Raw genomic sequence first — 112,323 nt, forward strand, 5'->3', positions numbered from 1 at the left:
GGGGATGTACCGACTCAAAACCGTTTTCACAGGTGAGGTGTGTGCCAGAAAGATAGCAGCTCAAACCACCGAGTTGATGATTGAATGTAAGGCGCTCAACCGGATGACGCAGCTCGGAATGCCTGATAGCTACCGCGTTGCAGCCTAGAAAACGACCGAGATGGGAAACCCCTGTCCCTTTCTCAATTCATGCAACAAAGCCCTTCTTCGGCCCAAACCTCATCCCGGTGGGACAATCTCAACTGCGATCGCGGCGAGCTCTCCGACTTGCAGATGGCCTGCATCATCTGCGGCGGTCAGCACTTTACCCGCGACCATTGGGAGTTTATGCAGACCATGCCCGCCGACCCGGTGGATATGGTAGATGACCTGGTCAAGATGGGGCTGTACAAAGAAAATCAGCTGCGGGCCGCCGACTCGGTCAACGCCTACGCGCTGAGAAAGGCGCTGTTCCTGAAAACAGTGGGTCGGGGCGACCCCCAGCGCGAAAAGCTGATTTTGGCCCTGTGCCGGCAGGCGGGCGGGCTAGAGAATGCCTTTTCTGCCGCCTTTGGGCCGCAGGCGGGTCTGTTCTTTGCCGACTCCATTCGCAATAGTGGCCATACGCGGCGAGAGTTTATGCGCAATTTGGCGGTGGGCGCGGCCCTGGTGACGCTGGCCAGCTGCGGCGGCGGCGATTCGGTGACCGAGGAGGTTCCTGACGACCCGGTTTCTACCGAAGGGCTGGAGAAAACCGAGCTGCAGATTGGGTTCATTCCGATTACCTGTGCCACCCCGATCATTATGTCTGAGCCCCTGGGCTTCTACGAAAAGTATGGTTTCAGCGCCAAAGTGGTGAAGATGCCCAGCTGGGGCGCGGTGCGGGATTCTGCGATCGCGGGCGAGCTAGACGCCTACCACATGCTCGCCCCCATGCCGATTGCCATGACCCTGGGCCTGGGGTCTACCGCCTTTGGCGTGAAGCTGGCCAGTATTGAGAATATCAACGGTCAGGCGATTACCGTCGCCGAGCGCCACAAGGGCAAGGTGAATGGCCCCGCCGACTTCAAGGGCTTCACCCTGGGCGTCCCCTTCCCCTATTCCATGCATAATCTGCTGCTGCGCTACTACCTAGCCACGGGTGGACTGGACCCCGACGTCGATGTCAAAATTCGCCCGGTGCCGCCGCCGGACAGCATTGCTCAGATGGTGGCAGGGGACATCGACGCCTACCTGATGCCCGACCCGTTTAACCAGCGGGCGGTCTATGAAGGCGTGGGCTTCATCCACATGCTGACCAAGGAGCTGTGGCCGGGCCATCCCTGCTGCGCCTTTGCCGCCAGCGAGCAGTGGATTAGCGAAAACCCCAATACCTTCCGAGCCTTGAATAAATCGATTATCGAGGCCGCAGGCTATGCCCAAGATCCCAAGAATCGGCCTGAAATTGCGGCGGCCATCTCCGAGCGGGCCTTCCTAAACCAGCCGGTAGAGGTGGTGGAAGCCGTGCTCACCGGTAACTTTGAAGACGGCAACGGCAACACAATGGACGTGCCCGACCGGATTGACTTTGATCCCTACCCCTGGCAGAGCTTTGCCAACTGGATTTCTTCTCAGCTGGTGCGCTGGGACCTCCAGGGCGACGGCGGGGCAGAAACCATCATCCCTGAGCAAGGCTACGACGAAGTGGGCAAGGAAATTTTCCTGACCGATCTGGCCCGAGAGCTGGCCCAAGAGCTGGGTCAGACGCCGCCCTCCGATATCTATCGCACTGAGGAGCTCAAGTTTGACACCTTTGACCCTGAGAATCCGGGCGAGTATGTCGAAAAGCAGGTCAATGAATATGGCGTATAGCGCGGGAGAAATGCACCATGACGGTGAGTGAAGCATCGACCGGATCGTTAATACCTGAGGGCAGAGACTCTCTGCTCAAAAGCGAAGGGTTTAGAGCCTTTGCCCTGTTTATGCTTTCCCTGGGGCTATTCCTGCTGTTCTGGGAAGTCGGTGCCCGCTCAGGCTGGTTCGCCAAGGGGATGCCCACCGCGTCGAAGACCCTGGAGGAGTTCTGGTGGTGGACGACCAATCCCTTTTTTAGGAACGGGCCAAACGACCTGGGGATTGGCTGGAATCTGCTGGTCAGCCTGCGGCGGGTAGCGATTGGCTATCTCCTGGCCTCGGTAGTCGCTGTACCTCTAGGGATATTAATTGGCATTTCACCCATCGCCTACAAAGCGTTTAATCCTTACGTACAGCTGCTGAAGCCGGTTTCACCCCTGGCCTGGCTGCCCCTAGGTCTCTATATCTTTCGCGATTCCGAACTGACTGGAGTGTTCATCATCTTTATCTCCAGCATCTGGCCAACGCTGATCAATACGGCCTTTGGCGTCGCTGGTGTCGATAAAGACTACTTAGATGTGGCCAATACGCTGGGAGCCTCGAGAATGCGGACCATTTTCAAGGTGATTATCCCAGCGGCACTCCCGAATATTGTGTCGGGGCTGCGCGTCAGTATGGGCATTGCCTGGCTGGTGATTGTGGCGGCTGAAATGCTTTTGGGAACCGGGCTGGGCTACTTCATCTGGAATGAGTGGAACAATCTTTATATTCCCAATATTTTAGTCGCCATATTGGTGATTGGTCTGGTGGGTCTGCTGCTAGATAATATCTTTGCCTTTTTGGAGAAAGCGGTCGCATTTGGTCGAAACTCATGAGCTTAGCAACGATGGACGGGGCTATTTCTGAGGAGCAGCGATCTCCCTCCGCTCAGGTCTCGATTCGCAACGTGACCAAGGTCTTCCCCGGCAAAAAAGGCTTTTTCAACAAGCTCACCGGCAAGGCCAGCAGCAACTTCACGGCGATTGAAGAGATCAGCATGGAGATCGAGCCCAACACGTTCGTCACCATTATCGGACCGTCGGGCTGCGGCAAATCGACGCTGCTAAATATGATTGCTGGGCTGATGCCAATTACCGGCGGCGACATCCTGCTCAACGGTGAGCCAATTACCGGGCCGGGGCCAGACCGGGGCATGGTGTTCCAAAACTACGCCCTGATGCCCTGGATGACCGTGGCAGAAAATATTCGATTTGCGGTGGAAACCGTCGATCCGAAAATTTCGGCCAAGCGGCGCGATCGCATTATCAAAGAGCATATCCAGCTGGTTGGCCTGACTGGGGCTGAGAAAAAGCATCCCCATGAGCTCTCCGGCGGCATGCGGCAGCGGGTCGGCATCGCCCGAGCCCTGGCCATCAACCCGCAAATCCTACTGATGGACGAGCCCTTCGGCGCGCTGGACGCCCTCACCCGCGGCTTTCTCCAAGACGAAATTGAGCGGATCTGGGAGCAGCAGCGCAAAACGGTGATCATGATTACCCACAGCATCGAAGAAGCCCTGCTGCTGTCCGATCGCATCGTGATGATGACCCGTGGCCCCGCCGCCCGGGTGGACGAAATCCTGGAGATCCCCTTCCCCCGACCCCGCAATCGAGAAACCATCGAACAGTATCCGGCCTATTCGGGGCTGAAGGCGGAGATGGAGCGCCATTTGTTCCGCGAGACGCGGGCGGTGGAAGAGGCGAGGATTGGGGGGAAGAAATAAACTTTGACATATCAAAGAGGACAAACTATGCCATTCCCAGAAGTCACAGAAAAGCTGCTCGCGGCTAAAAAAGCCAAAGGCCTCTCCTTTGCCGACCTCGAAGCCAAGGTAGGTCGCGATGAGGTTTGGATTGCGTCGGTGATCTACCGGCAGGCCAGCGCTTCTGAGGAAGAAGCCACCAAAATTGTCGAGGCGATTGGGGCAGACTCGGCCTTCATTGAGCCGCTGACGGAATGTCCGGTGAAGGGCGGTTTAGACCCGCTGGTGCCGACCGACCCGCTGATGTATCGCTTTTACGAAATCATGCAGGTCTACGGGATGCCGGTGAAAGCGGTGGTGCATGAGCATTTCGGCGACGGCATTATGAGCGCGATTGATTTCTCGATTGACGTTGAGCGGGAGGAAGATCCCAAGGGCGATCGCGTCAAAATCATTATGTGCGGCAAGTTCCTACCCTATAAGAAATGGTAGATTGCGAGGACTGATATATTGGCGAGAAAGCATATGGTTAAGCACACATTTTCTGCTCTGTTTAAGTTTTGGAATAGCCGGGTGGCTTTAGCCATTGGGCTAGCAGGCATCAGTTCAATCGCGTTGGTTGAGCCAGCCTTGGCCCACCACCCGATGGGCGGGGCTCTACCCGCTAATCTGTTCGAGGGGCTAATGTCCGGACTGGCCCACCCCATCCTCGGCCCCGACCACTTTGCCTTCATTGTAGCGGTCGGGCTGCTGGCTGCTGTCACCAACCTGGGCGGTTTGATTCCCGTAGCCTTTGTGCTATTGGGGCTGGTGGGCACGGGTCTGCATCTGGCGGCGGTCACTTTGCCGATGCCTGAGGTTTTCATTTCGGCTTCGGTACTGGGCTCTGGCCTGATGCTGGCATTGCGGCAGCGGCCACCGCTGACGGTACTGCTCGGGCTGGCGGCGATCGCGGGTCTCTTCCACGGCTACGCCTATGGTGAGGCGATCATTGGCGCTGAGATGACGCCGCTGATTGCCTACCTGGCGGGCTTTACTTTGATTCAGCTGGCGATTTCCCTGGCGGCGTTTTGGCTGGGGCGTTCACTGCTCAAGCAGGCGTCTCAGACGGGACTAACCTTCCGCTTCGCCGGATTTACGATTTTTGGAGCCGGAACTGCATTTTTAGCCTCGACCGTTTTGAGCTAAGGCGGTCAGCAACCCGTTCGAGTCGGCGCACCGGACAGCGAGGGCTGTCCGGTGCTATGGATTCAGTGTTCTGAGATTTGAACCACAATACCGATGAAAAAGCTAGTCCCTCCCTTTGACCGGGAAAGCGCGATCGCAAAAGTGCGCATGGCTGAAGACGCCTGGAACAGTCGTGACCCCGACAAGGTTTCGATGGCCTATACCGAAGACAGCCATTGGCGCAACCGGGCCGAAATCTTTCAGGGCCGCGAGACGATCCGCGCCTTCCTGCGGCGCAAATGGGATAAAGAACTCGACTATCGGCTGGTCAAAGAGCTGTGGGCCTACGGCGAAAACCGGATCTCTGTCCGCTTTCAATACGAATGGCATGATGATGCAGGCCATTGGTACCGCGCCTACGGCAATGAAAACTGGGAATTCGACGAAACTGGCCTGATGCGGCGGCGGGAGGCCAGCATCAACGATCGACCGATTCAGGCAGAAGATCGCCGCTTCCACTGGCCCGCCCCCGGCCCCAGACCTCAGGATCATCCGGGGCTGATCAACTCTCCCGTTTGAGAATGCAGCCGCAGTTCGGCTTCACGAGTTCTTCCCGATTTAAATTTATGCTGCACCCATATCGCTAGATCAGTCTAGTAACGATACGGGTGCAGTTGCTTTTGGCGCGTCATCTTAGATGGTGCGCTGTCGCTGTGCAGCAATACTGATTGTCCTAAGGAATGTGGACAAAGGTATCAATTTATCACGAACTACAGCGTCGATCTTAGTATGGCTGATAGGTTTTGACCTTTATAAAATCGCAACGCTATGGCTAGAGATACTTCCCGAGACGGCTTCAGAAATAAGCTTGAAACCTTTGCGCTAACGAATTTCAAGGGGCTATGGAATTTTATCCAGCGTACCGACGCCCTTGAGAGCAGCGTCAATAAATTTTTAATCAACAACGCTATTTACAAAATTCCGACCCGGCCCTTTCCCTACAGCATGATGACGCTGGAAGAGCATATTCCAGACACCGACATTCCCAAAAAGACCGACACCTATACCTCCTGGGATTCGCTCACCGATCGCACCTATACCGGCCGTCATCTGCCGCCCGCCCCCGCCTTCAACCGCTCAGAGGCCCTACCCGAGCCCGAAGCCCTGGCGGTTTTATTTCGTAAAAAAGGCGGTGAAACCCGCTTCTCAGAAAAATCGACGCTGCTTTTTCCCTACTGGGTGCAGTGGTTTACCGATGGTTTCTTGCGTACCGAGCGCAACAATCGGCTTAAGAACACGTCCAACCATCAGATCGACCTGTCGCCCGTCTATGGCCTGACTCGTAAAGCCAGCCATCTGCTGAGAACCTTTCAGGGCGGCAAGCTGAAAAGCCAGATCATCAATGGAGAAGAGTATCCCCAGTTTTATTACGAAGACCCCGAGCAGGATATCGTCAAAGCAGAGTTTAAGGGTCTCTACGAGCCACTCAATGACGAGCAGCGGCTGCCGCCGGAAAAGAAGGCCATGCTGTTTGCCATGGGGGTAGAGCGGGCCAATGTTCAGATTGGCTACGTCATGCTTAACGTTCTATGCCTGCGGGAGCATAACCGCATCTGCGACCTGCTGGCCCAAGCCTACCCTGACTGGGATGACGAGCGGCTGTTCCAAACGGCTAGAAATATCGTGGTCGTCACGATTATGAAAATTGTGGTGGAAGAATATGTCAACCACATTACCCCCTACCATTTCAACTTCAAAGTCGATCCGTCGGCCTTTACCCATGAAAAATGGTACCGCCAGAACTGGATGAGTATTGAATTTGACTTTGTCTACCGCTGGCATAGTGCCCTGCCGGAGACGCTGGTGTACGACGGGCAGTCGGTGCCGATGGTCGCTTCGCTTTGGCATAACCAAATGCTCACCAGTCGGGGCCTAGCCGCCCTGATGGCAGAGACCTGTGCCCAGCCTGCGACCCAGATTGGATTGTTCAATACCCCAGAATTCTTAGTAGACCTGACGGAAGTGCCCAGCATTCGCATGGGGCGGCAGGTGCAGCTGGCCAGCTATAATGATTATCGCGAAATGTGTCAGTTCCCGCGCGTGACTGACTTTGACCAGATTAGCCGCGATCGCGACACCCAAAAATACCTCAAAGACTTCTACGGCACGGTAGACAACATCGAATTCTACGTCGGCCTCTACGCCGAGGACGTTCGCCCCAATTCAGCTTTAGGGCCTCTCGTGGGTCGCCTAATCGGCATTGATGCATTCTCTCAGGTGCTGACCAATCCACTCCTAGCCGATACCATTTTTAATCAAGACACCTTTTCACCGGTAGGCTGGGAGAGCATTCACGAAACCCGGTCTCTCGAAGACATTGTTCATCGCAACATCCCTCAGACTGGGGAGCTGCCTAATATCACCTTTTACCGATAGTTAGGAACCTGATTCTATCTCCCTCTCCCGACTTGGGAGAGGGCCGGGGTGAGGGCAATCCGAGAGTCCTCAAAAATAGAAGTTATTCAATCGCTATTTCCATGAAACGCTTTACCGAATATCCCGAAAAAGAAGAGCAACAGTATACCGAGCAGGTGGTTCAGGCCGCAACACTACTACGGCTTCTTTACCTCGGTGATGAAAGGCCGGATTTTCCCACTACTTTGGCTGCTGTTGCACCCCAAACAGTTTTCAGCCCTTAGGTCGATTACCCACCGCTACCCCAAGAGTTTGCTCACCGAGCGCTACTGGAGCGGATCGGCCTCTGCCCTAGGATTGCCGACGAACTTCGATCCAGCGCAGCCAGGGAACGTTCCTGTGACCTATCCCGCTGTGGTTAAGTATGCTTTCACACCGGTGTCGAGTACGCCGCCCTATGACCGGCTGCCTGAGCAGGCTAGACCGAAGGCGGATCGCGATCGCGCCCAGTCCGCAGCTAAACAGGGCGCTCAGGACAACTACTATCGCGAGGAGCTGATCCAAAATTTGGCAAGCCCAGAGGCCAAACACTGCTGGGCGTTTGAAATTCAGCTACAAACCCAGCCGCAGATGCCAATTGACGACGTTACAGTCGTGTGGCCAGAAAAAAAAGCGCCGTTCTTCAAGGTGAGTCGGCTAACGGTGGCGCATCAGACGGTCAATTTCGAGCAGCAGTGCGACTTTTGCGAAAACCTCCGCTTCTCTCCCTGGAATGGTCTGGCCGCCCATCGGCCGGTGGGTGCTCTGAACCGTCTGCGCAGTCAAGTCTATACGCTAGTCGGCAAATATCGTCAGCAAAAGCGCGGGGTTGACGATCAAGAACCGACAGGTGAAGAAAACTTCAAATAGCAATGTGCCCAGCGAATTTGATTTGAATCTGGGTACCTTGGGCTTAGGTAGCCAGGACTGACCCATGGACTCGCGCAGCGTATTTTCAGAGCTAGATTTTACCGTCGTTTTGCCGACTTACAACGGGGCTAGCCGAATCCCGCAGGTACTGGAGAAGCTGTGATCGCAGATTACCCCTGATGCCTTTCGCTGGGAAATCATCGTGGTGGACAATAACAGCCAGGATGACACCGCTGCCGTCGTCCGGCAGTTTCAGCGAGACTGGGATAGCCCAGCTCCCCTACAATATGTCTTTGAACCTGAACAGGGGCTGGCCCACGCGCGTCAGTGCGGCGTTGAACAAGCCAGGGGCATCCACATCGGTTTTTTAGACGACGATAACTGGCCTGCAGAAAACTGGGTCGCAGCCGCCGCTAAGTTTGGCCAGACCCATCCCCAGGCCGGGGCCTACGGCAGCCGCATTCAAGGCGCGTTTGAAACGCCGCCCGATGAAACCGTTGAACCGCTGCTGAGCTTTCTAGCGATTCGAGATCACGGCGACCGGGCCTATGAATTTCAGCCAACCCAGATTGAGCTGCCGCCCGGGGCAGGGTTAACCGTTCGTAAAGCGGCCTGGCTGGCCTGCATTCCCAAAACGCTGGTGAATATTACCCGGTCTGGCAATGACTATGAAATTTCGTTGCGCATGGCTAAACGGGGCTGGGAGATTTGGTACAACCCAGAAATGAAAGTTGAGCACTTCATCCCAAACAGTCGGCTCCAGCGGGAATATCTCCTAAAGCTCACTCACCTCTACGGACTCTGCACCTGTAAGCTGCTAATTGTATAAATTCGATGTCAACGGCTTCTACTTCTGTTTGTATATCAGGTGCCGGATTTTGATAGGGGTGCTGGTATAGCTCTAGTAGCGCCAGTCAATCCTGAGCATATTCCTGAACATGCATTACAACAGCGTTTGACTGCTCTGAAATGGTTCAGCTTAGGGCTACTGCATGCAGAGCAATACTGTAGAATTCTGAGCAGGTGTAACTGACCTATGATGACCGACCTGCCGCCGCTGACCCTAGAAACAGTCCGGGCTATCCTGAATGAAGAACTGCCCGACCGCACCGTCAATCAGCTGGTCTGGCACTATCTGGGCTACCGCTACCAGCCTGAGCATGAGACCTGGGAAGCACCAACAAATTCCGTTTGGGCCGAAAAGTTTCCTCAGCCACCGGACTTTATCGAGAGCCGCCCGGCGACGGTGCAGCTGACCCGCTCCATTCCTAAGGAAAATAAGCAGCTGCTGAAGCAGGTGCTCGGGTTCAAAGGCTACAGCGTCGATCAGCTCGTGCCTCGGCTGACGCGGCGGGCGACGATGGCAAACTGGTTGCTGAGCGCTTTGCAGGAGCGGGGGGAGTTGGACTAGCGATCGCGCACGTAAATATGCACAAAGCCGTACTGGTTGCGCTCGATTACGCCTTCAAAGCCGCCTTTTTTGAGCCGGTAGCGATCGCGCGCTCCCGTTCTCACGTCGTCCAGCCCCTGCTCGATTTTTTTGCTGGAGCTGCCGTTTAGCATCCCAATTAGGGTCGAGCGCATAATCAGCCGGTCGTAGGCGGGAGAGAAGGCGGCTTCGGCCTGCTGCACTTGACCAGACTCCAGGTCGTAAACATAGGCCAAGCTGGCCCGGTTGGGCACTAGGTCGTAAACAGCAGTGCGAAAGCGGTCGTTGCTGGACTGGCGGGTCGGGGAACCGAGGCGATCGCGAATTTGACTGGCGGCGGTGCCGGGGGCAAATCCGGGGACGGCGGCGATTGAATTCCCTCCGCCGGGCTGAGCTTCTGCCGGGCTGCCCCGATTGGCCAGCAGCAGCGGCAGTGATGAAGCCCGCCTAGCCGACGGGTCGGGAAGGGGCAAGCCGTTCTCCCAGGGAGGGTCATCCTCGTCCTCGTCGTCCTCGTCGTCATCCTCTGAGTCCGAGTTATCCTCTAGATCTGAACCGTCAGCGGGTTCTGGCAGTTTGGGCCTAGGCTCAGCTTCCTGGGATGGCGGCTCGATTTTGGGCAGGTTTACTTCTGGCAGCCGCCTTTCGGGAAGAGAAGGTTTGGGCAGGTTAGCGAGTCCGGTGGAAAGCTGCTGCACCAGCCAAAAACCGCCTAGCCCAAAGGTAGCGATTGCTGCGATCGCGCCGAGCGCCATTACTGGAGCGCAGCCGCAGCCGGGGCGGCGAGCAGGCGCTGCGGGTTCTGACAGGGGCGGCGTTACCGCAACGGTTGAGCGCGTAGGTTGAGCCGACGCAGACCGGTAGGCAGGCGCCGCGACCTGAGTTGGCCCGGTAGCACCCGCTGCAATCGGAGGTTGCGATCGCAGATTAAATTGGTCAGGGACAGCGGCAGCAGTCGCCGATAGCAGCGCTAGCCAGCGGGCGACTGACTGGGGCCGGTCCTTTAGCTGAATCGCCATGCCCCGCTGAATTGCCTGCTCCACCCTAGGGCTGAGGTCGGGGCGAAGCTGGCTGGGAGGAATCAGAGGCTGATGCGATCGCAGCACCGCTGCTATCGGCACCTCAGCCGTCACTAGCGTATAGAGCGTCGCGGCCAGCCCGTAGACATCCGTGGCGGGCGATCGCTGCGCCCGGGGCACGTACTGCTCCACCGGCGCATAGCCGTCGGTAACAATGCTGGTATGGGTGGTCGAGGGATTCGCCGTTAGCTCTCGGGCAATGCCGAAGTCAATCAGAATCGCCTCGCCCGTGAGGTCGTGCACCATGATGTTGTGGGGCTTGACATCGCGGTGCAGCAGCCCCTTGGCATGAACCGCCTGCAGCGCCTGGCCAATCTGCCGAATGTATTGCAGCGCCGTTGCCTCGGCCAGCGGCTGAGCCGGAGACACCAGGTCCGCCAGCGATCGACCGGGGATGTAGTCCATTACCATGTAAGGCAGTCCGGCTTCGACAAAAAAGTCGGTCACCCGTACCACATTGGGATGGACGCAGAGCGCTAGCCGCCGCGCTTCGTCCTGAAACTGCCGCTGCAGCTGTGGCGCTTCTGCTGAGGCCAGGGCCGTTTGATTTAGCGTTTTGACCACAACCACCTGGTCTAAGACCGTCTGGTGAGCCCGAAAGGTCAGCCCAAAGCCGCCCTGCCCGATCACCCGATCGAGCTGGTATTTGCCCCCTTGCAGCAGCTTTCCCACTAGCGGCGCATCTCCTAGGTTCACTACAGGTCTTTGGCGGCCTCAGTCTACGCTAGCCCACCCTATCTTCACTCGTCATCCTACAGATTCCCGACCTTTCGCCGCCGTTACGGACAGGCTGGTCGGGGCCGGTTTCAATTGGTGGTAGAGGCCGGTTTGAAACCGGCCTCTACATTGTCCCAACTCCCCCCAAATTTCGTTAGGATCGCTTTATCACCGCGAGCGCTAAACCATGCTGACACCGCAAATTCTCACGCCGCGAATTATCTCGCGCCAGGGTGAGATCATCGAGGTCTTTCTCCGTCACGGCTGGGACTACATGCGCCGATTGGTCAGCGGCAGTGCACCCGACGAGCCCGACCTGCCCCCGCCCGCCGTCCTGCGCAACATTCTGATTGACCTAGGGCCGGTCTACATCAAGCTGGGCCAGCTGCTCAGCACCCGCCCTGACCTGCTTTCGCCTGCCTACATCGAAGCTCTCAGCACGCTGCAATCAACCGTGCCGCCGGTACCCGCCGCTGAGATGGAAATCTTTATTCGGCAGCAGCTGGCGCAGCCGCCAGAGGACCTGTTTGCCGAGATTGACTATAGCGCGATCGCGGCAGGCTCCATCGGTCAAACCCACAAGGCCGTACTCCAATCCGGGCAGCCGGTGGCGCTCAAGGTTCGCCGCCCCGGCATCGAAATCCAGATCAAGCGCGACGTTGATCTGATCAAAGACATTGCCCGGCTGGTTGCCACCACCCAGTTTGGCCAGCGCTACAATGTGGTATCCCTGGCCGAAGAGTTCAGCACGGCCCTATTTGCCGAGTTAGACTTCTCCACCGAAGCCAGCTATACCGATCGGCTGCGACTGTCGTTACAGAATAGCAAATGGTTTGACCCCAAACAGCTGGTTGTGCCGCAGATCGTCTGGTCCCTGACCGGGCCAAATCTGCTGGTCATGGAATGGCTAGAGGGTAAGCCGCTGCTGACTGCGGCAATCGGCGAGGGGCCATTACTCAACGGAGCAGAAACTAAACGTCAGGCGGTCACAACGCTACTGTTTCGAGCCTTCTTTCAACAGTATTTTGTCAACGGCTTCTTCCATGCCGACCCGCATCCGGGCAATGTGTTTTACCTCAAAGACGGGCGAGTGGCGCTGCTCGACTGCGGCATGATGGGCAGCATCGACCCGCAGACCCGAGCAGCGCTAACCGAAATGGTACTGGCCATTGTCAACTCTGATGCCCAGCGCTGTACTCAGCTGACGCTACAGCTAGCCGAGCCGATAAAGCCCGTCAATCTGGTCCAGCTTGAAAGCGACTACAGCCGCTTACTCAGCCGCTACTACGGCCTCAATCTCGACCAGATTAATACCGCCGAAGCCTTCAGCGCAATCCTCGATGCCGGGACTCGCAACCATCTCCGCTGGCCGGCTAATATTGGCCTGTTTACCAAGTCCTTGGCGAATTTGGAAGGCGTTGCCCTCCAGTTTAACCCCGCCGTCAATCTGGTGGAAGAAATTCGACCCCTGATGGTAGACCTTTTCCGTCAGCAGCTGATTGGCGACGACCCGCTGCAAACGCTGCTGCGCACCGGCCTGGAATTTCGTAACCTATCAATGTCAGCGCCACGACAGTTTGGCTTCTTGCTCGATCGCCTCAGCGACGAAACCCTAAGCTGGAATGTCAATATCCAGAGCCTCAGTTCGGTGCAGCGGAGCATCGAGCAGGCGGCCAATCGTCGGGCCTTTAGCACCGTTGTCGCTGCCCTAATTATCGGCGCGGCGATTATCTCAACCGGTCAGCAAACGAGCCAGCTTCAGTGGCTTAGCAACTCGTTGTTTGCAGCCGCGACGCTGTTGGGAATCTGGTTAATCATCAGCATTCTGCGTTCGGGCCGCTGGCGTTAACGGGCCAGCGATGAGGCTAGAAACAGACGCTGAGCGACAGGCTGAGCAGGGAGCCTACACGCTTGAGACGCTGAGCCTCAAAACTAAGCTCAGCTTAGCTCAACGCTATGGGATAGAGCAGCCAGAACATGCGGCTAGCCAGCCGACTCGACTGCTGAATGGCCAGCCCAAACCTTCAAGCTGCATAGCTTGGGACTCACCACCTCTCAGGCTAACCGAGTCAGCCCGTACTGTTTGCTCTATCGCCAATATTTCAGCACCATGCTGGCATATAACACACCAGCAGACTATGCCCCTATGATGGCTCTATGATGATCTGATAGCGGCACAAATTTAGGCAGGCTGTTCTAACTCAATCGCGTGGCATTCTTAATTTTTGACTTTGACGGCACCATCGCCGATACGCTCGATGCAATTGTGCGAATCACGAACCGGCTGGCAGCCGAATATGGCTACCCCCAGACTACGCCAGAGCGACTCAAGTACTATCAGACGCTGAATACTCAAGAGCTGCTAAAGCAGTCGGAAATTCCGTTCTATCAGCTGCCGTTTTTACTCCGCCGCGTCCGGCGAGAGCTAGGAGCAGAGGTCACTTCAATTTTACCAATTGCGGGCCTGCCAGAAGCCCTTCGAGCGCTGGCAGCAGAGCATCAGCTCGTGATTGCCAGCTCTAACTCGCCCCGCAATATCCAATTTTTCCTGGAGCAGCATCAGCTCAGTAGCGTGTTTAACTCGGTCTACGCCAATGTGGGGCTATTGGGCAAGGCTCGGGTGCTGAACCGGCTGCTCCGGCGGCTGCGGCTGGAGGCGCAGACAACGCTGTATGTCGGCGATGAGACCCGCGATATCGAAGCGGCGCGGCAGGTAGGAATCGCGATCGCGGCGGTCAGCTGGGGCTTCAGCAGTCGGCAAGCCCTGGCTAAGCACAATCCGACGTTTCTAGTGGATGCGCCCGGTCAGCTGGTCGAGACCGCACAGCACCTAGCGGACCTCGCCATCCCCGACCCAGGCCGGATGCGCCAGGAGTGAAGCCATCATCCGAACGCCACGGAGCTGGTTAGATAGGGGCAAATGCCCCACCGGCGCGGAGAGGTCCCAGATAAATTCGTTGGGGTAGCGCGTCCAGGCGCCGTCCGTTCGCCAGGCTAACTGCTGCCAGAGCCGCTCCCAGTCCTGGCCGACCCGGAGCCAGATAGCCCGCTGCTGGGAAAAGCCAAAGCGGTCTTCAGAGTAGACCCGCCAAAGCCGATCGAGGGTTTGCAGGTCACTCATGGGAAAGCCGTCTACCTCGGTGAAGTAAACCCATTTGCGCTGGATAGCGTCGGCCCCGGCCAGCTCGCACAGCTTTTGCAGGGTCAGGCGGTCGGCGGTTTGGTAGTCTTTCTGCACCAGCCGCTGCTGTAGCTCGTCATAGCTGATGCCGCGATCGGACTGGGGAGTGACGATGCCCTGGGGCAGCTCGGTTGCCAAAAAGGACTGGGCGACCTGGGAGGAATGCTGTGCCAGCAGCTGATAGATTTTGCCCTCAACCGGCTGGGGTTGTTGGGGCTGGCGCGATCGCAGCCGCTGGATCAGCAGCGGCACGCCCACCTCGCCGGCCTCAGCCAGCGCCAGCGCCGCCGCCAGCTGCTTTTTCAGGCTTTCGGTGCTCAGCTGGTCAGCTAAAGCTCTCAGTTCTAAAGCGGCAGCGTCCTCCCCTTCAATGGAAAACGTATCCGCTGAAAAATTGCTCATTTCAAACTCAATTGGCACTATAGCCATCCTAACGGTATACTGTTCGCCTGAATGTGCTGCCCCATTTTCTCACTTTCTGTACTGATGTACCAAAAAATTAAGCCCCCTCAGGGCGATCGCATTCGTTTCGAAAATGCCCAGCCCGTCGTCCCCGACCATCCGATTGTTCCTTTCATCCGCGGCGATGGCACCGGCGTCGATATTTGGCCGGCGGCGCAGAAGGTATTCGACGCAGCAATTGCAGCAGCCTACGGCGGTCGGCGTAAAATCGCTTGGTTTAAGATTTACGCTGGCGATGAAGCCTGCGACCAGTACGGCACCTATCAGTATCTGCCGGATGATACTCTCAGCGCCATCCGCGAATACGGCGTCGCGATCAAAGGCCCGCTGACCACCCCCGTCGGTGGCGGCATCCGCTCGCTCAACGTGACCCTGCGGCAGATCAACGACCTCTACGCCTGCGTTCGCCCCTGCCGCTACTATCCCGGCACCCCCTCACCCCACAAAACGCCTGAGAAGCTCGACATTATCGTCTATCGAGAAAACACCGAAGACATCTATTTGGGCATTGAGTGGAAGCAGGGCAGCGAGCAGGGCCAGCGTCTGATCGAGCTGCTGAATACGGACCTGATTCCATCGACGCCGGAGCATGGTCAGAAGCAAATTCCACTCGATTCGGGCATCGGCATCAAGCCAATTAGCAAACACGGTTCGCAGCGGCTGGTACGACGAGCGATCCAACATGCGCTGCAGCTGCCGCCAGAGAAGCAGATGGTGACGCTGGTCCATAAGGGCAATATCATGAAGTATACTGAAGGCGCCTTCCGCGACTGGGGTTACGAGTTGGCGACGCAGGAATTTCGCCAGGAATGCGTGACCGAGCGTGAGTCTTGGGTGCTCAGCAATCGGGAACAGGACCCCGATATTTCCCTAGAAGCCAATGCTCGCAAGATTGAGCCCGGCTACGACGCCCTGACCCCCGATAAGAAAGCGGCGATCCAGTCAGAAGTCAAAGATATCCTCGATGCGATCTGGGACAGCCACGGCAGCGGCCAGTGGCGACAAAAAATTATGGTCAATGACCGCATTGCCGACAGCATTTTTCAGCAGATTCAAACCCGCCCTGATGAATATTCCATCCTGGCGACGATGAATCTCAATGGTGACTACCTCTCAGACGCCGCTGCCGCCATTGTCGGCGGTCTGGGTATGGGACCGGGGGCCAACATCGGCGATCGCTGCGCTATCTTCGAGGCCACCCACGGGACCGCCCCCAAGCACGCTGGCCTAGACCGGATTAACCCTGGCTCGGTCATCCTCTCGGGGGTAATGATGCTCGACTACCTGGGCTGGACTGAAGCGGCCGAGCTGATCCGGCAGGGGATAGGAGACGCGATCGCCCAGCGTCAGGTGACCTACGACCTAGCTCGAATGATGGAACCCGCTGCCGAGCCGCTGAAGTGCTCTGAATTTGCTGACGCCATTATCGCCAACTTCTCAGACTAGGTTTTCAGCCTAGGACAGTAGGCATTGCCGCTAGGGGTTCTGCTGCTGATTCTGCGGCTGATTCGACAGGCCCAGCGGATCTGAAAAGGTGTTGATTTGTCCCCCGCCGATCGGACGCCCGCCCGGCGGGCGTCCGATCGAATAAGCCGAAGGTTGGGTACCCACCGACGGCGGCAGCGACGGCTGGGGCAGGGTCCGCTGGACATTTGGCAGATTGGCATTGGGCACAGTGGTCTGGCGGGGCACCCTGCTGCCGAAGGCGCCAGGTGCAGCCGGTTCTAAATTATTAAAGCCACCGGGCGCCGCATTGCTAAACTGGGGTAGATTGATTGACGCCGGAGGACGATAGCCCGTTGTCCCCGGTGGCGGCGACATTTCGGGCGTTGTCCGCAGGAAGTTGATCGAGCCCCCCGGCAGCTGGGCCGGAGAAACGCCCTGCTGGCTAAACGGAGCCGCCGCTTCAGCCGATATGACTGAGCTGTCACTGTTCTCCCGGTCGGCACTATTCGCATTGCTAGAAGAGCGGCTAGCCGACTGGGCAGGCCGCGGCGGGTTCGCTGCATTCTGACTCTGGAGCCGCTCTGCGATCGCTTGGCCCAGGGCGCTGGAGGTCGAATTCGGGGCTGGGCCTGTTATTAGCGGTCGTCTACTGCTGGCCTCGGGAGCAGCGGGCATGCCTGGTAGAAAAGGTACCTCAGGGGACGCAGAATTCTCAGGTCCAGCGCCAATGAAGCGATACTGATCAAGATAGGCGGCAAAGGGGCTATCGGACTGGCCACTGGCACCACGGCCGCCATCAGCCGCTGAGAGGTCTGAGCCAGTACCAGCAGCCGAACCGATCCGGGCTCGCTCGAGCAGAGAAGGTGAACCCGCCGTTTCGGGATTTAGGCTGGCACCGTTCAGCAGCGCATTTAGCGATTGTAAATCGAGTCCGCCTAATTCTTCTTCAGGCAGCAGAATTGCTTCATCATCGACCGTCGCCTCGTCGAGACCGGGTGGCCTGCGGAGTGATTCTAGCCAAGCGGGATTGCTGCGATATTCCCAGATAAAAGCCGCGATCAGCGCCATGGCTAAAACTGGACACCAGACTAGAGGACTGCCTAGCGGTCGGAGTCGCGCCGGCAGATATCGGAGAGAAGGAGGTAAAGCCATAGGTTTAACTCAGCTGGCAAATTATTAATATTTTTTCTGAAACCGCACCGCCTGTGCCTCCATTATAGGTCTTAGTCTCTGAGATGACGTACGCTTTAAAGCAGCGATGATCCACTGTAGTCTTTTCTTATTGAGCAGGCATGACTTCTGAACCCGACCGGTTACCCGATCAGCCGCCTAGAGCTCAGCGCCGAGTGTCATTTAAAATTGGAAAATCTGATCAGCCGGTCAGCGGTCAGGCTGCTCGGGCCGATACCCACTCGCCACCAACCCTACCGAGCCAGCCTTGGCCTGGCGCGTCAGCGGCGGGACCGGCACCAGCGCTGCCTCGACTCAAGCAGGTGGCGATGAACAGTCATCGCCACGAGGTCAACCCGGCCTTGGCGATTGGCCTGCTCGGCGACATTCAGGCGGTCATCTTGACCTGGCAGGATGAGCTGCGCCAGGTTGTCAGCGGCATTCATGCCCTGTACGATGAGGGGCCTATTGTAGACGGTTGGCTAGAAACCTGTAGGGCTGGGAAACCCCTTCCAGGGCCGGGTAGCAGCCCCAATGCGGATCTGCTCCGCCACGGCGATACTGCCGACCTGATGGACTATGTTGAAACGCTGGAAGCCAACCCAGCTGGGCCGCCAGCCACAGCCAACAGCACTGACGTAGCCCAGTATCGCTTTTGCTGCCTAGATGAAGAAGGCAAAATCCAATCGCAGCTCTGCCCACCGGCTCAGCTAACAACGGTTAGTACCGCGATCGCGCGTCACCAAAAGCTACGCCAGCTGCTCAGCCAGAAGCAATATCTAGAGGCAAAACTCAAGCGCGCCGTAACGGGTCTGACGACGGTGCGAGATGAGCTCGTGCCCCCCCGATAAGCGCTACTCCCTGCTTACCAACCCCAGGTTCCCACTGCCCCCTTAAAGGGGCCGACAATATTTTGCGTAATCCAGCCGCCGTAAAAGTCCCCAGGCTGAGCCTGCACGGCTTCCCCATCGACGGTGCAGTCTACTCGGCTAGGATAGAAAGCGAGGTAGTCCTGAATCGGTTGGAAGGACTGGGTGGGCTGAGGATAGGCCCAGGCGACGTTGGCGGCGATACGAGCGCCTACCGTGAGCGTGTAATAGGTGGCCAGCCCCTTCCATTCGCAAAAGGTCTGCCGGGCCGTCAGCTGCAGGTACTGCATTTGCACGTCGGCCGGGGGAATGTAGTAGACCGGCGGATGGCTGGTTTCGAGCACTCGCTGCGATCGCTGGGTTTCAGCGATGATCGTCTGGTTGAACTGGATCAGAATGTGCTGACTGCTGGCTTCGAGAGCAGGCGGCCGGGGATAGTCCCAAACGGATTCTTGTCCCGGGCCAGGCGGGGTGCGTGAGATTGACATAGGTCCAGCAAGCGACCGACGGACGGGGTAAAGGCTGCCCCTATCTTACTCCTTCCAACGCTGAATCGCCTGCTGAGCCGGCTCGTAGGCGGCGGTGCCGGGCGGAATCAGGACTGCCGCCCGAATCGCGTCCGCAGTGCGACCCTGGGCGGCTCGGGCCTGGGCAATACTGAGCATCCGCTCGCTCCACTCGTCTCTCAGCTGTCTAGCCGTATCGTATTCGGGGTGCTCGACCGGCACTGCTTCGAGTTTGACGATGCCCTGCTGATAGCTACTGGCCTGGCCAGCCCGGGGAATATCCTGCGCCTGCTGGATAATCTGACGACTATTCAGCCGCTGCTGCCAGAAGGCAATCCGATTCTGAGCCTGCTCGTAGAGCTGGGGTCGGTCCATCGGCAGCACCCGAGCCGCCGCGATCGCGCTTTCTAAATTGCCGCTAGCCGCTCGCCCCTCCGCCAGGTCTAAAATCACCTGACTCCAGCGGTCGATATCCTGCTGGGCTTGCTCATAGTAAGGCTCGCCCGGCGGAATCTGTCGCGCCTTGGCAATCGCAGTGGCAAACGGGGTGGCCTGGGTCGGCTGGATTGAGGTTTTGGCCTCGGCCAGGGCTGAAGCATTGACCTGATTGGCCTGGGAGACACCCGCCTGGGCGCGGTCTAAGACAGCCTCATAGGTGGGGGTCCGATCGGCCTCGGGTACCTGCTGAAGCAGCGCCAGGGCTTCAGAATATTGCTGATTGGCGATGGCGGCTCGAGCCTGGTCGAGCCGCGGCTCGTCACTGCTATCGGCAGCGGTGACAGCCACGGGCTCTCCCGCTGCCGGGGCCGGGTCTGGGGGCTCAGTCGCCGTGTCAATTCTGGCTCCGTCATCCGCATCTAGTCCAAGCTGTGCGGCCAGACCGCTCAGCACCTGATCAACCCGGCCCTGGTTGACCAGCAAAAAACCGCCCACAGCCGCAACCAGTACAGCAGCTAAGGCCCAGTTACGCCAGGGACTGCCAGCCGCAGCCTGGCGGCGCTCGGTGGACAGCTCAACTTCAGCAATGGCACCGGCAGTCGTAGGGTCCTCAGAAAGTTCAGCGCCCAGGTCCAATCGTTCGTCCAGGGAGCTTTCGGGTGAACCCGCATTGCCCGCACTGTCGAATCCCGAGTCCCAATCTTCAGCCAGCTCTAGTCGTTCATCGGTCTCGGCCAAATCTGGGTCGGCCAGATCTAAATTGGCCAAATCTGAGTCAGGCAGATCTGGGTCGGGAAAACCAGGATTCGGCAGACCTGGTATTTCAGTTGCCGGGTCTGGGGAAACTGGGCTGACCGGGCTTTCCAGAAGGCCTGAGCGACTAGCTGGGCGGTCATCTGGGCGGTCTTCTGGGCGGTCTTCTGGGCGGTCTTCTGGGCGGCCATCTGGGCGGTCTTCTGGGCGGTCTTCTGGGCGGTCTTCTGGGCGGTCTTCTGGGCGGCCAGTCGATAGGGCGGTGCCGGTTGGGACAGGTAGGGCCGCGATCGCGCTCTGGGGAATTACCATCAAAAACTTTTGCTGGTCCGGCAGTACTGCAACCGAGTTCTGAATGGGTCGCCAGTGGTGGTCACAGAGCTGGGGCAGCCGCTGACTGAGATAAATTGCAATCTGATCCAGGGTGACGCAGCCGTGGGCGCCCATGCCCTCCAGCAAGGCCGCCGTAAACAGCCCGTGGCGCAAGGCCAGGGTTTCATGGGAAAACTGCTCAGGCTGACAGGATAGCAGGGTAGGAATATCTCGCGTTTTAGCCAGCTGCAGGGTTTGACTGCCGATGGTCTGATTGGCCAAGGCACCTTGACTGCGATTGATATCCAACGCCAGCACAATGTTATGAGTGGGGGCCTGGCTCAGCATCGTCATCAGACCCTCAATTGCAATCCCAGTCTGAGCAATCTGGCCCGGATCGCCCTCTAGCGGCATCAGGTAATCCGCCTGCTCTAGCTGCACCCCATAGCCGCTAAAAAATATCCAAAGCAAATCGTCAGGCTGAAGTTTGGCCTGCACGTTCTGAATTGCCCGAGTAATGCTGGACCGGTCGGGATGGATGGCAGCATAGCCGGTCGCCCCTAGCCCCTCGCTCAGCAGCAGGCAGCATTCTGGTCTAAAGCCCGCCGACTCGACTAAAAACTGCCGCAGGGCCAGCGCATCGTTCTGTGCATGCATCAACGGCTGCAAAAACTGGTACTGATTAATGCCAACGATAATTGCCCAGTAGTTAGCCATGGAACATCCTCAAGGTGCCATTCTCAGCTTGCATGCGGCGGCCGGCCCGGGTTATTCGCTAAACTAGCCAACGCAGCGGTTAAAACGTCGCCCGGAAACACCCCAGAAAATACCACGATGCTCCGCTGACAGTAACGCGATTCTTTAAAAAAGTGTAGCGAATTCAATAAACTGGGAAACTTGATAAGTAATTAAGCGTCTCACCGCCGCTGCCCGTTTCCAATGGCCCATGCCGATTGCCCGTCTTCTGTTAAATATCTGCTATAAGCCTATGCAGTGGTCAGCTCCCCAATCGTTTTCTCGGACCCGACGCCGCCTCCATCGCAGCGCGCAACGCTCAATTACGCTGGTTGGGCTAACGGCGCTGATGGGAGCAACCGGGCTCTGGCTGACCGAGGCGCTAGTTGCACCACAGCCCTCCCAGATCTATACCTCTCGGCTCAGTCTTTTTCTGGGACGCGAACCCGGTGAAGCCTACAGCAGCCTGATTTACCGGGCCGAGCGGGCCGCTCGAACGGGAGCTCAGCGCAGCTTTGCCCAAGATATTTTGATGCGAGAAGTGGTTGTCACCGTCGTTGCCGAAGACCCGAGTTCAGCGCTGCCTGTCCTGATCCTGCGGGTTAGCCGCGACCAGTGGTACCGCCATCCCGACCCTCGCCGTTGGGCATTTTACTACTCCGGCGACCCGGCCCAGCGCGCCGCCTGAACAGACCCAATTCACCTATTTAGATTGGCCTAAAAGCTACCCTTAGATAGGGGTCAATACCGGCTTAAAAGGGCACCATCAGGGGTAGACGCATTCGAGAGTAGCGATATGCCCCGCTCTGTCAGAGAACAGGTCAGCCAAGATATTCAAGCGGCAAAGCAGGCCGGTCAGGTGAGAGCCGAGCGGCTGAAAGAAATTGTTCGTAGTGCCGTGGCTCAGGCCCGCACCGAGCTCCAAGGCGGTTCCCAGGAGGTAGGACCGCTGCTGCGCGCCGCGATCGCGGCGGTCATCGACAGTCTACAAGACCGCGGTGAAACCCTTAAACAGGACGTCGCAGCGGCCATTGAGGGTGGGCTCGACGCCGTTAGCCAAACCGAACGTCAGCAGCTGTCTGCAACCCAGGCTGAAATCAAGCGTTTACAGGCCCAGGCCGACACCGAGACAGCCGCCCTCCAGCGCCAGGTCGATAGCGCCTTAGACAGTCTTAAGTCAGCCGCGGTAGATCAGTCTGAGCAAACCCAGAACAGCCTGACTAGTGCCATCGACCAGCTCAAGGACAGTGAAGAGTCGCAGCTGATGCAGAAGCGCTATGCCCAGCTCAAAACCCAGCTTGCCATTTTGCAAGCTAACCTATCAGCCCGCTATGGCGAGCAGTCCGAAGTGGTAAAGCAGTATCTAGATGAGGCTCAGGACTGGTACCAGCAGATGAAACCCCAGATGGAGGAAATTGCCGATACGGTCGCCGTGAAACAAGCCAACTTCGAAGCCCGCCTAGCCGACGCCGGTAAGGCGCTAGCCCAGCGGGAGCAAAGCGTTAAGCAGACGCTAAGAGAGCTGTGGGAGAGCGCTCGGGAAGCCTTTAACGAAGGCCCAGACCAAGACAAGCGCTAACTCTCGGCAAAATCTCGAAAAAACTCCAGCGTTCCTCAAAGCGCTGGAGTTTTGGAATTTTGACTGAACTGCGACTCAACCTTCACAGCTGCGGAGCGACTACTCGTACCCGACCAGGCCCGACTAGGTAGACTAGCCAATGGTCTAATAAGCTTCCCGCTCATAGTGCTTAGTGATGGCCCAGGCGGCATGAATGCTGCCGGGAATCCAACCCAGGATGGTCAGTAGAATGTTGATAAACAGTGCGCTGCTGATGCCATAGGTTAAAAATACACCCACTGGCGGCAGCAAAATGCCAAGGATAATGCGAAGTATTTTCATCGTTCGGGTTTGCCTGCTACGTTTCTGAGTTTATTATTATTGAATGAAGCGTAAATGTCTTCTGCCCTAAGATTCAGTTAACGTATTTATTCAGGAATATTTAAACGACCGGATGCACCGGCCGTTCATCCAAACAGCGCAATTAAATCGCAGTATTCCAGCGTTAACAAAACTTCAATTTCCGATCGGATTTGGCGCCACTGTTTCCTACAGCTTCTTGCTGCGGTTGCCCGCTGTTCACCCGCTGTTCACCCGCTGTTCACAGAGAACCTTTATCCGGTCTGAAATAGGGATTCCCTGACTTCTTGACCGCTGCCGGAACGACTCTATGAGGATTCAGGCTATCTTTCCAAACAGCCAGTTGCCCAAAAATATCTATCTGCATAGAGAGGCCAGCACCGGGTTCGTCTGCCATATTAATGAGTAACTTCAGAATTACTGTTAAAAAGTTGAGGGAAACTCTATGCTTGGTTCTTTTATTGCGGCGCTAGTGACGGCCCTGAGTCTGCTAGTTGTCGATTTAATTATTCCTGGTGTCAGAATTGATACGTTTGTAGCGGCGCTTATTGCTGCCGTTGCTATCGGCGTCGTTAACGGCCTGATTCGGCCCGTCCTTCAAATCCTATCCCTGCCACTGACCCTTATTACCTTTGGGCTGTTTTCAATCGTGGTCAACGGCCTTTGTTTCTGGCTGGCCTCCCTGTTTGTGCCCGGCTTCAGCGTCAGTGGGCCGCTGGCCTTTCTGCTTGGGCCGATCGTACTCTCCTTCGCCAGCACTTTCCTAAATCGCTATTTGGGTGAGCGTCGGCCTGGCCTGATGGGGACTGAGACGTCTGAGCTCCAAGATGGTGTGTAGAAGCCGTGCATCTAGACTGGCTGTTTGGGATTAGTCGGTCTGCTTAAGTTCGGTTTGCGAAAGCAGGTGGCCCAGGCTGCCTGCTTTCGCTTTGAGGCGTTTAAGTAGGAAGCATCAGCTTGAAACTTTCGCAATATGTCAGCCTAATTGCCCTAATTCTGGCCCTGTATATTTTGTGGCAGATTCGTCAGGTCTTGCTACTGGCGTTTAGCGCCGTCATTCTGGCCACTGTCCTGAGTCAGGGCGTGCAGCGTTTGCAGCGGTGGCAATTGCAGCGCGGGCTGGCCGTGGTGCTGATGATTCTGGTTACCATCGCCCTGTTCGCGATTATTGTCGCTGGGGTCGTACCGCCGTTCGTGTCGCAGCTGCAGCAGCTATTTCAGCTCGTCCCCCAAGGGGTTGAGCGGCTCGAGAACCTGATTGACAACTTGGAGCTGATGGTTCCAGAAAAGTTTACGGAGAATCTCCGCGGCTTTAACGGCATCTTGCAGCAGCTCCAGGCTCTCGACGCTCAGATGGTCGTTGAGCGGTTCTATCTGCTGTTTTCCAACACGCTGACGATTTTGCTCAATATATTGCTGGTGCTGGTGCTGTCAATTATGCTGATGGCCGATCCTCAGCCCTACCAGCGGGCCTTTGTTCGACTGTTTCCAGCCTCCTACCGCGATCGCATTCGCGCCATCCTGCAGCAGTGCGAGGAGTCGATCGCGGGCTGGGCGCTCGGCATTTTTTTCAACATGACGATTATCACCGTCCTCAGCGGGCTGGGGCTCTGGCTGCTGGACGTACCGCTGGCCTTTGCCAGCGCGCTGCTGGCCGGATTGCTCACCTTCATTCCCAACATTGGCCCGGCGATCAGCGTCATTCCCCCGGTGGCCACGGCGCTACTGGCCTCTCCTTGGAAAGCGCTGGCAGTGGTAGGGCTGTATATCGGGGTGCAGCAGGTGGAAAGCAATTTTCTGACGCCGCTGGTGATGCAGAAGCAGGTTTCGATTCTGCCCGCGGTGACCCTGCTGAGTCAGCTCATCTGCGCCATATTTTTTGGCTTTTTGGGGCTGCTGCTGGCGCTGCCGCTGACGGTGGTGGCCCAGATCTGGCTGAAGGAACTCTGGGTGAAGCCGGTTTTAGATCAGAGCTGAAACTGTTCCCACTGAAGCAAGCACGACAATAGGCCCGATCGTAGGGTAATAAAATTCTTAGGAAGGAAAAAATCTCTATACGACCCCTTTATACTGACGGAAGACATTCGTGTCAGGAAGAGATGACCATGTGAGTGGCACCATCGTAAGGTAAGTAGGATTTAAGTACGGAATAAGGGTATTGCATGAAGCGGCTTGAGATAGTTCAGTGGGTTTGTCTGACGGCGCATCTGGTTTCGCTGGTGTTTGGGCTGGCCGGTTTGGTGATTGTGCTGCCCCATCCCGAGCTCGTGGCCGACCTGCCGCCGCTGGGCCAGCGTCTCTTTCAGCTCAGCATGGCCGGTGGCGGCATGGTTTACATCTTGCTGGGCGCGATCGCGGTAGCTATTTGGGGCTATCGGGTAATGGGCGGGCGACCCCTAGCACTGTTTATGGTACCGGCGCTGGGGCTATCGCTGCTGAGTGAACTAGTGGGTACCAGCACCGGCTTTCCCTTTGGCCACTACGCCTATCTCAGCGGGTTGGGCTATAAGGTGGCCGGGCTGGTCCCATTTACGATTCCACTCTCCTGGTTTTACCTAGGTTTAGCCGCCTATTTGCTAGCCTACAGCGGCCTGCGGGCAGGCTTTAGTCGGCAGCGGGTCGGTGATGGTGGCGTCAGGCTGCTGGCCGTTGGCGGTGGGGCCGTACTGCTGACGGCCTGGGATCTGGTGCTCGACCCGGCCATGAGCCAGGCAGCGTTTCCCTTTTGGTATTTTCAGGAAGTCGGCGTTTTCTTTGGCATGCCCTACCGCAATCTGCTCGGCTGGGTGGGTACCGGGGCCATCTTTATGGGGATCGCTGCCCTGTTCTGGCGGCGGCTGTCGCTGCGGCTGTCGCGCCAGCAGCTGGTGCTGCCGCTAGTCGTCTATCTGATGAATTTTGCCTTTGGGGCGGTAATTACGGTAGCCCAGCTGCCGGAACCCTTCGGCATTCCGGTGCGGCTAGGCGTTTTGGTCGGGGTGATTCCAGCCATTCTATGCTGGCAGATGGCCCCCCTTGCCGATGTCTCAATCGCTGAAAGCCCGCCAGAGCAAGACGCGGTTGCAGGGACGCCAGAGCTGATCAGCGCCCTGCCGAAGTAGGCCCGCAGTAACGGCATGAATATTCTCGCAACCCTAGCGCTGCTGCTCCAGCTGCCGGCAGTAGCGCTGCTGCTAGCCCGGCTGGTGCGGGGACCCTTTCGCCAACCGCCGCTCCAGCCCGAGCGGACAACGCCAGACCTGCTCGGCAGCGTTAGCGTCGTCGTGCCAACCCTGAATGAGGCGGCGCGAATTGGCCCTTGCCTGGACGGGCTGAGCCACCAGGGGTACGAAGTCCGTGAAATATTGGTAGTCGATAGCCGTTCCGAGGACGGCACGCCAGGATTGGTGAAGCAGCAGGGGGAGCGCGATCGCCGATTTCGGCTAATCACCGATGAGCCATTGCCCCCGGGCTGGGTAGGGCGGCCCTGGGCGCTGCACACCGGCTTCCAGCAGATGGATTCTGGCAGCGACTGGTTTCTGGGCATCGATGCCGATACCCAGCCCCAGCCCGGGCTGGTCCCTAGCTTGGTCAAAGCCGCAGAGCTGCAGGAACTCGATCTATTGTCGCTGTCGCCCCGCTTCATCCTCAGGTCACCAGGAGAATTCTGGCTCCAGCCCGCCCTGCTGATGACGCTGGTCTACCGGTTTGGCGCAGCGGGGGAAGTCGCCAGCCAGCCGGAGCGGGCTATGGCCAACGGCCAGTGCTTTCTCTGTCGGCGATCGCTGCTGGTCAAACTGGACGGCTATCGCTCGGCTCGCGGCTCCTTTTGCGACGACGTAACGCTGGCCCGCCAGGCCGCCCTCAGCGGCGCTCGGGTCGGCTTTCTGGACGGTTCGCAGGTGCTGAAGGTGCGGATGTACGAGGGAATGCGCGAAACCTGGGAGGAATGGGGCCGCTCGCTCGACCTAAAGGATGCCAGTTCGCGATCGCAGCTCTACGCCGACCTGTATTTCTTAACCGCCGTTCAAGCCCTACCCTTTCTAATGACCGGGCTATTCGGGTTTGGCCTGGCCAGTTCTACTATCTACCCGACTCCCACTATCCTGACAGCCCTGGGGCTGAATGCCGCCCTGGTCGCAATTCGGGTAGCGCTGCTGGCGGCGGTTGCGGGCTCCTATGACTTTACCCAGTCTGCCCAGCGTCAAGGAGGCTGGCTGTTCTGGCTATCACCCCTGGCCGACCCGCTGGCGGTACTGCGGATTGCGCTTTCCGCCGGGCGGCGGCCCCGGCAGTGGCGCGGCCGGCAGTACGGCGGATTCGACGGTATCTGAGCGAACATTATGGTTTGGGCCTATCCGCTTAACTAGAGGCATCCCGTCGTCTGTCCTGAATCCAATGACTAGAGCCGCCTCTACCCAAACCGCCACCGCCACCCGGGCGCAGCCCGAGCTGGATCAGGACCAGCCGAAACTCGCCGTCAGCGGCGTCTATAAGTCGTTCCAGTCCCAGGGCAAGCCGCTGATGGTGCTCCAAGATATTGACTTAGAGATCTATCCGCGAGAGTTTACCTGTCTGGTAGGGTCTTCCGGCTGCGGCAAGTCTACCCTGCTGAACATTGTGGCGGGCCTGATGTCGCCCTCGGCGGGCAAAATTGCGGTGGATGGTCGGCCGGTCACCGGGCCAGGGTCTGACCGAGGCATGGTGTTTCAAACCTATACCCTCTATCCCTGGCTGACCGTCGCCGGCAATATTCAGTTTGGCCTGAGGCTGCGCGGCATGTCGCGGGGAGAACGGCGCGATCGCGTCGCCTACTACCTGGACGTAGTTGGCCTGTCTCAGTTTGCCGATGCCTACCCCAAGCAGCTCTCGGGCGGCATGAAGCAGCGGGTCGCGATCGCCCGCGCCCTGGCCAACGACCCCGAGGTGCTGCTGATGGATGAGCCCTTTGGCGCGCTCGATGCCCAAACCAAGGAGCAGATGCAGCAGTTTCTGCTCAGGCTGTGGCGGCAGACCCACACCACCGTGCTGATGATCACCCACGACATTGAAGAGGCGATTTTTCTCTCCCAGCGGGTCTACGTGATGAGCGCTCGGCCTGGAAAAATTAAGCGCACAATCCCCATCGAGCTGCCGCCCAACCGCGAGTTAGAAATTAAGCTAGACCCCGAGTTCATTGACATCAAGCGCGATATCATTCAGTCTTTGCATCGGTAGCTAAAGGTCAGCCGTACCCTGATGACTCAGCGCTATCCTGCTTCAGCCTGGACCCACGCCAAAGCCTAAAGTTTCTCTCGGGGCTGGCGGGCGCATGGCTTTTGGTCATTCGCAGTCTTTCAGACAGCCCGCCCTGGGAAAACGCTCCAGGGGTAGAGCCAGCTGCTGGAGCGGAGTAGAAAAGGCCTGCTGTAGCTGTTATCCAAACTTTCGCCAGGAACCCGCCCTAAAATGCCAATTCTCGCCGAACATACGCTAGGCTGATATCCGTTAAACCGAGGAAATATTCTCGTGAGATGGAATTGCCTGCTCGTGGGCTGCTGCGGCCTGCTAACGGTGCTAGCGCCAGCAGCCTCGGGCCAGAGCCTAGAGGAGCTACGTCAGAGCTTGCCAGCGGCCTCAAGCGAGAGTCTGGATCGGCTGCAACAGGGTATTTCCGACCGTACAGAGCCCGCTCCTGAACTAGAACGCTTGGCCCCAGCTGAGCCGTCAGGCCAACCTGGCCCCCAGCCTGAAACGGTGAATCCCAACCGCGTCAGCAATCAGCCTACGGAGGCCGCGACCCGACTCCGTAGCGTTAGCGCTACCGCAGAGGGCTTTTTTATCCGCACCGTCGGCACAATGCCCGAGGTACAGGTCAGCCGCTCAGACGGGGAAATGACGCTAGAGTTCAGCGATGCCGCAATTTCTTTCGGATTAGGTACCGAGCAGCTGCCGGTCGATCGTTACAGCGTCAGCGCTTGGCAGCTGGTCCAAACCGCAGCTGAGCCGCCGACCCTGCGGATGACGCTAACCCTGGCCGAGGGCAGTCCCGACTGGCAGGTCTCGACCCGCATAGACGGGGTGACGCTGGTACCCAGAGATGTTGCGATTGGAGATGTCCCCGATGTTGGCGCAGCGCTGCTGGAGCCGGTGGCTGTACCGCCGCCCGCCGGGCAGCTCACGCCGTCACCGTCGATGGGGTTCTCAGTCCCGAACGGACAGGTCACCGTCGTCATCGACCCTGGCCACGGCGGCAGGGACCCAGGAGCAGTCGGCATTGGCGGCCTACAGGAAAAGCAGGTCGTCAACGATATTTCCTATCAGGTCGCTGACAATCTGCGGCAGGCGGGAGTCAATGTGGTGCTAACTCGGGATAGCGACTACGAGCTGGAACTGGAAGACCGCGTCCAGATTGCAGAACGGGCCAATGCCAATCTGTTTGTCAGCATTCACGCCAATGCAATCAGCCTCAGCCGCCCCGATGTAAACGGGCTAGAAACCTACTACGCCAGTAGCTTAGGGCAGCGGCTGGCGCAGGCCATTCACAGCACGGTGCTGCAAACCATGGGAATGCGCGATCGCGGTGTCCGTCAGGCCCGCTTCTACGTTATTCGCAATACCTCCATGCCCGCTACCCTAGTCGAAACCGGCTTCGTCACCGGCGCAGAAGACCAGCCCAACCTACGCGACCCGGCCTGGCGTAGCCGCATGGCAGCCGCGATCGCCCAGGGCATCCTCCTCTATATCCAGCAGAGAGGAGCTTGATCACGAAAAGCTATAATGCCCCCATGCTGACTGCCTGAGCATCCCACCATGCCGTCCCCTTTCCCAGGAATGGATCCCTACCTCGAAGGCTATCTGTGGGCTGATGTTCATCACGCCCTGGCCAGCAAAATCCGCCAGCAGCTAGCGCCGCTACTGCGCCCTCGCTATACGGCTCGGCTCGAGGTTTATTGAGTAGAAGATACGGCTCCAGCAGGCGAAATTGGAATTCTCTACCCGGACGTAGAAGTGCTGCAGGTCACGCCAGCGCGCAGTATCGCAGCCGGAAGAGTACCCTCCCGCCGCCTCGACCGACCCCCGGTCAGCCAACGGCTGCTCCCACCTCCCGAACTCAGAGCTCCAATGGCCCAACTATCCTCCTGCCCCCAATTAGACTGTAATCCTACTTCGACTGTGATGCCGCTGGCTGCAACGCCATTAGAGTACTTCACAATAACTTTAATGGCGTTTGTGAATTTTTCTTAGACTGTTAACTTCCGATAGCTGCAATTCAGCTGACAAGCTTCTGGTGTAATAATGCTATCCATGAGCCATCGCCAGCCCTGGCATAGATTGCACTATGAAAATTGCCAAACTGCTTTCCCTACTCCCCTTTTTGTTAATCGTTTTCAACTGGGGGTGTAGTTCGCAGGAGTCAGTGAATAATGACAAACTGATTGTAGGCGTGGTGGGTTATGGCGACTCCGAACTCTCCCTAGAGCGATATCAGCGCTTCCAAAACTATTTGGCAGAGCAAACAAAAACGCCGGTAGAGCTAGAGGTTGCCTATAACGAATTAAAGGCCGTTGAAGAAATTGAACGCAGCAACTGGGATATTGTTTTTGCATCACCAGGTTTAGCCGCGATCGCTAACAAACAGGGCTATGTTCAGATGTTTCCCCTCGAAACTAGAGGCAACGCCAAATTTGGCCTGATCGTGACCCGCGCTGACAGTACTATCAATCAGCTCAGCGACCTTCAAGATAAAATCATAGCTCTAGGCGAGCGAGGCTCCGCATCGGGCTACTATCTGCCGCTCTACGACCTGTATGGCTTAACGCTCCAGGAAGTTCGCTTCGCCCCAACGCCTGAGTCCGTCATGGCCTGGGTAGAAGACGGGACGGTCGATGCCGGTGCGCTTTCCGAAACGGACTTTGACACATTCAAAGCAGTCTATGGGGCTGAAAATTTTCGAATCTTGCAAAAAAGCCGTGCCATTCCACCCGGCGTCGTTCTGATGGGTCAAATAGAGCGAAACCAAAGTGAATTTATCACCCGAGTGATGAGGGAAGCCCCCTCTAATGTGGTCAGCGACGCTAAGTATTTGCCTAACGCAAATTTGCCAAATTATGAATACTTCTTCCAAATTGTAGATAAAGTTCGTCCTTTAGAAGAGCGGATCAGTCAGCAACCTGCAACGCTGACCATAGATCGGTCTGAGGCAGAATCTAGGACTGAGTGATAGGAGCTCTGCCTATAGGAATATGGGATAATATTCTAATGTAACGGTCTAAATTTCGTCTGCATGCCCCTTGTCTGTAATGTCAGTGCGGCCCTGCTCACAATCATTCAGTCAGGTCTGGTCTAATCAGGTCTGCCGCCTATAGACACATTTGCATGATAGCCCTATGTGACACCATATAGGGATACAGGATAGGGGGATGCAGACATCGTACTGCGCTCAGGTCATGTCTCAGCCGATGATAGGTAAGCCAGAAATCCCTTCCGGGACGCTGATTGATAATCGCTACATGATTCAACACCTGCTGGGGCAGGGGGGGTTGGGGCGGACTTATCTGGCGTTCGATACCCGTCGCTTTAATGAGCCCTGCGTGCTGAAGGAGTTTGCTCCCCGGGGCAGCGGTGCCCACAGTCTGCAAAAGTCGCGTGATCTGTTCAAGCGTGAAGCTGAGATCCTTTACCAAATTCATCATCCGCAGATTCCTAACTTTCTAGCCTGCTTTGAGGGTGACGGTCGCCTGTTTTTAGTCCAGGAATATGTCGATGGAAGAACCTATTCGAATATTTTAAAGGAATATCGCAAACAGGGAAGCCATTTTTCAGAGGCGGCTGTTATAGACTGGCTAAACAAACTGCTACCCGTATTGGAATATATCCATCAGCACGACATCATCCATCGAGATATTTCACCCGACAATATTATGCTGCCTGCCGGTCGGGATCTACCAGTTCTAATTGATTTTGGGGTCGGCAAGCAGGTCGTAGACGGCGAACACAGCGACTCGGGCGCAGGGGGCGACGAAGAGGTTTCCTATGTGGGCAAGATGTCTCTGGTCGGCAAGATTGGCTACGCGCCCCATGAGCAGATCCGTTTGGGTATTTGCTCTCCCAGCAGCGATCTCTATGCGCTGGGCGTTACCGCCGTTGTGATGCTGACCTGCAAAGATCCCTACGTGCTGATGAATCAGTACACCCTGCAATGGCAGTGGCGTTCCTACACCGCAATTTCTGTAGAATTTGGCCAAATCCTGGACAAAATGCTGGCAGATACGCCCTCTGAGCGCTACCAGACATCCCGCGAGGTAATGACGGATTTGCACCAGTTAGCGCAATCAGACACCACCCGGGTAAGCTTGCCTGAGCCGCTGCCGCTCCCTGAGACCATGGTCGTTCCGCCACTGGCAGCGGCTATGACCCTGCCGCCTCAGACGAATCATCCTGAGACTCGTTCGGCTGATAGGCCGACTCCCAAAGGTGCTGGGTCGCCACCGATAGAAGATGCGTTTATTCAGCAGTGTCAGGACGCCCTAGCGTACTATATTGGCCCAATGGCGGCCTTCGTTATTGAAGAAACGATGCAGTCAGAGCCCCAACTGAGCAGAACAGAATTTATCGACAGCCTGACCCAGGAACTACCCGATCCGAAAGAGGCGCTTGAGTTTAGGAAAAGAATATTAGGCTAGCTGCTTGGACAATGGCTGGGGAACAGGCGTGAATGGCACTATCGGGGTGAATTTTGCTCTCCGTTACGGGTGGTTCGAGTTGATTGTGAACCAGTCGAGCGACGTCCTGAGGATGAATTAATCCGGTCCATCGCCATCATCAGACTGCGCTTCATACGAGTGAACGCCTGGGCAATGTTGCCTACTTCATCGTTGGACGATTGCTCAAACTCGACACCCATGTTGCCCCGGCTGACTTCCTCAGCGGTCTTAACCATCCGCTTTAGCGGTTGAATCACCTGATTGTTGAGGAGATAGTTAATCAAAATGATAATTAGCACGAAGATGGCAGATACGATACTGAGCAGTAAAAGCGTAGCCTTATTGGCCTTCTCGATAACTGTACTGGCAGGTACAGAAATGACCTGAGCGCCGACAATTTCGCCTTCTTGCCAACCAAAGCCACCGCTTGCACCGTAAAATTCAATCATGCTAGCGGGCGCACGCTCTGGAGTGCTATGGCACTCTAAGCAGCTTGCCTTTGAAATCTTGATCGGCCGAGCAAAATAAAAAATTCTGCGTCCCTGAGCGACCCTAAAACCTTCGGCACTGGTTTTTCTAGAATCCTGGCGAAAATCTTCAACAATTTGAGCCTCAAATTTGTCGGCTTTATCTCGCAAATTCGTCGGATTCAAAGTGGCTTCTTTATAGAAGTAGTCGTCATAGTCTGAATCCTTTCGCAAAGATTCGAAAACCTCCCGAGCCGAATAGGCTGGAACACTTTCTGGTAAGAACCGCCTCACCAGCTGGTCCGCAAGTTCTGGCTTGACTTGCGTATCCGTATATTCTCGCACTGAGTTCATCGTCTCCATCAGCAGCAGCGCGGTTGAACCCACTTCAGCTTGGGCATTCCTTCTGAGGACAGTCGATAGGGTAATGCCGCTGAGGACAATGCCGCCAATTAAAACCAGTAGGAGAGAAAGGGTAAATTTCTGCTTTAATTTTAGATTCTTGAACATAAATAAGAAATGTCCTGAGGCAACCGGAGAATGGGCAAGCTGGAGAAGTAATCTGGAGAAAATATATACCGCCTTTCTATCATGCTACTCAGCCTGGGATAAAGGCTCATAGCTGATAGAATTCGCTACAGTTCGCGTGGGCTCGGTTAAAAAAGCTTGGAAAATCAGGTATTGCCTCCGGTTCTAAAGAGTTTCTGTAAGTTCCCAAATGTTACAAATCGCTACATTATACCGATACCAGCAGCGGAAAGGGGCGATCGCAGTCCCCCTCAGGCCCCAATGCCCCAGAACTCAGCGGCTGAGCCTGACAGTACTGGGACAGCCAGGCCACCCCGGCAAACGAGCGCAGCGGCGTCACCACCAGGCAGAGCGGGCGATAGGGAAAATCGCCAGGCATACCGACTGGAGCCCGCGAGTGGAGAAACCTGTAGTAGGTAGCTCACGCCGTCAATCTCAAGCTGACGAGTTAGCGCCTGCTGAGATTCGGCCCCATCGCCCCGAGCAGTCGCAATCGCCGCTTCATAACTCACCGCCTCCCAGCCCAGCTGCCGACTCAGCTGAGTGACGCCAGACCTGAGCCAGTCTAAAACCGAGGACTGACGCAGGCGGCCACTAGCCCAAGCCAGGAATTAGAGTTAGCGCGAATCATCAGCATGTCCTGTTTATCGAGCTTCAGCTAAGGAAAATCTCTCGCGGCTGTAGGCGGCAGCTGTCACGTTACTGACGTCCCTCTGAGCAGCCGTTTCCCCTACTGAAATCTTTCTCAACCTTCTAGGACTGGACGATCTAGCCGACTGTGGCGAATTCCTGCTCCAGCACCACAGCATTTCATCATCATCTGAAGTTCAAATGATTTTTGAAAAGCCTCCGATCAGGGCTGCCGTCTCAGCATAGTCCGGTCAATCAGAGCCTCCCTTTCCGGGATTCGCTAACTCGAACGAGAGTCTGTGTAGCTAGAAAATCGAGCAGAATTGCCTGATGAGGCGCGCCGAGCGGCCTATCTTCGGCTAGCTTTTCAGAAAATTTGTAGCCTCGCTGGATATCCGCGATCGCGCATAGCCCCAAATCCTATCCTTCCGTACCAACGCAGGATTAGGTGGCGTTGCCGAATTCAAGTGCGTTGCAAAAGCTGTTGAGGCTACTCAACAGGGCATTGTAATAGAAATAAGCATCGTCCCGTTCGTCCTGCAGACGAGCATACAATTTTAATTCTGGCTCTGATGATAGATGACTTTTGGGAACGTCTAGGCCAGCTTCAGTTAAGCGTGTTGATGCGATTGCAATCAATAATGCACCGACTGTTTCAGCTTTACCATTGTATAAATCCTCCAATCCAGGCAGGATAAATTCTGCCCCTGGTAACTCCTCAAGGTTCATAGCTCTCTTCCTTGCAATGCCTGCTGAATAAACATACTGACCCTACCTTTTAGAATCCCAGAATTAATAGAAGGAAAACGGATTAATTCAGGCTCGATAGCTTCAAAACAATCTCGCAAATCTTCTAATGAAAACAATCCTTGTGTATACATAGCTCGAACATCGTTAAGGTCGCGATCGTATCCCCTTGATAGCTTAGACAGTGCTTGGGCTGTAAAGTCATAGTGGTAGAACGCAATTTGGCCGCGTTTGCCAATAAAAACGCTTCTATCACGCCATCCTGGAAGCGTTGGCAAGAAATCTTGGGGAGAGGCTAATTCTATATTAATATTCAGTTCTTGTTTAAGCTTAGCGATAGCTTGGAAAATTCCTGGAGGTTCAGGGTCTAAGCGAATATCGACATCGACAGTAGAACTACGCCATCCAATCAGTAAAGCACTAGCTCCTCCGGTAAAATAAATGCACCCTGAACCACGAGCTTCTCTGCCCAAAGTCGTCATAAGCTGCTCTATCTTTTTAGGATCAATGTTTGAACGCATGGTTTATATATACTGGGTCATTCATATAAATTGCTTGCTTGCCATAGTCTCTCAGATTCGGGATGGGCGATGTATTAAGTTGTCTAGCACGCCAAAGATAATAAGTAATGACTATTCTATTTCCAACCTTCCTGTCAAGAATTATTGAGAATAGACTATGCTCAAATTAGCTGAGCGGCTGCGTAGCTAGAAAGTCCAGCAGAATCGCCCGATGGGGCGCGCCGAGGGGCCTATCTTCGGCTAGCTTTTCAGAAAATTTGTAGCCTCGCTGGATATCCGCGATCGCGCATAGCCCCAAATCCTGTCCCTCATTCAGCTGAAGCTGGTCAGGCGACACTGTCAGCGGCCCATGGTAGAAGTGGCGAATGATCCTGCCGTCGTTGATCTGTTTGTAGCGCGTGAGCTGGGGAGGTGTATAGCCAATCTCTTCGTCCAGCTCCCTGGACACGGCGGTATCGGCGTCTTCGCCGGGTTCTAGATGTCCGCCAAAAAAGGCCCAGTGGCCAGGGTAGATAATGCTGGGCAGGTCGTCTCGCAGCTGCATCAGGAAGCAGTTATCTCGGTAGAGGAGCGCGATCGCGACTTCTAGCAGCTGACCCATCGATACCTGCCTTAAAGATAAACTAAGGATGAACTACGATAGCTGGCCTAGCGTTATCCAAATCGTTCAATTGATCTAAATCCTCTTCCTTGGGGACGATGGAAAGCCCAGTGGACTCTGCCAAAATAGAATAAATATGTCCAATCTCCTATTACCCCAATCTCCTAATTACCAATGAGCCATAACATCAAGATAGTGAAATCCATAACGCACGGCATAAAGCCACGTCGCCTGCTTATTCTATCATTAGCCCTATTGACTTTGGGCTCAGCCGGATGCCGGGTCACGCAAGAAGAGGCTGGCGAAGCTCCCGATGTTGACGTTGAGGTTGACCCTGGGGAAGTACCAGAGTACGACGTTGAAGGTCCTGATGTTGACGTCGAGTCTGAAACTAGAGAAGTGACGGTTCCCGAAGTAGAAGTTGAAACCGAGGAGAAGGAAGTAACGGTTCCTGATGTTGACGTTACATTGCCTGGGGAAGAAGAGGAGGGGAACTAATAGAAAACTAGGAAGCATAGCTTGAACTGCAATGTCCTTCTCAAAGCGCAATCTTTTCAACCGCTGGGCTCCCTTTTATGACCTGCCCTTCACCTCTGTCTTTTATCAAGCTGTCCACAAGCGGCTGCTGGAGTTCGTTGAGCTTCCCGAGGCAGGGCAGGTGCTCGATCTGGGCTGCGGTACGGGCAAGCTGCTGAAACGCCTGGCTAAACGCCATCCCCAGCTTATGGGGACGGGATTAGATTTCGCCGACGATATGCTCCAGCAGGCCCGCCAGCAGAGCGCTGCCCCTGACCGTCTCACCTACGTCCAAGGCGGCACTGACACCATTCCCCTGCCCGACGACCAGTTCGATGCGGCCTTCTGCACCATTAGCTTTTTGCACTATGCCAACGCGATCGCGGTGCTCCACGAAATCCATCGCGTTCTCAAACCCGGCGGCCAGTTCTATCTAGCTGACTACACCCTCCCCCAGTGGAGCGGCCAAACCGCTCTCCACGTCACCCAGGCCGACGTCCACTTCTACAGCCCCACCGGTCGCGAAACGCTGGCTCAGGAAACCGGCTTTCAGGTCGAAGGCCACCACTACCTGCTCGGCCCGGTACTGCTAACCGTCTTCAGAGCAGAGGCATAGGGCTTTTGCCAAAATGATAGAATTCTTACACCTTGAATAAGACATCTTCATTCCGGACAGCGTGATTCTCGAAACAGGTTGGGCATTACGATTTGCCTGTCGCTTTAGACCAGACCAAGTATGTGAAGCATTTAGAAATCTCTTCGGCAGCCTACCTAACAAATCCATGATGCAAAAAACGGTTTACAGGGTAGTTTCGGTGCTTCTGGCCTCGATGGGTCTGTTCGTCCCTAGCGATCGCGCTTCTCGCTTCGCTCAGGCTCAGAGCGCCCAGGTCGGCTCTCTCAATTCTTTTCGCGACGCCAATCATCGTCTTTGTAGTGAGCCTCAAGCGGAAGATGGGCGAATGCGAGGGCTGTGCTTTTTATTTCGCAAGCAGGGAGACGAGATTGTCGGCGATTACTACTACCCTTACGAAGGATCTAGCCTCTGTGTGTCGGGCAGAGTTAACAACAACACCGTCACGGGGCAGGCGATCGAGCGGTTAACGACCAGTCGCCCGGCCCCTGAAAATTTGCCCGAAGATGACTTCACTGACTGGCGTCAGGAAGGCTTCTTAAAGGTCAGATACGCGGAGCGATTAGCGTCGCCTGAACGCATTCGATATCGAAGCCTACTACTTGACTTGAATGGCTTCTATCAGTACAATGCCGGTCCCGTCGTGCCGCCTCAAAACTGTCTCAGACAGGCCAATCGGTCGATTGGCCCATCGGACTCAGTTCCCGACTATTTACAGGAAGTCGGCCAGTCGCCTTTTTATGAGCTACCCGTTTATCTCGATCAGCGCAGTATTTTACAGCTTGAGGATAATCTCTATCGCTATCGTACGATTATCGGCGTAGATACCCGTGAGAGTGAATCCGACCTAATCGTAGACTGCGACAACGCCGATCAGGTCAGAATTGTGAGAGTTCGCTACTATGATGAAGCTGGGCAGGTCAGCGAGGTGGAAGAGATCGATCAGGTCCAGTCCGTCTCACCTGAGCCGCCCGATACGGCTAAATACAATGCAAATCAGTCCATCTGTAGCAGTAGTGAAATTGGTAGGACTCTTCCCTCAGAGGTCACCTACGAGCGTTATTACAATGACCGCTTTGACTATTCTGTACTCTATCCTGACAATATTGTAACGCCCCAAGACCGGCCTACCAATCTGGATGGTCGAGACTTTCGCTCTCCAGACGGACGGATCACGATGCAGGTCTTTGGCGCCAACAACAGTCTGGGGCGCACGCTTGAAGAACGTTATCGAGAAGCGCTACAGACAGAAAATCAGAATGTGACCTACCAGTTCATAGAAGATGACTTTTTTGTCATCTCCGGCTACCAAGGAAATGACGTTATCTACCAAAAAACGATGCTGGTCAACAACGTCTTTAAGACCCTAGAGATCCGCTATGACCGAGCCCTACAGCCTGAGTTCGATTCTGTCGTGACTGATATTTCCAATTCGTTCAGGCCAATGCCCTAGCCCTCAAGCCCAACAGGTTTCCGAGGTATTGGACTTGAGGGCAAAAGCCTACTGCACGTCGAGGACAATTAGCTGATCTGGCTCGATAACGACCACCTGATCCGCCGTGAGGTTGCCCACTGCGGCGCCAGCGGCTGCACCACCGATCACTTCGCCAAGGTCGATGTCGCCGAGCAGTTCACCCAGGACGGCACCGCCCGCGGCTCCGATTGCAGCGTCTTCGCCAATCGAACCGGCAGACGTGTCGCGCGGATCCTTTTGATCGTCTAAGACCCGTGAGGTCGCCTGCAAGCTGTAGGCCTGATCGCCCACGATTGCCGTATCGGCAATGTAGCGCAGGCCGTCCTCTCCAGCCGGCTCATAGCGACCTTGAATAATCGTTCCGACGGGGAGATAAACACCGTTGACGGTGGCGGCGCGCTCTAGCTCCAGATTGTAGGAATAGTTACGATCCTCATTCAGGTAGAGTGTCCCATTCTGGGCGCTAGATGCTTCAAGGGTAGCGGCCTGCGCAATCAGCGTGGGAGAAGTTTGCGCTCTAGCGGCGGTAGTGCCCATTAGCATGGCAATTCCGGCTGTCCAGGCCAGCATTTGGGCTACTGGCATTCTAGGAGAAGAAAGGGTTTGAGCAATAGCTTTCATATCGCGTTTTGTTCATTAGCTAGTCTATAATCCTATTGTGTCAAACCAAATTCATGATGACTTCTCCTAATTGTTGAATATGGCCTCTCTCTCGAGTATGAAATTATCGGAAGTTAGATACGTCTGTCCAAGCGCTACGGATAACGGATTTCCGTTTCCTGAAACAACAGGCTATGTTGAAGGTTATCCAGTTCAGCTAGAGGAAGTGTTTTAAGTCATTTAGTATGTATCTCATTGCCTTCACCAGTCTGGTTGGAGCGTAACTTTCGATCTAGGAAGACTAAGATTCCGATTGTCAAAATAGTGCTGAGGGCGGCGGCGAGCCAGAAGCGGTGGGCGACCTGGGCTGACTGGTCGAGCGCCCAGCCGCCGAGGGGCGGGCCGATCATATAGCCAAAGGCCCAGCACATCGAGTTGACCGAGAGATAGACGCCTCGCAGGGCGTCGGGGGCGAGCATAACCACCATAGAAGAGGCGATTGGTGTGTAGGCCACCATGGCTAAAGACATGACGCTGAGGGCCAGGACGGCCCAAACAATTGTTGCATGGGAGACAGTGCCAGCCGTCCAGACCAGACAAAAGCCTACTGCCCAAAGGGTTGCCGAGATCATCAGGGCTCTTGACGGGCGCAGCTGGCGCAGGGCGCGGGCGACCGGCAGCTGGCAGAGGGCGGCGAAGGCGACATGCCAGGTGAACAGGTAGCTGAGGGTTGATTCTTCTAAGCCCTGACGCGATTCGTCCCCTGGGAGAAACTGGCTGAAGTAGACCGGCAGCGTGCTTTGAATCTGGGCTAAGTAGGTTGTAAAGAGAATGTTGACCGTGAAGTAAATCAGCAGCCGCGTGTCTTTTAGGGCCGTGCTCCAGCCTTGGAAAAAGCTGCGATCGCTAGCCTGGGACTGGAGGGTTTCCGCGATCGCAACCCAAATAATCCCAAAAAACAGCACATAGCTGATGCCGTCGATCACAAACAGCGCCCGGTAGGCCCCGGTGGCTGAAATCAGCGCGCCGCCCATGACTACCCCCAAGCTCAGACCCAAGCTGTCGGCCAGCCGGGTAATCGCATAGGCCTCATTGCGCTGGGCCTCGGTGGTGATATCGGCCACTACCGCTTCGGTTGAAGGCCAGTACAGGCCGACCCCCAGCCCCATCAGCAGATTGCCAAGGACGAAGCCGCTAAAGTCCTGCGCCAGCACCAGCGCCACGTCCGCCGCGGCTGAAATCGCCGCCGATAGCAGCAGCGTCCGCCGCCGTCCCCAGCCGGGCGAATCGGCCAGCGAACCGCCCAGGAAGCGGCCAATAATCCCACAAACCGACTGGCTGCCAATCCCGATCCCCACCAGCGTGGTCGATAGCCCCACCTGTTCGACAAAGAAAATGGGCGCGTAGAATAGCGTAAAGCCAATCCCGATCTGCGACAGCAGCCGCCCCCCAGCCAAAATCCAAACCCGCCGGTCAAAGCGCGCTAGGCTGCGCCACCAGCTACCCCATGCCATTTTTCTGCCCCGTGCGATCGCGCTATGCCAATGGTGAATTGCCAAACACGCACAAATCGTCAATTGTAAGCCGATCTGGGCCAGGATTTGCCTGGGGTGCCGGGACTTTGAGTAGTAAGGTTATACTAGTCCGTAAATTTATCCAAAATTTAGACAGAGGGCGGTAGCGTGAATCAGCCATCATCCCCGGCAGGACTTTCGGAGTCTTCTGAAGTCTCCCAGCGAATGACGGAGCTGCGATCGCAGCTGCAAAAAGCCAGCTACGCCTATTACGTCCTGGACGATCCGTTCCTGCCCGACCCGGTCTACGATCGGCTGTATCGCGAGCTGCAAGAGCTAGAAGCTCAGCACCCAGAACTGCTCACCGCCGACAGCCCCACCCAGCGCGTCGGTGAAACGCCCGCCAGCCAGTTCACCTCGGTCAAGCACAACATTCCGCTCTACAGCTTGGAAAACGCCTTTGACCTGGCGGAATATCACCAGTGGCAGGCCCGCTGGCAAAAGCTAGAGCCGGATACGCCCGAGGCCGCCGCCGTCGCCGAGCTAAAAATTGACGGCAATGCCCTGGCGCTGACCTATGAGCAGGGCGTCCTGGTACGCGGCGCGACCCGGGGCGACGGCATCTCCGGCGAAGAGATTACCCAAAATGTCCGCACGATTCGCTCTATTCCCCTGCGGCTGAGGATAGAGCCCGCGCCGCCAATCGTTGAAATACGGGGCGAAGCGTTTCTACCCCTCGACGTGTTTGAGTTGATTAACCAGGAGCGAGAAGCGGCGGATGAAGCCCGCTTTGCCAACCCGCGCAACGCGGCGGCGGGCACCCTGCGGCAGCTCGATGCCAAGGTTGTAGCGCGGCGGCGGCTCGACTTTTTTGCCTATACGCTGATTTTCCCCCAGGGGCTGGGCGAGGCTCCGCTGAGCCCGCCCCAAACCCAGTGGCAGTCGCTAGAGCTGCTCACCCAGCTGGGGTTTAAGGTCAACCCCCACCGGCAGCGCTGCGAGTCAGCCGAGGCGGTCGCCGCCTATTACGACCACTGGGCGGAAGCCCGTCAAGACCTGCCCTATTTAACCGATGGCGTCGTCGTCAAGCTCGACGACTTTGACCTGCAAGAGCGTCTGGGCTTTACGCAGAAATTTCCCCGCTGGGCGATCGCACTCAAGTACCCCGCCGAAGAAGCACCGACGGTGCTGGAAGCCGTAACCGTGCAGGTGGGCCGTACTGGCGCAATTACGCCGGTAGCTAGCCTGCGGCCGGTGCAGCTGGCGGGTACTACCGTCTCGCGGGCCAGCCTACACAACGCCGACCGGCTGGCTGAGCTGGATATTCACCTGGGTGATACCGTGATTGTGCGCAAGGCCGGGGAAATTATTCCCGAGGTGGTGCGGGTGCTGACGGAGCTGCGTCCTGCGGGTGCCCCGGTCTACCACCTGCCGACTCACTGCCCCGAATGCGGCGAAACGCTGGTTAAGCCCGAGGATGAGGCCGTCACCCGCTGCATCAATATCTCCTGCCCGGCGATTGTGCGCGGGGCGATCCTCCACTGGGCCAGCCGCGACGCGATGGATATCAGCGGCCTGGGCGAAAAATGGGTGCAGCAGTGGGTGGCCCAGGGCATAGTACATTCCGTCGCTGACCTCTACGACCTGACGGTAGAGTCCTTACTCCCCCTAGAGCGAATGGGTCAGCAGCTGGCCCAAAAGCTGGTAGACGCAATTCAGCAGTCGAAGCAGCGGCCCTGGTCGCGAGTGCTCTACGGGCTGGGGATTCGCCATGTGGGCAGCGTCAACGCGCAGCTGCTGGCGGACCACTTTCCTTCTGCCGAGCAGCTGGCGGCGGCAGAGGAGGACGCGATCGCGGCGGTCTATGGCATCGGCCCCGAGATTGCCCAGTCGGTTTGCCAGTGGTTTCAGGTGGCAGCCAACCAGCAGCTGATCGAGCGGCTGCGGGCCGAGGGGCTGGCCCTGGCGGCGACAGCTAGCGATCGGGCCGAGACCTCGGCTCAGCTGCGGGGCCAGACTTTTGTATTAACGGGCACCCTGCCGACGCTGAAGCGGCCCGAGGCCAAAGCGCTGATTGAAGCGGCGGGCGGTAAAGTTACCGGCTCAATCAGCTCAAAAACCAGCTATGTCGTTGTCGGAGAGTCTGCTGGTTCTAAATTAGAGAAGGCTGAAAAACTAAAAATTCCGCAGCTAACCGAAGCCGATCTGCTAGCGTTGCTAGAGGAAACCGTATCAGTAGAATAGCGCTGATAGGAGCGGGAGAGTTAGCAAAAGGCGCTTGTCGATCTATGAAGGCATCGTTTGAGAATTTCTCTAGCGAGGATTGGTCTGGGGCATCCGCCTGTCCTAGCGGTCTTGGGTCAAAGCGTCGGCAGCGAAACTGGCGTTCTTTGAGCCATTGGACGATTGGCTTGGGTTTGGGCCTGGCAAATGCGGTCCTGATAGCAGTACCTAGCCAGGCAGCGGAGCGGGTGACGTTTTCCTACGGCGCGATTGAGCGTTCGGTCTCGGTGGAGTCGCTTGCCATCTACGCTAACGAAGGCCGACTGACCGAAGAGCTGCGGCCCTACACCCGCTACTTCGACGACGATACCCTGGTTCAGATTCGCGCCCTTCTAACCGAGCGCTTGGACTTTGACGTCGTCGCCGTCGCTCAGTTTCTCTATACCGATCAGGGCGAATATTTGCTCGCCCAGGCGGGCGATATTGTCCGCACCGGCAGTCGGCTGCCTGGCGATCGAGCGCTGCGGGGGGCGCTGATTCTGGCGGCGGCAGAGGGGATAGGCGGGCTGTCAGTGCTGAATGTTTTACGCTACTTTCCGACCGAGAGTTTGCGGATTGATCTGAGTAAGGGGCTCGTCATTGCTCGTCAGATTAACCAGACGCTCAGCCAGTCGGAAGCGGCGCTTCAGCTGGTGGAACAGCTGGCGGCTGAGCAGGTGGCGCAGGAAGTCGCCCAGAACCCAGTACCCGAACCCGAACCAGCTGTGGTGTCGCCGCTGCTGACCGGTCAGCTAATACCCCAAATTGGCCCCTATTCGGTGGAACGCCGCTCTTATTTTCTCAAGGCCAGCCAGGCGCCAGTCGATGTCTATCTGCCAGCGTTTGAAAGCCCGCAGAGTCCGCTGCTGGCCCGACCCGCGATCGTCATTTCCCACGGGCTGGGCAGCGATCGCACCTCCTATGGCTACCTAGCTCAGTACCTCACGTCCTACGGCTTTGTGGTGATTAATGTGGAACATCCGGGCAGCAGCGCCGTGCAAATTCAGTCGCTGCTGACGGGGCGCGCGACCCAGGTCGTTCCCGACGATGAATTTGTCCGTCGGCCCGTGATGATTTCGGCGCTGCTCGATGAGCTAGAGCAGCGATCGCGGCAGGATCTGAAGCTGGCCTCCCTGATTGATTTTCAGCAAATCGGCGTGATTGGTCAGTCCTTTGGGGCCTATACGGCGCTAGCGCTGGCCGGGGCGCCGATCAATTTTGGCCTGCTACAGATGGACTGTCCGCCGGCCGATTTCAGCATCAACCTATCGCTGCTGCTCCAGTGTCAGGCGCTGGCAGTAGCCCCAGCCGATCTGGGCAGTCAGGACCTGTCTGATTCCCGAGTGAAGGCCGCGATCGCGGTGAACCCAATCAGCAGCCAGCTTTTTGGCGAAGCCAGCCTCAGCCAAATCCAAATTCCGACGATGCTGATCGCGGGCAGCGCCGATACAATTGCGCCCGCCCTGCCTGAGCAAATTGAGCCCTTTAGCTGGCTGACGACGCCCGATCGCTACCTGCTGCTGATGCAGGGCGCGACCCATTTTTCGACCATTGGCCCGACGGAGACGGGCAGTGAAGCCTTCCTGCTGCCGCCGACCGTGCTGGGTCCGGCCCCGCCCGTGGCCCAGGCCTACCTACAGGTGATGAGTCTGGCCTTTTTTGAAACCTATCTCGATAACCGGCTGGACTACCAGGCCCTGCTCACCAGCCGCTTTGCTGCCCGCCTCAGCCAGCCCGATATCCCTCTCAGCCTGATTCGCGCCCTGACTGAGAGTCAGCTCGACCGTCGTTTAGATGCTGCAACAGATTAAAAAACTATGGAATCTGGCTTTGTCAACTTAAATAAGCCTACAGGCTGGACGTCGCACGACTGCGTCGCACGGCTGCGCAAGCTGTTTCAAACTCGCAAAATCGGCCATAGCGGTACGCTAGATCCGTTGGCAACCGGCGTTTTACCGATTGCAGTTGGCCGCGCCACCCGACTGTTGCAATATCTGCCCGACGACAAAGCCTACCGCGCGGTGATTCGCTTTGGCCTTGTCACCACAACCGATGATTTGGAAGGGGAGCCGCTGATGCAACAGCCGGTGCCCCACCTAACTCAGGCTCAGGCTGAGTCAGCCCTACCGCAGTTCCTTGGGACGATTCAACAGATTCCACCCCGGTTTAGCGCCGTCCAGGTCGCGGGCCGCCGCCTTTACGACCTGGCCCGACAGGGCAAGTCAGTCGAGATTCCAGCGCGGACGGTCACGATTGATCGTTTGGTCGCCCGCGCCTGGCAGCCGGGTGAGTTTCCTGAGCTAACCCTCGACATTGCCTGCGGAGCGGGCACCTACATTCGCTCACTGGCTCGTGACCTGGGCGAGGTGCTGGGCACGGGCGCTACGCTAGCGGCCCTACTACGAACTCAGAGCAGCGGCTTCAGCCTAAAAGATAGCTGTTCGTTTGAGCAGATAGAAGCTGAGTTGGCGGCGGCGCGATCGCTGATTGTCCCCCCCGGCAAGGCGCTGGCATGGCTGCCCAGTCTTTCCCTAACGCCTACCCTGGCTCGTCGCTGGTGTCTGGGTCAGCGGCTGCTTTGGGAATCCGCCGCGCCCCTCGATCGGCCCTTGCGCATCCTGGATGGGGCCGGGCGCTTCCTCGGTGTTGGTGAGATAAACCTGATTGAACAAGATCCCGTCCTCAGCCCTAGACGAGTTTTTGACACGGCTATGTTGCGCCCCGATTCCTAAGTCCGTTGACAGCAAAGATAAGCGCTGTGCCAACATGCTTTTGACCACAGCTCCTGAGCTATGAAGTGGCGTAGGTCTCAAGGCAGAGGCCACACCAGTCTAAATATAGAGGAGCCAGATTTCAACTTCTGTATTCAGCAGGAGTGATAACCTGATAGAGCCCTTTATGCTGTAGCTCAATCAGTCGTTACAGGACTATTTGTGCTGTGAGTTAGAGGATGAAGATAAGATGAGCAAGAGACCCAGTAACATCATTATAAAAGTTTTCATTTCTATTGCTGCTGTTTTTGGTTTTTTTGTTCTAGGAAACTGGCTGATTAAAATTCAGCGAAATGAAAATATTAGAGGTGATGGCGTAGGCAATATCTCTCAAGAAAATTTTGAGATTGCCTCGCAGATCTTACCCTTTGAAATCCTTAAAGATGATTCTAGGCCCTTTGGGCTATAGCTACAAAACTTAATCGGAAAAACAACTGATTATGTCTGCGGAAAGAGGCTTATTCAACTTTGGTTGAGATAAGTTTTGGGCATCAATAATCGTTTCTTTTCTAGACGAGGAGTCAACATTTGATGAATTCGAATGCCATACTAAAACGTTTGGGTGCTGTGGGATTTGCCTTCAGTGGCTTTTGGTTAGCAGCCGTACCTCTAGCTAGGCCTGCGGCAGCTCAAACCAGTGAAGTCAACTGTCCTCAGATATTTTACAGGGAGCCTTTCACCAATCGAGTGAGTGCGCCCGCAGGCTGCCCACCTACTGAGTATCAGAAACTTAGACAGAACTCCGAGGCAGATGACTTAGGCGATAGCGACCAGCCCAACACAGCTGAGGAGCTGCGGACTCCTTCACCAGCCTCAACGACAGTCCCTCCGCGACCTGAAGATCGAAGTCAGGCGATTGCTACGGTTTCGCTTCGAAACAATCAGCTAACCGTTTCACTTAATAATAATACTGGTGCGACAGTAGTCTATGAAGTTGTGGGTAATACGCCTAGCAGAATGCTGATGGCTGATGAATCAATTATGCTTCAGGGTATTCCACTGCCAGCAACGATTACCGTTACCCGCCAGGATGAAGGGCTGCTCGATGTAGCCGCTGAGAGCACACAGGCAGGAATGCTAGAGATTTCGCTCACTCCAGAGCCTGCTTTAGACGATACCCAGGGCGTTATTCGAATTCGGGAAGACGGCCAGGTATTTACCAACTAAACTTTGAATTCAACCTAACGATAGATTGGTTGGGTGCGAATAATTGTCTACCGTATTGGGATATCTTTTTACGGACATCATTCCTCAGCGCTTGACTGCTATCAAAAACATTGAATTTGTGGAGATTACAACTAAAATGATCGACTTTCTATCACGCAAACGCCGATTGGCTGCTGGTCTAATGCTGGCTGCTTCAGTCACAGTCGTATCAGCCTGTGCTGAAACTCCAACGGCAGAAACCACGACTGAGGAAGAGGCGGCTGAAAATGTCACCCAAGAGGAGCTATCCAGCGGTGCTGAAGGGCTAATAGGCGAGACCGTTTCAGTTCGCGGTGAAGTTGAAGAAATTATTGGAGAGGCTTCGTTCCTGTTTGAGGACGAAGCTTTTGGAGAAGAAAGTGTTCTGGTCATCAATGCGTCCGGTGAGGCATTAGTTCTACCCGATCCGGGTGACAGCGAGGTCCAGGTGACTGGAGAAGTGCAGCAGCTCGTGATCGCTGATGTAGAGAGTGAATATGGGCTTGATCTGGATCCTGAACTGTACGTTGATTATGAAGATCGTCCGGTCGTTATCGCCCAGTCTATTGCCCTCGCACCCGATCCGGGCGAGCTAACCAGTAATCCTGAGCTGTACTATAACCAGGTCATCGCCGTTACGGGTGAGATAGAAGAGGAGTATTCTCCAACCACCTTCTCTATCGATGAAGAAGAGTTGTTTGGTGATGAAGACCTGCTAGTCATCAGCCAGATGGCTGCACCACAGGCTCAAGATGGCGAAGAAGTTACCGTTACAGGTATTTTACGTCCCTACATCGCAGCAGAGTTTGAAAATGAGTACGACCTAGACTGGGATCTGTCAGTCCAAGAAGAGATTGAGGCGGAATATAGTGAAAAGCCCGTATTAGTGGCTGATGAAGTCTATCCGTCTGCAATGTAGATCTGCCATGTAGATTAGTCTAAACCCATCCAGAACTAACAATGCATCGCAACCTTTAATTAACTTTAATTAAAAGGTTTGCAAAACCAAGCAGGCCCGATTTTATTTAGGCCTGCTTGACTTCTGTATTGCTATCGCTCTATCAGCACCGTCAAGCGCCGCTAATTCTGGTGCTTGGGCATTAGGTTTTAGACCGACTAGAGTTAATCGGGATGTTGATTAAAGCTACCCTACCAGTACAGCGAGCCAAACCGCACCGGAGACTATATCTGGTATATTTCCGACGTTAGCAAGTTCAAAGCGCACTATCCTAGCTGGGACTCAAGGCGTAAACAAGCCGCATTAATCCTTGGCTGATTGCTGCTCGGCTAGCGTTGATAGGGTCACGACGTCATACCCCTGCGCCTGGAGGGCTGGCAGGATTTGCTTTAGGGTTTTGGCGGTGCGATCGCCCCTTCCTGGTCCATCGTGCAAAACGATAATGTCGCCCGGCCGTACCGAGCTGAGGATAAACTGGCTAGCGAACTGTGGCGAAGCGATATGGGTATCGTAGGGAAACACCGAACCCAATACCAGCTGCCGCCGCTGCCGACTGACCGTGGCCACCATGCCCGGACTGTACCAGCCCATGCCCGGACGCAGCCAGCGAACGGGACCATAGTCGGCCAGGACCCGATCGGCCTCCAAGACAGCTGCCTCAAAGTCAGTGGCGGATAGGAGAATGCTGGCCTCATCTTCGGTCAGGTGGTTACCCAGCTCATGTCCAGCGGCTACCATGCGGGTCAGGTTTTGCTCACGCCCCGGCACCCGCCGGCTGATGATAAAGAAGGTTGCCTTGGCGTCATAGCGGTCAAGCACGTCGAGGATTTCATCGGTTGCTTCACTGGGCGCGTCATCGATAGTCAGGGCCACGGCCTGAGCGTCGGTATCAATATAGTAAGTCGCTCCAGGGCCGACCCGACCAATCAGGTTGAGCAGCCAGCGTGGCTGAATCAGCAGGCCCACCAGAACCGTCATACCCAGACCGCTGAGAAGACCGAGCTTGAGTTTCCAGTGTTTCATCAGCTGCTGAAGTTTTGGTACGATGCAGAGTGGCTTGAGTTTGAGTGACCCATAGATTCTAACCCTTCATCCCCTAGCCCCTTTTTCCACGCGAGGGGAGAAGGGAAGCCGGAACGGACAGACCGTTTCAAAGCCCCTCTCCCAGGGCGGGAGAGGGGTTTGGGGTCAGGGTCTAAGGGCTAAGGTTCCGGTCTACTCAAGCGCGTGCTAGCAGAACATCAGGACTTCCCCCATGGCGCAGACTTCCCAAAACTCGGTTCAATCGGTTCAGGCGATTGGCCTGACGGTTTCGGACGCGGATCGGGCGATCGACTACTTCACCGGCGCGTTTACGTTTAAGGTCGATTCAGACATCACGGTCAGCGGCGAAGAGGCCGACTACCTGTTCGGTGTGTTTGGCTCTAAGGTGCGGCTGGTGACGCTGCGGCTGGGTCAGGAGCAGATTCGCCTAATGCAGTTTCTCAGCCCCGCTGGTCAACCGGCCCCGACCGATACCCAAAGCAACGACCTGTGGTTTCAGCACTTTGCCATGATCGTCACCGACATGGATAAAGCCTTCCAGCGGCTTCAGGACTACCCCTACGAGGCGATTTCGACGGAGCCTCAGACGCTGCCAGGCGGGATTCAGGCATTTAAGTTTAGGGATTTTGACGGTCACGGGCTGGAGCTGCTGCTGTTTCCAGAGGGCATTGGCAGCGATCGCTGGCATCAGCCTACCGATGACCTCTTCCTCGGCATCGACCATTCCGCTATCAGTATTTCTAGCACCCAGCAAAGCCTGGCCTTCTACAAAGATATCCTCGGCTTTGAGCTGGCGGGCGATACCCTGAATCAAGGCCCCACCCAGGGGCATCTCGACGGTCTGTTTGGGGCCAAGGTGATCGTTACCTCGCTGAGCCCGGCCCAGGGTGGCTTAGGCGTAGAGTTTCTCGACTATCTGACGCCCCCCGGCGGTCGTCCCGCGCCGCTGAGCCATCGGACAAACGACCTGATTCATATGCAGTACGAGTTCGTCGTCAGCGATATAGAAGCGACGGTTGAAGCATTAGAAAAGGCCCAGGCTCAGTTCGTCTCGCCTAAAATCGTTGACCTTTCTGGGACGGAGCTGCCGTTTCAGAAAGCTGTGCTGCTGCAGGACCGCGATCGCCATGCCATCTTGCTGGTTCAAAATTAAGTAGGCGGATTGAATACCCTATTAAGGTTGCCTACCTCCGCATGGCAAGGACATTGATGAAGGGCGAAAAATTTTCCATAAAGCCGCAAGAGTCTGCATCGGACTTTATCCGTAAGTCCTATTTAGGGCTTGCTTTAGTAGGGCTTACGCTATTAACTCCATTTGCAGTGAATAACCTCATGCATGGACGTTATTTCTTGGGGGTAGGTGCCTTTGCAATCATTGCTGTTCTTGCTTTTAATGCTTGGATGGTTGTCCGCTATAATCGCTACTATACTCTCTTAACTTTTCTAGGGCTCGTGCCCGCTATACTTTTCTTTCTCAGCCTTTCCATGCTTAGGCAGGGAATGATCGGTGTATTGTGGGCCTATCCGGCTGTATTATCATTTTATTTTATGCTGCCTGAGCGCAGAGCTTGGATAGCTAACCTAGCCCTGATTGTTATTGTTTTTCCTCTGGCATGGAACATCATCGAGCAGGCTCTAGCGATGAGGCTGATAGCAACACTATCAATGGTAAGCATTTTTTCAGCTATCTTTATTCGAGCGATTACAGAGCAGCAGAATAAGCTGAAAACGCAGGCCGTTACCGACCCGCTCACGGGGCTTTTAAATCGGTCACTGCTGCATGGTAAGCTCGATTGGGCGGTTGCACAAAGTAAACGTACTGGCATACCAATGACCCTCATTAGCTTTGACATTGACCACTTTAAGTCAATTAACGATACCTTTGGTCACGATGTGGGGGACAAAGTTTTGCGCAGCGTTAGTCATGTATTTAAGCTGCGCTTTCGCCGTTCTGATAAGGTTTTCCGATTGGGCGGCGAGGAGTTTCTACTGCTGCTGTATGATACTAACATTGAGGACGGGAAGCAGGTCTCTGAGGAAATACGTCAGTCAATTGCGGCGCTCAAGCTTCTCCCTGATCAAGCTGTTACAGTGAGTACTGGCGTAGCTACCCTGCGGCCAGAAGAAGATTGGAAGCAGTGGATAAAACGTAGCGATGCCAATCTCTATCGTGCTAAAACGAGCGGACGCAACCGTACTGTAGCCTAATGTTGATCAACGCTCTTTCATAACAAAACTCGATTTTTAAGATCCGAATTGTTGCCAACAGTTTAGTCAACACAAACAAGTCTTTTTATGGATGAGCTATTAGCCCTACTCTATCAGTCCTTTCCCGACGGTGTTACCGGAGTCACGCTGTTGCTTTTTCGAGTCGGGGTTGGCTTTCTGTTTGTTCTCCACGGCTATCCTAAGCTGAGACATCTCCAGCAGTGGGCTGACGCGCTCAAGGTGCCTACGCCGCTCTGCCTTCTGTCTGCGCTATCGATGTTTCTCGGCGGTATGGGGCTGATAGTCGGGCTGCTGACGCCGCTGGCCAGCGGCTCAATTTTAATCTCAATGCTTTACGCCATTTTTCGCGAAATTGTCAAAGGCGATCCCTTCGTTGCCCCGGACCCCTATCTGCTAGAGGGCTACTATCAAGGTCCTGACGGTCAGCAGGGCGAACCACCCAGCTCGGAGAAAGCCTTCATGTTTAGCCTGATGCTGCTGCTAATTATCATCTTAGGCCCCGGCGCTTTTTCTTTGGACGCACTCATTCTTGATCGCTAATTAGTATGCTGATTTAAAATCTGAGAAAAGCGTGAAAATCCCTATGGATGTTGAGTTCTTCGGGCTCATTTATCCTATACTTGCTCAAATTCATATTGAGTTATGCCCAGACGTACAAACGATATGCCAAGACGCATTTTCACTGCGCTGACTGAGGAGCAGGAGGCATTGCTTCCTATGTATCGCGATAAGTGGCGGGCGATTCAAATATCTACTGAACCAATTGATCAAGACAAAGTTTCAGAGGCAATTAAAGCTGCATACGTAATTAGCGACTTTTCTGGCTCTTCTGGAGTTATGGTGATAAGTGAAGTTAATCAGAAAAGAAAGCTAACAGTCTAGCTCGGAAATTATCAAAGCTAGAAAAGCCATAAGCCTTTCGTTTTATCAGCTTCAACCTATTGTTAATTCCTTCCATCACGCCGCTAGTGGTCTGATTCAGAAAGTAATTACAAATGCCATCCAAATGATTCCGAATCGTCTTTAGGACATCACAATAGATAGGCCGAGCATTTTTTAGTCACCGCAAGAGGCTCGCTTGACCCTGCTTAACCGTGCGACAAGCTTCAAATATCTCTCTGAATTCTTCTTTCAGCTCATAGGCCGTTCTCAAACGCTTGGAATGGTTCAAAACGCGAGCTAGCTTAGTCTGCTCTTCCGGGTTCAAATCCACACCGTTTTTCACTAAGACCCGCTTGCTCCCTTTCAGCGTCATTTTCGTTTGTCTACGAATCTGATTGAGTTCTTCATTTACCGCTCTCATCACATGAAATCGGTCATAGACGAGCTTTGCTTTCGGAAAAACCACTTTGACCACTTTACCAAATCCACCCCACATATTGACACTGACTTCTGCCACCTGCTCTCTCAGCTCAATCGGTTGCTGCTTCAGAACCGCAATCATCTCTTCCTGGCTATGACTGTCAATCACTTCCAATAATTCGCTGCGCCTGGGCCACAATCAATCCGTAGTTCTGATACGCCTTGTCAGACTGATATGACGTCGCCTGGATTGCCCATCGATAAACGGCGAATGCGAATGTCTATACGCGCTTTTGCTTGACGATCGCGCAAGGATTCAAACCAATTAATGTAAGTCTTGGTCTGACGAATTTAAAGTATGACTCAAGAGTATCCTACAGGATACGTAAAAGCCAAGAGAAATCATAAGATTTTCTTACTGGATTGGGGCCAGTCCTGCGGTTGGTTCTAGAGCTGGCGGAGTAAGGCCCAGACGCGGGCCAGCGGGCCAAAGGTAGTTCGGTCTACTACTCCCCTGAAGGCGAGCCAAACCGGTAGCCTTTGCCATACACCGTATGAATCAGCGCCGAGCCCTGCTCAATCTTGCGGCGCAGCAGCCGCATTTGGGCGGCGAGGGCATTGCTGCTGGGCTTAGCTCCGCCCCAAACCGCATCGTAAATTTGCTGATGGGTCAGCAGCTGGTGGGGGTGCTGCATTAGGTAGGCTAACAGCTGGGTTTCTTTTTCAGACAGCTCAATGGTGCGCTGGCGGCGCTGGGCGATTTGATTGACCTGGTCTAGGGTCAGATCTTCATACTGGATTGGGGCTGCCGCAGTCGGTTCTAGGGCTGACGGACGGCGGAGCAAGGCCCGCACCCGAGCCAGCAGTTCCCGCAGCTCAAAGGGTTTAACTAAGTAGTCATCGGCACCGGCATCAAGGCCGTCTACGCGGTCATCCAGGGTGTCTTTGGCCGTGAGAAAGAGGACGGGGGTGGTTTGGTGGCGCGATCGCAGTTCCCGACAGATCTCCAGCCCGCTCTCCCCTGGCAGCATCCAGTCCAAAATCAGCAGGTCATAGTCGCCATTCAGCGCTAGCTCGCAGCCCGCCTTGCCATCGGCGGCCACATCCACCTTGTAGCCCTGCCGCTGCAGCAGTCGAGTTAAGGGCTCCGTCAGCTCTACCTCATCATCAACTAGGAGGATATGCACTGCGGTTACTTGGGCAGCTTATACTGGCAGACGATTCGCTTGGCGTATTCGGGCACGTGCTGCTCTAGCTTCTCAGGATGGTTGCGCTGGGTATACAGATAGTTGCGGGTAAAGTGGGAGTCAATGGAGAAGCGGGCGTACTCCAGCCCTTTGGGACCGACCTTTTCAATCACCACGCCCATCAGCTGAGCGGCCCACATCGGCAGGGTGACGCCTTTGTCGTAGGCAGGGATGCTATTTTGGACGGCCTGTTTGCGATCGCCCTTGGCCATTACCGGCTGCGTCTCTAGCTGCTCCATGACGATATCGAGCATTTCCTGTCCAGTTTCATTCCGCACCACGAGCCACTGCCAGCCAAAGGGCGCGCCCATGTAGCCCACTACCAGATCGGCCAGCGAGTTGACGTAGTCAAAGCAGCTCATACAGGACGGGGCAAATACGTCCTTGAGCTGATTGGTCTTGAGGCCAAAGAACGGCACTTTCTCAATCGAGCCGTCCTCATGCTTAAAGTGGACTCGGAAATCCTGCATAAACTCGTAATGCACCACCGTTTCGGGCGAACGGCTGGTCGTATCCAAGAATTTTTGCAGGCCCTCGCGGGTGACGTTATCGACGCAGGGGGTTCCCAGCACATAGAGCTTCTCCAGCCCTAATTTATCCTGAACGGACCGCAGCGCCTGGATCTGACAGCCGACGCCAATCACCAGCAGCCGCTTCATCCCCGACTGCTCTACCTGTTCTAGAACTGATAGGTTGGGCGAAAGCGTCGGCTTATTCACCCGGGCCGCCAGAATTTCCTCCGGCGTTCTGGCAATCACCGGCATCGGCTGAAACCGGTCGGCTTCGGAATTCTGCACGCAGACGACGCCTTCTACCAGGCCCCGATTCAGCATTTCAATCGCTGTCGTGCTGACGATGCCGGTCCACTGTGCCCCCTCAATCGGCTGCTGCTTGCGAGCGGCCATCATCTGCTGATGCACGCCAAAATAGAGGTCGTCTTCACTATCCAAATCGCGGCTGCGACCGTGGGCAGCGGTCTCTAGGTCGGCCACCTGCTGGTTGATAAAGGCGCAGGCCTCTTTGACATAGTGAATATAGTGGGTATCGCAGAGCCCACATTCGCTACAGAGTTCTTTGGCCGGGCGGGGCGCCCCCGGCTTCAGGGCTTTGGCTTTCTTGTGCGCCAGCGTCATCGAATGTCAGCTTCCAAAAATTCACTTATGATCACGATACCGCAAGGCTCGGTTGATTTACCCGGCCGTAATCGTTGGTAAAGCAATCGGTCGAACCGTTTTCTTTCAATATCTATGCCCGAAGGTCCTGAAATTCGCAAAGCCGCCGATCGGGTTGAACGCGCGATCGCGCCCTACCCCGTTAGCGAAATCTTCTTCGCCTTCGACCACCTCAAGCCCTACGCCGAGAAGCTGACGGGTCGTCAGATTGAGGCCGTCCAGACCCACGGCAAGGCGATGCTAATCCGTTTTGATAACGACCTGAGCATCTATAGCCACAATCAGCTCTACGGTAAGTGGATGGTGCGGAATACCTATAACTATCCCGAGACTAACCGTCAGCTGCGGCTGGCGATTCACAATGAAAAAAAGTCGGCCCTGCTCTACAGCGCTTCTGACATAGCTGTGCTGACGCCGCCGGAAGTTGAGCAGCATCCCTTCCTGAGTAAGCTCGGCCCTGATGTGCTCGACCGGACGCTGACGCCCCAGGCAATTCAAGACCTGCTCAAATCTCGCTCCCATCAGCGCCGCCAGTTCACTACCCTGTTTTTAGACCAGCATTTTCTGGCAGGTGTGGGCAACTACCTGCGCAGCGAAATCCTGTTTGTCGCCCGCCAGCATCCCCGCCGCAAGCCGGTGGACTGTAGCGATGAGGAACTTTTGGCTTTGGGGGAGGCCGCGATCGCGGTGCCCTACCAGTCCTACCAGTACAGCGGCATCACTAACGACCTTGACCTTGCCAACCGACTCAAGGCCGAAGGCGTTTCCCGACGGCAGTATCGCCACTGGGTCTTCAATCGCGACGGCAAGCCCTGCTACGTCTGCGGCACGCCGATTTGTAAAGACTTTGCCAGCAGTCGGCGATTTTACTACTGTCCCGTCTGTCAGTCTTTAGATGATTAGACGCTGGTACCAATAGTCAGACAGCAGAATACCAGCGCTTCAGTCCATTCCACCACCGCCCCGTAGGTGTCGCCCGTATGGCCGCCCAGCTTGCGGTCAAAGTAGGCCGCCAATATCATCGACCCGCCCCAGCCGCCGATTAGAGAAAGCCCAATCGGCAGCCAGGACACCCAGCCCAGCAGCCCCAGCAGTCCGGTCAGGCCCAGCAGTCCCAGTCCACTGGGTAGCGTATCCCGGCCTGACCGAATCGCCTTTTGATGAAACGCACCCTTGCCCTCGGGTCGGAGATAGTCATACCGGGCGATCGCCCACTGCTGGCCCCAGCGGCCCCAGCCCGCCGCCACCATCAGGGCAAAGGCGCGGTATTGGGGCAGCGAGGCTAGGGCAGTCACCTTTAGCAGCAGCAGCGCGATCGCGGCCATTCCCCCAAATGCGCCCATATGACTATCGGCCATCACCGCCAGCCGCCGCTGCGGTGGCACCGCTAGTCCGTCTGCCGTATCCATCACACCGTCTAAGTGCAGGCCGCCGGTCAGCGCCAGCCAACCCATCACAATCAGCGCACTACGAACCAGCAGTGGCATGTGCAGCAGTCCCAGCAGCCCATCGGCCAGGCCCAGCCCAAGGGCTAATACAACGCCGACCAGCGGGGCGAACTGCGCGGTGCGCTCAAAGGCGACGGGCCAGCTTGCAGGCAGCGGCAGGCAGGTGTAGAACATCAGCGCGCCGTTCCAGTGGGAGAGCGCGATCGCCAATCGATTAGGCATCACTCTTTTCTCTGTAACCTTCCATATCGACGCCAAGGTTTGATTAGGTCGGTAAGGGTAGTTTGTTGGAGCGGTTTACAGTTCGTCCACCAGGGTGGCTAAATCCGCTAACAGATAGATATCTTTAAGCACAGACATTTGCTAAAACGAGAAATCTAAGTGCTATCGGTTTTTCCATCGAGTAGAGCGTCTTAGCGACTTTTTGACACAAATTTAGACGAGCTTTAATAAAGCTTAAAGTGTAGGTCGTTGTCTGCAAAATCCGCAAAAACAAGCATTCCATACCCCGTAAATTCGTATATCTTGGGTATAGATTTCACCGACGACCGCCGCTTCAAACGAGCCTTGCGCGATTTTGCCTGGTGGTTACCCTAAAACTATTCTATGAGCTATCCCCATTCCAGCGACGTCCCCCTTCCTGCCCCCTGTCTTGTCGATCAGGGTGTCATCGTTAGCAAAGCTGATATGCTAAGGCTGCTGCGCGGGCTAGGCCGAGTTCGCTACATTCACGAACAAGACGAACAGGCGACTAGCCAGGGCGAAGGCTACGTGGTCGAAATTTTTTCTGACCCGCAGCAGGCGACTCTAGTCGCTAACTGTAGCCTTTACATCAACGTTTACAGTTTTGACTATTTAGAAATGGGCCAGTCTGAGCAAACGCCTTATTTTGACTTGGTTCAGGTTCATCGCCGTCTCCGACTCATTCCGCTATCGAATCCGCTGCAAGAGCAGGCCAGCCGCCACATCAACGCCGCTGCTCTAGAAGCGATGGTCACTGAAGCCCTTTCTGCCAGCTGGGATGCCTGCCTGGATGACGACGGTCTGCCTTCCTAACATAGGCTTTAGAAGCAGGCTTTAGGCCGAGGCTTTGGCTGCTATTGTGGCAGTGAGGCTTCACTTTTGTGCTTAGGATAGGACATTGCCCGCCAAATTTTCGTTTCAGTGCCAGGCCCAGTGCAGCCATACGCAGGCTAGGGCCGGTACGTTCCATACGCCCCATGGTCCCGTCCATACGCCTCGCTTTATGCCGGTGGGTACCCTGGCAAATGTCAAAACGGTGACGCCGGCTCAGCTCCAGGCAGCTGGGGCAGAAATGGTGCTGGCTAATACCTATCACCTCCACCTCCAGCCGGGCGAAGACCTGATTGCTGAAGCGGGCGGGCTGCATTCCTTTATGGCCTGGCCCGGCCCAATCCTGACCGATTCGGGCGGGTTTCAGGTCTTCAGCCTGAGCAAAATTCGCACCATCTCCGAAGACGGCGTCGTTTTTCGCTCCCCCCGCGATGGCCGTCTGATCGAGATGTCTCCAGAGCATTCCATCCATATTCAAAACCAGCTCGGGGCCGATGTAATTATGGCCTTCGACGAATGCCCGCCCTATCCAGCCGATCGGGAAGCCGTAATCGCCGCCACCGACCGCACCTATAGCTGGCTGAAGCGCTGTATCCAAGCCCATCAGCGATCTGACCAGGCGCTGTTTGGCATTGTCCAAGGCGGCGTCCATCTGGATCTGCGTCAAGCCGCTGCTGAGCAGCTGGCCCAGCTAGATTTGCCGGGATACGCCATCGGCGGCGTCAGCGTGGGGGAGCCGCCCGAGCTGATCAAAAAAATTGTCAAAGCCACGACGCCGCTGCTGCCGCCTGATCGACCCCGCTACCTGATGGGGGTGGGGACCTACCGGGAAATGGCCCAAGCGATCGCGAGCGGCATCGACCTGTTTGACTGTGTGATTCCCACCCGCCTAGGCCGTCATGGCGCGGCCCTGGTACGGGGCGAACGCTGGAATCTGAAGAACGCCCGCTTCCGCCGCGACCTGACGCCGATGGATGCCGACTGCCCCTGCTACACCTGCCAAAACTTCAGCCGCGCCTATCTCTGCCATCTGATTCACGCCCAGGAGCTGTTGGGTTACACACTGATATCAATTCACAACATCACCGAGCTGATTCGGTTTACTCAGCAGATCCGCCAGGCTATTTTGCAAGACCGCTTCGCAGAGCAGTTTCAAGCCTGGCTACAGCCGTTAGAAAAGGGACAATCATCAGCCGATTTGACGCAGAGCGGGCGAGAAGCATGATAAAATTTGAAGCAATTATTAAACTTATTTTTTGAGAGAGGTTAACGTCTCCATGGAAGCTGCCCTACTCGCCACGCTGCCCGAAGCCTACCAGCCCTTTGGTCCCCTGATCGATATTCTGCCGCTGCTTCCGCTCTTTTTCCTTTTGCTGGCCTTCGTCTGGCAAGCCGCAGTCGGGTTTAGGTAGACGATTTGGGCGAGGCGCGATCATTGCCTTGACCATGGCGCTCAGATGGGCTGGCTGATTGACCCCGATGAACAAACTGTTTTTGTGTATTTACCAGAACGACGGCTGGAGGTATTTGACCGGTCAGAACAGCGCCTGCCCGTTCCTGCCTTTGCCAGCGAGCTGGGTTTGACGGTAGGCGCTGTGTTGGGTTGGCTCCTGGAATGGCGGACTTCAGGCGGATTTCAATTCGACTAAAGGCGAGACAGCAGTTCTTTTTTCTTGGCTTGAAACTCTTCTTCGGTAAGGATGCCTTGGTCTTTGAGCTTGCCGAGCTGTTCTAGGGCCTGATAGACTTTGGCAGCGTCGTCGCCTTTCTCATTCTCTAGGTCAGAGACGTAGGTTTTGCCGCGTTCAAAAGCCGAGTCGTAGGCGGTTCTGAGCTGTTCTTCGACAAAATTGTTGAGCGTGCCGGAATTTGAGAAATGACTGATCGCAACCTGGCCGACGGCATAGGTGGACGCACCCGAGGTCAGGGCCATGGAAGCGCCACCAAGTAACGTGCCAACGCCGGGAATAGTTTTGATGAAGCTGGCCCCAAGGCGAGCTAAGGTCGTGCCGGTCAGGGCTGAGACAAAGGCTTTGCCGGTGCTTCTCGAATATTCAACGCCGTAGAGGTGGGCCAGCTGCTGGAGCATCTCCAGCTGGATGGCGGTGACGGCGGCAAAGTCAACTAAGGGAATGGGGATAAGGCCGCCGCCGACTGACCACAGCACGTGGGACTGGATGATTGATTCTGCTTCGGTGCGCTGGCTCATGAACATGACTCCCTTAGAAGGACGACGTTTGACCGTATTCTAGCCAGCCTTTTTTTGGGCCAGCATCCTGATAAACACCGGCTTGTTTCATTCTTGATTTATGGCCGATCGGGTTTTGCGATCGCGAACCCGTATCCTCAGTTTTTGCAGATGATTCGCAGATGATTTGCAGGTCAGCTGGGCACTCTAACCCCGAGACCCGTTTGCCGTCATTCACCGATTATTATGCCGTTTGCTGCCAGCGTTCGTCAGTTTCAGACCCTGGTGATGTCGTTTCACCCCGTGATTGTGATGGAAACGGTGGAGGAAGAGCGGGTGCAGAATTTGCTCAATAAGGCGACCCTAGATATGCAGCTGCCCGTCTTTGAATGGAGCATTGCCCAGGGGCTCTGCCGGTTAGACGGAAACTCCCTCAATCGCTGGCAAAACGAATATGCACCGCCGGGCACCCATCGACCCCAGGCGCTGGAAAATACCGAAAACCCGCTGGAAATGCTGCGGCATATTCAGCAGCTCAACTATCGGGCGATCTACTGGCTCAAAGATTTTGCCACCCAGCTGGACGATGGGGTGGCGAGTCGCCTGTTTCGCGAAGTGGCCCATCAGTTTGCCTATAATCAGTCGGCACTGGTGGTGACCGGCGAGCGGGTTTCCCTACCGCGCGAGGTGGCCCACGAGGCGGTGTATTTTGATATGCCGCTGCCGGATCGCGACGAGCTGCGGGAAGCGATCACCCAGGCCGTGCAGTCGCTCAAAGGAAAAATTAGAGTCAATATCACTCCCGAAGAGCTCCAGGGACTGGTGCGCACCGCCCAGGGGATGACCCTGAAGCAGACCAAAAAAGCGATCGCGTTTGCCGCCCTGGAAGACGGGCAGCTCACCGCTAGCGACATCGACCGGGTGCTGGAACGCAAAACCCAGATTATCCACGAAACTGGCCTGCTTGACTACATTCCGTTAGAAAAAAATAAGGCGCAGCTAGGCGGTTTTGACCACCTAAAGCTTTGGCTAGCCAGGGCACGGGTCGGCTTCGGCGAGCAGGCCCGCAGCTTTCACCTGACGCCGCCTAAGGGCATTTTGATTGTCGGCATTCAGGGCTGTGGCAAATCCCTGGCAGCCAAAACCATCGCCCAGGAATGGGGCATGCCGCTGCTCAAGCTCGACGCCGGTCGCCTCTACGATAAATACATCGGCGGCTCTGAGAAAAACTTTCGCCAGGCGGTATCGCTGGCAGAGAAAATGGCCCCCGCCGTGCTCTGGATTGACGAAATTGAAAAAAGTATGGGCAACACCCAGAGCGATGCCGATGGCGGGCTGAGCCGTCGTCTGTTTGGCTCGTTTCTGACCTGGCTACAGGAAAAGTCCCAGGAAGTGTTCGTGGTTGCCACCGCCAATGACCTGTTCCAGCTGCCGCCGGAGCTGCTGCGCAAGGGCCGCTTCGACGAAATTTTCTTTGTTGACCTGCCCGATGCCCAGGACCGGGCGGCGATCTTTCAAATTCACCTGCTGCGCCACCGCCAGGACCCGGCTCGATTTGACCTGCCGCAGCTGGTGCAGGCGACCGACGGCTTCAGCGGGGCTGAGATTGAGCAGGTGATTATTACCAGCCTCTATCAAGCGATCTACGAGCGCTGCCCGGTGAATACGGCGCTTTTAATTCAAGCAGTCAAGGCAACGGTGCCGCTGTCGGTTTCTCGCCGGGAAGATATTCATCGGCTGCGCAACGTGGCCCAGGAGCGGTTCGTCAAGGTTAAATCGTCTGGCTAAACCTTAGGGACTGTTCCGGTCTGACAGCGGCAGCGCCAGCTGTAAATGCTCTACTCGCTGCGCCCCCTGAGCTAGGTTGGAAATCGAGATCCCCAGCAGCCGCACGGCCTGCTGCCGGTCTAGATGCAGCAGCAGCAGCCGTTCAGCCGTGTTATAGATTAAAGCCCTATCGCCAAACGGCTCAGCTAAGGTGCAGCTCCGCGTCATTTGCTGATAGCTGGCATATTTTACCTTCAGCGTCAGCGTGTGACCGTAGCGCTGGTGGTGGTCGAGGCGGTCTTTGACCGTCTGCGCGATCGCGCTCAGCTGTTCCCTCATTTGCGTCAGATCTCGCAAATCCTCGGCGAAGGACTGTTCCGCGCCGACTGACTTGCGGATGCGGTTGGGGTTCACCAGGCGGTCATCCTGAGCTCGGGCTACAAGGTAGTAAAATCGCCCCGCTTTGCCAAAGCGCTGAGTCAGCTCGGCTTCGGGCCACTGCTTCAGGTCAGCACCGGTATGGATGCCTAGGGCCGCCATCTTGCGGGCGGTGGCCGGGCCGATGCCGTGAAACTTTTGAATGGGTAAACCCTCAACGAACGCCTTGGCCTGGGTGGGGGCAATCAGGTGCAGCCCGTTGGGCTTATCCAGGTCGGAGGCAATTTTGGCCAGGAATTTATTAATCGAGACGCCCGCCGAGGCCGTGAGCTGGGTTTGGTCGAAGATCTCCTGCTTGATTTGACGCGCGATCGCGGTGGCCGAAGCCAGCCCAAGCTTATTCTCAGTGACGTCCAGGTAGGCTTCATCCAGCGACAGCGGCTCCACCAGGTCGGTGTAGCGCCGAAAGATGGCGCGAATCTGCTGGGAAACCGCCCGATAGGCATCAAATCGGGGTTTGACAAAAATCAGCTGGGGACAGCGCTGGGCCGCAATCCGGGCGGGCATGGCGGAATGGATGCCATACTGGCGCGCCTCATAGCTGGCGGCGGCGACAGCGCCTCGCTGCTCGGGCCTGCCCCCCACGACGATGGGCTGACCGCGATAGGGCGGATGGTCTCGCTGCTCGACCGCAGCATAGAAGGCATCCATATCAATGTGAATGATCTTGCGAGGCGTAGCCATACCCCTGTAGTGCTTCTGTACTATCTCACTCTACTGCACCTTTGATGATTCGAATATCAGTAAATAGGACCTGTGACGATTTGGAGTTTACCCAGTACAGTAAGTCAATATTCTATAGCTACTGAATGAAGCAATATTCTCCCATCACCGTTATTTTCTATCTGATTGGTCCAGCGCTAATCATTGTCAGCCATATCGGATCGCTGCTCGTGCTGATTACGGGGCTATCGGCGGGCGCGATCGCCTGGATTATCTTTCTGTATCTCATTCGCATGCTGGCAACGACCGGCATCTACCATCGCCTGCTGACGCACAAAAGCTATCAGGCTCCCGCACCGGTACTATGGATTGGCAGTATCGTGGCAGCAGCGGCAGGGCAGATGGGACCCAGCTGGTGGAAAGCCCATCATATGGCCCATCATCGCCACGCCGACCAGGCTACGGATCCCCATTCTCCCTATGTCCCCACTCAGGGCGCAGAAGCGTTCTATCGGTCTCAGGGGGGCTGGCTGCTATCGCCTGCATTTTTCCCCGACCGGCTGCCAAGCGATGTGGAGCGCGATCGCGTCCTCTGGGTAATCGACCGGCTGCATTTTGTGCCGATGTTAGCCCTCGGGGCCGTTTCCTATACCATCGGCGGGCTAGAGTACCTGGGTGCTTTTTTCCTCAGCACAACGCTGCTGTTCCACGGCGTCCAGACTGTCAATTCCCTGGCTCACCTCATCGGTAAGCAACCGTTCCTGACCAACGACCATAGCCGCAATAGCCGGTTCGTGGCATTCCTGACCCTGGGGGAAGGCTGGCACAATCTGCATCACGCCTTTCAGTCCTCCAGCCGTCACGGCATTACCCTTCGCGCCGGGCGGGTAGTCTATCTCCCCGACCCCACCTTCAGTTTTATAAAAATGCTTGAGTTCTTGAAATTGGCCTCCAAGCTCAGGCTGCCTGCCGAAGCAGATTTACTGGCCCGTTCTAGAATTGAAAACTTTGAAGAGCTGACATTCTTGCCCTATAGGAAAGCCAAGCCTGCGGTGAGATAAGCCTGGCAACGGGGTACGGTGGCAGCTAAACAAGGTCTCATCGTGCCTTAGAAATTTTAGATTAAGTTCCAGAATCTGGAAAATTTTCCTCTTACCAAGCAATATTAAAGCCTCATTCCTGAGGCTTTATTGATGTCTGCTGCAGTGTAAATAGCAATAAATTCTTAAATTTTGAAAACAAAGCCACTTACTAACCAAATGTTTGGCTATAAATCAAGGATTAAGAAGATCTCTTTGTTTGGCTGAACACCTCTTTGAGCTGAGAGCAATAGAATGGAATCTACAAATATATTCTCGGATGTGCAGAAGCATATTCCCATCACGGGTGATATGTCTTCGAAGAGCTCAATAGCGTACAAAACAACCCGGCTCATGGCGGGAGCTTTGAACCGGTCTCAAATGGCGCTGGCCGAAGCCTATATTGGCGGTTTGGAAATACCCGATGCGGTTTTCCGTTCGCTCCTGTATGCCTCAATGCCGGTTCTGTTCAAATATTGTCCCAGCCTGCTGGCACCTTACGAATGGGTTTTACGCGAATCCGATTTTTTGGCGGAATCTTCGCAAGAACTCATGCAGGTTCAGTATGATTTACCCCAGGCTATGTTCAACCGAATGTTGGGAAACTGGCCCGTCATCTATCCTAAGTACAGCACTGGATTTTGGCAGCATGGAGCGACCAATTTAAAGGAATCTCAGATGCATATGATCGATCAGGTGATTGAGCGGCTGGGAATTGAAGATGGAGATCATATTTTAGACTTTGGTTGCGGCTGGGGCTGTGTGCCCAACTACATCATGTCTAAGTTTCCTAATGTACGGTTTACGGGCCTAAATTTGAGTCATCAGCAGTGTGAGTACATGCGGCAAAAAATGCAGGACCTAGAGAGCTATCTAAGCTCAGAGCGATTTACCTTATATGAAGGGGATTTAAGCGAAGCCCAGTTTTCTGAAAAGTTTGACAAGATTCTCTCAATCGGAGTTTTTGAACACGTTGGCAATCTAACCCATGCTTTTCAAAAGCTGGCGTCTTTCCTCAAAAGCGATGGCAAGGTCCTGATTCACATCATCACCGTTCGCATCCCGAATAATATGTCCTCTGGCTTTACCCATAGGTATATTTTCCCGCATGGTCGCTACTGGAATCATGACGCCGTCCCCAGTCACAATCGCGATCTCAAAACCGTCGAGCGATGGTACATGAACGGTATTAACTATCACAAAACGCTGACGGCCTGGCTAGAAAGATTTGACGCTTCTCAGGCGAGTGTAAAGACTTTGGACTACGGCATGGACTATGCCAGATTCCGCCGCATATGGCGGTTCTATCTGCTGTTGCTAGGAACTATTTTTGCAACCTGCGATGGTGAATACAACGGCAACGGTCAGTATCTGATGACCCATGCATGATTTCAGTCCGAGCTGAAACATCAAACGACTATGATGCAGTCCGCCATGTAATTGTAGACGCTTTTACGCCGTCTGAATTTGGCCATCATGGTGAAGCGGATCTCGTCGAGCAGCTGCGCGACCGCTGTGACTGCCTGCTCTCATTGGTCGCGGTCGAGGATAGTGGGGTTATTGGCCATATCCTGTTCTCACCGGTTTCGGTGCGCAATGGCCGGGACATGTCTTGGGGAATGGGTTTGGCTCCGCTCGCGATCGCGCCCCACCGTCAGCGACAGGGGATCGGCACGGCGCTGGTCAAAGCGGGCCTGGTGCAGCTTGCTGAGGAAGGATGCCCCTTTGTAGTGGTATTGGGACATGGCCAATTCTACTCCCGCTTCGGCTTTGAGCCTGCTGCACAGTACGGGCTCTCTCACGGATTTGCGGGCATTCCGCAAAGCGCATTCTGGGTCAACAGGCTGGTACAGGAGTCGCCAGTCACCAATGGAAGGATTTTCTATCGACCTGAATTCGGGCTGCAGGCTGATAGCGCATGATGTTTAGAACCCATAATGTCTAAAGAGGGTCATGGGGCATTGCGTGGAGTCGCCCAGCCAGCATTCAAGCGTCCGGCGATCGCGCTATTGGCGGCTGGGCATCGTGGGGCATGGTCGGTATGGCCAGGTTTACTGCGCTGTCGATCGCCAGACCGGGCAGCTGGTCGCGATTAAGCAGCTCAATCAGCAGAACTCGCTGGATCGGCCAGAGCTGCCAGAGCTTCGGTGGCTGCTCGGTCTTCAGCATCCCAATATCCTTGCCTGTCAAGCGATTGAGCCGACTGCGGCAGGGCAGCAGCTGATTTTAGAATATTGTGAAGGCGGTACGCTGCGTAATCTCATGGCCAGTCCGGTACGGCTGACCCGAGCAGACATCGTCCCGCTCGTCAGCGATGTCCTGGCCGGGCTGGCCTACGTTCATCAGCGGGGAATCGTTCATTGCGATGTCAAACCTGAGAATATTCTGCTGCGCTATTGCGGCGATCGCTGGGTGGCCAAGCTGTCTGACTTTGGCCTGGCTCAGCCCAAACAGGTTCGAACACCCGGCAGCCTGGTGCAGGTCGGCTCACCACCCTACGCAGCACCCGAGCGCTTCTATCAGCAGGCGCTAGCAGCCTCCGACCTGTATTCAGTCGGGATTTTGCTATACGAGCTGCTACTGGGGCATCGGCCCTTCTCGGGTACAGCCGATCAGCTGAGGAAGGCTCATCTGAGTCAGCCCGTCCCCCTGCCCGCTACGCTGCCAGATTCGGCTCAAATCATTCTCCGAACGGCATTGGAAAAGCAGCCTGGTCACCGATATGAATCAGCCGAAGCCATGCGGCTCGCCCTGCGAGAACTCGACCTGCCCGCTGTCGTCAATCCAGAACCCGGACGAGTGGTGGAAACAACACCGTTCTGCCAGCTGAAAGCGCCGATACATGCCTTGGCGACACAGTCGCAATCGTTGCGAATACCTGGTCCTACAACCATCCAATCGGAACCGGCCAATGACTGGATTTATCAGGTCAGTCGGCAGCAGCTGTGGGCCTGTCGAAATCGCGCGGATTCCTCAGCTGAATGGATTTCCCTAACTACGCTACCCGCAGCGGTTACAGAATTGCAGCCGGTGCCCCAGGGATGCTGTGTTTTGACGGCGCGATCGCTCCATGTCATTACTCCTCAAAACCCAACCAGGCCAAGCCAAGTCGCTCAGTTTGCCGAACCACATCGGTTGGCAGTTGCTCCCAGCGGAAACTGGTTTGCCGCCCTGGCACAGTCGCAGCTGCAAATCAGTCGCCTATTTGACCCCCAGGGTCAGCTTTTCGTATCCGCTAAAGCAAGATTTCGCCGTTCGATTGCGATCACGCCTAGTACAGTTCGGCAGATCATCGGCATTGACTCGCGACATGTTTTGATCATGAGCGATCGCGGTGCGGAGACCCACCTACAGCTTTTGACCCGCCGGGGCCAATATCTGAGCGAATGGCAGCTGCCGCTGCCACTCCATCAGCTGACGCCAACGGCAACGCCCTACCGCTGGCTGGCACTGGATATGGCAGCGCCAGAAACCGCTGTCCTAATCGACTTTAAGCCCTATCGGCTGATCCGACTCCAGCTGGAGATCGCGCCTCACCTGATCACCACCTTTCCCTGGGGTTATGGCTTTGCTGATACGCAGGGACAGATGCAGCTGCTGGATCGGGATTTCTGCCCGGTAGGGACAATTCAGCTGCCGGGTCGGCCAAGCGCGATCGCGTCTACTAATGCTCACGCTCACGAGATTTGGGTTGCCACCTGGTCTGATGACCGGGGTAGTCTCTTTGCGATTGACCTGAGACAGCTCGATTTGAATCTAGTGCTGTGAGCGGCTTACCTGTAGCTGCGCTGGGTGAGCTGCACATTTTCAAACAACAGCTCTTCTGGCTGGCGGGTAGGTGTCCGCTCGTCGCCCTCATACTGCCAGGCCGCGACGTGGGAAAACGCATCGTCGCGGCGTAACGCTTCCCCATCTGAAGTTTGATATTCTTCCCGGAAGTGGCAGCCACAGGATTCGGCTCGGGTGAGCGCATCGCGGGCCATGAGTTCGCCCAGCTCCATAAAGTCAGCTACCCGCCCCGCCAGTTCTAGGTTTTTATTCAGCGTGTCGGGGCTGCCCGGCACGCGCAGATTTTCCCAAAAGTCTGCCCGCAGTGCCCGAATGTTCTGAATCGCCTGTTCTAGGTGCGGCTGCTCCCGACTGATGCCGACCGCATCCCAAACCAGTTGGCCCAGCTCCCTATGAAATTCCATTACGGTCTTATCACCCTGGATGCTGAGCAGCTTCAGCAGTCGGGCCTTGGCGGTGGCTTCGGCTTCGGCAAAGGCTTCGGCGTCAGTCTCCACAAGTGCAGCAGGATTCTGGGCCAGATAGTCTCCCAGCGTGTACGGGATGATGAAGTAGCCGTCTGCCAAGCCCTGCATCAGGGCGCTGGCGCCGAGTCGGTTGGCCCCATGATCCGAAAAATTGGCCTCACCGAGGACAAATAGGCCCGGTACGGTACTCATCAGGTGATAGTCCACCCACAGTCCGCCCATGGTGTAGTGGACTGCCGGGTAGATGCGCATCGGCACCTCGTAGGGGTTCTCGCCGGTAATTCGCTGATACATTTGGAACAGGTTGTCGTAGCGCTGCGCGATCGCGGCCTGGCCCTGCTGCGCGATCGCGTCCCGAAAGTCCAAATACACCGCCAGTCCTGTCGCCCCAACCCCGCGGCCTTCATCTACAACCTGCTTGGCATTGCGCGAGGCGACATCGCGGGGGACTAGGTTACCAAAGCTGGGATAGCGGCGTTCCAAATAATAGTCGCGCTCGGCTTCAGGAATTTGGCTGGGCGATCGCGCATCGCCTGGCTGCTGCGGCACCCAGACCCGGCCATCGTTGCGTAGGCTCTCGCTCATCAGGGTCAGCTTCGACTGATAGCCGCTGGCCACGGGAATGCAGGTGGGGTGAATCTGGGTATAGCAGGGATTGGCAAACAGCGCCCCTCGCTTATAGCAGCGCCAGGCCGCCGTGACGTTGGAGTTTTGGCCGTTGGTTGAAAGGTAAAAGACGTTGCCATAGCCGCCGGTGCAAAGCAGCACCGCATCCCCGGCGTGATGCTCCAGCTCACCTGTGAGCAGATTGCGGGTGATGATGCCGCGAGCCCGGCCTTCGACCGCCACCAGGTCGAGCATCTCCCGGCGGGGAAAGAGCTCAACCTGTCCGGCGGCGGCCATCCGCATCAGGGCGCTGTAGGCCCCCAGCAAAAGCTGCTGCCCGGTTTGGCCCTGGGCATAGAAGGTGCGCGAAACCTGCGCGCCGCCAAAGGAGCGGTTGGCCAGCAGGCCGCCATACTCCCGCGCAAAGGGAACACCCTGGGCCACGCACTGATCGATAATTTGGCTGCTGATCTGGGCCAGGCGATAGACATTGGCCTCGCGCGACCGATAGTCGCCGCCCTTGACCGTGTCGTGGAACAGCCGCCAAACGCTGTCGCCGTCGTTAGGATAGTTTTTCGTCGCATTGATGCCGCCCTGGGCCGCAATGCTGTGGGCGCGGCGGGGCGAGTCTTGGATGCAGAAGCTCTTGACCCGGTAGCCGAGCTCAGCCAGGGTCGCCGCAGCAGAGGCTCCCGCCAGACCCGTGCCGACCACTAAAATGGTGTGCTTGCGCTTGTTGTTAGGGCTAACCAGGCGGCAGTGGTCTTTGAACTGTTCCCATTTTTCCGCCAGCGGCCCTTCGGGAATCCGGCTGTTGAGGATCATTGCACCCATCCCAGGTAAATCGCCAGCGGCAGACCCAGAAAACCCACTGCAATCAGGCCGGCCAGCACCAGACTGAGGGCGTATAGGAGCGATCGCGCTTCTTTCCCCAGCACCCCCAAAGACTGAAACGCGCTCCAGATACCATGGCGTAGATGAAATCCTAAAATTCCCATGGCCGCCGTATAGCCCACCGTATAGAGCGGCTGCTGAAACTTTTCAATCACTAGCCGAGACAGATCTCGCATTTCAGTGCCGGAGATAGGATATCTCGGGCCAAACTTAAAAGTAGCCAGATGCCAGACCAGAAAAGCACTCAGTAACAGCCCCGTCCAGATCATGGTGCGAGAGCTCAGGGTTTGGCGGCTGGGCTCGCCCGCCGAAGCATAGCGGGCATAGCCAATAGGCCGCGATCGCCGCTTGTCAAGGTAAATCTGTATGCCCAGAACGGCGTGAAAGATGACAAATCCTAGCAGCCCCAGCTCAATCGCGTAGGTCAGCGGCCCCAACCGCTCAATTGCATAGGCATATTGGTTATAGGCTGCGGCGCTGTAGAACAGGGTGAGATTGCCCAGCATGTGAATTAGCACAAAGCTAACCAGCCCCAACCCTGTCACGCCGGTAATCAGCTTTTTGCCAATGGGTGAACGATAAATGCCAGCCAGTCTGCCAAACAGGTTGCTAGGAGCTGATTTTGCCGGGGTGTCTACGACCGAGGACATTGGTTAAGTCGGAAAGAAGCTATTTCCTATTTTAGAAGGCTCAAAGGGAGCTTACCTGTAAGGAATTTGGTTAGCCTTCTTCGATTTTGACCGACGTAATTTTGTCGCCTTTTTGGATTGAATTGACGACATCCATATTCTCAGTTTTGCCAAAAACGGTATGAACCCCGTCCAGGTGGGGCTGGGGCGCATGGCAGATGAAGAACTGGCTACCGCCGGTATTCGGACCCGCGTGGGCCATTGAAAGGCTGCCCGCCTGATGCTTATTGTCGTTAATTTCGCACTTAATTTTATAGCCGGGGCCGCCGGTCCCGGTACCTTGAGGGCAGCCGCCCTGGATCATAAAGTTGGGAATGACGCGATGAAAAATCAGGCCGTCATAGAAGCCTTCTTTAGACAGTTTGACAAAATTTTCGACGGTACCGGGGGCATCCTGGTCAAACAGATCCAGGTTGATGGTGCCCTTTTCGGTTTCCATAATGGCACGGGTCATTGAAAGTTCCTTTTACTGAAGTTGCTTATCGATTTTTGGGTTTGGATCGCTTCTGAGCTTTGGGCTGAGCTTTAGTGCGTTTTACCCGAGACAGGGCCGCGCTGGCCGCAGCGACGACTTCGCTGTCTGGGTCCCGAAGCGCCTGCCGCAGCAGTGGCACAACCCGAGATGACGGCATCTGGCTGAGCGATCGCACCGCCGCTAGTCTAACATCGGGCTCCGGGTCTTTGGTCAGCTTACCGAGCAGCGGCACGGCTCTAATCGCATCGGGTTTACTGCCCTGAGTCAGAATCTGGCCCAGCGCCTCGGCGGTTTCTCGGCGCTGAATGGCTTCGCTAGACTGAGCCTGGGTCATCAGCTCTGATAGCGCCGGTGGGGAGGCTGGGGGAGGCGCTTTTGGGACGGGGTTGACTGTGAGCGCTGGGGCTGGGGCAGCTGAGGCTGACTTTGGGCTCAATTCTGGTTTCGACGTAGCAGCTGAGGTTGAACCCTGGGGTTTGGTTGGGCTGGCTGGCATCCAGGGGTCGGGCAGTGGGGTCATTCCGGTTGGGCTTGTTTCGGGATTCGCGATCGCAGCTTCAGGGTTATCACTCCCTGCTTGCCGAGTATCTCCCTGACTGATTGGGCCCTGACTAATTCGGCTTTGATAAGCCTGTTCCAAAACCGCCAGGCGAGCCTGATATTCAGCTTCAAGCGCTTCGGTTTGCTGGATTTGCTCATCCTGATAAAGCTCAATTTTGGCCGCCAGCTGCTGTCGATAGTTGGCCTGAAGCTGCTGGGTGACTGCTTGCAGCCGCTGCTCATGAACCTGTTCTAGCTGGGCCAGCCGCTGCCGGGCTGTGGCCGGACGGTCGCGGCTAGACGACTGCCGTTGCCAAAGGGCGATCGCGACCCCCATCAATATTCCGATCACTAGCCCTAGGGCAAAGCCGAGACCCACAGTGGTCTGCTCCTTCGATGAACCACTCAACTCTGAGATTATGCCTTACACAGGTAAGTTTCCAACGATGGAACATGAGGAAATGTTACGGACTACATAGCCCCACGATTGGCCCATGATTGGCCTAGTAAGGCCTTTTGGATATGGGGTAGGGTATCCGACAGATCGGCTCTGGCCATTTTCAGTACTATAAAAGTAGACGATTTCAACCCCGTTGAGGAAACGAGCTTTTGAGTGATTCCCAGAAGGTAATGGCTACAGAAAATATCCGAGAGCTGTCACTGGTTCCAGACCCTGACTCATACCAGGAAGACGCGGCTGCGAAAGCACTGGCGATGACGATTGCCCAGGCCGCTGACGACCGTAAGGCCGGTGACATTGCGATTTTGCAGACCGGCGATGTCTCCTATCTGGCCGACTATTTTGTCATCGTCACCGGCTTTTCTAACGTCCAGGTGCGGGCGATCGCGCGTTCGATTGAAGATGCCGTGGACGAGCAGTGGCAGCGTCAGGCGCTGCGGGTTGAGGGCACCTCTGAGGGCCGCTGGGTGCTGCAGGATTTTGGCGAAGTGATCGTCCATATCTTTCTGCCCAACGAGCGCGAGTACTACGATTTAGAAGCCTTTTGGGGTCATGCTGAGCGGGTTGAATTTATCCCTGAACCGACGTCTGATCAAAATTCATTTAGTCCTTAGCTACACCGCACTCATTATGGAAACCCTCTCTTCGCGCTGTCCTGTCCCAGTCGATCAGGTCCCCATTCGAGAATATGAGGCCATGCGCGAATCCTGGTTCTATAGCTGGGGAACGCGCCACCTGCGGGGCTATCTGACGCCGATTGTGGTGCTGTGGTGCCTGAGCTGGCTGTTTACGGGGCCGGTCGCTGCCGTTAGCTACGGCCCGTCGAAGCTGCTGCCGCAGTTTTTGGCGAGCGGTGCGATCGGTTCGCTGGTGATCCCAACCCTGGCCCTGATCCAGCTCTATACCGGCTGGCTGCACGTGTGCGATCGCTTACAGAAAAAGGCCGTGCCCTACGAAGAATCGGGCTGGTACGACGGCCAGGTCTGGATCAAGCCGGACGAGGTGCTCAGCCGCGATCGCCTGATTGTGGACTACCAGGTGAAGCCAATCCTGCGTAGGCTGCAAAGAACCTTTGGGGTGTTAGCAGGCATTCTGTCCTTCAGCCTGGTGAGCTGGCAGTTTCTGTAGGGGGAATATTGCGCTAGTGACTCAGAGTATGCAAGAGTCTTAGCCATGACTAAGGCTAAGCGTAATCTATCGACCGAGCTCAAGGTTCAGCTTCTGCGGGAAGGGATCGTTGAGTCTGAGCATACGACCCATGCGGTGGTGACCGATGATCGTGGTCGGGTGCTCTCCGCCGCTGGTGACGCCGAGGCGGCTAGCTTTGTGCGCTCTGCCCTGAAGCCGTTTCAGACGCTTGCGATCGCGACCACCGGCACCCTAGAGCAGTTCAGCCTGACGGACAAAGATCTGGCGATTATGTGCAGCTCTCATCAGGGCACGGTTGAGCAGATGCGGCAGGTCTACAATATTCTCTGGCGCTGTGATGTTGAGCCAACCGCGCTTCAGTGTCCTATCCCAGCCGGGCAGAATACGCCCCTAGCGCACAACTGCTCAGGTAAACACGCTGGGATGCTGGCGGTCTGCAAGCAGCGGGGCTGGAATCTGACCACCTACCTACAGCGCAACCATCCGGTGCAGCAGCTGATTATCCGCAAGGTATCTGAACTGCTGGGGATGCCCGCCGATGAGTTTATTGCAGCCCACGACAACTGCGGCGCGCCGACCTACTTTATGCAGCTGCGGGAGATGGCGACGCTGTTTGCCAAGCTGGCCTCGGGCAGCAGCCTGGAAATGGAGCGAATCATCCGGGCAATGACCAGTCACCCGATCATGATTTCAGGTCCAAATGGTTTTGACAGTCAGCTGATGCAGCTGACCGAGGGCGAGCTGGTGAGCAAATCGGGGGCTGAAGGCATTCAGTGTATTGGTCGGGTCGGTCAGGGGCTGGGGCTGGCGATCAAGGCCGTCGATGGCGCTAAGCGAGCCAAATATGCGACTGCCGTGCATCTGCTGATGCAGCTCGGCTGGATTACGCCTGAAATTGCCGAGACCCTCGCCGATACCTACATGAACTGCAATAGCTACACGCGGCTTGATGTGCTGGGCGATCTGCCATTTGACTGAAATGCGCTCTGGAAAGCAATCTGGCAAAGCTGATCTGGACCGCTATATTTTTAGAAAAAATTGTCGATTCGGTTTGATAACCGCTATACTTGGTGAACGCCATCGCGGGGTAGAGCAGTCTGGTAGCTCGTCGGGCTCATAACCCGAAGGTCCATGGTTCAAATCCATGCCCCGCCACCAAAAAATAAAAAAAGGGAACTCAAGTGATTGGGCTCCCTTTTTTTGTCTATAGCTATCTATCTCTAAGCGGGCCGATATTGGGCAGCCAGTCGCGGATGGTGTCCCAAATCGCCCCCGGGCCAATCCCAAAGAAAAGCTGTAATCCCAGCAAAATCAGCGCTACCAGCAAAGCCGTTTTCACGGTGGCTTTGACCACTCGCAGCAGCCACATGAAGGCGACTACTGAAACGACAATCGCACCCGCGACGAGTACCAGGTTTTCCACAGCGGCTTCCTCCTGACAGTTTTAGCCTAGCGGCACATAGGTGGTTTCAGTTGCGCTTTGGCAAATTTCGGTGACCTGATGGCGCGCCCAGCGGTCGGCAGCCAGGATATCTTCCAAGGATGGGGCGCTGACCAGCTGCTCGCGGTGGCGATCGCACACCCGCTCAATCAGCTTGGGAATATCCAAAAAGCCTACCTTCTCTTCTAGAAATAGCGAGACTACCTGCTCGTTCGCCGCGTTCAGCACCGCCGTCATGGTGCCGCCTGCCTGCCCCGCCGCGTAGGCCAGATCCATGCAGGGATACTTCTGCCGGTCCGGCGCGTCGAAGCTGAGGCTGCCAGCTTTGACCGGGTCGAAGGGCTCCCAGTCGGTATAGATGCGCTCCGGCCAGGAGAGGGCATAGAGCAGCGGCAGCCGCATATCGGGCCAGCCCAGCTGAGCCAGAACGGAGGTATCTTGCAGCTCGATGAAGGAGTGAATGATGCTCTGGGGATGAATGACAATGTCAATCTGGTCGTAGGCCATGCCGAACAAGTAGTGGGCCTCAATCACCTCCAGCCCCTTGTTCATCAGCGTAGCCGAATCCACCGTAATTTTTTGACCCATCGACCAGTTGGGATGCTTCAGCGCATCGGCGACGGTCACCTCGGGCAGCTTCTCCACCGGCCAGTCGCGAAAGGCCCCGCCGGAGGCCGTTAGCAAAATCCGCCGTAGCCCGCCTTCGGGGACGCCCTGCAAGCATTGAAAAATGGCAGAATGCTCAGAGTCGGCGGGCAGCAGCTTGACCCGATGCTTCTCAACCAGCGGCAGCACAACCGGGCCACCGGCAATCAGGGTTTCCTTATTCGCTAAGGCAATGTCTCGACCGGCTTCAATCGCCGCGATTGTTGGTAGTAAACCCGCACAGCCGACAATTCCAGTCACGACCGCTTCAGCGTCACCGTAGCGAGCCAGCTCTACAATGCCTTCTTCACCGGCAAAAATTTGGGGCTGAGGATCGATGTCCGCGATCGCGTCCTTTAGCGCCCTGACCTGGCTCTCTTCACAAATCGCCACCGCCTCAGGCCGAAACTTTCTCACCTGCTGAGCCAGCAGCGCTACGTTGCTCCCTGCCGCAATCCCCACCAGGCGAAACTGGTCGGGATGATGCTCAACGATATCCAGAGTCTGCGTCCCAATCGAGCCGGTCGAGCCAAGCAGCGTAATAGCTTTCACAGTGTTATCAGCGGTAAGGGATCCTGACTTAACTATAGGAGGTTATTGAGTCCGCCCCAAACCCGGTATAAGTTGAGAGGATTACAAACCGCATTTAACCCCATCAGCGAGGCATCAGAGGCTTGGTTAGCAAAAGTAGCGAGGCGAGGACGCTTCAGGCTTTAATTTTTGACGTGGACGGCACTCTGGCTGAGACGGAGCGCGATGGGCATCGTCCGGCTTTCAACCAGGCATTCGCTGAGGCGGGGTTGGATTGGGACTGGTCGCCTGAGCAATATGACGAGCTGCTGGCCGTCTCTGGCGGCAAGCAGCGAATGCGGACCTATGCTGAGCAGTCATCGGACTTTCAGCTGCCGCCCAGGTTTGCTGATTTGGATGACTTTATTGAGCAGGTGCATGGGGTCAAGACCCAGTACTTTCAAGACGCGATCGCGGCTGGAGAAATTCCCCTCCGCCCCGGCGTCGAGCGGCTAATCCGGCAGGCTAGGGAGGCTGGCGTGCGGCTGGCAATCTCGACCACTACCCGGCCTGAGAATGTCGAGGCGCTGATCAAAAGCCAATTAGGAGAGGACAGTCTGAGCTGGTTTGACGCGATCTCGGCTGGGGATATGGTCTCTGACAAGAAACCTGCCCCCGATGTCTATCAGCTCGCCTTGTCAGAACTGGGCATTCCTGCTGCCCACTGTCTGGCAATTGAAGACAATCGGAATGGCTTGCTCGCAGCGGTTGAGGCCGGACTGACCACGGTAGTCACCGTCGAGCCTTATTCCCGGCAGCAGGACCTGACTGAAGCGGCTCTTGTGCTGGACAATCTGGGCGAGCCTGACCAACCCTTTACGGTTATGGCTGGAAACAGCTATGGCCATACCTATTTAGACCTGGCGCTGGCTGAGAAGCTGCTGGCCGCAGATTAGTCCTCACAGACAAAGTCCACACAGCTAATCCCCTCGGGTAGCGGCGTCAGCTCGCCCTGCATTTTCCAATTCTGGGCGGCTGCGATTTGCTTAATTCGGCTGATCCGCGCTCGGGTCAGCGGATGGGTGGATTGCCATTCGGTGACCGTATTCAGCGCGCCCAGGTCGAGTTCCTGCTGCTGCATCCGCTCAAAAAAGCCGAGGCTACCGCCGCCGTGGTCATAGTGTTGAACGATCAGCGCGATCGCGTAGCGGTCGGCAGCGCTTTCCTGGGAGCGGCTATAGCTCAAGTTGGCGACATTGATCGTGGCGGGAATGACCCTGGCCCCGCCCGATTGCCCCTGTCCCAGGACGCTGACCAGCATCAGAAAAACCAGCGAACGGCCCATGGCCTTGAGCGAATCGCGGTTGTGTAAATGGCCCATTTCGTGAGCTAGAACAAAAGCCAGCTCGTTTTCACTTTCGACTGCCTCAAGCAGCCCCTGGGTAAAGACGATATGGCCACCCGCGATCGCAAAAGCATTCTCGCTATTGGCTAAGTCATCTTCAGAGGCGGTCTCGGGCTGCAAAATATGAATCTTTAAGGGGGGAAGACTAGGGTCTTGGGGGGTCAGGGATTCTGCCAGCGCTGTGAGATAGATTATGCGATCGTCGGAGGCGGATTCAGGATCTGATATCAGACCAGCTATCAGCGTATTGCCAATCTTTTCCTCTGTTTCAGGACCGATGCGAGTCGCCAGCCGGGCCGCGATAAAGCCCAGGCTAGCGTAAAGGATGACGCCAGCCAGGGTGACTGTGCCCAGCAGGTAGCCAAAGTTCACCAGCGGATGAACAGCGGTGACGTTGACTTCCTCTTTGATTTCCTTGGGAACGTACTTCATCGGCGTCTACCGAATGCCGGTGCCGTAGACGATGACCTCAACCATGGCCGGGGTTCTGGTCGTTTCCTGACCGCCAATATTCGAGGTTTCAAACCGCACATTCACCACCTGGGAAGCTCCCCAGGCGATAGCCTCCTCCTTCATCCGCAGCACGGCTTCCCGCCGTCCCCGATCCAGCAGGCTCTCATAGACAACCACGCGACCGCCGACCAGATTATGCAGCGTTGCCGCAAAGGTCTTGAAATAATCATTGGCGATCACGACGCTGCCGACGAACATTTGCGCTTCGTGGGCATAGGGCAGCTCCTGCTTAGCGCCAAAGTTCATGAGGGGTACGTGTAGCGATTTACGCTCGCGCTGCTTGATTTCAAGGTAGTGCTTTTGCTCGGCATAGCTCCCCGCGAAAAAGCCAATTGCCAGCAGAGCGATAAAAATGATGAACTCCATCGCTACTGCACCTTGACCGCGGTCCCATAGGCAAATAGCTCAGCCGCACCAGGGGCGACTGCCGAGGTGGCAAAGCGAACGTTAATCACCGCATTTGCCCCCAGCTGCCGGGCCTGCATCACCATCCGGTCAACCGACTCCTGTCGGGCTTCTTGCAGCAGCTCAGTGTAGCCCTTCAGCTCGCCACCGACAATGTTTTTGAAACCGGCCAAGATATCTTTTCCAATGTGCTTGGCGCGGATGGTGCTGCCCTGCACCAAACCGTAGTGCTCGATAACTTCTTTACCCGGTACGCCTTCCAACGTGGTCAGAATGATAGCGGTTGCCGGCCGTCGCTTAGCTACTGTCATGGATTTTTCTCCTATGGGTAGGGAAATTTTCTACTCTAGTCTGCCCAAAAAAAATGCGGGGTTCCCAATGCTAAAAACGGTAAACACTATGATAAATCTGAATCGTTTGCTGACTAAATATTTCAGGAAAGGTTGTTATATTCGGCCAGTCTAATTCGCTGTGATTTTGGGAATTCTAAGCGAGGGGAATCTACCTGACTTACCTATTCCTTTAGCCCTATTTAGGAGGATTTTACATGTCAAGTAGTGGATTGAACAAGTGGATCGTCAGCGGCAACCTGGGCGCTGATGCCGAAATCAAGACGGTTGAGCTGCGGAATGGCGGCTCGGCCAAAGTCGCTACGGCGACGCTCTACGTGCGCGGTATTCGTAATCGTGAGGAGTCCTTTACGGTTTCACTCAGCATTTGGGAGAAATCTAGCGCCTGGCGCACGCTCCCCTATCTCAAAAAGGGTTCTTTAATTATCTGCACCGGCAGTATAGAACCCAACCCTTACATTTCCAACAGCGACAACAGCCCCAAAGCTGGGTTGCAGATGACGGTTCTAGATATTAACCTCGATATCGTTCGCGAGGGCGAGCCAGCGACTATAGAACCGCTGTCAGAGGAGCTGCCTGAGGTCAGCGACAAGCCTCAGAAGAATGGTAAAAAGCCAGCGCTAACTGCATAGAGCTGAGCTACAGCGCTCACCGTCTCATTCAGGGTTTCTTTCCAGTCGATAGGTGCTGACCTGCCAGGGTGATATCGGCCAATTTGTTTTTTTGGAATTTTTAGTAGACAGCGGCATTTCAAGTAAGTTGAGCTGTTCCTGAACCTGTACATCTAAAGCATTTTCAAGCTCAAGGCGAGCGCTCTGACCGTAGGCGTCATAGCAGCGGAGGATGAATTGTTTAGGCTCATCTTCGCTGGGCTTAAATGCAGACAGAATTAGATTTTTGGCAGTAAGCCTGAGAAAGCTGCAAGGCCCAGTCTGATTTGCGTGGGATGTCACCGGTCCCGACGTAGCCTCGCAGAGGTAAGGAGCCAGAAAAATATTCAAGGCGTGGGCCTGATGAACGGTTTTTGCCGCCTGCCAGTTTTTGGCGTGGGGATAGATGGCGTAGCTGAAATGGTGGGGGCCGCGATCGCACCCAGGGTCGGGCCAAACCGGCGCTTTGAGCAGCGTTAGCCGCAGCTGGCCGGGGCTGGCGTCAAAGCCGTGTTTGCAGTCGGTCAGCAGGCTGACCCCGAAGTCTGCCTGGCTGAGGTCGGCCCAGCGCAGGGCGGGGACTTCCCACTTGGCTTTTTCGGCGGCGGTCTGGGGCTGGGTCGGGCGCTGAATGGCGCCGAAGGGAATTTCGTAGGTAGCCTGGCGGGCCGCGATCGCGACTGGAAAATTCACCTTCAGCAGTACATGAGTCTCCTGCCAGTCGGCCCAGGTTTCAACCTTCAATACGGGGGAGCCCTGGTCCAAAATGTAGTCCTGCACAAATTCAGACTGATTCAGTCGCCGGACAATCCGCAGCCGCTGCCGGACGGGGCCGGTTTCCATCCAGGCAATCGACGTGAGCTGAGCCGGGGGCAGGGGATGGTCGGCATAGTCCGGCGCAATATTCCAGGCGTCCCAATACTGTCCCTGGTCGCGCCAGGCCAGGAGCTGATTGGCAGGAGCGCTGAGGCTTTCGCGCTGGGCAGAATAGCTCCAGAGGCTGCTAATCTCTCCAGTTTTTGGATCGACGGTTGCTTTGAGAAACTGATTTTCCATCACGTAGGCTGAAGGCTTTTGGGGTTCAGCAGCGGACGCTTCTGGGCAAAGCCAGAAACCGCGATAGCCCACGCTGGGAACGGATTCTGCCAGAAAACAAACGCGATCGCACCTTTCCTCAGCCACAGTCTCAGAACAAACCTGCGTCGGCAAGACCTCACCCTCAAAGTCGCGCACCTGCCATTTCGACGTATGAGGCAGCGTTAGCGTCACGACTTCGGTTCGGTCCCAGTTCAGGGCATTAAACACCAGGTAGGCTTGAGCGTCAGGCTGCGGGGGCGGAGGCAGCGGGACGGTGGCCGCGATCGCGCCTAGCCCCGCCTGCATCACCTGCGTTCCCGTCGCTTTTACAGCCTCCCAGTCGCGATTGGCGTCAGCAAACACTTCTGGAATCGCCGAGCCGGGCAAAATATCGTGGAACTGGTTGAACAGCAGCTTTTTCCAGGCGGCTTCTAGCTGCGCTTGGGGATAGGGGTAGTTGGTTAGGAGAGCTGCGATCGCGGCCCAGAGCTCGGCCTGGTAGAGCAGGTCTTCACAGCGACGGTTGGCTTGCTTTTGGTCGGCGTGAGTGGTGTAGCAGCCCCGGTGCAGTTCGAGATAGAGTTCATCATTCCAGGTTGGCAGGTCCTGGGACTGTTGCGAAATCAGGTCTATATAGTCTGGCAGGGGGGTAAAGGACAGGGTTGGGAAAAAGGGCGAACGATTCCAGCGCTGCGCCTTTTCCAGCATGTCGCGGGTGGGGCCGCCACCGTGGTCGCCGATGCCCGGCAGCCAAAGGCTATGGGGAATCTGCGTTTCTGCTTCCCAATCGGCGGCCCGGTCGGCCATCTGCACCGGGTCGATATCGGCCCCAATTGGCGGCAGCATCAGCGCCCGAATGCGGCTGCCGTCGGGTGACTGCCACCAAAATAGGTTGTGGGGAAACTGAGTCGTATCGTTCCAGGAGAGCTTGAGCGTAGCAAAGGTCTCGATGCCAGACTCCTTCAGCAGCTGAGGCAGCTGCCAACAGAAGCCGAAGGAGTCTGGCAGCCAGGCGGTTTGGCTAATCTGGCCAAACTTTTCGTGAGTGTATCTCTGGCCATAGAGAATCTGTCGCGCAATCGATTCACCGCTAATCAGATTCAGCTCGGGTTCGACCCAGAGCCCGGCGTCAATCGTCCAGGCACCCTGCTTCACTTTCTTCTGAATCTGTTGAAATAATGCGGGTCGATTGTGTTCTAACCAGTCAAAGAGAGCCGGGCTGGAGTGCGTATAGGTGAGTTCAGGGAACTCTTTTTGTAAATCGAGCACAGATTGAAAAGTGCGCTCTGCCGCTTCCCAGGTCTCGCTTACCGGCCATAGCCAGGCGAGGTCCAAATGGGCATGGCCGACACAGTGAATCTGTCGTTTTTTTAGGTAAGGGCTGTAGACGAGTAGCGATTCACGCAGATGAGGGATTCTAGCGGTTGGATGGTCCAGATCTGGCCAATCCTGAATCTCAGTAACTAGCTTCTCTAATTCGGCGGGAGCGAAGGCGGCCAGATAGCGCTCCAGTACCGCCAGCTCATCGGCGACAAAAGCGGGTTCCGGGCTGGCAGCGGTGTTCTCGGATGGAATTTCGTAGAGCAGGTGCGATCGCACCAGCGCCCCGCGATCGTGCCGCGGACTGAACAGCCGCAGCGCTACTCGCAAGGTCTGTGCCGCAGTGACGGCGGGGCTTAGGCAGATGCGAGTGAAGTAGTCGTACAGGTCACCCGTCTGAACGAGTTCGCCTTCGACGAAGATTTCGGCCAGCTCGGCCCACCAAGCCAAGGATAGGCGCAGAGTTAGCCCCGCCAAAGGATAGCCCTGAAGCTGGGATGGAACCGTAATTTGCTGGTAAAGCCAAAGCGGCTGCCCTTTTTTCCAAGCGATGTGCTGCCGGTCGTTAAGCGGCGCAATCGGCCAGTGAAGCGGATCGGTGGACGCAAAGACCTGCTCGGCGGAGAGGTCGGTGGCCTGCCAGCGCCAGCGACTTTGAATATCCGCCTGGCTACAGGGGCGCAGACGGTCGAGCAGAGCCTGAATGGAGGGCGCGATAGGCGTCATTTTCGCTAAGATCGGGTGAGATAGAAGTTATGGACAGAGTCATGCCGTCGTCTTCTCGACCTTACCAGAGTCGGCTGCTGAAATTTGCCCTAGGGCAGTATCAGCAGGGCCTGGAGCGGCATCGTCGGGCGGTGCGGCAGGCGACGACGGCGGCCACCTGGGGCGTACAGACTGCTCTATACCCGGTCTATGTGCTGTTTCAGTCTGGTCGGCTGGTCGGGCGGCAGCTGGCTGACCAGCCGAATCCTCTGCTGCCTAAGGGGCGCAAGTCTCAGTCGCAGTCTAGCCAGTTATTCCCGCTGGTGCAGCCATCGCCGCTGGAGATGCCGCTGCTGAGCGCCCTGGCCGACGTCAGGCAGTGGCTTCAGGCAGAGCAGAGGACGCTGCTGACTGACGCGACATCGACGGATATTGTCCCGTCCCAAGCTACGGATCTCCAGGCTTCGGCGCAGCTGCTGGCCCAGGGCATTGCCAGCGATGTTGCGACGCAAAAGCTGGTGATTGTCGATCGATGGAATACGGTTTGGGATATTCTCTCAGCCGAGCAGGCGACGCGGCTGCGATCGCAGATTGCCTGGCTGCTGGCTCATTTCGTCCCGGCCCAGCGGCGCTATTTTGGCAAACACCTCTGGCGCTTGCCTTTGGCTAAACCAACCGAGCGGAGCCTGCCGCTGGTCAGTGCTTTTTTGCGGCTGATGGGCTGGGTGCAGACGAGCCCCGTCGCCCGAGCGACGAATCTATTTGCCGAAGCCGCGCTGATCGAGCTGCCGCCAATGCCGCCGGAGCTGCTGCTAGCGCCGCAGGTGCCGTCTGAGCCTGGAGAAAATGCTGTCTATGAATCGCCCGAATCTCAGGATAGTGAGGTTGCCTCTGGAGTCATGACCAGGCCGACGGCTGCCGCGATTGCGCAGACTGCCGGATCGGTCGAATCTGGCAATGCTGACCAGCGCTTGGAGGATTCCCGCTCGGCCCAGAATCGATCTCAAACCAGCAGTGACTCGGTGGTGGTAATGTCGGACTATGTTGAAACGTCCACGCTATCGACCGAATATCTAGAGCATCCCCTGGAAAAGCTGCTGCGGCTGATTGACCGGGCACTCTCATGGGTAGAGCAGCAGTCAGAGCAGCTGCGCGACTGGTGGCAGACGCTGCTGAATCGTTTCTGAAGCGAGCGGCTGGTGCTGAATGGCTGGCGCTAAGTCACTGTTAGTGGCCGGGGCCCTGCACCGAATCGGCAATTTTGGCCCAGCGCGGCTGCGGCCAGGTGTTGAGAATGTCTTCGACCAGCAGCGCTTTGGCCCAGACCTGGAGGACGACCACCAGCGGCAGGGCCAGGAATAGGCCCAGCAGGCCAAAGAAGGCAGCAAAAATCACCTGGGACAGCAGGGTAATCGCCGGCAGTAGGGAAACCTGCCGCTTCATCACCAGCGGCGTTAGCAGATTGCTCTCGACCTGCTGAATCACAATATAGAGGATGACGACCGCGATCGCTCTCCAGGGCGAAACCGTCAGGGCCATCAGCGTCGGCGGAATTACGCTGAGGAAGGGGCCAACGTTGGGAATGAACGTCAGCAGCCCGGCCAGAATGGCATTCACAATCGGCAGGGGCACGCCTAAGAACCAGAGCCCCAGCCCGCTGAGCAGGGTAATCACCACCATGTTGAAGCCAATCCCAATCGCCCAGCCGACCAGCGCATTTTCGCAATCGGTGAGAATGTCATCGGCTCGCGACCGATAAAACTTAGGAAACGCCAGTAGAAAAACCCGCCGATAGGCCATCGGATTCGACAGCAGCATAATCGTCACGACGATCACCAGTAGCAGGTCCAGGACAAAGTTCACCGACCCTGAAAATACCTTAAAGAAGCCGCCGGTCCAGTTTGAATTCGCCTCGCGCAGCCGCTGCCATAGGTCTTGAGTACTGACCCCCTGCAATACCTGTCCGGGAATCATGCCCTGAAACTGACCGTACCATTCTTGAATACGAATCAGTCCCTGTTCTGAAAGGGAAGCCGATTCTGGAATTTTGCTGACCAGGGAGGGGGCAATGAACGCGATCGCGGCTGCTAAAATTCCCAGCACGCCCACTACGGTCAGCCCGACCGCCGCACCCCGGGGAATCCCCAACTTTTGCAGCCGCCGCACCAGATGATTCAGTACCGTTGCAAACGCCACTGCGGTAAACGCCAGCAGCAGCACCTGACGAATTTTCCAAAGAATATATAGCAGCGCCACAAATAGGACGAAGCCAACCAGCTTACCAAACCGCACTCAGTCTACCTCCGCAGGCGCAACGCGAGTCTACCGGAGGCAGAGCTACACCGTCGCGATAACCTCACCATAGGCTTTCCAATTAAGCTTTGGCGTCTATCCTGAGAAGTGACTCCTTGCTCGGCTCTGACGCTCCATGCCCTTATTGTTCAGGTTCAATGCCCAACTGTCTGAGCTGCTCTGCCAGCTGGTCAGCCCGTTCCTGTGTTTAAATTCTAGCGGCTGAGAAAAGCCACAAGTTCTTCCAGCTTTTCCCAGGCGGCTCCGCTTTGGAGGATTTCTCGGGCTCTAACAACACCGTTGGCACAGGTTTCAGTAAAAGAGGCTCCGCTGACGGCATCGCCGACCTTAAGAGCCAGCGCTGCGTTAACAGCGACTACATCCTGCTGTGCCTGCGTTCCTTTACCCTGTAAAACATCGCGCAGGATAGCTGCATTTTCTGCAAGTTCGCCGCCCCGCAAAGCGCTAACTGGAGCGGTTACCAAGTCATAATCGCGGGGGTCGATCACGCCTAAGCTGACCTGGCCGTTTTTCAGAATAGCCACGTCGGTTTCCTGTTCCAGACCCACCTCATCGAGCCGCTCTCGCCCGTGTAAGACCATGGCCTGCTCAATCCCGAGCTGATTCAGCGCCTGCGCCATCGGCATCAGCACGGTCGGGTCAAAAACGCCAATCACCTGGCCAGTCGGTCGCAGCGGGTTGACTAGCGGCCCCAGCAAGTTAAACACAGTGCGAATCTTGAGCGTTCCCCGTAGCGGCGCGACGGCCTTCATCGCCGGATGCCAGCCCCGGGCAAACAGAAAGGTGACGCCGACCTCCTTGAGGGCCGCTTTGGATTTTTCCGGTGAGGCGGTCAGGTTTACGCCTAGCGCTTCCAGTACGTCTGCCGAGCCGACTTTGCTAGAGGCAGAGCGGTTGCCATGTTTCGCGACCGGAATGCCTGCCGCTGCCGCGACAAAGGTGACGGCGGTTGAGATATTGAAAGTAGAAGCGCCATCGCCGCCGGTGCCGCAGGTATCAATCCGGGGACTAGGCAGCGTGGGATCAGTTTCCATCCCGCCTAGGGACTGGTCTTGGAGCACCTGGGCCATGCCCGCTAGCTCTTCAGCAGAGACGCCCTTGAACTGAATCGCCGTCAGTAGTGCGCCCGAGAGCACAGGGGGAATCGTCTCGGTTAGCCAGCCCTGCATCAGTCGCTCGGCCTGCGGCTGACTGAGGGACTGTCGGTCGATCAGCTGCTGGAGCAGCGCGGGCCAGTCGGCAGCGGTCTGAGTCGATGGGGTCACAGTTCAAGGACAGTAGGGTCTACTCCGCTAATATACCGGCTGAAGGTGAGCGATTAAACTCGCTGCTTACTGACCGAGCATCTGGAGCTGGTAGAGGCTGGCGTACAGACCGTTCTGTTCTAACAGCTGCTCGTGGCTGCCGGACTCCACCACCTGACCTTGCTTGAGCACTAGAATCCGATCGACGTTGCGAATGGTCGAAAGCCGGTGGGCGATGATAATCGCGGTACGATTTTCAAGCAGCTGGTCGAGGGCCTGCTGGATCATCGCTTCGGTACCGACATCTAGATTGGCCGTCGCTTCATCCAAGACCAAAATGCCGGGGTTGCGAATGGCAGCGCGGGCAAAGGCCAGCAGCTGCTTCTGACCGCCCGAGAGGTTCGTCCCCCGCTCTCGCAGCGGCGTATTGTAGCCCTGGGGCAGATCCTGAATAAATTTATCTACGTTGGTTTGCTCGGCAGCAGCCTGGATCTGGGCAAAGCTGTAGGGCTCACCCAGGGTGATGTTGCTTTTCACATCGCCGGAAAATAGAAAGCCATCTTGAAGAATGATTGCCATCCGCTGCCGTAGGTCGGTTTGGGTGATGTCGCGAATGTCTACGCCATCCAACAGGATTTGGCCCTTGCTGACCTCATAGAGGCGACAGAGCATTCTGATAATGGAGCTTTTACCCGCGCCGGTGGGGCCGACTAGGGCAACTTTTTCACCCGGACGAATGGTGAAGTTAAGGTCTTCGATCACATACTCATCTGGCTTGTAACCCAGCCAGACATGGTCAAAGCGAATTTCGCTTGGCACCACCACGTTACTCTGGCCGATCTTCTCCTGGGATAGGGCGACCGGATGTTCGGGGTCGCGAATTTCCACCGGTTCGGTCAGCAGATCGTTGATCCGCTCAACCGCAGTCAGCCCAGCCTGGATTGACGTGAACTTGTCGGCAAACTGGCGCAGTGGGTCAAACAGGCGCTGGGAATACAGAATAAATTCGGTCAGCTTGCCGATTTCCAGATTCTCGCCCATGACCAGGAAGCCGCCCAGGCCGAGGACGCCCGCGATCGCAACCAGCGCTACCCATTCCAGCGTCGCCGACACCGCCGAGTCGTTGAAAATAGTAATATCCACTTCTTTGATATAGCGCTCATTGATTTGGCGAAACAGCTCAGCGTTAAAGCGCTCCCGCCGAAACAGCTGTACCACGTCGATGCCGCTGATATTTTCCTGAAAATTTGAGTTGAGTGCCGATAGCTCTTCACGGGCGCGGTAGTTGGCCTTGCGGTACTGCTGCTGAAAATAAACAATCAGCCCCGTTACCGGGATCAGCAGCCCCAGCAGCAGCAGCGCCAGCCGCCAGTCTCGCCAAAACATGGCGACCATAAAGACCAAAATTAAAAAGATGTCGCTGATGATGCCGATGGCCCCAGTCGAGAAGACATCGCCCAGCGCGTTTACGTCACTGGTCAGTCGGGTAATCAGCCGACCGACCGGCGTCCGGTCAAAGAAGCGCATGGCCAGCGACGTGACATGGCCAAACAGATCGTTGCGAATCGAGGCGGTAATCTTTTGCCCCACCTTCTGCACCAGATAGCTCTGCGGCCCGTCGAGCGCCAGTCGCAGGCCAATGGTGATAAACAGCAGCACGATAATGACATTCAGCCCGCCCTGCAGGGTCATCTGTTCAAAAAAGTCCCAAGCCCTTTCCTGCGGGCGAATCAGGGAAATTGCCTGACCGATCAGCATTGGCTGGATCGCCTGAGATACCGAGAGCGGCACCAGCAAAATCAGCGGCAGAATCAGCTGCCGCCGGTTTTCTAAAATGTAGGGCACAATGCGCTGAAACAGCCGCCAGTCGTTCTTCAGGCTGCGCTGCCGCTCACGCGGGGTTAAAGAGGCCGTCATAGGGGTTCGATGCGATAAGCCTTTCCCACTGTAACGCGGCCATCAGCTCACCCCATTACCCCCAACGCCTACGGCGGCGCTGCGCGAACACCCTATCACTCCATTACCCCATTACCCCATCACCCCGTCACCGGCTCCCAACTCAACCCACGCAGCTTATCAATCAAGTCCCCCAGCCCATCGGCATCCAATCGATAGCTGAGCGGATGGGCAATCAGCCGAGCCGTGCTGGTGTAGAGCACCTCCAGCTCCATCAGGTGATTTTCCTTCAGCGTCCGCCCGGTGGAGACCAGATCGACAATCGCCTCCGACATGCCGGTAATTGGGCCGAGCTCCACCGAGCCGTAGAGCGGCACAATCTCAACCGGCAGGTCCAGACCCTGAAAATATTCGCGGGCGGAGTTGACAAACTTAGAGGCCACCCGGCAGTGAGGCGGCAGGTCGAGGGCAGAGCGATAGGCGCTCTGGGCCTGAACCGCCACCGACAGCCGACAGCCGCCAAAGCCCAGGTCGGCCAGCTGGGCCACCCGGGGGCGCTTTTCGCGCAGCACGTCATAGCCAACAATCCCCAGCTCAGCCTGACCATATTCGACATAGACCGGCACGTCCTGGGTGCGGACGAGCAGGCCGCTGGCGCGATTGCTGCGATCGCGAATTTGTAGCTGCCGGTTGCTGCTGTCTAAAAAATCGCTAAAGTCATAGCCCAGCTGTTGAAACTGGTGAATGCTCTGCTTAAGCAGTGAGCCTTTGGGAAAAGCGACCGTAATCATGCGATAGAAAATATTAACTTCTGTAAACTTGTGGCGAAAACCTTGAAATGATTCCAGATTGAATTAAGTTGTGTCCTGCTGAACAAACATCGGTTCCGAGTTTGTGCGTAAATTTAGCTAGAGGCACATGGCACATATTGAGACAAGTTTTGGGTGAGGAACTTACAAAATGCAAATTAGAGCGGGCGAGATTCTTCGGTCTACCGACGGGCAGTACTACCGAGTGCTAGAGGCAAACGAGCGGAGCATTTCCCTCATGCGGGTGAACGGACAGACCATTCCATTTTTGCTTGCCGTCCTGAGTATGTCGCTTCTACCTTCGCTGTCGCAACCCCCGAATCCGCTTCGCTGCGCGCTTCGATTTAGTTGAATCCCTCAGGCGGGGCCAAGCACTGCGATCGCGGCTTCTAGCGCGATCTCGACATGAGTCCAATGGGTTCCGCCCTGGCAGTAGGCGATGTAGGGCTCTCGCAGTGGACCGTCGGCTGACAGCTCTGAGGTACTGCCATCGATGAAGGTTCCCCCCGCCATCACTAAGGCGTCATCGTATCCGGGCATCCCGGCAGGAACCGGCTCGACATAGGACTCGACCGGAGAATGCTGCTGGACCGCTCGGCAAAACGCAATCAGCTTCTCGGCTGAGCCCAGCTGGATGGCTTGAATCACGTCTCGCCGGGGGGCGTTGGCGGGTGGATTGACCGGATAGCCTAGCCGCTCAAAGGCCGCTGCGATCAGGTAGTTACCCTTCAGGGCTTCTCCCACCATCTGCGGCGCTAGAAACAGCCCTTGCATCATCAGCCGGGTTTGATCCAGGGTCGCCCCGCCGTGGCTGCCGATGCCGGGGGCGGTCAGCCGACAGGCCGCCGCTTCGACCAGGTCAGCTCGTCCGGCCACATAGCCCCCCGTTGTCACAATCGTACCGCCGGGGTTTTTAATTAGCGAGCCTGCCATCAGGTCGGCGCCAACTGCCGTCGGCTCGCTGGTTTCGACAAATTCGCCATAGCAGTTGTCAACGAAGCAGACCGTATTGGGGTTTTGCTGCTTCACTGAATGTATAATTTTGTTAATATCAGCAATGCTGAGGCTCAGCCGCCAGCTGTAACCGCAGGAGCGCTGGATCAGCACCAGCCGAGTTCGCTCAGTGACCGCTGCTGCTATCCCTGGCCAATCCAGGCCGCCGGCCTGCGTCAGCGGCAGCTCCCTGTAGGTGATGCCAAACTCCTTCAGAGAACCTTGACCCTTCCCCCTTAGCCCGATTACCTCTTCCAGGGTGTCGTAGGGCGGTCCCGCGATCGCCAGCATTTCATCGCCCGGTCGCAAGACGCCAAACAGGGCACAGGCAATGGCGTGGGTGCCGGAGACGAACTGTACTCTCACCGCTGCGGCTTCGGCCTGCATCGCTGAGGCAAAGACCCGGTCGAGGGTCTGCCGCCCCAGATCGTCGTGACCGTAGCCTGAAACGCTTGCGAAGTGGTGGGCTCCCACCCGATGCTGGCGAAAGGCGGCTAGGACTCGTTCTAAATTCGCCTTGACCTGGAGGTCAATTTCATAAAAAATCTGAGAGGGTGTTTGCTCAGGCAGCCCTGACGGGTGTAGGCGGTCCATCCGTTCTCTATCCAAGGGTTGTTTACGCAAGGCGCCTCTGTGATTCAGCTTGGATAATGCAAACTACCCCCCAAAGTTTACTACGCCGAGAATTATTCGAGATTAATACATGACTCTTGCAAAACCCCTTGAACGTTCCTATGACTGGCCCGTCATTATTTTCATGGCCATTGTCCACGTGGGTGCCCTGCTGGCCCTACTGCCCAGCAATTTTAGCTGGGGTGCCGTTGGCGTTGCTGCGCTGCTCTATTGGGTGTCTGGCTGCTTAGGAATCACCCTGGGCTGGCATCGGCTGATTGCCCATCGCAGCTTTCAAACGCCTAAATGGCTAGAGTATTTCTTTCTATTTTGCGGTAGCTTGGCCTGCCAGAGTGGACCCATTGAATGGATTGGGCTGCATCGTCATCACCATGCTTACTCCGATCAGGAAGCCGATCACCACAATTCCGAACGAGGCTTTTGGTGGAGCCATATGGGCTGGATGTTTTACAAGGTTCCGGCCAAGTCTGAGATTCCTAAATTCACTCAGGATATCGGCAGTGACCCAGTCTATCGGTTCTTTGATCAGTATTTTCTAGCGGTGCAGTTTGCGCTTGCGGCTGTGCTCTATGCCCTGGGCGGCTGGCCGTTTGTGATTTGGGGGATTTTTGTGCGTCTGGTTGTGGTGTATCACATCACCTGGTTTGTCAACAGTGCGACGCATAAGTTTGGCTATCGCACCTTTGACTCGGACGATAAGTCTATGAACTGCTGGTGGGTGGCGCTGCTGGCCTTTGGCGAGGGCTGGCACAATAACCACCATGCCTTTCAGTATTCTGCCCGGCACGGCCTGCGCTGGTGGGAGGTTGATTTGACCTGGATGATTATTCGGACGCTGCAAACCTTTGGTCTGGCGAACAAGGTCAAGCTAGCCAAGACGCCCTAGCGGCACGGGTTGCCCATCAGCCGCCGTAAATTAGTCGCTGATGGGCAACTAGCGCCTCTAGGCCAATCAGTCCACCGCTGCGACCAACCACGTTGGTCATCCCCAGCCCGACGTCGTTGGCCCGTTCAGCATTGCGAAAAAAGCGGGGTGAAGCATTGACATAAGCCGAAGCGCTGCCAACTTTGCGGCTAAATTTTCTCGACTCGTCATAGTCTGTGGTGGCCAGGCAGTCGGCATGGCCGCTGCTATGGCGATTCATCCAGTCGATTGCCTGGTCTAGGTCATCAGCCCAGCGAAAGGCGACGGTGCGACTGAGGTAGGAGAGCGACCAGTCTTCCGGGTCGGCAAGGTGAATTGTGTGGCGCCCCTCAGCTATCTCGGCCTCAGCTCTAATCTCAAAGCCATCGGCCAGCAGCCGGTCCCACAGCCGTGGCAACCCTGCAGTGCGATGGGCAGGATGCACCAGGACTTTTTCAATGCCGTTAATCGCATCGGGGTTGCCCAAGTGGCTCTCGAAAATCATCTGGTAGACCTGGTCGAGTTTGCCTGAGGCTGACCAATAGAGATAGCAGTTGCCCATTCTAGAGGGCAGCACCGGTACTGTGGCCTGGCGCATGACCTGCTCAACCAGGCTGGGCCGACCGTAGGGAATCACCAGATCGATTTCGGGGCGTTGGACGATGACAAATCGCGAACTTCCCCCCTGAGCGGCAGGAACAGCATAGAGACAGTTGCTGGGGAGCTCGGCCGCCGCGATCGCGTCCTGCATAATGTCTAGAATCACCTGATTGGTCTGGCTCGCTTCGTTTCCGCCGCGCAGCACTAGGCCGTTGCCGGTTCTCAGGCAGAGCCCAGCCGCGATCGCTGCCAGGTCTGGAAAAGCCTCATAGACCAGGGCAACAACGCCTAGCGGTCGCAGCTGGCTAACCGTACTGACCGGCCGAGAAGTGGGTGAAACCGGCTCTACATCACCCAGCGCTGACAGGCGGTGCAAAATCTGGGCGGCGGTTTGCAGCCGCTCAGGCGTTAGCTTGAGCCAATCCACGACCAGGTCGGGGATAGCCATTTCTCGACTGACTTCCAGATCGAGCGTATTCGCTTCTAAGATGGCATCCTGATGTTCCTGTATTGCTTGACCCAGGTTGGCTAACGCCGCCGAGCGTGCCGCCGCTGACTGAGCGATTTGAGCTGCCGCCCGCCGCACCCGCCCCAGTGCCGCTGCTATCTCTACCGTTGAGCCAGTCGAGCCAGTTGTTACCATCGTGCTATCGCCGAGATGCCGACCAGAGCAAAATCACCACTCCCATCAAGAATAGGAAGGCAACGAGCAATCGAAAGGTGGCACTGGCGTTGACCGGCGATTTAGCCGTCGCCAGCAGAATCAGACAGAACGCCAGCAGCAGCACCGTGACGATAAGCACCAGCATGTAGCTCCGGCGAACGTCGCGGTCAAGCAGCCACTGATGGCCATTCCAACGCCAGGCGCGCTTGTAGGAATAGTGACTCGCGAGCTGCTCGATCACATAGTTCTGATCGCGAACGACAAAGATCTGCTGACAGCGATCGCAGCCAAACGCCTCCGTCAGCGCGATCGGCACAATTCGGCCCCGACGCCGGCAGGGGCAGGGATAGGCTTCGTTGAGATCGAGCTTCTGACTTTTTCTAGGACGCACTAGGTAAGGCCAAAGCAACAGTTCGACGGGCTCAGTCCAGGCGGGTTAATTCCGCTAGACTCACCTTAGCCAAAACTCATCTGCGAAAACAACTACCTTGGGCTACCATTTTCATTTTTTCGGAAAAATGCTGCCCACAAGCTTTTTCTGCCCGGCTGCGCTTTCCTGCTTGAAAAGGACCGGGAGCTCTACTCAGCACCCAGCCAAAAGCATGGGCTCCAAAAACATAGCCCAAAAAACATAGACAACTCAGCTTATGAAGCTTTGAAGCGGGTAACGCGATTCGAACGCGCGACATTCACCTTGGCAAGGTGACGCTCTACCACTGAGCTATACCCGCAGAATACTAATTTAGACTTTTCCTAGGATGACAAAAGACGGGACGTTTGTCAATCTTCCCTGCTTGAACTCTTGAACTCTTTGACTATTCCGGTCTGACTGGCTCTGTGCGAGCCGCTGCCGGCCTAGAAGCGGGTAGAGACTGCCGCACTCCCGACTCAGGCAGGCCGTTCCGGTCGGCGGCATAGTTGCCCCTAATTTGAGCCATCAGGCTGGCCATTTCGAGCGCGCTCATGGCATAGCTCCAGCCCAGGTTGCTCTTAATCCCGGCTCGTTCCAGCGCCTGCTGCATCGAGTCAGTGGTCAACACCCCAAAGATCACCGGCACACCCGTCTGCATCCCCACTGCGGCGATGCCCTTGGAAACCTCCGCCGCGACGTAATCAAAATGGGGAGTCTGGCCCCGAATCACGGCTCCCAGGCAAATAATCGCGTCATAGTGACCGGTTAGCGCCATCTGCCGAGCCACCATAGGAAGCTCAAAGCTGCCTGGAGCCCAGGCATAGTCAACCTGAGTCCCTTGGGGATCGACGTCAATGCCATGTCGCTTGAGGCAGTCTTGGGCTCCTTCCAAGAGCCGATTCGTCACGAGATCGTTAAATCGACCGATCACGAAGGCAAAGGTCAGCCCCTCTGTCTGCGTGAACGAACCTTCAAACACTGCCATAACGCTTTGCCAAATTGAGTTCAGGGAACTGAAGCTTAGACCACAAAGTAGTTTAAGCCGCCCACAACCGCAACTAGGACAAACCAGACAACCGAACCGAGCAATATCAGCCGCTTTGACTGGGCCCAGTTACTGGGCGAGGCATAGGCAACCGGAACGCCAATCACCATCAGAAAAGACCAGAGGACCAGCACAAACAAAGCCAGCTGAAACAGGATGGACATGGGTTTTAACTCTCAAGACAGCAGGGGAGCAGGTCGCAGGAAGCAAGGCCTGAATGGGAAATTCATCGCTGCTGCGCCTAATTAATACGCTATCAAAAATTCGGCGCCTTTAATGAAGGACTTTTGGTGAAGGACTAGGCTCAAATCATCTACGCTACAGACATGGACTTAGTGCTGTGTCATACAACAGCGGATTTTGACACGCTGGGAGCGGCGGTCGGGGTAGCGCGCCTGCGGCCAGGCAGTCGGATCGTCCTGACCGGTGGCTGTCATCCAGCGGTGAAGGAATTTCTGGCCCTGCGGCGGGATCAGTATCCGCTAATTGAGCGGCGAGCCGTTCGTCCAGAGCAGATTCGCTCGATCACCTTAGTTGATGCCCAGCGGCGCGATCGCGTTGGCCCTGCCGCCACCTGGCTCGACTACGCAATCGCCCAGGGGCTGCCGATTATCATCTATGACCACCACAGCGCTACCGATGTCAATACTGCCGATACCGATATTCCTGGAGCCGAGTGGCATCTAGCGCCAGTAGGGGCAACGGTGACGGTGGTGGTAGAGGCGCTACAGCAGCAGCAGCAGCAGCTCACGCCGCCGGAAGCGACGGTGATGGCTCTGGGCATCCATGTCGATACCGGCTCTCTCACCTTTGAACAGGCGACGGCGCGAGATGCGACAGCCCTCGCTTGGCTGATGACGCAGGGCGCGAGTCAGGCTGCGATCGCGGCGGCTAAGGAGCCAGGGCTTTCAAGCCGGCTTCAAACCCTCTTAGGAGAAGCGCTAGATCAAATCGAGACCGAAACGTTTCAGGGCTATCGGCTAGGATGGGTCAAATTAAAAACCACTGCCTTCGTGCCCGGGCTGTCGAGCCTGGCAGAGCGACTGATGTCGCTGCTGCCGATCGATGCGCTGCTGCTGGGAGCGACCTATTCGACCGGAAGGGGAGAGCCTAAGTACACGCTGATTGGGCGCTCGCGACAGCCACCTGGGCTGGGCCAGGGCATCGACTGGAGCCAGCTGTTAGAACCGCTCGGTGGTGGCGGCCATCCCCAGGCGGCGGCGGCGAGTGGAGAGGGTGCACTAGACCAGGCTCTGTTGGAACAGCTGTTAGCGCAGCTGAGAGCCCAGATTCCACCGCTACCTCAAGCGCGATCGCTGATGTCAGCGCCGGTTCGGACCATTCCGCCGGAAACCGAAATCGCCGTAGCACAGCGCCTGCTGCTGCGCTACGGCCACGCCGGGCTCTGCGTGGTTGATGCCGGTCGGCTGGTGGGAATTGTCTCTCGCCGGGATATTGAGCTGGCGCTGCACCACGGGTTGGGCCATGCCCCGGTTAAAGGCTACATGGCAACCGCGCTGAAGACGGTGGAACCTGATACGCCGCTGAGCACCTTGCAAGACCTGATGGTGACCCATGACATTGGCCGCCTGCCCGTGCTGGAGGCCGATCAGCTGGTCGGAATTGTCACCCGCACTGACCTGCTCCGGCAGGTTCATCAGACCCGCAGCCCTGACCCAGATCCGTCCCGGCCCGCCGCCGCAACTCCCCCCCCAGCGGCTCTCTACTCAAGGCTGATGGCTGGGCTGCCGCCAACCGTGCAGACTATTCTGGAACAAATTGCGGCAGCGGCCCAGCAGCATCAGTGGCAGCTCTACGTCGTCGGTGGAGCCGTCCGCGATCTGCTGCTGGCGGCTTCTGAGCAGCCAATTGCAATCCAGGATCTCGATTTGGTGGTCGATGGCGGTGCCGACCAAGGGGCGGGGGTCGAGCTGGCCCAATCGCTTGGACAGCGCTATCCCCAGGTGGAGCTGCAAATTCATGGCCAGTTTCAGACAGCGGCGCTAATCTGGCATGCTGGCGATCGCGCTGAGTCGGTCGCCGGTGCAGCCGAGCGGGTAATGATCGACATCGCCACTGCCCGGACAGAATTCTACCCCTACCCCGCGGCGAATCCTGAAGTGGAGTCGAGCTCGATTCGGCAGGACCTCTATCGGCGCGACTTTTCAATCAACGCGATGGCGATTCGGCTAACGTCGCCACAGCCGGGGGAGCTGCTGGATTTTTTTGGCGGCTGGGCTGACTTAGAATTTCGGCAAATTCGGGTGCTCCATGCCAATAGCCTGATTGAAGATCCAACGCGGATCTTTCGCGCGGTTCGATTTGCCGTTCGGCTAGGATTTGAGATCGAGGCCCAGACTGAGCAGTATATTCGTCACGCGGTCGAGAGCGGTATCTACCCCCGGTTGCAGACTCAGCCGGGGCGGGCTCCAGCGCTGCAAACCCGACTGAAGGCAGAGCTGCAACGGATTTTTTCGGCTGACTCTTGGCCGGTGGCGTTGGCCCGGCTCGACCAGCTTGGGGCGCTCCGCTGCATCCACAGTAGCCTCGATCTCCAGCCGTCACTGTGGCGTCAGCTGGGCCGGATGGATCGCTGGCAGGCGAGATTTGCCGCTGACTGGGACTCGACGCTGCCCCGCTGGCTGCGGCTGCTGGAGGTGCTACTGGCCGATTTGGCCCCTGAGCTGCGCGATTGCGTCGCGGCTACCCTGACGCTGCCGGATCGCAGTCAGGCCCGGCTGGCCCAGCTAGCGACAGCCGAGGCAGCCATGGTCCAGCCGCTGCCCGGGTCGGATTGGTCCAGTCTGAAGCCCAGTCAGATTTATCAGCGGCTCAGCCATTACGAACCCGACCTGCTGCTGCTGGTCGGCGTCCGCTATCCCCGCTCGGTAGGACCGGTGATCTGGCGCTACCTGGTGCAGCTGAGGCCGGTCAAGCCACCGTTGAATGGCGCCGACCTGAAGCAGATGGGCTATCGCCCCGGCCCCATTTTTCGCGAGATTTTAACCGCCCTGACGGCCGCTCAGCTAGACGGCGCGATCGCGTCGCCCGCTGCCGCTCAAGCCTATGTGCGGGAGCGTTTTCAGCGCGATAAGCGAAGCCATGCCGAAGGCTATCGCGACTGACGTATTGCTGAACAGGCTGTGCTACAGCTCAAAAAACGCTTAAATTTAGAATGTATTAAATTTAGTTCGCAGCAATCGCTGACTATGGCTTCTCCTACTGCTCCAAAGCCGCCGCCGTCTCCGGTTCAGCTCCAGGCCCAATCTCAGGCCCAGTCGGTCACCCCTTTGCATCTTGGGTTTGCTCTGGTGGGGACAGCCGCGATCGCGGCTCTGATCGGAATGGGTTTTGGCAGTGCCGTTCGCTTTAGTCTGGTCGATACGCCCAGCGCCCAGTTTCTAAATCCGCAGCAGACCTTTCCGCCCCTGCCGAACTGGCCTGCTAAAGCCGGCGTTGCTCCCTTCGATACGCCTTATTTCCCTGGCGCAGACCGTGGCCCGGTCTATGCTGACGAAGATTTCTACAGCGAACCACCGGAACGAGAGACCTTTGTGGATGAGGTTGAACCCTTCTCGGCCGATGCCTATCCCACCGCCGATGACCCCAGCGAGGCTGAGTTGGGATACTCAGAGTATCCCGAATACCCAGACGTTTTTGAGGAGAACAGCTCGGGGGAGCCAGCCTCACCCGACTATAGCTCAGAAGACTTTTTTCCAGCGGCCCCTGATCCTGACAAAGGACATCAGGCAAAGCCATCCAACCTTGGGCTTAAAGGGGTTTACCGGTCTGCAGCGGGCGAACGCAAGCTGGGTCAGCTGTAGCAGCCTACCTAACCTACTTCATTCTTTGAGAGAATTTTTAGCGTTTTTATCAAAACCCTTGGATAGATGTGGGGAGCTCACCGCGGGAACCGCTAAAAGGGCAGCTATAATTGCTGTTAGATGACGCGCGTTAAGTTTCCCTATGAGTAATTCAGTGCTGCACGCTTTTTTTATCGGCCGTGCTTTGGCGACGGCTGTGGGTGAGCAAGTTGAGCACCTGGTCAGCGATGGGCTCAGTCTGGTGGGTAAGTTTGACGCCGAGCAGCGAGAAAATTTACGTCAGTTTACCGAAGAGGTGATGGCGAGAGCCGAACGGGAAGAGGCAATCGCGATCGCGAATCAGCCCGCTGCCGCAGGCGACAGGCCGACGGCCTCCGGTAAGATGGCCATGGCCCCAACCGAAGATCTACAGGCGACAATCGATAATCTCAGAGCCGAAATTGCTCAGGTCCGAGCGACTTTACAGCAGTATCGCAGTCCGTCTTGAGGGCTCTAGTCGCTTTGCCTACTCGCTGACCCAACCAACCTTCCAGGCTATTTTTCGTAGACTGCGCCCGCTTTTACCCTGCTGCTATTCCAGGAATCTGAGTGTCTGCTGCTTCCAAAGAAAACGATACCTCCGCTGGTGTTGCCCTGTCGGCAGAGGGTCTACCCGCCGATGTGGGTGATCCTCTGCCGAACGACGGCCATCATGCCGCCGCATCGACGGCTGCCCCGCCTACCGTACCGCTGAGAATAGAGCTGCCTACCTCTAACTATTCAGCCGCCGCCCAGCCCAGCGCTAAATCCTATACCAACAGCGACTATCGCTGGAACCGCGGTAGCTATTCGCGGCCCCAGCGGTTTGCTGATATCTGGGCCTTTGTCCTTAAGCTGCTAGCGCAGCGATGGCTGTATAACAAAGCCTGGAGCTATAGCGGCGAGGTCACTACTGAGAAAAAAACCGCCCGCCGCCGCCGCCTAGCAGTTTGGATTCGGGAAACCTGTCTGAGCCTAGGGCCGACTTTTATCAAAGTCGGGCAGCTGTTTTCTACCCGGGCCGACCTGTTCCCAATTGAGTTTGTCGAAGAGCTGTCCAAGCTACAGGACCGAGTGCCTGCCTTCAGCTATCAGCAGGCTAAAACGATTGTCGAGGCAGAGCTTGGTCGGCCCGTTCAAGATCTCTATCGCACCTTTAACCCGATTCCCCTAGCCGCGGCTAGCCTGGGGCAGGTGCATCGAGCCCAGCTGCACTCGGGCGAAGAGGTCGTCGTCAAGGTGCAGCGGCCGGGACTGAAAAAGCTATTCACGATTGACCTTTCTATCCTTAAGGGAATCGCCCGATATTTTCAAAGCCATCCTGAATGGGGCCGCGGCCGGGACTGGATGGGCATTTATGAAGAATGCTGCCGGATTCTTTGGTTAGAAATCGACTTCCTGCATGAGGGCCGCAATGCCGACCACTTTCGCCGCAATTTTCGTCAGTTTGACTGGGTCAATGTGCCCCGAGTGTACTGGCGCTATGCGTCGCCCCGCGTCCTCACTCTGGAGTACATGCCCGGAATCAAGATTAGCCATTACGAAGCCCTCGAGGCGGCAGGTCTAGATCGCAAACGACTAGCAGATTTGGGCGCTCAGGCCTATCTGCGGCAGCTGCTCCACGACGGCTTTTTTCACGCCGATCCGCACCCCGGAAATATTGCCGTTAGTCCCGAGGGGTCGCTAATTTTTTACGACTTTGGCATGATGGGTCAGATTCCACCCGTGACGCGGGAGCGGCTGATGGATACCTTTGTGGGGATTGCGCAGCGAGATGCCGAGCTGGTGATGACCTCCCTGGTGGATCTGGGAGCGCTAGCCGAAATCGAGGACATGGGGCCGGTGCGCCGCTCGATTCAGTACATTCTCGATAATATGATGGACAAGCCCTTTGAGGAGCAGTCCGTCGCCGCCATCAGCGATGACCTTTACGCGGTGGCCTACGACCAGCCGTTTCGGTTTCCGGCGGCGTTTACGTTTGTGATGCGGGCGTTTTCGACTTTAGAAGGGGTGGGCAAGGGGCTCGACCCTGAGTTTAACTTTATGGAAGCGGCTAAACCCTTTGCAGAGGAGCTTATGACCAACGGAAATTCGTCTGACCCCAACGGCCTAATTGGGGAGCTGAGCCGTCAGGCCGCTCGGGTCGGGACAACTGCTTTGGGCCTGCCCCGGCGAATTGAGGATACGCTGGACCGACTCGACCGCGGCGATATTCGAGTTCGGGTGCGCTCAATCGAAACCGACCGCGTCCTGCGACGGGCAGCAAACGTCAGCCTAGCGACCAACTACACCATGCTGGTGGGCGCATTTACCCTATCGGCAACGCTGCTGCTGGTTTACGAATTCCTTTGGCTGGCGATCTCGGCGGCTGTCATCGCCGCTCTCTCAGGATTTATTCTCCTTCGGCTGCTGCTGCGGATTAGCCGCGACGAACGTCTGCCATAGAACAATTGATTCCCCTGTCTGTCTACTATGATTAAGCGTCTGTTCTCCGGCCTGAGCGACCCGGGACTTTTGCGCACCAGCAATCAAGATAGTCACTACGCTGACCCCGAAGGGCGCTTTTTTATTGTGGCTGACGGCATGGGCGGTCATGCGGGTGGGCAGGAAGCCAGCCGCCTAGCGACGATGGCTATTCGGTCTCACTTAGAGACCAGTTGGCACAGTCAGCTGGCGTCGGCAACGCTGCTGGAGCAGGCCTGTGCGGCTGCGAATACGGCAATTTTACAAGACCAGTATGAGCATCCCGAACGAGCCGATATGGGGACGACGACCGTTGTCCTGATCTTTCGGGATGCCGATATGCCTTGGTGTGCCCATGTCGGTGACTCGCGCCTGTACTGTTTACGGGGTAAGCAACTCCAGCAGGTCACCGAAGATCACACCTGGGTCGCTAGCGCCATACGCGCCGGTGAGATGTCTGCCAGCGAGTCCAAGCAGCATCCCTGGCGGCATGTCCTCTCTCAATGCCTGGGACGCGAAGACTTTACTCAGGCTGAAGTCCAGCGGGTTGCCGTGGGGGCGGGCGACCGCCTGTTGCTGTGCAGCGATGGGCTGACCGAGGAGCTGCCGGATCAGATCATCGGCGCTTACCTCGAGTCTGATCGGGGCTGTGAGGCCATCGCGGCGGGGCTGGTCAAGGGCGCTAAGCAACGCGGCGGGCGAGACAACATCACCGTCATCGTGATTGCCTTGACAGAAATGTTCGAATCTTCGTCAGTGCTGGAGTCGCAGTCAGGCTCGCCTAGTCGGCGCTAGCGGGATATAGCTGAGTATCCTAACCTGGCGATATCTACGCTGAGTCTCTACTACCGAAAAGATCTCCCACTGGCTTAAGAATGCTACTGTGAGCATATTGTCCGATATCAATTCCGCTGCCCTATGTTTAAGCGCGCCCTAATCTGCACGGATTTTTCAGACAGCCTTCAGCGCCTGGTCGATTTTGTCCCTGACTTGGCCAAGAGCGGCCTGGAACAGGTGGTTTTTTTCAACAGCGTGCCGCTGATGACCTCGCGTGAAATTCCCTGCGTAGATGAAGAGAAGGTGGCGGAGGCCCGGCAGAAACTGGGCGTTGCAAAATCATCGGCAAATATCAAAGTTGAGGTCGAAGTCGAATCGGGCCGAGCCGTTGATAATATTTTGAGGATTGCTAAAAAGTATGATTCAGAGGTCATTTTTTCGGGGATGCCTACCCGCTCGGTCCTGAATGAGAAACTGTTTGGTAGTACGACTAAGGGCATTGCCGAGCAGGCTGAGCGGCCAATCCTGATTTTGCGACCGCAGCTGATGTCGGCTTACCGCGTCGGTGAGCTCTCCCTCCGCTGTCAAAATCTGTTCAACTACCTGCTTATCCCCTACGACGGCAGCCAGAGCGCTAAAAATTTAGTGAAAATGCTCCAGCAGCAGGTCAAGGCCGACCCCCATCACACCCTCAAGACCTGTCTACTCTGCTGGGTAGTCGAAGGTGGCGGTCGCCGGGGCATCCCTACGGCTGACCGGGTGCAGCAGGCTGAAGCTGATTTGGCACAGGTTAAAGCAGAGCTGGAGAAACTGGACATCGAGGTCAAGACCGAGGTGCGTCAGGGCGACCCGCTGGAGGAGATTTTAGCCGCTGGCGAACAGCACGACATCAGCGCGATCGCGGTATGCTCCGGTAAAGGCGGCGGCCTGCTGAAATGGACCGTTCCTAGCTTCACCAGCGCCATTTTGCGGGCGAGCTGGCACCCGGTGATTCACCTATTGCGCTGTTAAATTCCTAGCGCGGCTATTGCGCTGTTAAAGACCCAACATCGCATCTATGCCTGGCTTTGAATCCGAATGCATGGATTCAAAGTTTAGCATCAGCTTGGGTTTAAGGCTTTGATTGAGTTCCCGCCGCAGCAGCTCTTTGCTACTGTTAGGGCAGCCGACCGAGGTCTGAGTGCGGGCGGTGGTGACCCAACTCTTGAGCAGGTTGCGCTGACTAGCCGCGACATTGAGCCGCTTGACAAATTCACAGTGATGGGGAGCTTCAGACGAAAAAACCAAGAGCTGATAGTAGCCCACATCCCCCAGCAGCCAGAGTAGACGCTGCGAAAATTCCAGCTTTAGGTCTAGATAGCACGGTAGCCAGCGCGGGCCGCTGGCACTGCTGTAGAGTGCCGTCAGCCAGAGCACCATGGGGTGGGGCGATTGGGTACACATAAAGTTGTTGTAGCGCGTACTCAGCACCCGCTGCTCAATTTCAGCCGGGGGAAGCATGACCCAGAGTGAGGGTAGCCGCTGTTCAGGGGGTTGCAAAATTTGGGGGAAAACAATCTGGGCGATGGGTTTATCGGCAGGCCAGTGCTGCTGCCGGCAGAATTGATTGGTGATAGAACCCGACTCAGTCGCGGGGACATTGAGCTTACGGACCAGCGGAGAGGAGGGAACGCTTAGCTGCCCGGCAGTCCCAATTCCGAACTGCTCTTCTAACGCCTGACACTGCTGCAATATTTGCAAAACAGACTGGGGCCGGTCAGCGGCTCGCTTCTCCAGGCAGCCCATGACCAGATCGGATAGCGGCCTGGGCACCTGAGGAACCTGTTCTATCAGGGGCCTAGGAAATTCCCGATGGTGAGCTTTGTACCAGCCGCCAAAGGTATTCGTTGAGGGCCGCAGGGGCAGGTTTCCCTCCAGCATTTGATACATCATCACGCCCAGACTGTAAATATCTGAGCGGGGGTCGAGCTCCTGCCCTTCCATCTGCTCTGGGGAGGAGTAGGCCAGGGTGCCCATGAAGCCGCCGGTGTGGTCGCCTTCGGTTTGGAGCAGTTTGGCAATGCCGAAGTCTAAAATTTTAACCAGTTCGCCCACCGTTGGGTCTTGAATCACCAGGATATTACTGGGTTTGATATCTCGATGGATAATCGGCACCATCTGCTTGTTCACCGCAATCCCAGCGTGGGCCGTTTGCAGCCCTAGCAGAATTTGTCGGGTTAGTCCTAAAAATCGGGGAACGGTTAGCGGCTGCTGCACCAGCTGACTCAGGCTTTGTCCCTTAAGGTACTCCATGACGTAAAAGGGAACCTCGTCGCTGCTGACGCCGTAGTCGGTGACGCGGACCACGTGGATACTCTTTTGTCCGAGCTGAGCGCAGGTCATCGCCTCGCGCAAAAAACGATCGCGCATCTTTTCGTCGAGCAGGGTTTGCGATAGAAACTTGACCGCAACCGGCACGCCGCCCAGCAGCAAATCGCTCGCCAAATAGACCCTTCCCATCGCGCCCTGGCCAATGGGCTCGGTGAGTTCGTATCGGTCCGACAGCTTATAGTCAAAATGAGAATTGACCATCATTGTGGCGAGGGATAGCGCTGCATGCTAGACGGGGTGATCATGTCGGGCTAGAACCGCCTCCATGGTACTGACAAGGTAATATCCCGCCATGACGCCACTCGATAGGTGATACTGGTCAGCCGTTAAGCGGTACAGCGTTTCAAAGCCGGTGCGCTGCTGCCGGTCACTCAGCACCCAGTAGCGCTGCACGATTGAGTCGGGTGCAATCCAGCCCTCACCTTCGACGGTGCCGAGCAGATTGTGCTGCATCATAAAGGTATACTGACGCTCTTGACTGGTCACCCGGCCCCGATGCTGTAAAACCTGGTCAGCTAGCTCGCTGCCCGGGAAGGTCAGCTTTGTCACCATGGTGAACCAATGGTCGCGGTTCCAGGCCACTAAAATTTTGCCTTTCACCGGCGCTGGGGCGACCTCTCGGGCCAGCCAGTTGCCCTGGAGCGTCCAGCGACCAGGCTCGATCAAAAAACTATGGGCCACGGGGGTGTGAGAATAGAGGACTTTAGTAGAGTACCCAGTTCGGCCAGGGGGATCGAGCCCGGTTCTAACTGGCCCTAAACCCGCGCGATCTGTCCCAGCAGGGTGAGATCACGAGCCCCGGTGACGCTCGGCAGATTGCCCGGCACCTGATGCCACCGCCAGTAGCCCAAAACCGCAAAGGCGATCGCTTCTTTGAAGCTAGAACTTATCCCGGCCTGGTCGGTCGTTAAAACTGTGGCAGGGCGGAGGCGCTGTTGGAGGCGCTGCATCAGATAGGCATTTTGGCTACCGCCGCCGCCAATCAGCACCTCTTGCGGAAACTGGGGTAAAAACTGGCGATAGCTGAGCTCAATTGAAACGGCGGTAAGCTCGGTCAGGGTAGCCAGAAAATCGGCTGGGCTTAGCTCCTGCGCCTGCGCCTGGGCCCAACACTGACGCCCATAGCTCGCCCCAAACAGCTCTCGCCCCGTCGATTTAGGCGGCAGCTGTGAATAGAAAGGATGCGCTAACCAGGCTTCCACCAGGGACTGACTGAACACACCCTGTGCTGCCCAAGCGCCGTCCCGATCGTAGGTGAGCTGTCCGGCTGAGAGATGCTCTACCGCCCAGTCGAGTAAGGCATTGCCCGGCCCCGTATCCCAGCCTTTGACGCCCTGGGGTGCTGCGGCTCTATCTGACTCTGCCCAGGCGGGCAGGTAGGTGACGTTGCCAATGCCGCCGATATTTTGCATTGCCCGGTCATATTCAGGATGGCTGAGCAGGCAGGCATCGACCGGCGGTACCAGCGGTGCGCCCTGACCGCCCAGAGCTAGGTCGGCAATGCGAAAATTGCTGACGGTGGGGCAGCCGGTCAGCTGTGCGATCAGCTCACCGCGACCAAGCTGGAGGCTGTAGCCTAAGCCCTCAGCGCCAGATTGGGAATCGGTCTGGGGACCGGCCTGAGGCGGGCGGTGGAAAACCGTTTGACCGTGGGAACCGATCAGCGTCACGGTCGCCAGATCGGCATTTAGCGCCATTGCCGCCTGGGCAAACTGGGTGGCCACGGCGTCATCTAGAGTCGCTAGCTCAGCCATGGTCAGCGGCTGGTCGGCACAGACGGCGAGCAGCCGCGATCGCAGCCCCGCCGGGTAGGGGTAGGTCGTAGCCTTAAGCAGCTCCACAGCAATCTGATAGCCGGCGCCGCTAATTTCGACCAGCGCGGCGTCGATGCCGTCTACGGAGGTGCCGCTGATTAGGCCAATTGCTTTCATAGGGTAATACCAGGTGCTAAACCGGCAGCCGATCGATACCTTTATTGGAGCCGATCACCACCATGAGGGAACCCGCGTGCAGCCGCGAAACCGGGCTGGGATTGATCTCAAACTTATCGGTTTCGTCTTCCTTGCTGATCGCCATCAGGGTCAGCCCGTAGTGATTCCGCAGGTCTACCTCAACTACCGTTTTATTATCAAAAGCCGGGGGCACGACAATCTCGACAATGCTATGGTCGGGGTCGAGCTCAAACCGATCTAGGATGCCGGGGCGAGTCAGCGATCGCGCCAGCTCGCAGCCCATCTGATGCTCGGGGAAGACGACATGGTCTGCTCCGACCCGCTCCAGCAGCTTGCCGTGAATTTCTGAAGAGGCTTTGGCGACCACGTTGGAAACGCCGATTTCCTTGACGTTTAGCGTCGTGATGATACTTTCCTGCACGTAGTTGCCAATCGCCACAATAACGGTATCAAAGTCGGGAATGCCGGCTTCCTGTAGGGCAGACGGTTGGGTTGAATCAAGCTGCACGGCGTGGGCGGCAATCTGGTCGGTTAAGACCTGGGCAACGCGACTCTCATCCAGATCGATGCCGAGTACTTCATAGCCCATACTGTGCAGCGTTAGGCAGACCGCTCGCCCAAATCGCCCTAGCCCGATGACGGCAAACTGACGGTTAGTTGTCCGTAAGTTACGAAAAAATTTCAGAGACGATAGGTTCATCGGTGCGGCGTATGGATAGCCATTCTATTATCAGCGCTGGGCTATCCCAACTCAAGCAATAATCCGCATTGCCTGTTCTTTCTTTGCTAGGCTAGCTGCATGATCTTAGGCTAAGCAGCGGACTGGGATACTTCAATGGATATTCAGATTGGTCGAGGGAAAACGGCTCGTAGGGCCTATGGGATTGACGAGATTGCCCTCGTTCCGGGGCCACGCACCCTGGATCCGCAGCTGGCGGATACGACCTGGCAGATCGGCGGCATCGAGCGCGAAATTCCGATTATTGCCAGCGCGATGGATGGCGTAGTTGACGTGCGAATGGCGGTAGAGCTGTCTCAGCTAGGCGCGCTGGGCGTTTTAAATTTAGAGGGGCTACAAACCCGCTATGACGACCCGACTCCGCTGCTAGAGCGAATTGCCGCAGTCGATAAGACCGAGTTTGTGCCGCTGATGCAGGAGCTCTATGCCAAACCGGTGCAGCCGACCCTAATTCAACAGCGGATTCAAGAAATCAAGGCTCAGGGCGGCATTGCTGCCGTCAGTGCGACCCCCGCTGGGGCCAGCCGCTATGGCCAGGCCGTGGCCAAAGCCGGAGCCGATCTCTTTTTTATTCAGGCGACTGTCGTTTCAACGGCGCACCTTTCTGCCCAGGCGAACATTCTGGACCTTTCCCAGTTCTGCACAGAGATGCCGATGCCGGTGATTCTGGGCAACTGCGTGACCTATGACGTAGCGCTAAAGCTGATGAAAACTGGCACAGCCGGGATTTTAGTCGGGATTGGGCCGGGTGCGGCCTGTACCTCTCGGGGCGTTCTGGGGGTGGGCGTGCCCCAAGCGACGGCGGTTGCTGACTGTGCCGCAGCTCGGGAAGATTACCACCGCGAAACCGGACGGTATGTCACCGTAATTGCTGATGGTGGCCTGGTGACCGGCGGCGATATCTGTAAGTGCATCGCTTCAGGCGCAGACGGGGTGATGATCGGTTCCCCCTTTGCCCGAGCTCAGGAAGCGCCCGGTCGGGGCTTTCACTGGGGAATGGCGACCCCCAGTCCGGTGCTGCCCCGGGGTACCCGGATCAGCGTTGGCACGACGGGGACGCTGAAGCAGATTCTGCGCGGCCCGGCTCAGTTAGACGACGGGACCCACAATCTGCTGGGAGCGCTCAAAACTAGCATGGGCACCTTGGGCGCGAAGGACCTTAAAGAAATGCAGCAGGTTGAGATTGTGATTGCGCCGTCGCTGCTGACTGAGGGTAAGGTCTATCAGAAGGCCCAGCAGCTCGGTATGGGCAAGTAGGGCTGAGCAAATTTCTCTCAGGACAGTTTTATCCTTAGATATGAGCAATTCTTGAAATATTGCGCTATTGCCCCTGATTTAGGAGTGGCAAATCTCTTAGCGTCTCTTACAATAAAGAAGAAGCGGAGACGAAAGTTTCCGTTCACTCCTCACACCACACTCCGCTCAGGCTTTACGGCCTGGGCGGTTCCTCTTGAGTAGAAAAAAGCTTGAATTTCCATTAAGACTTTTTCCAGAGAAAAGCCTGCCGAGAGGTTATGCTAGGTCTGAACGGTTTGGCCATGCCCCGCGCCTGGTCTGTGGTAAAATCGATTTACATCAGAAAAGTCAAGGAAGATAGGCATGACAGCCGCACAAGTCACAGATTCGACGTTTAAGCAAGAAGTCTTGGAAAGCGAAGTCCCCGTCCTGGTTGACTTTTGGGCCCCTTGGTGTGGCCCCTGCCGGATGGTCGCGCCCGTAGTAGAGGAAATTTCTGAACAGTACGACGGTCAGGTCAAGGTCGTTAAGGTCAATACCGACGACAACCCGAGCATTGCCAGTCAGTACGGTATTCGCAGTATCCCCACGCTGATGATTTTCAAAGGGGGGCAGCGTGTTGACATGGTCGTTGGTGCAGTCCCTAAAACAACGCTGGCGAATACGTTAGAAAAATATCTATAGGCGCAGCTCCGGTTTAATTTTGCTCAGCTATGAGCCCTGGTTAGTTTGACTAACCAGGGCTTTTCGCTTGAGTGAGTCGTCGATGCAAATGCCGATTCGAATGCCGCTAGAATAGGTTCACCTGACGAGCATTGCCCTTTTAACCCATTTTCTATGACGGCTCCCCTCTCTAAGCTTGAAGCGCACCTCCAGGCCGATATTGCTGACATTATTGCTGAGCTGCCCGATCGGCAGCACGGACAGCTGATTCAGCAAATTCTGGAAACGCTAGTGCGGATGATCGGCCGTGAGGCAGACCGGCTCGACTGGAAAATCCTCAGCCATGCGCTGCTGGATATGGAGCAGGGATTTCAAATATTCTATCCCTATCGCCACATTCGCAAAATCACCCTGTTTGGATCGGCTCGGACGCCAGCGACCCAGCCCGACTATCAGATGGCGATGGAGTTTGCCCGGCGGCTGGCCGACCAGGGGTTTATGGTGATGACCGGGGCTGGGGCGGGGATTATGCAGGCCGGTAATGAGGGAGCGGGTCCAGAACGCTCCTTTGGACTGAACATTCAGCTGCCGTTTGAGCAGGGGGCAAACCCGGTGATGGCTGCCGACCCTAAGCTGATTGACTTTAAGTATTTTTTCACCCGCAAGCTGTTTTTTCTGCGAGAGAGCGACGCGATCGCGCTTTTCCCGGGCGGTTTTGGCACTCAGGACGAAGCGTTTGAGTCGCTGACGCTGATCCAGACGGGTAAGGCCGGGCCGATGCCGATTGTGCTGATCGACCACCCCGGCGGCGACTATTGGAAGGGCTGGGACAGCTACATCCGCGACCATCTGCTGGAGCGTGGCCTGGTCAGCCCGGACGATCCCAGCCTCTATACGGTGACGAACGACCTGGACCAGGCCTGTGAGGCAATCGTGAGCTTCTACCGGGTGTTTCACTCCAGCCGCTACGTGGACGGCCAGCTGATTATTCGACTGACCTCGCCGCTTTCAGGCGGTGCGGTAGACCAGCTCAACGTCGAATTTGGCGATATTCTCAGCCAGGGCAAGATTGAGGCAATCTCGACCCTAGCGGCGGAGCAGGGCGACGAGACCGAGCATCTGCCCCGGCTAGCCCTGCATTTTAACAACCGCGACTTTGGCCGACTGCATCAGTTTATTCAGCGGATTAACCAGCTTGGGGTTGACTGCCCTGAAGTCGAGCATCCCGAGCATAAGTAAGCCCTAGCGCCGCGACTGAAGCTGACGGTAGACGGCTTTGATATCGACATGGTGATGCGCGATCGCGACCAGCACATGATAAAAGAGGTCGGCTACCTCGGCAGCAATCTCCGCTGGCGCCTCATCTTTGCAGGCCATCACAACTTCGACCGCCTCTTCACCGATTTTTTGCAGAATCTTATTGTCGCCGCCGTCGAGCAGCCGATTCGTATAGGAGTTGGGCTGGGGGTGGGATTGGCGATCGCGTATTACCCCATACACCTGGGACAGGGTATCGGCGGGCGGCGACACGGCTGCGCTACCCGCCGCCTCAATTAGACCCACCTGATGAAAGCAGCTGCGCTCCCCCGTATGGCAGGCCACATCGCCCAGCTGCTCTACAGTCACCAGCAGCGCGTCGCTATCGCAGTCGTAGCGCAGCGACTGCACCTTCTGACGATGGCCTGAAGTGGCTCCTTTGTGCCAGAGCTGCGATCGCGACCGGCTCCAAAACCAGGTTTCGCCTGTCGCCATCGTCTTTTGCAGCGACTCGGCATTCATCCAGGCCAGCATCAGCACCGTACCGTCCAAATAGTCCTGCACAATCGCCGGCACCAGCCCCCGCTCGTCATAGCGAATACTATCGACCGGCACAGCTCCTGCCAGCGTCTCTAGCTCATCCATTGTGTTTCTGTCTCACTTCAATCCCTCCCAGAGCTCCTTCATCATTTCCCATAGAGTCCTTTCCTCAACCCATTGTGCCAGATGCAAGCCAACCACTCCCCCACTCCCCAACACATTCCTTAACATCTCCAACCCTACCCCATCCCAGCCGCTAGGATAAAAAATACTGTTCACCGTCTATCGCTGATGGACGTTTAGCCGCTAATCGCTTTTAGATTCGAGTATCCCAATCCTTCCATTCCCCTCAATCAGGACAATCAGGAGAACGCTTTGGTTAGCACCACAACTTTGAAAACGGCCAAATCTGATGAAATTTTTGCAGCGGCTCAGTCGCTCATGCCGGGTGGGGTAAATTCACCGGTGCGGGCTTTTCGCTCGGTCGGCGGGCAGCCGATCGTATTTGACCGAGTCAAAGGGGCCTATATCTGGGATGTCGATGATAACCAGTACATCGACTACGTCGGCACCTGGGGTCCTGCCATCTGCGGCCATGCTCACCCAGAAGTGCTCCAGGCCCTATCCGCTGCGCTAGAAAAAGGCACCAGCTTCGGCGCGCCCTGCCAGCTCGAAAACGTACTGGCCGAGACCGTAATCGAAGCCGTTCCCAGCATTGAGATGGTGCGCTTTGTCAATTCCGGCACAGAGGCCTGCATGGCCGTACTGCGTCTGATGCGAGCCTTTACCGGGCGCGACAAGATCATCAAATTTGAGGGCTGCTACCACGGACACGCCGATATGTTCCTGGTCAAGGCTGGTTCTGGCGTCGCTACTTTGGGCCTGCCCGACTCGCCCGGCGTGCCCAAGGCTTCTACCAGCATGACCCTGACTGCCTCCTACAACGACCTAGAAGCAGTCAAGGCGCTGTTCGAGCAAAACCCCGGCGAGATCGCGGGCGTCATCCTAGAGCCGGTCGTCGGTAACTCTGGCTTCGTCACCCCCGACGCGGGTTTTCTGGAAGGACTGCGCGAAATTACTCAGGAGCAGGACGCGCTGCTGGTCTTTGACGAAGTGATGACCGGCTTTCGGATTGCCTACGGCGGCGCTCAGGAGAGGTTCAGCGTCACTCCCGACCTGACCACGCTGGGTAAGATCATCGGCGGCGGTCTGCCAGTCGGGGCCTACGGCGGGCGGCGCGACATCATGGAGATGATTGCGCCCGCCGGGCCGGTCTATCAGGCCGGAACGCTGTCGGGCAATCCGCTGGCGATGACGGCGGGGCTGAAGACGCTGGAGATTTTGCGGCGTCCGGGTACCTATGAGCAGCTGGAGAAGATCACGAAAAAGCTAAGCGATGGCCTGCTAGAGACCGCCCGCGAGCAGGGTCACGAAGTCTACGGCGGCAGCCTCAGCGCCATGTTTGGCCTGTTCTTTACCGCTGGTCCCGTCCATAACTACGATGATGCCCAGCAGTCAGACCTGAAGAAGTTTAGCCGCTTCCACCGGGGCATGTTAGAGCGAGGCGTGTACCTGGCACCTTCCCAATTTGAAGCCGGGTTTACTAGCCTGGCCCATACCGAGGCTGATATTGACCAGACGCTAGCGGCAGCCCGCGAAGTGATCTCTGAGCTCTAGCTGCTGGCGGGATTTTAGCCATGTATGACGATGAGCTATCGGTATTAGATGCGGCGGTGGGGTTGGATAGCCCCCTCGACCCGCTAGATCAGATTCCAGCCTCTAGCGAATCTGATGGCCCCCAGTATGATCCCAATGAAATGCTGGCGCTGCTTTCCCATACCGATAGCCAGCAGCGGATGCTGGCAGCTCGGGCCTTTTGTGAAATTCAAGACGCCCGGGCCGTGCCGCAGCTGATTTTGCTCCTAAGCGATCCCTGTCCGCTGGTGCGGGTGAGCGCCGCCTACGGGCTAGGCCGCAATCCCAATGACACTGCCATTGAGCCGCTGATCGAACAGTTCAACCGCGATTGGAACGGCTATGCTCGCAAGGGCATGATCTGGGCGCTGGGCAATGCCCGCGATCCCCGCGTCGTCGATCCGCTGGTAGATGCGGTCAAAAACGACATTTCCGCCGTGCGCCTGTGGGCGGCCAGCGCTCTGGCCCAGACGGTTAATATCGACTATGGGTCGATGATCAAGGCGATGCCGCCGCTGGTTCAGGTGATGCGACGCGACCCCGTGGCCGCCGTCCGCAGTAACTGTGCCTGGTCTATCGGCCAGATTTGCGCTGAGCTGCCGTCAAACGTGGTCTATGCGACTGCGATCGACGCGCTGATCGAAACCTTTGCCGAAGACGACGAGCTGGGGGTGCGGGAAGACGCTCGCACCGCGATTCTAAGCGTCGGTGACTCGCGCGGGCTTCAGGTAATTGAAGAGATCGAGCAGGACGGGCTGTTCTAGCAGTCAGTCTGCAACGGCCCATCGTAGCTGTCCATAAACCGGGCTAGGCCGTCGGCTACCGCTGCTGTGAGCAGTCCAAGGGTGGCAGCGCTGGTTTTCAGAAATTTGAACATCAGAATTACGAATTTTAGGAACTCATTAATCCTTCAGCCTCTTGGGGTCAATCCCGTAAGTCTTGTACAGCCCCTATGGCTTGTGGCCAAGCTATGGCATGATCGCTAAACCCCACGGAGCCGCCTATGCTACTGATCGACTGGCTGATTGTACTGGCCTACCTAATTGCGACGATGGCCCTGGGAATCTACCTCTCCCGCAAAGCCTCGGGCAGTCTAGTGGATTTCTTTGTCTCAGGTCGTTCGCTGCCCTGGTGGCTGGCGGGGACGAGCATGGCTGCGACCACGTTCTCGATCGATACGCCGCTCTACATTGCGGGCGTGGTCGGCAATCGGGGGATTGCGGGCAATTGGGAATGGTGGAGCTTTGGGATTGCCCATGTGATTATGATCTACATCTTCGCGCGGCTGTGGCGGCGGTCGGAAATTGTCACCGACGCTGAGCTGACGGAAATGCGCTACGGCGGTCAGACGGCGGCCTGGTTACGCGGCGTCAAGGCGTTTCTGTTTGCGGTACCGATTAACT

111 protein-coding genes, 2 tRNA genes and 5 pseudogenes (1 of these 118 only partly in view) are annotated in these 112,323 nt (G+C 56.5%); 71 read left to right on the forward strand and 47 right to left on the reverse strand.

Annotation, left to right across the window (positions count from 1 at the left end; translation table 11 throughout):
• Window positions 1-189 precede the first annotated feature (189 nt).
• The 12 genes from IQ241_RS01800 (at window position 190) to IQ241_RS01855 (ending at window position 9,455) form a co-directional block, all read left to right on the forward strand.
• Entirely contained in the window at window positions 190-1,830 is a 1,641-nt protein-coding gene (locus IQ241_RS01800; protein ID WP_193904703.1) for a CmpA/NrtA family ABC transporter substrate-binding protein, read from the forward strand.
• A 17-nt stretch (window positions 1,831-1,847) separates the two neighbouring features.
• Complete coding sequence (gene ntrB / locus IQ241_RS01805; RefSeq protein WP_193904704.1) at window positions 1,848-2,687, forward strand: nitrate ABC transporter permease; 840 nt, start codon at window positions 1,848-1,850, stop codon at window positions 2,685-2,687.
• The gene (locus tag IQ241_RS01810; protein WP_193904705.1) at window positions 2,684-3,574 is read left to right on the forward strand and encodes an ABC transporter ATP-binding protein; all 891 of its coding nucleotides are present in this window, start codon (window positions 2,684-2,686) and stop codon (window positions 3,572-3,574) included. The genes ntrB and IQ241_RS01810 overlap by 4 nt, the downstream gene beginning before the upstream one ends.
• Window positions 3,575-3,601: 27 nt before the next feature.
• Window positions 3,602-4,045, forward strand: a complete 444-nt coding sequence (gene cynS / locus IQ241_RS01815; RefSeq protein WP_193904706.1) for a cyanase — start codon at window positions 3,602-3,604, stop codon at window positions 4,043-4,045.
• Between the two features lie 33 nt (window positions 4,046-4,078).
• Complete coding sequence (locus tag IQ241_RS01820) at window positions 4,079-4,741, forward strand: HupE/UreJ family protein (RefSeq protein ID WP_193904707.1); 663 nt, start codon at window positions 4,079-4,081, stop codon at window positions 4,739-4,741.
• Window positions 4,742-4,834: 93 nt separating this feature from the next.
• A complete protein-coding gene (locus IQ241_RS01825; protein WP_193904708.1) occupies window positions 4,835-5,299 on the forward strand; it encodes a nuclear transport factor 2 family protein in 465 nt (154 codons plus the stop codon).
• Window positions 5,300-5,548: 249 nt separating this feature from the next.
• Window positions 5,549-7,156, forward strand: coding sequence for a peroxidase family protein (locus tag IQ241_RS01830; protein WP_193904709.1), 1,608 nt, complete (start codon window positions 5,549-5,551; stop codon window positions 7,154-7,156).
• 101 nt (window positions 7,157-7,257) lie between these two features.
• Entirely contained in the window at window positions 7,258-7,419 is a 162-nt protein-coding gene (locus IQ241_RS01835) for a hypothetical protein (protein ID WP_193904852.1), read from the forward strand.
• Window positions 7,420-7,534: 115 nt separating this feature from the next.
• A complete protein-coding gene (locus tag IQ241_RS01840; RefSeq protein WP_322743538.1) occupies window positions 7,535-8,044 on the forward strand; it encodes a hypothetical protein in 510 nt (169 codons plus the stop codon).
• Window positions 8,045-8,108: 64 nt separating this feature from the next.
• Window positions 8,109-8,207 carry a glycosyltransferase gene (locus tag IQ241_RS25935; RefSeq protein WP_193904711.1) on the forward strand — a complete coding sequence of 33 codons (99 nt, stop codon included), beginning with the start codon at window positions 8,109-8,111 and terminating at the stop codon, window positions 8,205-8,207.
• 6 nt (window positions 8,208-8,213) lie between these two features.
• Entirely contained in the window at window positions 8,214-8,873 is a 660-nt protein-coding gene (locus tag IQ241_RS01850; protein ID WP_322743548.1) for a glycosyltransferase, read from the forward strand.
• A 210-nt stretch (window positions 8,874-9,083) separates the two neighbouring features.
• Window positions 9,084-9,455 (forward strand): DUF1823 family protein, encoded by a 372-nt coding sequence (locus IQ241_RS01855; RefSeq protein ID WP_193904836.1) that lies wholly within the window; start codon window positions 9,084-9,086, stop codon window positions 9,453-9,455.
• Here the strand turns inward: IQ241_RS01855 and IQ241_RS01860 are convergent.
• Entirely contained in the window at window positions 9,452-11,248 is a 1,797-nt protein-coding gene (locus tag IQ241_RS01860; RefSeq protein ID WP_193904713.1) for a protein kinase domain-containing protein, read from the reverse strand. The two genes, IQ241_RS01855 and IQ241_RS01860, sit on opposite strands and share 4 nt — an antisense overlap.
• A gap of 208 nt (window positions 11,249-11,456) precedes the next feature.
• On the opposite strand from IQ241_RS01860, the gene IQ241_RS01865 reads away from it, so the two are divergent.
• From IQ241_RS01865 to IQ241_RS01875, 3 genes and pseudogenes are all read left to right on the forward strand, one after another.
• Window positions 11,457-13,118 carry an ABC1 kinase family protein gene (locus IQ241_RS01865; protein WP_193904714.1) on the forward strand — a complete coding sequence of 554 codons (1,662 nt, stop codon included), beginning with the start codon at window positions 11,457-11,459 and terminating at the stop codon, window positions 13,116-13,118.
• A gap of 174 nt (window positions 13,119-13,292) precedes the next feature.
• Window positions 13,293-13,430, forward strand: a pseudogene (locus tag IQ241_RS26275) (hypothetical protein); the annotation flags it as partial.
• A 48-nt stretch (window positions 13,431-13,478) separates the two neighbouring features.
• Window positions 13,479-14,147: an HAD-IA family hydrolase gene (locus IQ241_RS01875; protein ID WP_193904715.1), complete on the forward strand. Its 669-nt coding sequence runs from the start codon at window positions 13,479-13,481 to the stop codon at window positions 14,145-14,147.
• Here the strand turns inward: IQ241_RS01875 and IQ241_RS01880 are convergent.
• Window positions 14,100-14,852: a GUN4 domain-containing protein gene (locus IQ241_RS01880; RefSeq protein WP_193904716.1), complete on the reverse strand. Its 753-nt coding sequence runs from the start codon at window positions 14,850-14,852 to the stop codon at window positions 14,100-14,102. The genes IQ241_RS01875 and IQ241_RS01880 overlap by 48 nt on opposite strands.
• 84 nt (window positions 14,853-14,936) lie before the next feature.
• Here IQ241_RS01880 and IQ241_RS01885 point away from each other — a divergent pair, with 84 nt between their 5' ends.
• Window positions 14,937-16,358, forward strand: a complete 1,422-nt coding sequence (locus IQ241_RS01885) for an NADP-dependent isocitrate dehydrogenase (protein WP_193904717.1) — start codon at window positions 14,937-14,939, stop codon at window positions 16,356-16,358.
• A 30-nt stretch (window positions 16,359-16,388) separates the two neighbouring features.
• Here the strand turns inward: IQ241_RS01885 and IQ241_RS01890 are convergent, their stop codons facing one another.
• Complete coding sequence (locus tag IQ241_RS01890; RefSeq protein WP_193904718.1) at window positions 16,389-17,510, reverse strand: hypothetical protein; 1,122 nt, start codon at window positions 17,508-17,510, stop codon at window positions 16,389-16,391.
• 140 nt (window positions 17,511-17,650) lie between these two features.
• Here IQ241_RS01890 and IQ241_RS01895 point away from each other — a divergent pair, with 140 nt between their 5' ends.
• Window positions 17,651-18,379 carry a hypothetical protein gene (locus tag IQ241_RS01895; RefSeq protein ID WP_193904719.1) on the forward strand — a complete coding sequence of 243 codons (729 nt, stop codon included), beginning with the start codon at window positions 17,651-17,653 and terminating at the stop codon, window positions 18,377-18,379.
• Between the two features lie 14 nt (window positions 18,380-18,393).
• Here IQ241_RS01895 and IQ241_RS01900 read toward each other — a convergent pair whose 3' ends face one another.
• Window positions 18,394-18,885 carry a DUF427 domain-containing protein gene (locus IQ241_RS01900; RefSeq protein WP_193904720.1) on the reverse strand — a complete coding sequence of 164 codons (492 nt, stop codon included), beginning with the start codon at window positions 18,883-18,885 and terminating at the stop codon, window positions 18,394-18,396.
• A 45-nt stretch (window positions 18,886-18,930) separates the two neighbouring features.
• Complete coding sequence (locus IQ241_RS01905; protein WP_193904721.1) at window positions 18,931-21,123, reverse strand: caspase family protein; 2,193 nt, start codon at window positions 21,121-21,123, stop codon at window positions 18,931-18,933.
• A gap of 271 nt (window positions 21,124-21,394) precedes the next feature.
• Between IQ241_RS01905 and IQ241_RS01910 the strand changes: the two genes are divergently transcribed.
• Together IQ241_RS01910 and IQ241_RS01915 are read left to right on the forward strand one after the other, a co-directional pair.
• A complete protein-coding gene (locus tag IQ241_RS01910; RefSeq protein ID WP_193904722.1) occupies window positions 21,395-21,829 on the forward strand; it encodes a hypothetical protein in 435 nt (144 codons plus the stop codon).
• A 108-nt stretch (window positions 21,830-21,937) separates the two neighbouring features.
• Window positions 21,938-22,720 (forward strand): GumC domain-containing protein, encoded by a 783-nt coding sequence (locus IQ241_RS01915; RefSeq protein ID WP_193904723.1) that lies wholly within the window; start codon window positions 21,938-21,940, stop codon window positions 22,718-22,720.
• A 144-nt stretch (window positions 22,721-22,864) separates the two neighbouring features.
• Here the strand turns inward: IQ241_RS01915 and IQ241_RS01920 are convergent, their stop codons facing one another.
• Window positions 22,865-23,041 (reverse strand): YqaE/Pmp3 family membrane protein, encoded by a 177-nt coding sequence (locus IQ241_RS01920; protein WP_193904724.1) that lies wholly within the window; start codon window positions 23,039-23,041, stop codon window positions 22,865-22,867.
• 463 nt (window positions 23,042-23,504) lie between these two features.
• Between IQ241_RS01920 and IQ241_RS01925 the strand changes: the two genes are divergently transcribed.
• The 9 genes from IQ241_RS01925 (at window position 23,505) to IQ241_RS01965 (ending at window position 32,703) form a co-directional block, all read left to right on the forward strand.
• Window positions 23,505-23,897, forward strand: coding sequence for a phage holin family protein (locus IQ241_RS01925; protein ID WP_193904725.1), 393 nt, complete (start codon window positions 23,505-23,507; stop codon window positions 23,895-23,897).
• Between the two features lie 119 nt (window positions 23,898-24,016).
• On the forward strand, window positions 24,017-25,036 hold the full coding sequence (locus IQ241_RS01930) for an AI-2E family transporter (protein WP_193904726.1): 1,020 nt from the start codon (window positions 24,017-24,019) through the stop codon (window positions 25,034-25,036).
• A gap of 185 nt (window positions 25,037-25,221) precedes the next feature.
• Window positions 25,222-26,160, forward strand: coding sequence for a gamma-carotene 1'-hydroxylase CruF (gene cruF, locus IQ241_RS01935; protein ID WP_193904727.1), 939 nt, complete (start codon window positions 25,222-25,224; stop codon window positions 26,158-26,160).
• Between the two features lie 15 nt (window positions 26,161-26,175).
• The gene (cruG, locus tag IQ241_RS01940; protein WP_193904728.1) at window positions 26,176-27,372 is read left to right on the forward strand and encodes a 2'-O-glycosyltransferase CruG; all 1,197 of its coding nucleotides are present in this window, start codon (window positions 26,176-26,178) and stop codon (window positions 27,370-27,372) included.
• 64 nt (window positions 27,373-27,436) lie between these two features.
• A complete protein-coding gene (locus IQ241_RS01945; RefSeq protein ID WP_193904729.1) occupies window positions 27,437-28,255 on the forward strand; it encodes an ABC transporter ATP-binding protein in 819 nt (272 codons plus the stop codon).
• A 291-nt stretch (window positions 28,256-28,546) separates the two neighbouring features.
• Window positions 28,547-29,782, forward strand: coding sequence for an N-acetylmuramoyl-L-alanine amidase family protein (locus tag IQ241_RS01950; RefSeq protein ID WP_322743540.1), 1,236 nt, complete (start codon window positions 28,547-28,549; stop codon window positions 29,780-29,782).
• Window positions 29,783-29,830: 48 nt separating this feature from the next.
• The gene (locus tag IQ241_RS01955; protein ID WP_228021284.1) at window positions 29,831-29,974 is read left to right on the forward strand and encodes a DUF4058 family protein; all 144 of its coding nucleotides are present in this window, start codon (window positions 29,831-29,833) and stop codon (window positions 29,972-29,974) included.
• A gap of 463 nt (window positions 29,975-30,437) precedes the next feature.
• Window positions 30,438-31,241: a phosphate/phosphite/phosphonate ABC transporter substrate-binding protein gene (locus tag IQ241_RS01960; protein WP_322743541.1), complete on the forward strand. Its 804-nt coding sequence runs from the start codon at window positions 30,438-30,440 to the stop codon at window positions 31,239-31,241.
• 226 nt (window positions 31,242-31,467) lie between these two features.
• On the forward strand, window positions 31,468-32,703 hold the full coding sequence (locus IQ241_RS01965) for a protein kinase domain-containing protein (protein ID WP_193904839.1): 1,236 nt from the start codon (window positions 31,468-31,470) through the stop codon (window positions 32,701-32,703).
• A gap of 38 nt (window positions 32,704-32,741) precedes the next feature.
• Here IQ241_RS01965 and IQ241_RS01970 read toward each other — a convergent pair whose 3' ends face one another.
• From IQ241_RS01970 to IQ241_RS01990, 6 genes and pseudogenes are all read right to left on the reverse strand, one after another.
• Window positions 32,742-33,701 carry a c-type heme family protein gene (locus tag IQ241_RS01970; protein WP_193904731.1) on the reverse strand — a complete coding sequence of 320 codons (960 nt, stop codon included), beginning with the start codon at window positions 33,699-33,701 and terminating at the stop codon, window positions 32,742-32,744.
• A gap of 226 nt (window positions 33,702-33,927) precedes the next feature.
• Complete coding sequence (locus IQ241_RS25310) at window positions 33,928-34,098, reverse strand: hypothetical protein (protein WP_228021286.1); 171 nt, start codon at window positions 34,096-34,098, stop codon at window positions 33,928-33,930.
• A gap of 28 nt (window positions 34,099-34,126) precedes the next feature.
• Window positions 34,127-34,327: pseudogene (locus IQ241_RS26280) on the reverse strand (DUF1822 family protein); the annotation flags it as partial.
• A 466-nt stretch (window positions 34,328-34,793) separates the two neighbouring features.
• Window positions 34,794-35,078 (reverse strand): hypothetical protein, encoded by a 285-nt coding sequence (locus IQ241_RS01980; protein WP_193904732.1) that lies wholly within the window; start codon window positions 35,076-35,078, stop codon window positions 34,794-34,796.
• Window positions 35,075-35,617, reverse strand: a complete 543-nt coding sequence (locus IQ241_RS01985; protein WP_193904733.1) for a DUF6036 family nucleotidyltransferase — start codon at window positions 35,615-35,617, stop codon at window positions 35,075-35,077. The genes IQ241_RS01980 and IQ241_RS01985 overlap by 4 nt, the downstream gene beginning before the upstream one ends.
• Window positions 35,618-35,783: 166 nt before the next feature.
• A complete protein-coding gene (locus IQ241_RS01990) occupies window positions 35,784-36,218 on the reverse strand; it encodes an NUDIX hydrolase (RefSeq protein ID WP_193904734.1) in 435 nt (144 codons plus the stop codon).
• Window positions 36,219-36,392: 174 nt separating this feature from the next.
• Here IQ241_RS01990 and IQ241_RS01995 point away from each other — a divergent pair, with 174 nt between their 5' ends.
• The 3 genes from IQ241_RS01995 (at window position 36,393) to IQ241_RS02005 (ending at window position 38,821) form a co-directional block, all read left to right on the forward strand.
• Window positions 36,393-36,716, forward strand: coding sequence for a hypothetical protein (locus tag IQ241_RS01995; RefSeq protein ID WP_228021287.1), 324 nt, complete (start codon window positions 36,393-36,395; stop codon window positions 36,714-36,716).
• Window positions 36,717-36,747: 31 nt separating this feature from the next.
• Window positions 36,748-37,350: a class I SAM-dependent methyltransferase gene (locus IQ241_RS02000; protein ID WP_193904735.1), complete on the forward strand. Its 603-nt coding sequence runs from the start codon at window positions 36,748-36,750 to the stop codon at window positions 37,348-37,350.
• 166 nt (window positions 37,351-37,516) lie between these two features.
• On the forward strand, window positions 37,517-38,821 hold the full coding sequence (locus IQ241_RS02005) for a hypothetical protein (RefSeq protein ID WP_228021288.1): 1,305 nt from the start codon (window positions 37,517-37,519) through the stop codon (window positions 38,819-38,821).
• 48 nt (window positions 38,822-38,869) lie between these two features.
• Here the strand turns inward: IQ241_RS02005 and IQ241_RS02010 are convergent, their stop codons facing one another.
• Complete coding sequence (locus IQ241_RS02010; RefSeq protein WP_193904737.1) at window positions 38,870-39,463, reverse strand: hypothetical protein; 594 nt, start codon at window positions 39,461-39,463, stop codon at window positions 38,870-38,872.
• Window positions 39,464-39,678: 215 nt separating this feature from the next.
• Window positions 39,679-40,956 (reverse strand): MFS transporter, encoded by a 1,278-nt coding sequence (locus tag IQ241_RS02015; RefSeq protein ID WP_193904738.1) that lies wholly within the window; start codon window positions 40,954-40,956, stop codon window positions 39,679-39,681.
• A gap of 225 nt (window positions 40,957-41,181) precedes the next feature.
• Between IQ241_RS02015 and ligA the strand changes: the two genes are divergently transcribed.
• The 6 genes from ligA (at window position 41,182) to IQ241_RS02045 (ending at window position 48,093) form a co-directional block, all read left to right on the forward strand.
• Window positions 41,182-43,200: an NAD-dependent DNA ligase LigA gene (gene ligA, locus IQ241_RS02020; RefSeq protein ID WP_193904842.1), complete on the forward strand. Its 2,019-nt coding sequence runs from the start codon at window positions 41,182-41,184 to the stop codon at window positions 43,198-43,200.
• Window positions 43,201-43,244: 44 nt separating this feature from the next.
• Complete coding sequence (locus tag IQ241_RS02025) at window positions 43,245-45,029, forward strand: alpha/beta hydrolase (RefSeq protein ID WP_193904739.1); 1,785 nt, start codon at window positions 43,245-43,247, stop codon at window positions 45,027-45,029.
• 6 nt (window positions 45,030-45,035) lie between these two features.
• Window positions 45,036-45,950: a tRNA pseudouridine(55) synthase TruB gene (gene truB / locus IQ241_RS02030; protein ID WP_193904740.1), complete on the forward strand. Its 915-nt coding sequence runs from the start codon at window positions 45,036-45,038 to the stop codon at window positions 45,948-45,950.
• 229 nt (window positions 45,951-46,179) lie between these two features.
• A complete protein-coding gene (locus tag IQ241_RS02035; protein ID WP_193904741.1) occupies window positions 46,180-46,398 on the forward strand; it encodes a hypothetical protein in 219 nt (72 codons plus the stop codon).
• A gap of 554 nt (window positions 46,399-46,952) precedes the next feature.
• The gene (locus tag IQ241_RS02040; protein ID WP_193904742.1) at window positions 46,953-47,156 is read left to right on the forward strand and encodes a hypothetical protein; all 204 of its coding nucleotides are present in this window, start codon (window positions 46,953-46,955) and stop codon (window positions 47,154-47,156) included.
• A gap of 43 nt (window positions 47,157-47,199) precedes the next feature.
• A complete protein-coding gene (locus IQ241_RS02045) occupies window positions 47,200-48,093 on the forward strand; it encodes a hypothetical protein (RefSeq protein WP_228021289.1) in 894 nt (297 codons plus the stop codon).
• Between the two features lie 342 nt (window positions 48,094-48,435).
• Here IQ241_RS02045 and IQ241_RS02050 read toward each other — a convergent pair whose 3' ends face one another.
• Window positions 48,436-49,155, reverse strand: a complete 720-nt coding sequence (locus IQ241_RS02050) for a chitin deacetylase family protein (RefSeq protein WP_193904743.1) — start codon at window positions 49,153-49,155, stop codon at window positions 48,436-48,438.
• A gap of 232 nt (window positions 49,156-49,387) precedes the next feature.
• Between IQ241_RS02050 and IQ241_RS02055 the strand changes: the two genes are divergently transcribed.
• From IQ241_RS02055 to IQ241_RS02070, 4 genes are all read left to right on the forward strand, one after another.
• Window positions 49,388-50,329, forward strand: coding sequence for a VOC family protein (locus IQ241_RS02055; protein WP_193904744.1), 942 nt, complete (start codon window positions 49,388-49,390; stop codon window positions 50,327-50,329).
• A gap of 56 nt (window positions 50,330-50,385) precedes the next feature.
• A complete protein-coding gene (locus IQ241_RS02060) occupies window positions 50,386-51,384 on the forward strand; it encodes a GGDEF domain-containing protein (protein ID WP_193904745.1) in 999 nt (332 codons plus the stop codon).
• Window positions 51,385-51,471: 87 nt separating this feature from the next.
• Window positions 51,472-51,945: a DoxX family protein gene (locus IQ241_RS02065; RefSeq protein ID WP_193904746.1), complete on the forward strand. Its 474-nt coding sequence runs from the start codon at window positions 51,472-51,474 to the stop codon at window positions 51,943-51,945.
• Window positions 51,946-52,068: 123 nt separating this feature from the next.
• Entirely contained in the window at window positions 52,069-52,287 is a 219-nt protein-coding gene (locus tag IQ241_RS02070) for a hypothetical protein (RefSeq protein ID WP_193904853.1), read from the forward strand.
• Here IQ241_RS02070 and IQ241_RS25320 read toward each other — a convergent pair.
• From IQ241_RS25320 to IQ241_RS02090, 4 genes and pseudogenes are all read right to left on the reverse strand, one after another.
• A pseudogene (locus IQ241_RS25320) lies at window positions 52,259-52,849 on the reverse strand (ISL3 family transposase). The gene IQ241_RS02070 and the pseudogene IQ241_RS25320 sit on opposite strands and share 29 nt — an antisense overlap.
• Window positions 52,850-52,935: 86 nt before the next feature.
• Window positions 52,936-53,058: pseudogene (locus IQ241_RS26285) on the reverse strand (type II toxin-antitoxin system RelE/ParE family toxin); the annotation flags it as partial.
• Between the two features lie 155 nt (window positions 53,059-53,213).
• On the reverse strand, window positions 53,214-53,894 hold the full coding sequence (gene rppA / locus IQ241_RS02085) for a two-component system response regulator RppA (protein WP_193904749.1): 681 nt from the start codon (window positions 53,892-53,894) through the stop codon (window positions 53,214-53,216).
• Between the two features lie 5 nt (window positions 53,895-53,899).
• Window positions 53,900-55,087, reverse strand: coding sequence for a Coenzyme F420 hydrogenase/dehydrogenase, beta subunit C-terminal domain (locus IQ241_RS02090; RefSeq protein WP_193904750.1), 1,188 nt, complete (start codon window positions 55,085-55,087; stop codon window positions 53,900-53,902).
• A gap of 114 nt (window positions 55,088-55,201) precedes the next feature.
• Between IQ241_RS02090 and nei the strand changes: the two genes are divergently transcribed.
• Window positions 55,202-56,029: an endonuclease VIII gene (gene nei, locus IQ241_RS02095; RefSeq protein WP_193904751.1), complete on the forward strand. Its 828-nt coding sequence runs from the start codon at window positions 55,202-55,204 to the stop codon at window positions 56,027-56,029.
• On the opposite strand, the gene cobS is transcribed toward nei, so the two are convergent.
• Window positions 56,026-56,796, reverse strand: a complete 771-nt coding sequence (cobS, locus tag IQ241_RS02100) for an adenosylcobinamide-GDP ribazoletransferase (protein ID WP_193904752.1) — start codon at window positions 56,794-56,796, stop codon at window positions 56,026-56,028. The genes nei and cobS overlap by 4 nt on opposite strands.
• 384 nt (window positions 56,797-57,180) lie before the next feature.
• On the opposite strand from cobS, the gene IQ241_RS02105 reads away from it, so the two are divergent.
• From IQ241_RS02105 to IQ241_RS02120, 4 genes and pseudogenes are all read left to right on the forward strand, one after another.
• Window positions 57,181-57,630, forward strand: a complete 450-nt coding sequence (locus IQ241_RS02105) for a hypothetical protein (protein ID WP_193904753.1) — start codon at window positions 57,181-57,183, stop codon at window positions 57,628-57,630.
• Between the two features lie 85 nt (window positions 57,631-57,715).
• Window positions 57,716-58,873: a tRNA guanosine(34) transglycosylase Tgt gene (gene tgt, locus IQ241_RS02110; protein WP_193904754.1), complete on the forward strand. Its 1,158-nt coding sequence runs from the start codon at window positions 57,716-57,718 to the stop codon at window positions 58,871-58,873.
• Window positions 58,874-58,925: 52 nt separating this feature from the next.
• Entirely contained in the window at window positions 58,926-59,060 is a 135-nt protein-coding gene (locus IQ241_RS02115) for a photosystem II reaction center protein K (protein ID WP_193904755.1), read from the forward strand.
• Between the two features lie 21 nt (window positions 59,061-59,081).
• A pseudogene (locus tag IQ241_RS02120) lies at window positions 59,082-59,297 on the forward strand (Uma2 family endonuclease); the annotation flags it as partial.
• Here the strand turns inward: IQ241_RS02120 and IQ241_RS02125 are convergent.
• Window positions 59,294-59,857 carry a DUF697 domain-containing protein gene (locus tag IQ241_RS02125; RefSeq protein WP_193904757.1) on the reverse strand — a complete coding sequence of 188 codons (564 nt, stop codon included), beginning with the start codon at window positions 59,855-59,857 and terminating at the stop codon, window positions 59,294-59,296. The pseudogene IQ241_RS02120 and the gene IQ241_RS02125 sit on opposite strands and share 4 nt — an antisense overlap.
• 225 nt (window positions 59,858-60,082) lie before the next feature.
• On the opposite strand from IQ241_RS02125, the gene IQ241_RS02130 reads away from it, so the two are divergent.
• Complete coding sequence (locus IQ241_RS02130; protein ID WP_193904758.1) at window positions 60,083-61,624, forward strand: AAA family ATPase; 1,542 nt, start codon at window positions 60,083-60,085, stop codon at window positions 61,622-61,624.
• A gap of 3 nt (window positions 61,625-61,627) precedes the next feature.
• Here IQ241_RS02130 and dinB read toward each other — a convergent pair whose 3' ends face one another.
• Complete coding sequence (dinB, locus tag IQ241_RS02135) at window positions 61,628-62,725, reverse strand: DNA polymerase IV (protein ID WP_193904759.1); 1,098 nt, start codon at window positions 62,723-62,725, stop codon at window positions 61,628-61,630.
• A gap of 125 nt (window positions 62,726-62,850) precedes the next feature.
• Here dinB and IQ241_RS02140 point away from each other — a divergent pair, with 125 nt between their 5' ends.
• The 4 genes from IQ241_RS02140 (at window position 62,851) to IQ241_RS02155 (ending at window position 67,551) form a co-directional block, all read left to right on the forward strand.
• Complete coding sequence (locus tag IQ241_RS02140; protein ID WP_193904760.1) at window positions 62,851-63,765, forward strand: acyl-CoA desaturase; 915 nt, start codon at window positions 62,851-62,853, stop codon at window positions 63,763-63,765.
• A 273-nt stretch (window positions 63,766-64,038) separates the two neighbouring features.
• Window positions 64,039-65,172 carry a class I SAM-dependent methyltransferase gene (locus IQ241_RS02145; protein ID WP_193904761.1) on the forward strand — a complete coding sequence of 378 codons (1,134 nt, stop codon included), beginning with the start codon at window positions 64,039-64,041 and terminating at the stop codon, window positions 65,170-65,172.
• On the forward strand, window positions 65,169-65,705 hold the full coding sequence (locus IQ241_RS02150; protein ID WP_193904762.1) for a GNAT family N-acetyltransferase: 537 nt from the start codon (window positions 65,169-65,171) through the stop codon (window positions 65,703-65,705). The genes IQ241_RS02145 and IQ241_RS02150 overlap by 4 nt, the downstream gene beginning before the upstream one ends.
• Before the next feature lie 43 nt (window positions 65,706-65,748).
• On the forward strand, window positions 65,749-67,551 hold the full coding sequence (locus tag IQ241_RS02155; protein ID WP_193904763.1) for a serine/threonine-protein kinase: 1,803 nt from the start codon (window positions 65,749-65,751) through the stop codon (window positions 67,549-67,551).
• A 5-nt stretch (window positions 67,552-67,556) separates the two neighbouring features.
• Here IQ241_RS02155 and IQ241_RS02160 read toward each other — a convergent pair whose 3' ends face one another.
• The 4 genes from IQ241_RS02160 to IQ241_RS26105 all read right to left on the reverse strand — a co-directional run bounded on the left by IQ241_RS02160 (window position 67,557) and on the right by IQ241_RS26105 (window position 71,622).
• A complete protein-coding gene (locus IQ241_RS02160; protein WP_193904844.1) occupies window positions 67,557-69,470 on the reverse strand; it encodes a fumarate reductase/succinate dehydrogenase flavoprotein subunit in 1,914 nt (637 codons plus the stop codon).
• Complete coding sequence (locus IQ241_RS02165) at window positions 69,467-70,189, reverse strand: succinate dehydrogenase cytochrome b subunit (RefSeq protein WP_193904764.1); 723 nt, start codon at window positions 70,187-70,189, stop codon at window positions 69,467-69,469. Before IQ241_RS02165 ends, IQ241_RS02160 begins: the two co-directional genes overlap by 4 nt.
• A gap of 70 nt (window positions 70,190-70,259) precedes the next feature.
• Complete coding sequence (locus IQ241_RS02170; protein ID WP_193904765.1) at window positions 70,260-70,682, reverse strand: peptidylprolyl isomerase; 423 nt, start codon at window positions 70,680-70,682, stop codon at window positions 70,260-70,262.
• A gap of 25 nt (window positions 70,683-70,707) precedes the next feature.
• Window positions 70,708-71,622, reverse strand: a complete 915-nt coding sequence (locus IQ241_RS26105) for a HEAT repeat domain-containing protein (RefSeq protein ID WP_193904766.1) — start codon at window positions 71,620-71,622, stop codon at window positions 70,708-70,710.
• Window positions 71,623-71,873: 251 nt separating this feature from the next.
• Here IQ241_RS26105 and rsfS point away from each other — a divergent pair, with 251 nt between their 5' ends.
• The 4 genes from rsfS (at window position 71,874) to IQ241_RS02195 (ending at window position 74,010) form a co-directional block, all read left to right on the forward strand.
• Window positions 71,874-72,317 (forward strand): ribosome silencing factor, encoded by a 444-nt coding sequence (gene rsfS / locus IQ241_RS02180; RefSeq protein ID WP_193904845.1) that lies wholly within the window; start codon window positions 71,874-71,876, stop codon window positions 72,315-72,317.
• A 16-nt stretch (window positions 72,318-72,333) separates the two neighbouring features.
• Complete coding sequence (locus IQ241_RS02185; RefSeq protein WP_193904767.1) at window positions 72,334-72,831, forward strand: CGLD27 family protein; 498 nt, start codon at window positions 72,334-72,336, stop codon at window positions 72,829-72,831.
• Window positions 72,832-72,876: 45 nt separating this feature from the next.
• Window positions 72,877-73,830, forward strand: coding sequence for an asparaginase (locus IQ241_RS02190; RefSeq protein ID WP_193904768.1), 954 nt, complete (start codon window positions 72,877-72,879; stop codon window positions 73,828-73,830).
• Between the two features lie 103 nt (window positions 73,831-73,933).
• A tRNA-Met gene (locus IQ241_RS02195) sits at window positions 73,934-74,010 on the forward strand.
• Between the two features lie 52 nt (window positions 74,011-74,062).
• Here the strand turns inward: IQ241_RS02195 and IQ241_RS02200 are convergent.
• The gene (locus IQ241_RS02200) at window positions 74,063-74,275 is read right to left on the reverse strand and encodes a hypothetical protein (RefSeq protein WP_193904854.1); all 213 of its coding nucleotides are present in this window, start codon (window positions 74,273-74,275) and stop codon (window positions 74,063-74,065) included.
• 21 nt (window positions 74,276-74,296) lie between these two features.
• On the reverse strand, window positions 74,297-75,490 hold the full coding sequence (gene dxr, locus IQ241_RS02205; protein WP_193904769.1) for a 1-deoxy-D-xylulose-5-phosphate reductoisomerase: 1,194 nt from the start codon (window positions 75,488-75,490) through the stop codon (window positions 74,297-74,299).
• A gap of 122 nt (window positions 75,491-75,612) precedes the next feature.
• Between dxr and IQ241_RS02210 the strand changes: the two genes are divergently transcribed.
• Window positions 75,613-76,404, forward strand: coding sequence for an HAD-IA family hydrolase (locus tag IQ241_RS02210; RefSeq protein WP_193904770.1), 792 nt, complete (start codon window positions 75,613-75,615; stop codon window positions 76,402-76,404).
• Here the strand turns inward: IQ241_RS02210 and IQ241_RS02215 are convergent.
• Genes IQ241_RS02215 through IQ241_RS02225 form a run of 3 tightly spaced genes read right to left on the reverse strand, consistent with a single transcriptional unit; the run spans window position 76,401 to window position 78,082 of the window.
• Window positions 76,401-77,285, reverse strand: a complete 885-nt coding sequence (locus IQ241_RS02215) for a M48 family metallopeptidase (RefSeq protein WP_193904771.1) — start codon at window positions 77,283-77,285, stop codon at window positions 76,401-76,403. The two genes, IQ241_RS02210 and IQ241_RS02215, sit on opposite strands and share 4 nt — an antisense overlap.
• A gap of 6 nt (window positions 77,286-77,291) precedes the next feature.
• Window positions 77,292-77,732, reverse strand: coding sequence for a YbjQ family protein (locus tag IQ241_RS02220; RefSeq protein WP_193904772.1), 441 nt, complete (start codon window positions 77,730-77,732; stop codon window positions 77,292-77,294).
• Between the two features lie 2 nt (window positions 77,733-77,734).
• Window positions 77,735-78,082 (reverse strand): YbjQ family protein, encoded by a 348-nt coding sequence (locus tag IQ241_RS02225; RefSeq protein ID WP_193904773.1) that lies wholly within the window; start codon window positions 78,080-78,082, stop codon window positions 77,735-77,737.
• A gap of 236 nt (window positions 78,083-78,318) precedes the next feature.
• Between IQ241_RS02225 and IQ241_RS02230 the strand changes: the two genes are divergently transcribed.
• Window positions 78,319-78,753, forward strand: a complete 435-nt coding sequence (locus IQ241_RS02230) for a single-stranded DNA-binding protein (protein WP_193904774.1) — start codon at window positions 78,319-78,321, stop codon at window positions 78,751-78,753.
• A gap of 24 nt (window positions 78,754-78,777) precedes the next feature.
• Here the strand turns inward: IQ241_RS02230 and IQ241_RS02235 are convergent, their stop codons facing one another.
• Window positions 78,778-81,894: an alpha-mannosidase gene (locus tag IQ241_RS02235; protein ID WP_193904775.1), complete on the reverse strand. Its 3,117-nt coding sequence runs from the start codon at window positions 81,892-81,894 to the stop codon at window positions 78,778-78,780.
• Window positions 81,895-81,935: 41 nt separating this feature from the next.
• On the opposite strand from IQ241_RS02235, the gene IQ241_RS02240 reads away from it, so the two are divergent.
• Window positions 81,936-83,060, forward strand: a complete 1,125-nt coding sequence (locus IQ241_RS02240) for a hypothetical protein (RefSeq protein ID WP_193904776.1) — start codon at window positions 81,936-81,938, stop codon at window positions 83,058-83,060.
• Between the two features lie 40 nt (window positions 83,061-83,100).
• Here the strand turns inward: IQ241_RS02240 and IQ241_RS02245 are convergent, their stop codons facing one another.
• From IQ241_RS02245 to IQ241_RS02265, 5 genes are all read right to left on the reverse strand, one after another.
• Window positions 83,101-84,165: an AI-2E family transporter gene (locus IQ241_RS02245; RefSeq protein WP_193904777.1), complete on the reverse strand. Its 1,065-nt coding sequence runs from the start codon at window positions 84,163-84,165 to the stop codon at window positions 83,101-83,103.
• A gap of 215 nt (window positions 84,166-84,380) precedes the next feature.
• Window positions 84,381-85,451 carry an anthranilate phosphoribosyltransferase gene (gene trpD, locus IQ241_RS02250; RefSeq protein ID WP_193904778.1) on the reverse strand — a complete coding sequence of 357 codons (1,071 nt, stop codon included), beginning with the start codon at window positions 85,449-85,451 and terminating at the stop codon, window positions 84,381-84,383.
• 66 nt (window positions 85,452-85,517) lie between these two features.
• The gene (locus IQ241_RS02255) at window positions 85,518-87,347 is read right to left on the reverse strand and encodes an ABC transporter ATP-binding protein (RefSeq protein WP_193904779.1); all 1,830 of its coding nucleotides are present in this window, start codon (window positions 87,345-87,347) and stop codon (window positions 85,518-85,520) included.
• A 119-nt stretch (window positions 87,348-87,466) separates the two neighbouring features.
• On the reverse strand, window positions 87,467-88,117 hold the full coding sequence (gene hisG, locus IQ241_RS02260; protein WP_193904780.1) for an ATP phosphoribosyltransferase: 651 nt from the start codon (window positions 88,115-88,117) through the stop codon (window positions 87,467-87,469).
• Window positions 88,118-88,492: 375 nt separating this feature from the next.
• Window positions 88,493-89,722: a methionine gamma-lyase family protein gene (locus tag IQ241_RS02265; RefSeq protein ID WP_193904781.1), complete on the reverse strand. Its 1,230-nt coding sequence runs from the start codon at window positions 89,720-89,722 to the stop codon at window positions 88,493-88,495.
• Between the two features lie 109 nt (window positions 89,723-89,831).
• On the opposite strand from IQ241_RS02265, the gene IQ241_RS02270 reads away from it, so the two are divergent.
• On the forward strand, window positions 89,832-90,647 hold the full coding sequence (locus IQ241_RS02270) for an acyl-CoA desaturase (protein ID WP_193904782.1): 816 nt from the start codon (window positions 89,832-89,834) through the stop codon (window positions 90,645-90,647).
• Window positions 90,648-90,663: 16 nt separating this feature from the next.
• On the opposite strand, the gene IQ241_RS02275 is transcribed toward IQ241_RS02270, so the two are convergent.
• The 5 genes from IQ241_RS02275 to psbZ form a co-directional block, all read right to left on the reverse strand.
• Window positions 90,664-91,908, reverse strand: a complete 1,245-nt coding sequence (locus tag IQ241_RS02275; protein WP_193904783.1) for an aldehyde dehydrogenase family protein — start codon at window positions 91,906-91,908, stop codon at window positions 90,664-90,666.
• A gap of 4 nt (window positions 91,909-91,912) precedes the next feature.
• Window positions 91,913-92,320 carry a hypothetical protein gene (locus tag IQ241_RS02280; protein WP_193904784.1) on the reverse strand — a complete coding sequence of 136 codons (408 nt, stop codon included), beginning with the start codon at window positions 92,318-92,320 and terminating at the stop codon, window positions 91,913-91,915.
• A 268-nt stretch (window positions 92,321-92,588) separates the two neighbouring features.
• Window positions 92,589-92,660, reverse strand: a tRNA-Gly gene (locus tag IQ241_RS02285).
• Between the two features lie 84 nt (window positions 92,661-92,744).
• Window positions 92,745-93,326, reverse strand: a complete 582-nt coding sequence (gene ribH / locus IQ241_RS02290) for a 6,7-dimethyl-8-ribityllumazine synthase (protein ID WP_193904785.1) — start codon at window positions 93,324-93,326, stop codon at window positions 92,745-92,747.
• 35 nt (window positions 93,327-93,361) lie between these two features.
• Complete coding sequence (gene psbZ / locus IQ241_RS02295; protein WP_193904786.1) at window positions 93,362-93,550, reverse strand: photosystem II reaction center protein PsbZ; 189 nt, start codon at window positions 93,548-93,550, stop codon at window positions 93,362-93,364.
• A gap of 162 nt (window positions 93,551-93,712) precedes the next feature.
• Between psbZ and IQ241_RS02300 the strand changes: the two genes are divergently transcribed.
• The 6 genes from IQ241_RS02300 to IQ241_RS02325 all read left to right on the forward strand — a co-directional run bounded on the left by IQ241_RS02300 (window position 93,713) and on the right by IQ241_RS02325 (window position 101,479).
• Complete coding sequence (locus tag IQ241_RS02300) at window positions 93,713-96,511, forward strand: CBS domain-containing protein (RefSeq protein WP_193904787.1); 2,799 nt, start codon at window positions 93,713-93,715, stop codon at window positions 96,509-96,511.
• An 84-nt stretch (window positions 96,512-96,595) separates the two neighbouring features.
• Complete coding sequence (locus tag IQ241_RS02305) at window positions 96,596-97,210, forward strand: hypothetical protein (RefSeq protein WP_193904788.1); 615 nt, start codon at window positions 96,596-96,598, stop codon at window positions 97,208-97,210.
• A 142-nt stretch (window positions 97,211-97,352) separates the two neighbouring features.
• Window positions 97,353-97,697, forward strand: coding sequence for a DUF6825 family protein (locus IQ241_RS02310; protein WP_193904789.1), 345 nt, complete (start codon window positions 97,353-97,355; stop codon window positions 97,695-97,697).
• Between the two features lie 254 nt (window positions 97,698-97,951).
• Entirely contained in the window at window positions 97,952-99,673 is a 1,722-nt protein-coding gene (locus IQ241_RS02315) for an ABC1 kinase family protein (protein ID WP_228021305.1), read from the forward strand.
• A gap of 30 nt (window positions 99,674-99,703) precedes the next feature.
• On the forward strand, window positions 99,704-100,486 hold the full coding sequence (locus IQ241_RS02320; protein ID WP_193904847.1) for a PP2C family protein-serine/threonine phosphatase: 783 nt from the start codon (window positions 99,704-99,706) through the stop codon (window positions 100,484-100,486).
• Between the two features lie 123 nt (window positions 100,487-100,609).
• Window positions 100,610-101,479 carry a universal stress protein gene (locus IQ241_RS02325; protein WP_193904790.1) on the forward strand — a complete coding sequence of 290 codons (870 nt, stop codon included), beginning with the start codon at window positions 100,610-100,612 and terminating at the stop codon, window positions 101,477-101,479.
• Window positions 101,480-101,503: 24 nt separating this feature from the next.
• On the opposite strand, the gene IQ241_RS02330 is transcribed toward IQ241_RS02325, so the two are convergent.
• The 4 genes from IQ241_RS02330 to IQ241_RS02345 form a co-directional block, all read right to left on the reverse strand.
• Window positions 101,504-103,042, reverse strand: coding sequence for a serine/threonine protein kinase (locus IQ241_RS02330; RefSeq protein ID WP_322743545.1), 1,539 nt, complete (start codon window positions 103,040-103,042; stop codon window positions 101,504-101,506).
• Window positions 103,043-103,066: 24 nt separating this feature from the next.
• Window positions 103,067-103,519 (reverse strand): hypothetical protein, encoded by a 453-nt coding sequence (locus tag IQ241_RS02335; RefSeq protein WP_193904792.1) that lies wholly within the window; start codon window positions 103,517-103,519, stop codon window positions 103,067-103,069.
• 74 nt (window positions 103,520-103,593) lie between these two features.
• Window positions 103,594-104,769 carry an anhydro-N-acetylmuramic acid kinase gene (locus tag IQ241_RS02340; protein WP_193904793.1) on the reverse strand — a complete coding sequence of 392 codons (1,176 nt, stop codon included), beginning with the start codon at window positions 104,767-104,769 and terminating at the stop codon, window positions 103,594-103,596.
• 16 nt (window positions 104,770-104,785) lie between these two features.
• Window positions 104,786-105,490 carry a potassium channel family protein gene (locus IQ241_RS02345; RefSeq protein ID WP_193904794.1) on the reverse strand — a complete coding sequence of 235 codons (705 nt, stop codon included), beginning with the start codon at window positions 105,488-105,490 and terminating at the stop codon, window positions 104,786-104,788.
• A gap of 135 nt (window positions 105,491-105,625) precedes the next feature.
• Between IQ241_RS02345 and IQ241_RS02350 the strand changes: the two genes are divergently transcribed.
• The 3 genes from IQ241_RS02350 (at window position 105,626) to IQ241_RS02360 (ending at window position 108,667) form a co-directional block, all read left to right on the forward strand.
• On the forward strand, window positions 105,626-106,786 hold the full coding sequence (locus IQ241_RS02350; protein ID WP_193904795.1) for a GuaB3 family IMP dehydrogenase-related protein: 1,161 nt from the start codon (window positions 105,626-105,628) through the stop codon (window positions 106,784-106,786).
• Between the two features lie 342 nt (window positions 106,787-107,128).
• Window positions 107,129-107,449 (forward strand): thioredoxin, encoded by a 321-nt coding sequence (gene trxA, locus IQ241_RS02355; RefSeq protein ID WP_193904796.1) that lies wholly within the window; start codon window positions 107,129-107,131, stop codon window positions 107,447-107,449.
• 153 nt (window positions 107,450-107,602) lie between these two features.
• Window positions 107,603-108,667 carry an LOG family protein gene (locus IQ241_RS02360; protein ID WP_193904797.1) on the forward strand — a complete coding sequence of 355 codons (1,065 nt, stop codon included), beginning with the start codon at window positions 107,603-107,605 and terminating at the stop codon, window positions 108,665-108,667.
• 3 nt (window positions 108,668-108,670) lie between these two features.
• On the opposite strand, the gene hisIE is transcribed toward IQ241_RS02360, so the two are convergent.
• On the reverse strand, window positions 108,671-109,330 hold the full coding sequence (hisIE, locus tag IQ241_RS02365) for a bifunctional phosphoribosyl-AMP cyclohydrolase/phosphoribosyl-ATP diphosphatase HisIE (protein WP_193904798.1): 660 nt from the start codon (window positions 109,328-109,330) through the stop codon (window positions 108,671-108,673).
• Between the two features lie 270 nt (window positions 109,331-109,600).
• Here hisIE and hemL point away from each other — a divergent pair, with 270 nt between their 5' ends.
• The 3 genes from hemL to IQ241_RS02380 all read left to right on the forward strand — a co-directional run.
• Window positions 109,601-110,902 carry a glutamate-1-semialdehyde 2,1-aminomutase gene (gene hemL, locus IQ241_RS02370; protein ID WP_193904799.1) on the forward strand — a complete coding sequence of 434 codons (1,302 nt, stop codon included), beginning with the start codon at window positions 109,601-109,603 and terminating at the stop codon, window positions 110,900-110,902.
• Window positions 110,903-110,922: 20 nt separating this feature from the next.
• Window positions 110,923-111,684: a HEAT repeat domain-containing protein gene (locus IQ241_RS02375; RefSeq protein WP_193904800.1), complete on the forward strand. Its 762-nt coding sequence runs from the start codon at window positions 110,923-110,925 to the stop codon at window positions 111,682-111,684.
• A gap of 239 nt (window positions 111,685-111,923) precedes the next feature.
• Window positions 111,924-112,323, forward strand: the beginning of a protein-coding gene (locus IQ241_RS02380; RefSeq protein ID WP_193904801.1) for a sodium:solute symporter family protein. The gene runs 1,403 nt beyond the window's last position; 400 of the gene's 1,803 nt are visible here — the first part of the coding sequence; its start codon is at window positions 111,924-111,926; its stop codon lies off the right edge, out of view.

The sequence above is a fragment of the Vasconcelosia minhoensis LEGE 07310 genome, assembly GCF_015207255.1.
GTDB lineage: Bacteria > Cyanobacteriota > Cyanobacteriia > Phormidesmidales > Phormidesmidaceae > Vasconcelosia > Vasconcelosia minhoensis.

Bases quoted from the DNA above. Each gene is read 5' to 3' on its own strand.
- IQ241_RS01800 (WP_193904703.1), top strand. From the start codon at position 190: ATGCAACAAAGCCCTTCTTCGGCCCAAACCTCATCCCGGTGGGACAAT.
- ntrB (WP_193904704.1), top strand. From the start codon at position 1,848: ATGACGGTGAGTGAAGCATCGACCGGATCGTTAATACCTGAGGGCAGA.
- IQ241_RS01810 (WP_193904705.1), top strand. From the start codon at position 2,684: ATGAGCTTAGCAACGATGGACGGGGCTATTTCTGAGGAGCAGCGATCT.
- cynS (WP_193904706.1), top strand. From the start codon at position 3,602: ATGCCATTCCCAGAAGTCACAGAAAAGCTGCTCGCGGCTAAAAAAGCC.
- IQ241_RS01820 (WP_193904707.1), top strand. From the start codon at position 4,079: ATGGTTAAGCACACATTTTCTGCTCTGTTTAAGTTTTGGAATAGCCGG.
- IQ241_RS01825 (WP_193904708.1), top strand. From the start codon at position 4,835: ATGAAAAAGCTAGTCCCTCCCTTTGACCGGGAAAGCGCGATCGCAAAA.
- IQ241_RS01830 (WP_193904709.1), top strand. From the start codon at position 5,549: ATGGCTAGAGATACTTCCCGAGACGGCTTCAGAAATAAGCTTGAAACC.
- IQ241_RS01835 (WP_193904852.1), top strand. From the start codon at position 7,258: ATGAAACGCTTTACCGAATATCCCGAAAAAGAAGAGCAACAGTATACC.
- IQ241_RS25935 (WP_193904711.1), top strand. From the start codon at position 8,109: ATGGACTCGCGCAGCGTATTTTCAGAGCTAGATTTTACCGTCGTTTTG.
- IQ241_RS01855 (WP_193904836.1), top strand. From the start codon at position 9,084: ATGACCGACCTGCCGCCGCTGACCCTAGAAACAGTCCGGGCTATCCTG.
- IQ241_RS01865 (WP_193904714.1), top strand. From the start codon at position 11,457: ATGCTGACACCGCAAATTCTCACGCCGCGAATTATCTCGCGCCAGGGT.
- IQ241_RS01880 (WP_193904716.1), bottom strand. From the start codon at position 14,852: ATGAGCAATTTTTCAGCGGATACGTTTTCCATTGAAGGGGAGGACGCT.
- IQ241_RS01885 (WP_193904717.1), top strand. From the start codon at position 14,937: ATGTACCAAAAAATTAAGCCCCCTCAGGGCGATCGCATTCGTTTCGAA.
- IQ241_RS01890 (WP_193904718.1), bottom strand. From the start codon at position 17,510: ATGGCTTTACCTCCTTCTCTCCGATATCTGCCGGCGCGACTCCGACCG.
- IQ241_RS01895 (WP_193904719.1), top strand. From the start codon at position 17,651: ATGACTTCTGAACCCGACCGGTTACCCGATCAGCCGCCTAGAGCTCAG.
- IQ241_RS01900 (WP_193904720.1), bottom strand. From the start codon at position 18,885: ATGTCAATCTCACGCACCCCGCCTGGCCCGGGACAAGAATCCGTTTGG.
- IQ241_RS01905 (WP_193904721.1), bottom strand. From the start codon at position 21,123: ATGGCTAACTACTGGGCAATTATCGTTGGCATTAATCAGTACCAGTTT.
- IQ241_RS01910 (WP_193904722.1), top strand. From the start codon at position 21,395: ATGCAGTGGTCAGCTCCCCAATCGTTTTCTCGGACCCGACGCCGCCTC.
- IQ241_RS01915 (WP_193904723.1), top strand. From the start codon at position 21,938: ATGCCCCGCTCTGTCAGAGAACAGGTCAGCCAAGATATTCAAGCGGCA.
- IQ241_RS01920 (WP_193904724.1), bottom strand. From the start codon at position 23,041: ATGAAAATACTTCGCATTATCCTTGGCATTTTGCTGCCGCCAGTGGGT.
- IQ241_RS01925 (WP_193904725.1), top strand. From the start codon at position 23,505: ATGCTTGGTTCTTTTATTGCGGCGCTAGTGACGGCCCTGAGTCTGCTA.
- cruF (WP_193904727.1), top strand. From the start codon at position 25,222: ATGAAGCGGCTTGAGATAGTTCAGTGGGTTTGTCTGACGGCGCATCTG.
- cruG (WP_193904728.1), top strand. From the start codon at position 26,176: ATGAATATTCTCGCAACCCTAGCGCTGCTGCTCCAGCTGCCGGCAGTA.
- IQ241_RS01945 (WP_193904729.1), top strand. From the start codon at position 27,437: ATGACTAGAGCCGCCTCTACCCAAACCGCCACCGCCACCCGGGCGCAG.
- IQ241_RS01955 (WP_228021284.1), top strand. From the start codon at position 29,831: ATGCCGTCCCCTTTCCCAGGAATGGATCCCTACCTCGAAGGCTATCTG.
- IQ241_RS01965 (WP_193904839.1), top strand. From the start codon at position 31,468: ATGTCTCAGCCGATGATAGGTAAGCCAGAAATCCCTTCCGGGACGCTG.
- IQ241_RS01970 (WP_193904731.1), bottom strand. From the start codon at position 33,701: ATGTTCAAGAATCTAAAATTAAAGCAGAAATTTACCCTTTCTCTCCTA.
- IQ241_RS25310 (WP_228021286.1), bottom strand. From the start codon at position 34,098: ATGCCTGGCGATTTTCCCTATCGCCCGCTCTGCCTGGTGGTGACGCCG.
- IQ241_RS01980 (WP_193904732.1), bottom strand. From the start codon at position 35,078: ATGAACCTTGAGGAGTTACCAGGGGCAGAATTTATCCTGCCTGGATTG.
- IQ241_RS01985 (WP_193904733.1), bottom strand. From the start codon at position 35,617: ATGCGTTCAAACATTGATCCTAAAAAGATAGAGCAGCTTATGACGACT.
- IQ241_RS01990 (WP_193904734.1), bottom strand. From the start codon at position 36,218: ATGGGTCAGCTGCTAGAAGTCGCGATCGCGCTCCTCTACCGAGATAAC.
- IQ241_RS01995 (WP_228021287.1), top strand. From the start codon at position 36,393: ATGAGCCATAACATCAAGATAGTGAAATCCATAACGCACGGCATAAAG.
- IQ241_RS02000 (WP_193904735.1), top strand. From the start codon at position 36,748: ATGTCCTTCTCAAAGCGCAATCTTTTCAACCGCTGGGCTCCCTTTTAT.
- IQ241_RS02005 (WP_228021288.1), top strand. From the start codon at position 37,517: ATGATGCAAAAAACGGTTTACAGGGTAGTTTCGGTGCTTCTGGCCTCG.
- IQ241_RS02010 (WP_193904737.1), bottom strand. From the start codon at position 39,463: ATGAAAGCTATTGCTCAAACCCTTTCTTCTCCTAGAATGCCAGTAGCC.
- IQ241_RS02015 (WP_193904738.1), bottom strand. From the start codon at position 40,956: ATGGCATGGGGTAGCTGGTGGCGCAGCCTAGCGCGCTTTGACCGGCGG.
- ligA (WP_193904842.1), top strand. From the start codon at position 41,182: ATGACGGAGCTGCGATCGCAGCTGCAAAAAGCCAGCTACGCCTATTAC.
- IQ241_RS02025 (WP_193904739.1), top strand. From the start codon at position 43,245: ATGAAGGCATCGTTTGAGAATTTCTCTAGCGAGGATTGGTCTGGGGCA.
- truB (WP_193904740.1), top strand. From the start codon at position 45,036: ATGGAATCTGGCTTTGTCAACTTAAATAAGCCTACAGGCTGGACGTCG.
- IQ241_RS02035 (WP_193904741.1), top strand. From the start codon at position 46,180: ATGAGCAAGAGACCCAGTAACATCATTATAAAAGTTTTCATTTCTATT.
- IQ241_RS02040 (WP_193904742.1), top strand. From the start codon at position 46,953: ATGGCTGATGAATCAATTATGCTTCAGGGTATTCCACTGCCAGCAACG.
- IQ241_RS02050 (WP_193904743.1), bottom strand. From the start codon at position 49,155: ATGAAACACTGGAAACTCAAGCTCGGTCTTCTCAGCGGTCTGGGTATG.
- IQ241_RS02055 (WP_193904744.1), top strand. From the start codon at position 49,388: ATGGCGCAGACTTCCCAAAACTCGGTTCAATCGGTTCAGGCGATTGGC.
- IQ241_RS02060 (WP_193904745.1), top strand. From the start codon at position 50,386: ATGAAGGGCGAAAAATTTTCCATAAAGCCGCAAGAGTCTGCATCGGAC.
- IQ241_RS02065 (WP_193904746.1), top strand. From the start codon at position 51,472: ATGGATGAGCTATTAGCCCTACTCTATCAGTCCTTTCCCGACGGTGTT.
- IQ241_RS02070 (WP_193904853.1), top strand. From the start codon at position 52,069: ATGCCAAGACGCATTTTCACTGCGCTGACTGAGGAGCAGGAGGCATTG.
- IQ241_RS02090 (WP_193904750.1), bottom strand. From the start codon at position 55,087: ATGACGCTGGCGCACAAGAAAGCCAAAGCCCTGAAGCCGGGGGCGCCC.
- nei (WP_193904751.1), top strand. From the start codon at position 55,202: ATGCCCGAAGGTCCTGAAATTCGCAAAGCCGCCGATCGGGTTGAACGC.
- cobS (WP_193904752.1), bottom strand. From the start codon at position 56,796: ATGCCTAATCGATTGGCGATCGCGCTCTCCCACTGGAACGGCGCGCTG.
- IQ241_RS02105 (WP_193904753.1), top strand. From the start codon at position 57,181: ATGAGCTATCCCCATTCCAGCGACGTCCCCCTTCCTGCCCCCTGTCTT.
- IQ241_RS02115 (WP_193904755.1), top strand. From the start codon at position 58,926: ATGGAAGCTGCCCTACTCGCCACGCTGCCCGAAGCCTACCAGCCCTTT.
- IQ241_RS02125 (WP_193904757.1), bottom strand. From the start codon at position 59,857: ATGAGCCAGCGCACCGAAGCAGAATCAATCATCCAGTCCCACGTGCTG.
- IQ241_RS02130 (WP_193904758.1), top strand. From the start codon at position 60,083: ATGCCGTTTGCTGCCAGCGTTCGTCAGTTTCAGACCCTGGTGATGTCG.
- dinB (WP_193904759.1), bottom strand. From the start codon at position 62,725: ATGGCTACGCCTCGCAAGATCATTCACATTGATATGGATGCCTTCTAT.
- IQ241_RS02140 (WP_193904760.1), top strand. From the start codon at position 62,851: ATGAAGCAATATTCTCCCATCACCGTTATTTTCTATCTGATTGGTCCA.
- IQ241_RS02145 (WP_193904761.1), top strand. From the start codon at position 64,039: ATGGAATCTACAAATATATTCTCGGATGTGCAGAAGCATATTCCCATC.
- IQ241_RS02150 (WP_193904762.1), top strand. From the start codon at position 65,169: ATGATTTCAGTCCGAGCTGAAACATCAAACGACTATGATGCAGTCCGC.
- IQ241_RS02160 (WP_193904844.1), bottom strand. From the start codon at position 69,470: ATGATCCTCAACAGCCGGATTCCCGAAGGGCCGCTGGCGGAAAAATGG.
- IQ241_RS02165 (WP_193904764.1), bottom strand. From the start codon at position 70,189: ATGTCCTCGGTCGTAGACACCCCGGCAAAATCAGCTCCTAGCAACCTG.
- IQ241_RS02170 (WP_193904765.1), bottom strand. From the start codon at position 70,682: ATGACCCGTGCCATTATGGAAACCGAAAAGGGCACCATCAACCTGGAT.
- rsfS (WP_193904845.1), top strand. From the start codon at position 71,874: ATGGCTACAGAAAATATCCGAGAGCTGTCACTGGTTCCAGACCCTGAC.
- IQ241_RS02185 (WP_193904767.1), top strand. From the start codon at position 72,334: ATGGAAACCCTCTCTTCGCGCTGTCCTGTCCCAGTCGATCAGGTCCCC.
- IQ241_RS02190 (WP_193904768.1), top strand. From the start codon at position 72,877: ATGACTAAGGCTAAGCGTAATCTATCGACCGAGCTCAAGGTTCAGCTT.
- IQ241_RS02215 (WP_193904771.1), bottom strand. From the start codon at position 77,285: ATGAAGTACGTTCCCAAGGAAATCAAAGAGGAAGTCAACGTCACCGCT.
- IQ241_RS02220 (WP_193904772.1), bottom strand. From the start codon at position 77,732: ATGGAGTTCATCATTTTTATCGCTCTGCTGGCAATTGGCTTTTTCGCG.
- IQ241_RS02225 (WP_193904773.1), bottom strand. From the start codon at position 78,082: ATGACAGTAGCTAAGCGACGGCCGGCAACCGCTATCATTCTGACCACG.
- IQ241_RS02230 (WP_193904774.1), top strand. From the start codon at position 78,319: ATGTCAAGTAGTGGATTGAACAAGTGGATCGTCAGCGGCAACCTGGGC.
- IQ241_RS02235 (WP_193904775.1), bottom strand. From the start codon at position 81,894: ATGACGCCTATCGCGCCCTCCATTCAGGCTCTGCTCGACCGTCTGCGC.
- IQ241_RS02240 (WP_193904776.1), top strand. From the start codon at position 81,936: ATGCCGTCGTCTTCTCGACCTTACCAGAGTCGGCTGCTGAAATTTGCC.
- IQ241_RS02255 (WP_193904779.1), bottom strand. From the start codon at position 87,347: ATGACGGCCTCTTTAACCCCGCGTGAGCGGCAGCGCAGCCTGAAGAAC.
- hisG (WP_193904780.1), bottom strand. From the start codon at position 88,117: ATGATTACGGTCGCTTTTCCCAAAGGCTCACTGCTTAAGCAGAGCATT.
- IQ241_RS02265 (WP_193904781.1), bottom strand. From the start codon at position 89,722: ATGGACCGCCTACACCCGTCAGGGCTGCCTGAGCAAACACCCTCTCAG.
- IQ241_RS02270 (WP_193904782.1), top strand. From the start codon at position 89,832: ATGACTCTTGCAAAACCCCTTGAACGTTCCTATGACTGGCCCGTCATT.
- IQ241_RS02275 (WP_193904783.1), bottom strand. From the start codon at position 91,908: ATGGTAACAACTGGCTCGACTGGCTCAACGGTAGAGATAGCAGCGGCA.
- ribH (WP_193904785.1), bottom strand. From the start codon at position 93,326: ATGGCAGTGTTTGAAGGTTCGTTCACGCAGACAGAGGGGCTGACCTTT.
- psbZ (WP_193904786.1), bottom strand. From the start codon at position 93,550: ATGTCCATCCTGTTTCAGCTGGCTTTGTTTGTGCTGGTCCTCTGGTCT.
- IQ241_RS02300 (WP_193904787.1), top strand. From the start codon at position 93,713: ATGGACTTAGTGCTGTGTCATACAACAGCGGATTTTGACACGCTGGGA.
- IQ241_RS02305 (WP_193904788.1), top strand. From the start codon at position 96,596: ATGGCTTCTCCTACTGCTCCAAAGCCGCCGCCGTCTCCGGTTCAGCTC.
- IQ241_RS02310 (WP_193904789.1), top strand. From the start codon at position 97,353: ATGAGTAATTCAGTGCTGCACGCTTTTTTTATCGGCCGTGCTTTGGCG.
- IQ241_RS02325 (WP_193904790.1), top strand. From the start codon at position 100,610: ATGTTTAAGCGCGCCCTAATCTGCACGGATTTTTCAGACAGCCTTCAG.
- IQ241_RS02330 (WP_322743545.1), bottom strand. From the start codon at position 103,042: ATGATGGTCAATTCTCATTTTGACTATAAGCTGTCGGACCGATACGAA.
- IQ241_RS02340 (WP_193904793.1), bottom strand. From the start codon at position 104,769: ATGAAAGCAATTGGCCTAATCAGCGGCACCTCCGTAGACGGCATCGAC.
- IQ241_RS02345 (WP_193904794.1), bottom strand. From the start codon at position 105,490: ATGAACCTATCGTCTCTGAAATTTTTTCGTAACTTACGGACAACTAAC.
- IQ241_RS02350 (WP_193904795.1), top strand. From the start codon at position 105,626: ATGGATATTCAGATTGGTCGAGGGAAAACGGCTCGTAGGGCCTATGGG.
- trxA (WP_193904796.1), top strand. From the start codon at position 107,129: ATGACAGCCGCACAAGTCACAGATTCGACGTTTAAGCAAGAAGTCTTG.
- IQ241_RS02360 (WP_193904797.1), top strand. From the start codon at position 107,603: ATGACGGCTCCCCTCTCTAAGCTTGAAGCGCACCTCCAGGCCGATATT.
- hisIE (WP_193904798.1), bottom strand. From the start codon at position 109,330: ATGGATGAGCTAGAGACGCTGGCAGGAGCTGTGCCGGTCGATAGTATT.
- IQ241_RS02375 (WP_193904800.1), top strand. From the start codon at position 110,923: ATGTATGACGATGAGCTATCGGTATTAGATGCGGCGGTGGGGTTGGAT.